Origin of the sequence: Acidocella sp., assembly GCF_036489515.1 — a bacterium.
Classification (GTDB): domain Bacteria; phylum Pseudomonadota; class Alphaproteobacteria; order Acetobacterales; family Acetobacteraceae; genus Acidocella.
Genome location: NZ_DASXFO010000056.1, coordinates 55,369 through 152,054, shown reverse-complemented (window position 1 = coordinate 152,054; position 96,686 = coordinate 55,369). Strand labels below are relative to the sequence as shown.

Here is a 96,686-nt window from a genome sequence, read left to right as displayed (position 1 = left end):
GGCCAGCCGGTCAAGGTGCAGGTCATCCGCTTCAATGCCGACACGCAGCGCATCTCGCTGGGCATGAAGCAGCTCGAGGCCGATCCGTGGGAAGGCGTGGACGCCAAGTACCCGCCGGGCATCAAGGCCTCCGGTCGCGTCACCAACATCACCGACTACGGCGCCTTCGTGGAGCTGGAGCCGGGCGTCGAGGGTCTGGTGCACGTGTCCGAAATGTCCTGGACCAAGAAGAACGCACATCCGGGCAAGATCGTTTCCACCAGCCAGGAAGTCGACGTGGTGGTTCTGGATGTCGACGCCTCCAAGCGCCGCATCTCGCTGGGCCTGAAGCAGGTCTCGCGCAACCCGTGGGAAGAGTTCCAAGACGAGCACCCGATCGGCTCGATCGTCGAGGGCGAGATCCGCAACATCACCGAGTTCGGCTTGTTCGTGGCCATCGGCGCGGAGATCGACGGCATGGTGCACATGTCGGACCTGTCCTGGGACGATTCCGGCGAGGCGGCTATCGCCAAGTTCAACAAGGGCGAAGTGGTCAAGGCCAAAGTGCTCGACATCGACGTCGAGAAGGAGCGCATCAGCCTCGGCATCAAGCAGCTTGAGGTCGATCCGGCCGCCGGCGTGCTCGACCGCGTGCACAAGAACCAGATCGTCACCTGCGTGGTGACGGCGGTGCAGGCGAACGGCATCGAGGTGAAGGTGGACGATGTGCTGACCGGCTTCATTCGCCGCGCCGAGCTGGCGCGCGACAAGGCCGAGCAGCGCGCCGAGCGCTTCGCGGTGGGCGACACCGTCGACGCCAAGGTCACCGCGGTGGACCGCGCAGCCCGCAAGCTGCAGCTGACCATCAAGGGCAAGGAGATCGACGAGGACAAGCAGGCGATGACGGAATACGGCTCGTCCGACTCCGGCGCCTCGCTCGGCGACATCCTGGGGGCCGCGATCCGTCGCCGCAACCAGCAGACCGAAGATTGATTTTCTGCTCCGCGCCGGTCCCTTCCGCAGAGGGGTCGGCGCGGGCCGAGAGTTGGAAAAAACCCCGGTGCTTCGGCACCGGGGTTTTTTGTTGCGGTGCTGCATTTTCGGGGCAAGAAAATTACGTAACTGTGACGATTTTATGGGGCGTTTCGTAACCTCGGCTTAGTGAAAAACCTCACGATCACAAATGGTTATTGACCGGATCGTGCTGCCCTGGCATCGTCACTCTCGGTCTGGAGAGTTTCATGACACGATCGGAATTAATCGCCGGCTTGGCGGAGGATAACCCCCATCTGACGGTGGCGGATGTCGAGCGCATCGTCGCCGCGTTCTTTGACGAAATGACCACTGCCTTGGCCCGCGGTGAGCGGGTGGAGCTGCGCGGTTTCGGCGCGTTCACGGTGAAGCGACGCAATGCCCGGGCCGGACGCAACCCGCGCACGGGCGAAACGGTCGAGGTCGCGCAGAAATCGGTGCCGTTTTTCAAGGCCGGCAAGGAGTTGCGGGAACGCATCAACAAGCCCATGTCTACGCCCATGGTGAAGAAGAGTGGCGGAGTAAAAAGCTGAGACTATTCAAAACGATCATCGGCTTCGTGATTATCGTGCTGCTGGTGATTTTTATGCTCTCCAATCGCGACCCGATGGAGATTTCCTATTGGCCGCTGGGGCCGCTGGCGCAGTTGCCGGTCGGTGTGGTGGTGTTGGTGGTGCTGGCGCTCGGGTTTCTGCTCGGGCTGGCGTTCCATCTGCCGTCGCGGCTGGCGGCGAAGCGCCGCGCCAAGCGCGCCGAGAAGCGCAATGCCGAGCTGGAGGCGCGGCTGTCCGTGCCGGGCGCAACGCCGGCGCAGATCGGGACGCAGGCGCCATGACGAAACGGCTGATCGCTGCGATCGATACGGCGGACCGGACCCAGGCGGCCGCCATGGCTCAGGCGGTGGCGCCGCATTGCGGGCTGGTGAAGCTGGGGCTGGAATATTTCCTGGCGAATGGCCCGGCCGGGCTGGCCGCCGCCGCCGGCGCGCCGGTGTTCCTGGACCTGAAGCTGCACGACATTCCCAACACGGTGGCGGGCGCGGTGCGGTCGCTGCTGCCGCTCAACGTGCAGATGCTGACCGTGCATGCCGGCGGCGGCGGGGCGATGGTGGCGGCGGCGGCGAAGGCGGCTGCCGCGGCGCCTTTGCCACCGAAAATCCTCGCCGTGACGGTGCTGACCAGCATGGACGCGACGGCGTTGGCGGAAACCGGTGTGGCCGGCGGCACGACCCAGCAGGTGCTGCGCCTGGCGCGGCTGGCGCTGGACAATGGCGCCGACGGGCTGGTCTGCTCCGCACACGAGATCGCGCCGCTGCGCGACGCATTCGGCGCCGCGCCAATCCTCGTGGTGCCCGGCATCCGCCCGGCCGGCAGCGCCACCAACGACCAGGCGCGGGTGATGACCCCAGAGCAGGCGGTGACGGCGGGGGCCGACTACCTCGTGGTCGGAAGGCCGATTTTTTCGACGCCCGATCCCGCAGCGGCGGCCGCCTCGATCGCGGCGGCCATCGCCGGGTTGCGCTAGCATGAAAGGAAAGCAGCCGCTTTTTGAAAAAAGCGGCGCAAAAACTTCTTTTATGCTGGGCCATGGATTGTGTCGGCGACAACGCCCATGGCCCAGGTTAACAAAGTTTTTTTGCTACTTTTTGTTCACAAAAAGTAGTCTTCCCTTTTGCTTGCCTTGACCGGCGCCAGCGTCAAAATCTGCGGCATCAACAGCGCGGCGTCGTTCGATGCGGTGGTGGAGGCCGGCGCGGATTTTCTGGGCTTCGTGTTTTTTCCGCCTTCGCCGCGCTACGTCACGCCGGCCCAGGCGGCTGCCTTGTCGGTGCGGCACCTAAGCGGGCCGCAGCGCGTGGGGCTGTTCGTGAAGCCGAGCGCGGCGGACATCGAAGCGGTGCTGTCCGAGGTGAAGCTGGATATTTTGCAGATCCATGCGCCCCCGGCCGAGGCGGCGGCGCTGAAACGGCAATTTGGCCTGCCGCTCTGGCGCTCGCTCGGGATTTCGTCGCCGGCGGATTTTCCCGAGGCGGAAGAGCCAACGGACGGCTACGTGGCCGAGGCGAAACCGCCGCCGGGGGCGACGCGGCCGGGCGGCAACGCCGTGCAGGCGGACTGGGAATTGCTGGCGCGCTGGCGGCCGGAGAAATTCTGGCTTCTGGCGGGCGGGCTGCGGCCGGACAATGTGGCCGAAGCACTGCGCATCACAGGCGCGCCCGGCGCCGACGTGTCGTCAGGCGTGGAAACCGCGCCGGGCCAAAAATCCCCGGCGCTGATCAGGACGTTTGTCGAGGCCGTTCGAAGCGGGCGTTAGAGCGATATGGCTTGAAATCGAATCGCACAGCGATTCGATTGAGCCATGCAATCGCTCGTGTAAACAAGGCTAGAGCGTGATTGATGTAAAGCAATCATGCTCTAGGGCGAAAACCCAATCAGCCGTCAACAAATGTGCATGGATCAAGGTTTTGACGGCACCGCAGGGACACGGCACATTTCAGGAATGTCCCATTTTCATTTAACTCACGCCACCGTTTCCGATCTGCCCTTCATCATGGCGACTGAACGCCTGGATGGCTATGACGCCTTCGTCGGGCGGTGGAGTGAAGACAAGCATCGCGCAGCGTTAGCGGATGGCCGTCACGCTTATTTTTTGGGGAAAATTGACGATGAGCCGATAGGCTTCGTCATCCTGCGGGATTGGGCCTCCTCCGAGCGTGTGACTCTGCTGAAACGCGTTGCCGTTTCCAAGCCGGGGCAGGGGTTTGGCAGGCAACTGCTCGGGGCGGTGGTTGAACTTGTATTCCGGGAGACAGATGCGCACCGCCTCTGGCTTGGCACCTATCCCGAGAATTCGCGTGCACGCCATGTCTACGAGTCCGTCGGCTTTATCCCGGAAGGCGTGGCCCGCGACCATGTGTTTTTCGGCGGAATCCATAGGGATGAACTGATCATGGCCATCCTCCGGACGGATAGGCGGAAGCTGGCCGAGTGAGCTTTCACCCTGGAGTATGATTGCCTTAGATCAATTCAGAGAAAGTCAGGCGTCCGCTTTTCGAGCCAAAGCGGCGCAAAACTTTTGTTAATGCTGGGTCATGGGCGTTGTCACCGACAACGCCCATGACCAGCATTAACAAAGTTTTTTTGCTACTTTTTGTTCACAAAAAGTAGCCTTCCTCTATCCTGCGTACTTAGCCACGATTGGGGCAATCGCCCGGGCGATGAGTGTCATGCCTTCGGCGTCCGGGTGCAGCGCCGGCTCGGGCGGGGTGAGGCGCGGGTCGACGTACAGGCTGGCGTCGGCATGGCCGTTTTTCAGCAGCAGGGGACCGACATCCTCGAAGGTGACGACCGGGTCGTTGGCGTAGTGCTGCGCCAGGGCGGCGTTGATCAGGCGTGTCTGCTGATCGACCCAGGGGGAGCGGATCGAGGGCAGCACGCCGAGCAGCAGGATATGCGAGGCGGGCAGGCGGCGATGGGTGAGGGTGACCACGGATTCGATCCCCGGCACGCTCAGATCCGCGCCCCAATGAACCCGGCCGAGATTGTTCGCGCCGATCAGGATGATGGTGAGCTTGGGGTGCAGCCCGGCGACCTGGCCATGGTCCAGCCGCCAGATCAGGCTGGCGGTGGTATCGCCGATGAAACCGAAATTGAGCGCGTGATAGGGGCCGTAATAGTGGTTCCACACCGGCGCGACATCGTCGTAGCCGTGCGTGCCCTGGCGCTGCCAGTAATGGGTGATGGAATCGCCCAACCAGATCACTTCAGCGTTCGGGTCGGCCTTGGCGGCGGCGAGAGACTGCTCGAAGCGCAGCTTCCACCAGGGCAGGTCGGTCCGGCCGATCGGCGCCATGGCGAGATTGACGGCGGCGTAGGCCGTGCCCAAGCTAACGGCGGCGTACGCCGCCAGGGGCAGAAGCAGGCAGGCGGCGCAAAGAAGCTTTTTCATCAGAGCCCCATCAGCAGCAGCACGAAGCTGCCGGCGCCGAAAATGCCGCAATACCAGGCGAACGGTTTCAACGCCCAGGAATCGTGATCGCGGAAATAGCGCATCAGAAAGGCGGTGCTGGCGAAGGCGACGACGCCGGCCACCACGGCGGCGAGCAGCGACAGGCCGAACAGCGCGTGCAGCTCGTGCGCGTGCAGGAGTTTCGGGATCTCGACCACGGCGGCGGCGAAGATCACCGGCGTGCCCATCAGGAACGAGAACTTGGCCGCCTCCTCATGCGCCACGCCACGGCGCAGGCCGCCGACGATCGCCGCACCGGAGCGCGAGATGCCGGGCAGGAAGGCGAGGCACTGGAACAGGCCGATGATCAGCGCGTCCATGTTGGTGAGGGTGGTGCTGCGCTTGACCACCTGGCGCCGTAGCTGCTCGCCCAGCAGCAGCAGCCCGGCATTCACGATCAGGAAGATGCAGGCGATGAGCGGGCTGGCGAACAGATGCGTCACCGGCTTTTTCACGATCTCGCCGACGATGACCGCCGGTAGGGTGGCGATGATCAGCCGCAGCACCAGCTGGCGCTCGACGATGTTTTCGCTCCGGTAGCCGGCGCCGAGCACGCCGCGCAGCATGGCCAGCCAGTCACGATAGAAATACACTAGCATGCCGGTCGCCGTGCCCAGATGCAGCATGACGAGGAAGGGCAGGAAGCCGATGCTGGCCTGATCCACGCCCCAATGCAGCACCGCGGGGACGACCACCGCATGGCCCAGGCTGCTGACGGGGAACAGCTCGCTCGCGCCCTGCAGGATCGCGAACAGGATGGCGTGGAGAAAATTCATGAAAACTCCCTGAAAAAGACAAGGCAATACGGCCATACCGTTTTATCTGTTGCATCGCAGAAATTCCCGCCTCAGGTAAGCCGCCACTATGAATATTTCTCAAAAAACAGGCCCGTCCGCGGCGATGGTCCTGCTGTTGGCGTCTGCCTGCGGCATTGTCGTCGCGAATATCTATTATGCGCAGCCGCTGATCGACATGATCGGTCCCGCGGTTGGGCTCGGGCCGCGCGATGCCAGCGCGATCGTCAGCCTGACACAGCTGGGCTATGCGGCCGGGCTGCTGTTGCTGGTGCCCTTGGGCGACCTCGTGGAAAACCGGCTGCTGGTGGTGTTGACCATCGCCGCCTCGATCCCGGCGCTGCTGCTGGCGGCGGTGGCGCGCGACGGCACGGTGATGCTGGCTGCGGCGGTGCTGATTGGCCTGACCTCGGTGGCGGTGCAGATGCTGGTGCCGCTGGCGGCGCATCTGTCGCCGGAACATATGCGTGGCCGTGTCGTCGGCAACGTGATGAGCGGGCTGCTGGTGGGGATTTTGCTGGCCCGGCCGGTGTCCAGCGTGATCGCGAGTTTCGTTGGGTGGCGGGCGGTGTTTCTGATTTCCGCGGCGGTGATGCTGGCGATGCTGGCACTGCTGCGCTTCAGCCTGCCGCACCGGCGTCCGCAGGCGAACCGCCATTACGGCGAGCTGCTGGCCTCGCTGTTCGCGCTGCCTGTGCGCATTCCGCTGCTGCGCCAGCGCTCCGCCTATCAGGCCGCGGCTTTCGCCGGCTTCTCGCTGTTCTGGACCGGCGTGCCGCTGCTGCTGGCCCATAGCTTCCATTACACGCAGACCGGCATCGCCCTCTTCGCGCTGGTGGGGGCGGCCGGCGCCTTGGCGGCGCCGTTGGCAGGGCGGATGGCCGATCGCGGTCATGCGACCGGCGGCACGGTGTTCGCTCTGGTCTTGATCAGCTTCTCCTTCCTGGTCGCGATTCTGGGCTTCTGGCTGCACTCGGTGATCATCCTGGCGCTGAGCGGGGTGCTGCTCGATTCCGGGGTGCAGACCAATCTCGTGTTCAGCCAGCGCAGCATCTACACGCTCGCCCCGGAAATCCGTTCGCGCCTTAACGGCATGTTCATGGCGATCTTCTTTGTCGGCGGGGCCGCCGGGTCGGCCATCACCAGCCCGGTCTTCGCCCATTTCGGCTGGGTGGGGCTGTGCGTCGTGGGCGCGGTGCTGCCGGTGCTGGCGCTGGGCTATTTTTGCGTTGCGCGTAGGTAAGGTAAGTAAGGAAGACTACTTTTTGTGAACAAAAAGTAGCAAAAAAACTTTATGAATCTGGGTCATGGGCGTTGTCGGGGACATCGCCCATGACCCAGCGGAGTCAAAAGTTTTTGCGCCGCTTTTTTCAAAAAGCGGCTTCTTTCTTTTAAAACAAGCGTACTTGATTTGTTCGTTATGATACTGTTTCATTCGTAAATCGTAACGAAAGGCGGCGCGGATGGGGCTGGCCAGGGGGGCGGCGCATGGTGCTGCGTGGAATTTCGCCACCGTCCTGGCGGAGCGAAGTTTTGGCTTCCTGATCCTGGGGCTGCTGTTGCGCACCATTCCGGCCCGGGTGGTCGGGCTCATCGCCATTGCCTCGGTGATTTCCGATCTGGCGCGCATGATCTCCGTGAGCGGCGCCGGCGAGCAGGTGCTGGCCTATCCCGGTGACCGTGCGGTCGAGGCAGGCGCGTTCTGGTCACAAGGCCTGGCGGCACTCGGTTTCACGATCGTGTTGTGTCTGGCCGCACCTTGGGTCGCCGGGCTCTATGCGCAGCCTGCTTTGACACTGGTGTTGCGCGTGATGGCGGTGAATATTTTTCTCACTGCGTTTCTGGTCGTGCCCTCGGCGCGGTTGGCCACGAATTTTCGGTTTCGGGCGGTGGGGCTGATCTCCCTGGGCAGCACGGTGCTCGGTGGGGTGACGGCGCTGCCTTTGGCCTTTGCCGGGCGGGGCATCGAGGCGCTGATCGATCAGCGCATGATCGGCATCGCGTTTTACGCGCTGGTGGCGGCGGTGGCGGCGCGCTGGCGCCCGCCGCGTCCGCCGCCCTGGCCGGTGTTGCGGGCCAGCTTCAGGTTTTCTGTGCCGCTGATGCAGGCGGCGTTCGTCGATTACATCGCCATGACCGGCTATGTGATGCTGGTGGGGCTGCGCGTTCCGGTGGCGGATCTTGGCCGGTTTCGCATCGCGCAGCGGCTGGTCGAGGTGCTGCAGGAGATCGCCTTCCTGCCCGCGAGCAAGGTGTTCATGCCGGTTTTCGTCGCGGTGCGCGGCGAGCCGGAGCGGCGCGATGAGGCCGTGCGGCAGATGCTCGATGTGCTGTCCATGGCGATCTTTTTCGTCAGCGCGGTGTGCGGCGCGGCGGCGCAGCCGATCGTGCTGCTGATGTTCGGGCAGCACTGGGCGGCGGCGGCGGCGGTGTTCGGCACCCTGACGCTGATGGCCCCGGCGACGGCCTTGTACGGCGTGATCAATCCGTTGCTGACGGCGGCGCGGCGCACTCGGCTGGTCGCTTATTTCGCCTGGGCGAACGCCGCGACGATCATGCTGGCAGCATGGTTCGGCGCGCCGTTCGGGTTGCGGGCGCTGGCCTGGGCCCTGGCGGGGCGGGGCGTGCTCGGCGTGGCGCTGTTCCTGGCGGCGCTGAGACTGGGGCTGGAGCGGCCGGTGGCGCCGGTGCTGAAGATGCTGGCGCTGCCCTGCCTGGGGCTGCTGGTGGGGCGGCTGGCCGCGGCGGCGGCCCTGGCGGCATGGCCGGGGCTGGGCCTGGTGGCGCAGCTGCTGCTGACCGGGGGCGTGGCGGCTGCGGTGTTCCTGCTGGTGGTGACGGCGGCGGCGCCGGCGCGCATCATCGGCATGACCGCGCGGCTGCATCGCGCGTTTCTGGGGCCCCGTCCGGTGTGAGCTTTATCCCTTGTCCCGGCCTGGGGTTGCTGGTTCAATAAGCCGGACCATGACCGATCATCCCGCTCCTTTCCGGCTGCTGAAGCCAACAACCCGGCGCGCCGCGCTGGTGCTGACCTCGGCGCATTCCGGGCAGCGCTATGACCCCGCGTTTCTGGCGGCATCAAGGCTTGATGCGACGGAAATCCGGCGCAGCGAGGACAGTTTCGTCGACGAGCTGTTTTCCGCCGGGCCGGCGCTTGGCGTGCCGCTGCTGGCCGCGCAGTTCCCGCGCGCCTATTGCGATGCCAATCGCGAGGCCTGGGAGCTGGACCCGCTGATGTTCGCCGACGCGCTGCCCGCGCATGTGAATACCACCAGCCCGCGCGTGCAGGCGGGGCTGGGAACGATCGCGCGGATCGTCGGCAACGGCGAGGCGATCTATGCCGGAAAACTCCGCTTCGCCGAGGCGAAGGCGCGCGTGGAGACGTGCTGGCTGCCTTTCCATGAGGCGTTGGCGGGGCAGATCGAGGAGACGCTGGAGCTGTTCGGCACCTGCCTGGTGATCGATTGTCATTCCATGCCGAGCCTGCCGGGGCGCCACGCCCCGAAGGCCGACATCATTCTGGGTGACGGCTACGGCACCAGCTGCGCGCCGGCCTGGACGGATTTTCTGCATGCCACCCTGGCGGAGCTGGGATTTCAGGTGCGGCGCAACGATCCTTATGCCGGCGGCTTCATCACCCGGCATTATGGCCGGCCGCGCGAGGGGGTGCAGGTGATCCAGCTTGAAATGGCGCGCGGGCTATACATGAATGAGCACAATTTTACCCGTACCCCGCAATTTGCCGAGATGCAGCGGCGGATGACGGCGTTGCTCGCCGCGGTGATCGAGGCGCGGGTGTGGGCGCGTTTTATCCCCAAACGCGGAGCGGCGGCCGCGGAATAAAAAAGCGGCGCAAACGCGCCGCCGAGTTTCGGGAGGAAACGTTCAAGAACGGGAGAGGCATCTCAGCCCGCTTCTGCATGGTTAGAATAAATCGGCCGGGTGAAGCAAGAAAAAAATTTTGCGGTGCAACAATACTTATGACGTAATTTTAAAAAAATTGTTTAATAACAAGTTGTTGTTATGGTTTTGCCGAAGCTTGGCTCGATGCGACCTGAATTGTCGGCGCCGCGGACAGAGGCGGGAGGCTTTACCTTCACGCTTGCACCCCTTATGAGCCTTGTCGCGGTCCGGTCCCACCGGTTCCGCTGCGGAGGGGTGGCCGAGAGGCTGAAGGCGGCGGTTTGCTAAACCGTTATACGCTGTCAAGGCGTATCGTGGGTTCGAATCCCATCTCCTCCGCCAGCCGCCTTTTGCGGCAGAAAATCAGAGAAATCTTTGATATTGCGCAGCTTTTTGGATGGTCATTGTTCCAAAGAGTGCTCCAAACATGCGTTGTATGTCCTACCTGCGAAGGCACCCAAAAACCGGCATATATTGGTATCGGCGCTACGTCCCGCCAGCACTCCGCCCCTATCTGCCGCCCATAGATGGATTCTCTGACAAGGCGAACCGCACCGAACTGGTCAAAACTTTAGGCACCCGTGAGATAGGCGATGCTAACCGCAGGCCTGGGGCCATAGATGTCGTGGTGCAGGCAGCCCTAGACGTCGCCCTTGCCTCACAATCCCCCCAACTGCCAGCAGATCACCCAGTTTTGGCAAGGTTGCGCCCAGTCTACGGGGAGGCACCCCGCGCCGCCCTACAGGCACGAGAGCAGATGGTAGCAGGGGCGTGGGATTTTGGGGGCATGGATGACCCACCGCCCCCCACACCCGCACCAACACCAGCAAGGAAAGAATTAACCGAGAGTAGTGGCAAACCATACTTGTTCGCTATCGAGGAGTGGTCGCGGGCGAGTGATTTAAAAGCCCGCCAGAAAAGTACCTACATATCCGATGTTCAGCACTTTGCCTCTGTACATGCGGGCATCACTGTGGGGAGTGCAGGGGCGGGCGACGGATTAGAACTCGTGCAGAAATGGGTGGCGGTGTTGTATGCTGGGGATATCGCGATCCAAACCATAAAACGTAAACTCGCATCTATCCGCAATTATTGGCATTACTTGCAATTGCACTCGCACGCGCCACCGGGGCCTATGTACGGCACGGGTGTACACCTCCCCCGTGAGCGCAAGGCGTTAGACTCGGGCCGTAGAGCCGACAATCCCGGCATTTACGTCGATGGCCGCGTAACCGCTTGCGGCTGTCTCGATAACTCAAGCACGTTGGTCATCGGTGACATCCGAACAGAAACACTTCGTCAAATGCGATATGGGGCTCGGTATCAGGCACTTCTGGATGCCTTCATGAGCGGTGATGTAGGCGGCTTGGCCTTATGCGCGGACTGCGATGTCCCGTGTTGCGACAGCCGAATGATAAATTACGTGTCTGTGAAATATGACGAGGCGGCGTCCGCCTAACCACACGCGGCCTGCGACAGGCACGCAAGCGCCCTGGCGCAGCTGGATCCGTTCCGGTTGCGCCATCAAAATGCCCGGACTAGGTTCAGTCCATGGGAGACAACGCCAGAACCTTGGACGCAATATGCCCTGAGGTGAAAGAGGTTCGAAAATCAGCGCCCGGCACCAATAGCGCACACGCACGCGCGATTCCGTGGTCGAATGCCAGGATATTCGCCGACGCCACGGGTACGGCTCCGTATTTCCCAGCCTTATATGCCCCAGGAGCGCTCGGCATTGGGGTCGGTGGCCTGATCGGCCTGGGTCCTCTGCAATCGCTTTATCTGGGCCGTACGTTTATGCTGATTGCATTTCTGCTGATCGGCGCAGCGTGCTTGTGGTTTGCCCGTGCCGGACAGGGGTTGTTTTTTGCGCTACTCAGCCTGCCAATGACGCTCTCATTAGCCGCTTCATTTAGTCAGGACGGCATGATCATCGCTTCATGCGCGCTCGCCGGCGCAATGCTCACGCTCGACGAAACGGAATACCCGAAGGCGCGCTGGATCGCCGCAGCTGTTATCGCGGTCGTGATCGGCTCGAAGCCTCCTTATGGGCTGTTGCTGTTTATCACCGCACTGCCGCTGGCAACACGCGGAGCGATGCGAAGGCTGGTGATCGCTGGCTTGTTTGGCTTGCCTGCGCTCGGGTGGGTTGTCGTCATGATGCATACGAGTTTCGTTTCAAATCTTGCGCTAGCGCCTTATCATCCCGGTCCGCTCTGGCCGGGCAGTCCAAATGTCCTTTTCGATGCCCCGGATGTCGGTGGCGGAATTCGCACCCTATTGCACTCACCTGCATTCATTGTGATTCTGCCCTATAACTGCCTCAAATTCTGTTACAGCTCCCTGGAAATTGAGTTTATTGGGCAATTGGGGGGGCTGAATGCGCCTTTGCCCCCTGGCTTATTGGCCGCCTGGAAAGTGGCGATCTCGGCCGCCTTTGTCGGCATGCTGTTCGGGCGTGGACGAGGGGCTCGACAGTGGCGCGCGCTCGATGCGCTTTTCGCGTTGGAGGTTATCATCGCCTCGGTTATCGCAGTATGCTTGTCGATGTATCTGTCATGGACACCAGTTGGCGCAACGCTGATCAGGGGTGTCCAAGGGCGGTATATGCTGCCCTTGGTGCCATTCCTTCCCCTTATATTGCCTCGCCTTGGCGTCCTGATGCGGCTTCCTGGACGGCTTGAACGCAATGCCGCAGAAGCCAATTCATCCGCTACTGGCAAAGCCTGGCGAACCCGGCTGATTGTTGTCGGCATTGTTATTACCCAGATCGGCATTCCGCACTGTTTTGCTTGTTTGGGGCGTTAATTGCACAATCAAAATCAGACAAATGATGCTGGCCCCTTAGGGGAAAGAAAGTGGCCGCTTTTTAAAAAAGCGGCGCAAAAACTTTTGGTTATGCTGGGCCATGGGCGGTGTCGGCGACAACGCCCATGGCCCAGCATTAATAAAGTTTTTTTGCTTCTTTTTGTTCACAAAAAGAAGCCTTTCTCTTCACTTTGCCGAGCTCAGGCGCTCGGAGGCGGTGCAGGCAGGGGCGATTGAGTCGGGGCGGAATCTGGCGAATAATGACTGGGCTGTTACCCAAGGATGAAAGGTTCAGATATGCCGGAAATGACCGCTTACGCCGTGGCGGGGCGTACGCCTGCGCCGAAGTGCGCCCTGATGAATGACAACGCCGATGCCCTGGTGGCGCAGATCGTGGACTCTGCGAAACCCACCAACGCCAATGTCGGCACGCCGTGCGGAGAGCGCTGATCCGATGCGGCTGACATCCTGCCTGGCCCTGCTGGCGGCGGCGTCGGGGCTGGTTTCCTGCGCCGACCCGCAGGTGCAGGCCTACCACCAGCATCCGCAATCCTTCCTGCAGGAGCTGGTCTATTGCCAGAACAACTATGCGACGGTCGGCAATACACCGGCGTGCCGTGCTGCGTTCCGCGTGAATTCCCAGCTTTTTCCTGAATAGGGCGGCTCTGGACTGTACCGTTGGCGGGCCGGAATTCCGGCCCGCGCACATTTGATCACGTGGCTTGATCCTCGCAGGACATGAAAAATCCGCTGTGGAAATGCCAGAGCGAAAAGAACATGCAGGTGGCAAAACACTAATTTGTTTTTCGTTTGTTGCAATTCGCAAAGATCTCGTAACACGATAGCTATTTTGAATATTTATGATCTTTGTCTGGTTTGCCGTGGCGGTGGCGTTGTCTGGTTTGCGCGGTGATATCGGCAATAAATTGACGCCTGTACGCTGGCACAATCGCGGAATGCGCCAATCTGTAAAGCGCCTCGTTGAATTGGACGAGGTTACGGCAAGAATTGGTGAATGAGATGAAAGCGCGTCTTTTTGGAGTCACATTTTTAACGCTCTGCCTGAGTGGTTGCGCCTTGGAAGCGCCGCTGCCCTCGACCGGGTTTATGCCGCAGGATGCTTTCGGCAACTCCGTGATCGGGCAGGACCCGGCCATGGCAGCCTTCAACGAGGCATTATTTGCTTTTTCGCATCCTCAGATGATGCAGAAGCGTCCGGCGGCGATGGCGCTGGCGGTTGCATCGCTGGATGCGATGGCCGGGCAGTTCTCCACGGGCGGACGCTGGATGGCCTTCGATCCGCTCGCCAAGATGGAAATGCTGCAGGCCCGCCAGCGGGTGCGCGCGATCATGGGGATCCCGGAAACCGCGCCGTCCCAGGCGGTGATCGACCAGTTGGTGAAGGCGTCCAAGGCGCTCGACGCGGGCGATCAAGCGGCGGCGCTGGCGGCCTTGTCGGGTGGGGTCTTCACCCGGCCTGCGGCGCAGACCCTGGCGCTGCTGACGCATTTCCCGGACGTGCCGGTGGCGAACCATGCTACCATGGATGCCAACAGGGGTATGTCCGGGCCAGGCGGCAGCTTCCCCTTCCACTAAGAAGCGAAGGGGAAGGCTTCTTTTTGTGAACAAAAAGAAGCAAAAAAACTTTTTTATGCTGGGCCATGGGCGTTGTCGCAGACACAGCCAATGACCCAGCATAGTAAAAGTTTTTGCGCCGCTTTCCTCCCTTCGCTAAGGCTCAACGCTTGCCGGCGAGCAGAATATGCGCGGCCCGGTCGATGAAGCGCGGGTCGGAGGCGTAGCGGTATTCCAGCACGTCCAGGTCCGAGTAGAATTCGCTCTGGCCTTCGAACGCGGAGGGGTTCCAGCGGCGGTCGGTGGCAAAGCGGCTGTGGAACACGTCCAGGCCGAACAGCGTCGTTTGCTTAAGATGCGGCTGGAACAGCCGGTCGAGCTCGGCGCTCGTGAACAGATGGGAGGTGAAGCCGATATGCTCGCCATTGAGCATGTCGATCTCCATGCGGTCGGCCAGGTTGTCCTGCTGAAAGTTGCGCGCATGGTCCAGACTGTCGACATAGATCGTCGGCAGGCTGCCGGCGGCGCGCACCGTGACGAACAGCGTGTCCTGCGTCACTCGGGCCAGTTCCTGGGCCACTTGGCCGTGCGCCGTCACCGGCAGGTGGTTCAGCACGCCGTAGAGGCACAGGCAGAGGTCGAATTCCTGGTCGGTGAAGGCCGGCCCGTCGGTAATGTCGCGGACCAGAAAATGCATCCGGACCGTGAGATCATCGATGCCGGCGAGGCTGGATTTCGCCAAGGCGATCATGGCCGGGGAGATGTCGAAGCCGAAGGCGTTGATGCGCTCGAAGCCGAGTTCACGGGCGCGTAAGGCGACACGGCGCAGCCAGGTTCCGGGCCCGCAGCCGGCATCGAGCAGCGAGATCGTGCGGCGGCCGGAGGCGGCCAGGCGCGTCAGCGTGGCATCGATCCGGCGCCAAATTTCCCGGTCGGCGAAGCTGTATTGGCTGGTGAAGTCGAAGGGACGGCTGGCATCGCCGTCGGCGTAGCGGAGGTAATCGCTTCCGGCCATGTCATAGGCCTGTGCGGCCTGTTTCGATGGTACGGCGGGAGTGGGGAAAGTAACCCGACTGGTCGTTTGAGCTCTCACAGCGTTCTCCAGATTTGTCGGAGGCAGCCTGGTGGCTGGTCCGCCGGCGGCCTACATGCCGCGCCGGCAGAGTGATAAAAGGCGGTGGCGGCATTAAACCACCATGTGAAAGACGGGCGCTTAGCCTAAAATGTGGATAAATTTATGCCCGTCCGGCCGCGTCTGGCCGGCGGCAAAGGCGCGGCGGCGCTGGCAACAGGCGCCCCTTCGGCCGGCGCCGGATCTTCATGCGATCTTTATGCGGCCGCCGGAATTCCGCATCGTGAATTTATCCGGCGCGGTCTATCCAGGGACAATGATTAAGCGTGAGGACAGGCACTTGATCTCGAATAGAAACCGAAAACGACACCGAGAAGACTGTAAGAGCTCGAAATCGACCACGCCTTCCATTCTACGGCAACAGCGCAGCGCCGAAAGACTGCGCCGTTTCGACCGCGCGATGATTTGCGGTTATGGCCTGTTGGCCTCGATTTTAGTGTTGCGTCTTGCCTTTGGCGGCATGACTGCCTCGCCCAAAGAGGTGCAGATGAGCGCGCAGTTCCACGCCGCGCCGCTCACCTCAGAGCCGGCAAAAATTTTCACCGCATCATGGGCCCGATCTGGGCATGCCTATGTCAAGGGCGTAAGCCACGTCTAGAGCGCTGGAACCTGATCCGGGAAGAAAAAGGGAAGACTTTTTTTTGTGAACAACAAGAAGCAAAAAACGGGTAGTGTCTCAGTCTGAATTTCGGCTTTAAGGGAAACCGAACGGCCGCTTTCGGGCAGGCAGCTCTCCTGCTATGACACGGGAATGCTGAAGCTCTATTGCCTCTGCGGGCAAGTCCGCATCCAAACCCCAAAGCAACCGGACTTCATCAACGAGTGCAACTGCACGCTCTGTAGCAAAACTGGCGCCCGCTGGGCCTATTTTCATCCCTCGGACGTCGTCATCGAGGGAACGACGAAGGGGTATAGCCGGGGAGATAAAGAAGACCCTGCCGCGGAAGTCCAGTTCTGCGCAAATTGCGGTTCGACGACGCACTTTATTCTGACCACGAGCGCGATATCGAAGTTCGGGAACGTCCAACTGGGTGTCAATATGCGTCTGGCGGATGAGAAGGATCTTGCAGGAATAGAGTTGCGCTATCCTGACGGACGTGCCTGGCTGGGCAAGGGTGGCTTCGACTATGTGCAAGAGGCTCGCATCATTGGCGGACGAGTGGCCTCGGAATAACCATTCGCGATGAGTGTCATTCAGCTTAGAACGAAGGCAAAGGCGCGAAAGCCGAAATTCAAACTGAGACACTACCACAAAACTTTATTAATCTTGGGGTATGGGCGTTGTCAGCGACACAGCCTCCGGCCCAGCAGAGCAAAAATTTTTGCGCCGCTTTTTTAAAAAAGCGGCTGCTTTCTATCGAACGATATCCCAGCCGCTCTGCGCCATCACTTTCGTGACGCCATGCATGGCGATGCCGCGCGCGTCGGCGGCGTTGCCGGCCAAGGCCCTGGCATAGACGCCCTCGGCGATGGCGGCGCTGCGGAATATCGCGAAGCCGAGAAAAAATTTCCAATCCGCAATTCCGGTGCGGCCGGCGACGCGGCAGTACAGCGCCAGCATGTCATCCTCGGTGGCGAGGCCGTGCGCGGCAAGGTCGAACCCGCCATAGCCCTGCAACGGCCCTTCGATATGCGGCAGATGGAACGGCATGCAGCAATAGGCCAGATCGGCCAAAGGGTGGCCGAGCGTGGCGAGTTCCCAGTCCAGCACGGCGATGATCCGGGGCTCTGACGGGTGCACCATCATGTTGCCGAGGCGGAAATCGCCATGGACGATGGCGCTTTCATCCCGTTCCGGCAGATGCGCGCCGAGCCAGTCCATCAGCTGCGTCATGGCGGGCAGATCCTCGGTCTGCGCCGCCTCGTACTGGCCGCGCCAGCGCGCGAGCTGCCGCGCCGCGTAGTTGGTCGGCCGGCCGAAATCTTGGAGACCGCAGGCGGCATAGTCCAACGCGTGCAGCCGCCCGATGGTGGTGAACAAGTCCTGCTGCAGCGCGCCGCGCTCAGGCGGTGTCAGCTCCGGCATCAGCACGTCGCCGAACACCCGGCCGGGCAGGAAATCCATGACGTAGAATTCCGTGCCGATGAGGGTAGGGTCGGCGCAGTAGAGGCGCATGGGCGCGACCGGCACGCCGCTGCCCTGCAGGGCCTGCTGGATGCGGTATTCCCGGTCGATCTGATGGGCCGAGGGCAAAAGTTTTCCCGGCGGCTTTTTGCGCAGCACGTATTTGTGGGTCGCCGTTTCCAGTAGAAAGGTGGGGTTGGACTGGCCGCCCTGGAATTGCCGCAGCCCGGCGTCGCGGGGGAAGTTTTCCAGATGCGTGTGCAGATAGGCGAAGAGCGGGCTGGGATCGAAGCGATGCGCCGGGAGCGGTTCGATCAGTTTCGCGCCGCTCATCACAGCCCGCCGCTGATGGTGGAACCGCCATCGACGGTCAGGGCCTGGCCGGTGACGTAGGCGGCGGCCGGCATGGCCAGAAACGCGCCGACCGCGCCGATATCCTGCGGCACGCCGATGCGTCCCAGCGGGGTCGCCGCCTCCACGGTTTTTAAGGTTTCCGGATTGTCCCAGAGCGCGCGGGCGAAATCGGTCTTCACCAGGCCCGGCAGGATGGCGTTGACGCGGATATTTTTTGGCCCCCATTCGACCGCGAGGTTCTGCATCAGCCCGATCTCGGCGAGCTTGGAAATGTTGTAGGCGGGGATGGCGGTGCTGCCGCGCAGCGCGCCGATCGAGGAGATCAGGGTGAAACTGCCGCCGCCCTGTTTGGCGACTTCCGGGAGTGCCAGATTGGCGAGCCAGAGGGTGGATTTGAGGTTGACCGCCATGATCTTGTCCCAGGCCTCGTCGCTGATGCCCGAGAGCGGGCCGTAATACGGGTTGACGGCGACATTGGCGACCACCGCATCCAACCGCCCGAATGTTTGCGTGGTGACACGGACCAGCGCCGCCAGATCGTCGCGTGAGCCGGCATTGCAGCGCAGCGCGATCGCCCGGCCACCCGCCGCGATGATGTCATCGCGTACGGCCTCGCAGGGTTCCAGCTTGCGCGAGCAGATCACCACGGAGGCGCCAAAGGCGGCCATGGTTTCGGCGATGGCGCGGCCGATGCCGCGGGACGAACCGGTGATGATGGCAACCTTCCCATCCAGGCGAAACAAGTCGCTCATGCGGGCGTCTCCCTTTTTAGGTAAAGGAAAGTAGCCGCTTTTTAAAAAAAGCGGCGCAAAAATTTTTATTATGCTGGGCCATGGGCGTTGTCAGGGACAACGCCCATGGCCCAGCATAATAAAGTTTTTTTGCTTCTTTTTGTTCACAAAAAGAAGTCTTCCCCTTCGCTTAAGGGGGGTTGCTGAAACGGCACGCCGATCGCACAGTGGCAAAAAAGGGGAACGCCGGAATGGGCATGACCTACTCGCAGAAGGTCGAGGCGCTGCGGGAGCGCGTCGCGGATTTCATGGCGGCTTATATCTATCCGCACGAGGCGGAACTGTTCGCTGCCCCCGCCCTGGCGGATGATCGCTGGCAGCCTCTGGCGCTTCTGGAAGAGATCAAGGCCAAGGCGCAGGCGGTGGGGCTGTGGAACCTGTTTCTGCCGGACAGCGAATTCGGCGCGGGCCTGACCAACAGCGAATACGCGCCATTGGCCGAACTGATGGGGCGTTCGCCCTTCGCGCCGGAGGCGTTCAATTGCTCAGCCCCCGACACCGGCAACATGGAAGTGCTGGTGCGCTACGGCACGCCGGCGCAGAAAGGCCGCTGGTTGCAACCGTTGCTGGGCGGAAAAATCCGTTCCGCTTTTGCGATGACCGAGCCGAAAGTGGCTTCGTCCGACGCGACCAATATCGAAACCTCGATCGTTCGCGATGGTGATGAGTACGTCATCAAGGGCCATAAATGGTGGATTTCCGGCGCGCCCGATCCGCGCTGCGCGATTTTCATCGTCATGGGCCAGAGCGATCCCGGCAATGCCGACCGCTACCGGCGGCAATCGATGATTCTCGTGCCGAACCCGCATCCGGGCGTGACCATCAAGCGTGCGCTCCCGGTGTTCGGGTTTGACGATGCGCCGCATGGCCATGCCGAGGTCATTTTCGAGCAGGTCCGCGTGCCGGCGGATAATATCCTTCTGGGCGAGGGCAGGGGATTCGAGATCGCGCAAGGGCGGCTGGGGCCGGGGCGTATTCATCACTGCATGCGCTCGATCGGCGCCGCGGAGCGGGCGCTGGAGAGGATGATCCGGCGGCTGAATGCGCGCGTGGCTTTCGGCAAGAGGTTGGCCGAGCAAAGCCTGTGGCGCGAGCGGATCGCGCAGTCGCGCATCATGATCGACCAGGCGCGGCTGCTCTGCCTGCATGCGGCGCATCTCATGGATACGGTGGGGAACAAGGCGGCGCGGGCGGAGATCGCCATGATCAAGGTCGTGGCGCCGAACGTGGCGTGCCAGGTGATCGATTGGGCGATCCAGGCTTATGGCGGCGGCGGCGTGGCGGATGCCTGGCTCTCCCATTCCTATGCGTGGCAGCGCAGTTTGCGCTTCGCCGACGGGCCGGACGAGGTGCATCGCGACCAGCTGGCGCGGATGGAGCAGAAGGCGGTGGAAACGATCGATCCGGCGCGCACCGGTGGCGGCCCGGACGTGATCATCGCTGATGGGCGCTCTGGGCCGGGGATCTGGCCCTAGAGAAAGCGGCGCAAAAACTTTTGGTTATGCTGGGCCATGGGCGTTGTCGGCGCAAACGCCCATAGCCCAGATTAATAAAGTTTTTTTGCTTCTTTTTGTTCACAAAAAGAAGGCTTCCCTGAGCTACGCCATATAGGAGGGTTAAAACAATGACACAGGCGATGAATGACTGGGCCGGCTATCGTGAAAAACTCGGCGCGGTTCTGGGGGATCTCGCGAAGATCAATCCGGATGTGTTGCGCGCCAACGACGTCATTTCCCATGCCGCACCAAAACCGCAGACGCTGGATGCGAAGACCAGAGAGCTGATCTCGCTGGCGGTGGCGGTGACGACGCGTTGTGACGGCTGCATCGCGTTTCATGCCGAAGCCGCGAAAAAGGCCGGTGCCAGCAAGGAGGAACTGGCGGAGGCGCTGGGGGTCGCCATCGCGCTGAACAGCGGAGCCGCGCTGGTCTATTCGGCGCGCGCGATGGATGCGTTTGCGGCTTCGTCATGAACGTGATTCAGTCGCCGCTGATTGTGCTCGATCCTGCCGATAACGTTCATGTGCGGAAGAAGGTCAAAAGGAGGACTACTTTTTGTGAACAAAAAGTAGCAAAAAAACTTTGTTAATTCGGGCTATGGGCGTTGTCGGTGACAACGCCCATAGCCCAGCATAGCAGAAGTTTTTGCGCCGCTTTTTTTAAAAAGCGGCTGCTTTCTTCTATGTCAGGGCTCGGCGAGTTCCCGCGCCGCGGAGCGATGGGGGCCGACGGCCACGTCTTCCTCGCCCTCATGCAAAGCCGGGTTTTCCAACTTCTGATCATGTTGCAGAGACAGTGCCACGAGCATCGCGAAGCCGAGGATCACGCCGATCGCCAGCAGCGCGATCGTATAGCTTCCGGTGGCATCCTTCACGCGGCCCATGACGTAGGGGCCGAAGAAGCCGGAGAGGTTGCCGAGCGAGTTGACCGCGGCGAGACCGGCGGCGGCGGCGGGACCGGAGAGGAATGTGGCCGGCAGCGCCCAGAAGCAAGGCTGCGAGCCGAACAAGCCGAAGCCGGCGACGGTGAACAGGAACATCTTGGCGATCGGGCTGTCCACCACCGTGGTGCCGGCGATGCACAGCCCGGCGAACAGCAGCGCCATGCCGATATGCTCGCGACGCTCATGCGTGCGGTCGGAGTGGCGGCTCCAGAACACCATGCCGAGAACGCCCGCGATGTAGGGCAGGGTGGTGACCAGGCCGGTGAGCCCGAAGGACAGGCCGAAACCATGCACGATTTGCGGCAGGAAGAAGCTGATGCCGTAGACCGCCGCGTTGATGCCGAAATAGATGAACGCGAGCAGCACCACGCGGGTGTTGGTGATGGCCTGCAGCGCGGAGAAACGGTTGGCCTTCAGGCGGATGCGGTTTTCCGTCGCATGCCGTTGCACCAGCCAGGCGCGCTCGTCATCTTCCAGCCATGTCGCATCGTTCGGCCGGTCGGTGAGATACATGAGCACGACGCCGGAGAGCAGCAGCGCGGGAATGGCTTCGATCAGATACAGCCATTGCCAGTTGGCGAGGCCGAGACCGTGGACATACAGCAGCATCCCCGAGATCGGGCCGCCGATCACGGTGGACAGCGGAATCGCCGCCATGAACATGCCGATCATCCGTGCGCGGTAGAGGGCGGGGAACCAGATCGTCAGATAGAAGATGATGCCCGGGAAGAAGCCGGCTTCGGCGACGCCCAGCAGCACGCGCAGCGTGATGAACACGGTGGCGGGGCTCAAGCCCGTGGCGTGCGCGATCTGCGGAATGAAAGCTTCGGCGCCGGCGACGATGCCCCAGGTGAACATGATGCGCGCGATCCATCTGCGCGCCCCAACACGGTCGAGCAGCAGATTCGACGGCACTTCGAAGAAGAAATAGGCGATGAAGAAGATACCGGCGCCGATACCGAAGGTCGTGGCTGTGAAACCAAGGTCCTTGTTCATGCTGAGCGCGGCGAAGCCGACATTCACGCGGTCGAGATAGGCAACGAAATAACACAGAATAAGAAATGGCATCAGACGCTTCGTAACGCGCCCGATCGTGCGTGCTTCCAAGTCCATCAAAGATGACTCCCGCCCTAGAGAATGCCGAATTGGTTCGGCCTATTGTTTGTCAAGCGACTATGGAGCGACCAACGGGATGGCGTCAACAGAACTTTCTTCGCGCGCATCAGGAAAATTCTATGTAAATGAAGGTTATAGAATGGGTTTTTCTATTGCAAAAATCCACCACCGGTTCGTTTTGGCGCGGCATGGCGAGTCGGAGGTGGTTGTTTTTTAATAAAAATTTGTTCAATAAGCGGAACCAAGTTGTTGGGGCGAGGGTGGTTTCGACGGATTTTGAATATTGCAAATAAACGCGTGAAAATTCTTGTGAAAGACACGTGGAGCCTTCTTGCCTGGGATGAATACTTCATGTTCTTGGGGTTGCTGACGATCGGAGCGTGACTTACAGTTTTTGCAAATAACACCCCCGGGAGGAGGTACGATGCAAGAAGTGAAAGATACGGCGCCCCGCCTGCGCAGCCGTCGCTGGTTCGATAATCCTGAAAATCCAGGCATGACATCGCTCTATATCGAGCGCTATCTCAATTACGGCCTGACGCGTGAGGAGCTGCAATCGGGTAAGCCGATCATCGGCATCGCGCAGACCGGTTCGGATCTTTCCCCCTGCAACCGGCATCATCTGGAACTCGCGCATCGCGTGCGTGACGGCATTCGCGAAGCCGGGGGGATTCCGATGGAATTTCCGCTGCATCCGATTCAGGAAACCGGCAAGCGTCCGACCGCGGCGCTCGACCGTAACCTCGCTTATCTGGGCCTCGTGGAAGTGCTGCACGGCTATCCGATCGACGGCGTCGTGCTGACCACCGGCTGCGACAAGACCACGCCGGCCTGCCTGATGGGTGCGGCGACTGTGAACATTCCCTCCATCGTGCTCTCCGGTGGGCCGATGCTGGATGGCTGGTTCAAGGGCAAGCTGGCCGGGTCCGGCACGGTGGTCTGGGAGGCGCGAAAACTGTTTGCCGAAGGCAAGATCAACTACGACGCGTACATGGATATGGTGGTGTCCTCCGCGCCGTCCGTCGGGCATTGCAACACCATGGGCACGGCGAGCTCGATGAATTCGCTGGCCGAGGCGCTGGGCATGAGCCTGCCGGGCTGCGCCATGATCCCGGCGCCGTATCGCGAACGCGGGCAGATGGCCTATGTGACCGGCAAGCGTATCGTCGCGATGGTGGCGGAAAATCTGCGCCCCTCCGACATCATGACGCGCCACGCCTTCCAGAACGCGGTGGTGGCGGCGGCGGCGCTTGGCGCTTCGTCCAACTGCCCGATCCATATGGTGGCGATCGCCCGGCATATGGGCGTCGATCACACGCTGGAGGATTGGCAGGAATTCGGCGCACACACGCCGCTGCTGGCGGATGTGCAGCCGGCCGGGCGGTTCCTGTCGGAAAGTTTTTTCCGCGCCGGCGGGGTGCCGGCGGTGCTGCGTGAACTGCTCGAAGCGGGGCGGCTGCATGGTGACGTGATGACCGTCACCGGCCGCACGCTGGCGGAAAATCTCGAAACCGCGGGGGCGGTGGATGGCACCGTAATCCGCCGCTATGCCGAGCCGCTGAAGGAGAATGCCGGCTACGTCGTGCTCTCGGGCAATCTGTTCGACAGCGCGGTGATGAAGACGGCGGTGATCGACGCGGAGTTCCGCGAACGGTTTTTGTCCGATCCTGCCCATCCCAACGTGTATGAGGGCAAGGTCGTGGTGTTCGAGGGGCCCGAGGATTACCACGCGCGGATCGAGGATCCGGACCTCGGCGTCGACGAAACCTCAATGCTGGTCATCCGCAATTGCGGGCCGGTCGGCTATCCCGGCAGCGCCGAGGTGGTGAACATGCAGCCGCCGGCGGCGCTGCTGAAGAAGGGCGTGGCAGCACTGCCGACCATGGGCGACGGGCGGCAATCCGGCACCTCCGGCAGCCCGTCGATCTTGAATGTCTCCCCGGAGGCGGCGGTGGGGGGCGGATTGGCGTTGTTGCGAACCGGCGACAAAATCCGCGTCGATCTCAACCGCAACAAGGTCGACGTGATGATTTCCGACGCGGAGCTGGAAGCGCGCCGCGCAGCCTGGGTGCCGCCGCTGTTAAATAATATGACACCTTGGGAGGAAATCTACCGAGCGCAGGTGGGCCAGATGGGCACCGGCGCCTGCCTCGAGCCGGCGACACTCTATCTCAACATCCTGGAAACGCGTGGTGAATCGCGCGACAATCATTAGAGGATGATTGCTGAGGCAAGCAGGCGCTTTTTGAAAAAAGCGCCGCAAAAACTTTTGTTATGCTGGGCCATGGGCGGTGTCGGTGACAACGCCCATGGCCCAGCATAAAAAAGTTTTTTTGCTTCTTTTTGTTCACAAAAAGAAGCCTTCCCTTTCTTTAATGGCCAGGGCCCCCGCCATGCCACCCGCCGCCATGCGCGACGTGGTAACCACCATGCCCATAGCCACCATGCCCATAGCCACCATGCCCATAGCCAGGATGGCCATGCCAATAGTGGCCGTGCCACCAATAGCCGCCATACCCGCCATAGCCATAATAATAGGGATAGCCATAATAGCCGCCACCATAATAGCCATAAGGGGCGGCATAGCAGCCGGTGAGGCTCGCCAGGAGCACCGCGCCTGCCAATAACCGTCCAGCCAGTGCCAGTCGCACGATTTCTCTCCATCAAGTCAAGTCGTATCCAAGAATGTATGCGGGGTTTGGCCGGGGGCAAGTTGCCGGGGGAGGAATGTCTGGTAACCAACTGCAACCTTTGGGCCATGGGCGTTGTCAGCGACAAAGCCCATGGCCCAGCATAAAAGAAGTTTTTGCGCCGCTTTTTTCAAAAAGCGGCTGCTTTCCTTTCTTCTTCGTTGTCAGCGCCAAAATGGCGCAATTGCTCGATGAACCAGCGCCCGGCCGGGCCGGGCGGCGTGTCGGCGGGATAGGCGGCGGACATCGCCATCATCTCGCCCTCCATGGGCAGATCCTGCAGGGCGATCTGCTTCAGCGTGCCTTCGGCGATGTCCCGTGCGACCATGGCATAGGGCATGCCACCCCAGCCGAGTCCGGCGAGCAGAAAGGCGTGCTTGGCGCCGAGATCAGCGAGCCGCCAGTTGCGTGGTGACATCACCCGGAATTCCCGTCCCGCCGACAGCTCGGTGCGGTCGGTCAGCACCAGCTGCACGTGTTTGCAGAGGTCCGCGACTGGCACCGGCCCGTTGATCTGCAGCAGCGGATGGGTGGGTGCGGCGACGAACACCACCCGTATGCCGAGCAGTCTTTCCGTCACCAGCGCATCCGTGCTCAGCGGCAGCGTGCCGACCACGCCGAGCTGGCACTGGCGATCGAGCACAGCTTTCGCCACGCCGCCCAAGGCTTCCACGTACAGGCGCAGCGAGGTGGCGGGAAATTGCGCGCCGAACGCCGCCGCGGCACGGGTCAGCGCCGCCATTGGGAACATCACGTCGATCGCGACCGAGAGTTCCGGCTCGATGCCCGCCGCCATGCCGCGTGCCCGGGCTTTCAGCGCGTCGACCCCCGACGACACGGCCCGCGCATCCGCCAGCAGCAGGCGGCCGGCTTCGGTGAGCACCGGATAGCGGCCGGAACGCGCGAACAGCGTCACGCCGAGCTGCGCCTCGAGATTGGCGATGGTCTGGCTGATCACCGATTGCGCGCGCCGCAGCCTGCGGCCGGCGGCGGAAAAACTGCCGGCCTCGGCGGCGGCGATGAACACGCGGAGCTGGTCGAAGGAGACACCGTCAAGCATGGCAGGTTTCTGCTCTATATCGGTTATAACGATAGTATATATCGAAACATATTGGCTTCACAGAGGGGTAAAAAACTTCAATATGCCAGACATCAACGGCAAAGGTCTTTCGTCATGAAACTTCTGCACATCGATTCCAGCATTCTCGGCCCTAATTCCGTCTCCCGCGGCCTCACCGCCGCCCTGGTCGCGCGCCAGAAGGCGCTGCATCCGGGGCTGGAGGTCACCTATCTCGACCTCGCCGCTTCCGCGCCGATGCATCTCTCCCCGGCGCATATCGGCGCCATGTTCGGCACCGCCCCGACCGACGCGGCGGTGATCGCGGACATCGCCGCGGCGGCCCCGTTCATCGACCAGCTGTTCGTGGCCGACATCATCGTCATCGGCGCGCCGATGTATAATTTCGCACCGCCGAGCCAGCTGAAGGCCTGGGTCGACCGCGTGCTGGTCGCCGGCAAGACCTTCCGCTACGGCGCCGACGGCGTGCCGGTCGGGCTGGTGCCTGCGGGCAAGAAAGTGTTCATCGCCTCGTCGCGCGGTGGCGCCTACAGCGCGGGGCCGTTAGCGGCACTCGACCATCAGGAAGCCTACCTGAAGGCGGCGCTGGGCTTTATCGGGGTCACCGATGTGACGGTGATCCGCGCCGAGACGATGGCGGTGCCGGATCTGAAACCCGCCGCCTTGGCTGCCGCGCAGGCGCAGATCGCCGCGCTCGCCGCCTAGAGGGAAGAGAAGGCTACTTTTTGTGAACAAAAAGTAGCAAAAAAACTTCTATAATGCTGGGTCATGGGCGTTGTCACGGACAACGCCCATGACCCAGCTAACGCTTAATCAACAGGGAATGTTCATGCTTAAATTCTTTCAAACTGCCGCACTCGCCGCCGTTCTGCTCCCGTCGCTCGCGGTGGCGGCGCAGCCAGACACCAATCCGGCGCATATCCACGCCGGCACCTATACGGTTGACCCGTCCCACGCCCGCCTGCTGACCGCGGTGACGCATTTCGGCTTCACGACGTGGTACAGCCAGTTCACCGGCATCACCGGCAGCCTGACCATCAATCCGAAGGACGTGGCAGCCGCGAAGCTCAGCATCACGATCCCGGCGGACACCATCTCCACCAGCAACACGGTGCTGGACGGCATGCTGAACAGCCCAAACTGGTTCGATACCAAGAAGTACCCGACCATCACCTTCGTCTCGACCAAGGTGGTGCGCACCGGGCATGACACGGCGCTGGTGACGGGCAATCTGACCTTCCATGGCGTCACCAAGCCGGAGACCTTGAAAGTCTCGTTCAATGCCTCGGGCATCAACCCGGTCACCCATCAGTACACGATCGGCTTCAATGCCACGGGTGAGATCAAGCGCAGAGATTTCAACCAGACCACCTATGTGCCGGTGATCAGCGACGAGGTGAAGCTGATGATCAGCGCGCCGTTCGTGCAGTAAAAATTTGGGCCATGGGCGTTGTCGGTGACAACGCCCATGGCCCAAATTAACAAAGTTTTTTTGCTACTTTTTGTTCACAAAAAGTAGCCTTACCCTTCGCTTTAGCGCGCCAGCGCCAGGCGCCGCGGTTCGACTGCGGCCAGGGATTCGTACACGTCCAGATAATCCTGGGCCATGCGGCGGGCGGAGAAGCGCTCCTCGAAGCGGGCGCGGACCGCGCGGCGATCCAGCGTGTGGATCTGTTTCAGGGCCTCGATCGCCTCGGCCTCATTGCCGACGATGAAGCCGGTCACGCCGTGCTCGATGATCTCCGGCACGGAGCCGTGATTGTAGGCGATCACCGGGGTGCCGCAGGCCATCGCCTCGATCATCACCAGGCCGAACGGCTCCGGCCAATCGATCGGCATCAGCAGCGCCTTGGCGCCGGAGAGGAAGGCCGATTTGTCGGCGTCGCCGATCTCGCCGATCAGCTTGGCGCGCTCATTCAGCATCGGCGCGATCTGGGTGTCGAAATACTCTGCATCGACGCGGTCCACCTTGGCGGCGAGGCGCAGGCTTTCGCCGGCACCGGCGGCGATGCGGATGGCGCGGTCGGGGCGCTTCTCGGGGCAGATGCGGCCGAGGAAGGCGACATAATCATGCGGCATCGGCTGCGGCCGCAGCAGGTTGACCGGCAGGCCGTGAAGCACGGTGCCGATAAAATTCCCCTCCGACAGCGGTCGGCGCTGCGAGTTGGAGATCGACACCAGGTTCTGCGCCGGCAGGCCGGCATAGACCGGCTTCAGCTCCGGCAGGTCCAGTCGCCCGTGCAGCGTGGTGACGAAGGGCACGGGCTGGCGCGAGAACAGCGAGGCCGGGAAATAGTCGTTATGGAAATGCAGGATGTCGAACTCGTCGGCGCGACGGTAGACCGTTTCCATCAGCAGCATATGCGGCGCCAGGGAGTCGCGGATGGTGGGGTCGAGGCGCAAGGCCTGCGGCCAGACGGGCACCAGCTTGGCCTTCGTGACTGAATCGCCGCTGGCGAACAGGGTCACGTCATGCCCCATGGCGACGAGTTCCTCGGTGAGGAACGAGACGACCCTCTCGGTGCCGCCGTAGAGTTTCGGCGGGACTGCCTCGTGCAGGGGGGCGATCTGAGCAATACGCATCGTTTCACCTGGGCCTTTCTTCGCTTGGGTGGTGATGAGGCGCAGCAAAAACAGGTTGGTGCGGCAGCATTGTGGCGCCCGATGACTTTTTACTGCCGCAAAGTCCGTGTTTATGCGGAGGGGCGTGAATTTGGCGAGGCAGAGATAGAGATATGGCTGACGAATTGTTGAAGCCCCAGGAAGGCACCCCGGACAAACTCGAGCGGCGACCGGTACGCTTCGTGCTGAACGCGGTTTCGCGCCATGCGGGGGCGCATATCGTCATCCTCCTCTCGGTGCTGACCGGGGTCGGCTGTTCCGTGATGTCGCAATATGCGGTCAAAAACGTGGTGGACGTGCTGGCGCGGCATGATGTCTCGGCGGTTTGGGCTGCCTTTGTCCTGCTGGCGGGGCTGATCGCGGTGGACAATCTGTCCTGGCGCGTCGGCGGTTGGGTCGCGGCGCGCACCTTCGTCCAGGTCACCGGCGATATCAGGCGCTATCTGTTCGACCATACGCTCGGCCATGCGCCGGGCTTCTTCACCACGCGCCGTGCCGGCATGCTGGCCGGGCGGATTTCGGCGACGGGCAATTCGGTGTTTCGCATCGAGAGCCTGACCGTGTGGAACGTGCTGCCGCCGATGACGGCGGTGCTGGGCTCGGTGCTGATGATCGCCCTGGTCGATCCGCTGATGGGCGGGATGATGGTGGTGATCTCCGTGGGGCTCGGCCTGGTGCTGGGCCGGCTCGCTTATCTCGGCCGCAATCTGCATCAGGACTATGCCGAGGCCGCGGCCTCGGTGGACGGGCAGCTGGTGGACGTCATCAACAATGTCAGCGTGGTCCGGGCCTTTGGCGCGACGTTGCGCGAACGCAAGAGATTCGCGGTGGATGTCGGCGCGGAGATGCAGGCGCGCCACACCAGCCTGCGCTATCTGGAAAAAATCCGGCTGATTCATGCGGTTGTGACGGCGGTGCTGACCGCCTGTCTGCTCTTCTGGGTGCTGTGGCGCTGGCAGCATGGACATGCGACGCCGGGCGACGTGGTGCTGGTGATCACGCTGGGCTTCACCGTGCTGCATGGCACGCGCGACCTGGCGGTGGCACTGGTGGAAATGGTCCAGGACTGGGCCCGCCTTGGCGAGGCGCTGAAGGCGCTGCTGGTGCCGCATGACATGCCAGACGACCCGGACGCCGTCGCGCTGGACACGCCGCGCGGCAAGGTGGAGTTCGCGCAGGTGGATTTCTCCTATGGCGAGGCGCAGCCGGTGCTGCGCGACATCAACGTGACCATCGCCGGCGGCGAGCGGGTGGGGCTGGTGGGACGCTCAGGCTCGGGCAAGTCCACCATGCTGGCGCTGCTGCAACGGCAATACGACACCTCGCATGGCGTGATCTGCATCGACGATGTGGACATCACCACCTTGACCCGGGACAGCCTGGTTTCTTCCATTTCCGTGGTTTCGCAGGATGTGCAGCTGTTTCACCGCTCGGTGATGGAGAATATCCGCTACGGGCGGCCGGAGGCGAGCGACGAGGAGGTGCGGGAGGCGGCGCGCGCCGCCTATGCCGATGATTTCATCATGGCGATGCCGATGGCCTATGACACGCCGGTGGGCGAGCGCGGCCTGCGGCTTTCCGGCGGGCAGCGCCAGCGCCTGGCGATCGCCCGCGCCTTCCTGCGCGACGCGCCCATCTTGCTCCTGGACGAGGCGACCTCGGCGCTGGATTCGGAGTCGGAGGCCAGCGTGCAACAGGCGCTCAACCGCCTGGCGGCGGGGCGCACGGTGATCGCGGTCGCGCACCGGCTGTCCACCCTGCGCGATTTCGACCGGATCATCGTCATGCAGGACGGCAAGATCATCGACGAGGGCACACCCGACGAGCTGGCCAACCGGCCGGGTCCGTATCTGGACCTACTCCGCCAGCAGCATCAGCAGGTGATGGCGGAGTAAGAGGCCGCTTTTTAAAAAAAGCGGCGCAAAAATTTTTGCGACGCTGGGGCATGGGCGTTGTCGGGGACAACGCCCATGCCCCAGATTAATAAAGTTTTTTTGCTTCTTTTTGTTCACAAAAAGAAGTCTTCCTCTTGAACGGCTACGCGAGAAAGCGCGACGGATGGTCGGTGATGATGCCGTCCACCCACGGCGCTAGCCGGTCAAAATCCTGCCGCTCGTTCACCGTCCAGGCGAATATTTTCAAGCCCAGCTCGTGGGCTTCGTCGATTTCGGCCTGGCTCAGGCTTTTCTGCTCGGCGGCCCAGCCCCAGGCGCCGGTGGCGGCCACGGCTTGCGGAATCGACATGCCGTCGAAGCCTGGGCCCCACCAGACATTGCGGTGCTGCGCGGTTTTCGGTGCGGTCAGGCAGACGCGCCGGAGCGCCGGATTGCCCGCCGCGACGGCGCGCAGGACCGCCCAGTCGAAGACGAAGATGACGATTTTTTGCGCCGGGGCTTTTTCCAGCACCTCCAGCACCCGCGTGGCCACCAGTTCGGGCGGATGGCTCCGCTCCGGCGCATCTGGGAAGGTTTTGATTTCCAGCAGCCATTCGATGTCCGGAAGGCGGTTGAGTGCGGCTTCCAGAGTGGGAACTTCAGGCGGCAATTCCGACCGGGGCAGATCCTTGATCCGGCGACCGTCCGAAAATTCCGGATCGTGATGCAGGACGGGGCAAAAATCCGCGCTCAGGGCGATGTCGGTCTCGATGCCGGCGACGCCGCGGGCGACCGCGTGAACGAACCCTTCGATGGTGTTTTCAGGCCGTTCGGCGCGCGCGCCGCGATGTCCGTAGATCGTCGCCATGGGTTGCTCCCTCATTCTTCCGTTCCTTCAGGATAGCCGTTCCGTGATCAGCGCCTATGTTATGCCCAACTTACGAGGAGTAATCGAGCATGGCTCAACGGCAACTGCATCTCGGCGCCTTCATGCGCCCCGTCAGCATTCATACCGCCTGGTGGCGCTATCCCGGCGCTTTTCCCGATGCCAACTTTAATTTCGCCCATCTGAAGCGTTTCGTGCAGACGCTCGAGCGGGGGAAATTCGACGCGTTCTTCATGGCCGACCATCTGGCGGTGCTGAACATGCCGGTGCAGGCGCTCAAGCGCAGCGGCACCGTGACCTCGTTCGACCCGCTGGTGCTGCTGCCGGCGCTGGCGGCGGTGACCGAGCGGATCGGGCTGATCGCCACCGGCTCGACCACCTTCAATCAGCCTTATGACCTGGCGCGCAAATTCGCCTCGCTGGATGCGTTGAGCAACGGAAGGGCGGGGTGGAACATCGTCACCACCTCGAATCCCGATTCGGCGCTGAATTTCAGCATGGACGAGCATATGCAGCACGGCGATCGCTATCGTCGCGCCCGCGAGTTCTATGACGTGGTGACCGGGCTGTGGGACAGTTTTGCCGACGACGCGTTCATCCGTGACCCGGAGTCGGGGATTTTCTTCGACCCGGAGAAAATGCATGTGCTGAATCACAAGGGGGAAAATTTCTCGGTGCGCGGGCCGTTGAACATCGCCCGCCCGCCGCAGGGCTGGCCGGTGATCGTGCAGGCCGGGGCGTCCGATGCCGGGCGTCAGCTCGCCGCCGAGACGGCGGAGATGGTGTTCGCCGCCGGCGGCTCGATCGAGTCGGCGCGCGCTTTCTACGCCGACGTGAAAGGGCGGATGCAGCAGATCGGCCGCGATCCGGAGCATTTGAAGATCCTGCCGGGGGCGCTGGTGATTGTCGGCGAGACGATGGAAGAGGCACAGGCGAAAAAGCAGCAGCTCGATAGCCTGGTGCATCCCGATAGCGGGCTCGCCTCGCTCTCGGTGGCGCTGGGCTGCGATGCATCCGGTTTCGAGCTGGATGCGCCGCTGCCGGACATTCCGGAGACCAATGACAGCAAATCCTCGCGCGAGCGGGTGATCGAGCTGGCGAAGCGGAAGAATTTTACGGTCCGCCAGCTGGCGCAATATGTCGGTGGCTATGCCGGGCAGAGCTTCGTCGGCACGCCCGCCAGCATCGCCGACGAGATGGAGGCATGGCTGGAGACCCGCGCCTGCGACGGCTTCAACGTCATGTTCCCGACCGTGCCGACGGGGCTGGACGAGTTCGTCGACATGGTGGTGCCGGAGCTGCAGCGGCGCGGGCTGTTCCGCAAGGACTATGAGGGGACGACGCTGCGCGAACATCTCGGCCTGCCGCGCCCGGCGAACCGGTTTTTCGCTTAGGAAGAAAGCAGCCGCTTTTTGGAAAAAGCGGCGCAAAAACTTTTGTTATGCTGGGCCATGGGCTGTGTTGGCGACGATGCCCATGGCCCAGAAGCTCGGCCGGTTGAACCTTCCGCCCCGCCATGCTTATGCGGGGCGGAATTTCTTTGGGGTGGCGCATGAATATCGGGTTGATCGTGGCCGCGGGGCGGGGGCATCGCTTCGGTGGGCCGCTGCCCAAGCAGTACCGGGAGCTGGGCGGCGTGCCCATCCTGCGCCACACCATTCTGCGCCTGATGCGCCATCCCGGCATCGCTGCGATCCAGGTGCTGATCCATCCCGACGATCAGGGCCTTTACGACGCCGCGACCGCGGGGCTCGGGCTGCGCCCCGCTTTGCATGGGGGCGCCGCCCGGCAGGATTCGGTGCGCCTCGGGCTGGAGGGGATCGCCGATCTGCAGCCGAAGAATGTGCTGATCCATGACGGGGTGCGGCCGTTCGTGGCCATGGAGACGATTTCCGCGGTGCTGGCGGCGCTGGAGCGCGTGCCGGCGGCGATCGCCGGCGTGCCGCTCGCCGATACGCTGAAGCGCGTCGCGGACGGGGTGATCACCGAGACCGTGGACCGCCGCAATCTATGGCGGGCGCAGACGCCGCAGGGCTTCGATTACGCCGCTATCCTCGCAGCGCATCGTCGCGCGGTGACGGAAAATGCCGGGATCGAGCTGACCGACGATGCCATGGTCGCCGAGCAGGCAGGGTTGGCAGTGGAAATGGTCGCCGGCTCGGAGGAGAATTTTAAAATCACCACGGAGACGGATCTGCAGCGGGCGGCGTTTCTGCTCGGGCTGGAGAGAAGCTAGAACGAAGGAAGGCTACTTTTTGTGAACAAAAAGTAGCAAAAAAACTTTATTATACTGGGTCATGGGCGTTGTCGGTGACAACGCCCATGACCCAGCGGAGCAAAAGTTTTTGCGGCGCTTCCTTCTACCGCCCATAGCCTTCGCGTACGGCGATCCGGTCGAGCTGCTCGAGCCCGGGCGTGGTGATCGGGGCTTCGCATGCGGTGGCCGGTGTCTGATCGGCCGAGGCGGCCTCGATACCGATCGCCCGTGCGACCGGGTCGAAGGCGGCGGTTTGGTTGACGAACGCACTGGTGGTGTCCTCATCGGACCAGATGCGCTTGGCTTTCCGGGTGATACGTTCGGTCAGGCCATTGGAGACGGCGGCAAACCAGGCCGGGGTTCTGGTGCCACAGTTTTCGTAGAAGCGCGCCTGACCGTAAAGCGGCACAAGCGGGTGCCAGTAGGCCTCGAACGCGTGCAGATTTTGATTGTTGAGGTCGGGGGTGGCCGGGCTGGCGCATGAAGAGCAGGCCAGCACCGCGAGCAGTGCGGCGGAGAAACGGAATGAACGCAAGAGCCACATCCTTCTGACGGAACGGAAATATTTCTGCACCGCTCCGGTACGCGCGCTCAAGGGGTGGATGAAAAATTTCGCGTGGAAGTTGTTTTCGGTCGTGCAGAAAGTGGCCGCTTTTTGAAAAAAGCGGCGCAAAAACTTTTACTATGCTGGGCCATGGGCGTTGTCGCTGACACCGCCCATGGCCAAGATTAACAAAGTTTTTTTGCTACTTTTTGTTCACAAAAAGTAGCCTTCTCTTTGCTGCGCTCCTCTAGCCTTCGCCGTCCTGCAGCCGGTAGCCGATGCCCGGCTCGGTGACGATGAGGGAAGCGAAGGTTTCGCCCAGTTTGCGCCGGAGCTGGCCGATATAGACGCGCAGATACGCCACGTCCTCGGTATGCGCGTGGCCCCAGATTGCGGTGAGGATCTGCCGGTGCGTCAGCACTCGGCCGCGATTGCGCGCCAGGAGCAGCAGCAGGGCGTGTTCGCGCCGGGTGAGCGGCAGCACCTCTTCGTTGAGTGTGACGCGGTGCGAGACCGGGTCGATCGTGAGGCTGCCGACCGTCAGGGGTTTGTCCGCGTTGTCCTGCTTCAGCCGGTGGCGCAGGGCGGTGCGGATGCGCGCCAGCAGTTCGCCGAGGCCAAACGGCTTCTCGATATAGTCGTCGGCGCCGGCATCGAGGGCGGCGATTTTTTCCGTTTCACGATCGCGGGCGGAAAGGATGATGATCGGCACGTCGGTGAATTCGCGCAATTTCGCCAGAACCTCGTGCCCGTCCATGTCCGGCAGGCCAAGATCGAGCAGGATGGCGTCGGGCGCGCGGGAGGCGGCGAGGCGCAGGGCCTCGTCGCCGCGCTCGGCCCGCACCGATTCGTAGCCGGAGGCGGTCAGCGCCGGGGTGAGAAAGCGATGGATCTGCGGCTCGTCGTCGACGACGAGGATCCGGCCCGTGGGAATGCTCATGCTGCCTGCAATTCAATCGTGATGCTGGTGCCCGGCAGACCATCCGCCGGCAGGTCGAGACGGGGGCTTTGGGCGCGGATGCTGCCGCCCATGGCCTCCGTGAACGCTTTGGCGATGGCGAGGCCGAGCCCGGTGCCCGGGGCCACGCGGTCGCCGCGCGTGGCGCGGAAGAAACTGTCGAACACGGAGCCCACCTCGTCGGGGGGGATGCCGACACCCTCATCGGCCACGCTCAGGCACACTTTCGCGCCCTCACGCAGCGCCGTCACCGAGATCCGGCTGCCTTCCGGGGCATATTTCACCGCATTGTCCAGCACGTTCACCAGCACTTGTTCCAGCAGGGTCGGGTCGGCGATCGCATAGGCGGCCGAATCGGCGATGTGCACGCCGGTGGACAGGGCGCCGCTCACCCGGCTGATCGCCCCCTCGATGATATCGGCCAGATGGACGCGTTCGCGCTTGGCGGTGATCTCGCCGGTATCGACCCGCGCCATTTCCATGATGTTGGCGAGGAATTTGGTCATCCGCCCGGTGTCCTGGGTGATGCTGGCGAGCAGGTCGGCACGGGTCGGCTGATCGAGCGCGTCGCCGGCGCTGGCCAGGGTCTCCGCTGCGCCGCGAATCGCGGTGAGCGGCGTGCGCAGGTCATGGCTGAGCGAGGAGAGCAGGGCGGTGCGGAGTTTCTGGTTGTCCTCCTTGGCCACGGTCTGCGCGGTCTGCAGAGTGACCTGCACGCGCTCCAGCGCCATCGCCGCCTGGTTCGCGAGCGTGCTGAGGGTCTGGGCAAGCGGCGCGGGTGGGGTGGATTTGGGCAGCGCGCCGAGCACGCCGATGGCCTTGCCGTTGGCGCGCAGCGGCAGAAAGCGCCAGGGCACCGAGGGCAGGGTGCCGGTGCCGATGCCGGTTTCCATGTCGTTGCTGAAGGACCATTCGGCGGCGGCCTGGGCGGCCTCGTCCAGGACCGTGCCGGCCGGCATGGCGGCGCCCGTTTCCAGCCCGGTCTTGCCGGACAGCATGACGACTCCGGCGGTGGTCATCGCCGCCGCTTCCTCGGCGGTATCGCGCAGCAGGTCGCTGAGCGTGGCGGCGCGGGAGAAACGTTGGCCGAACAGCGAGATGCGGCGTAGCGCCTCGATGCGGGCGGTGGCGGCTTCGGCGTCGCCCCGCACCTTGCCGGCCAGCGTGCCGGTGATGACGCCGACCAGCAGGAACACCGCCAGGGCCACGATGTCCCGCGGGTCGCTGACCGAGAGCGTGTAGACCGGCGGCAGGAAGAAGAAATTCCACAGCAGGAAGGCGGCGATGGCGGTGGCGAGGCCGACCGCGCGGCCGAAGCGGCTGGCGGTGCCGGCGATGACGCCGGTGAAAACCAGCCCCATCGCCTCCTGCGGCATGACGTTGCCAAGGCTGAAGCCGAGGATCGTGACGCCGCCGAGGATGCCGCCGGAAATGGCATAGGGCACCCAGGGTTCCATCGGGGGAAGGATGGCGACTCGCTTGACCGGGGCGGCGGGGAGCGGCACGAAATGCAGCGTATAGGCGGTGCATTCGCGCGTCAGCACTTCGGCGAAGCTGCGCCGGCGGAGGCGCCACCACCAGGGGCGTTTGCCGTGCCGTCCGACGACGATATGGGTGATGTTCTGCGCCGCCGCGTAGTTCAGCACCGCGTGGCCCATATCGGTATCGCTGACGGTGACGACCGTGCCGCCGAGTTGCACCATCAGGTCCAGCGCCGACTGTACATACAGGTTGTCGTCGTTGCGCTCGACATGGAAGGCGACCATCGGCGCGCGCAGCGCATCGGCCAGCCTGGCCGCGTGCCGCACCACGTTCTCCGCGGAAATGTCGGGGCCGATCAGGGCCATCACGCGCTCGCTCGCCGGCCAGGGGCCGGCAATGGCGCGGGCGCGCATGTAGGAGGTGACGTCCCTGTCCACGCGTTGCGCGGCGCGGCGCAGCGCCATCTCGCGGAGGGCGCCGAGATTGCCCTCGCGGAAGAAGCCCTGGAGCGCGCGGCCGGCGACGTCGGGACGGTAGATCCGGCCTTCGGTCAGGCGGGCGCGCAATTCCGCCGGCGGCAGGTCGATCAGCTCGATCTCGTCGGCCATGTCGAGCACGGTGTCGGGGATCGTCTCCGCCACGCGGATGCCGGTGATCCGCGCCACCGGATCGTTCAGGCTTTCCAGATGCTGGACGTTGACGGTGGTCCAGACATCGATGCCGGCTTCGAGCACGTCCTGCACGTCCTGCCAGCGCTTGGCGTGGCGCAGGCCGGGGGCGTTGGTGTGCGCCAGCTCGTCGATGAGCAGCAAAGCCGGGCGGCGGGCCAGCGCCGCGTCGAGGTCGAACTCCTCGAGTTCCTGGCCGCGATAGGGAATTTTCAGGCGCGGCAGCGTTTCGAGGTCGTCGATCTCGGCGATGGTGCCGCTGCGCCCGTGCGTTTCGATCAGCCCGGCGACGACGTCGATGCCGGCCTTGCGCTTGGCATTGGCGGCGACCAGCATTTCCCAGGTCTTGCCGACGCCGGGGGCGGCGCCGAGGAAGATTTTCAAATGCCCGCGCTGGCCGCGCTCGGCACGGGCGAGCAATGCGTCAGGGTCCGGCCTGGCGTCGGAGGTGTTAGCCGCCATGGAGCTGGTCCACAAAAAAATCGGGGGGGCAGCGCCCCCCCGTTCCGTTCATATCGGTTGCGCTGCGCATGCCTCGTTATGAGGCCGCGGCATGGCCCTGCGCAAGGTTCGTCGTTCCGGAAAGATTATCCAGGGCGATGTTCAGCTGCAGCACGTTCACGTGGTCGGTGCCGACAATGCCCAGGAAGGCACGGTGCGTCATCTGGTTGACCAGCCCGACCACGGTGTCGGCCGGCAGATGCCGGGCGGCGGCGACGGAAGGCGCCTGGCGCAGCGCGTTGGTCACCGAGATGTCCGCATCAAGGCCGGACCCCGAGGCGGTGACGGCATCAGCCGGCACCGGACCCGGACCGAACGCCTTGATATAGGCGGCGACACGCTGCTGGACGGCGGTTTGCAACGCGGCGCTGGTCGCCCCCAGGTTGGAGGCGCCGGATTCGCTGGCGTCATAGGGCGTCGGAATGGTGGCGCCCTTGGCGTTGGTTCCGGTCAGCGCCGAGGGGCGCGGCTGGAAGTAGGTGGAGGCGGTAAAGTTCTGGCCGATCAGCGCCGAGCCGACGGTCTGGTTGTTCACCACAATCTGGCTGCCATTCGCCTGGTAGGGAAACACCGCCTGCATGATGCCGGTGAAGGCCTCAGGGATCAGAAACCCGGTGAGGATGGTGAAGAGGACGACCAGCGATAAAGCCGGCCGGAGTTCGCGAAGGATCAACATTGGTTTTATCCGTTACGAAAAGATGTTGAAGGCGCCAAGCAGCATGTCGATGAGCTTGATGCCGACGAAGGGCGCGATGATGCCGCCGACGCCATAGACCATCAGGTTGCGCCGCAGCAGTGCTGCAGCACCGATGGGACGGAACTTCACGCCGCGCAGGGCGAGCGGCACCAGCACCACGATGATCAGCGCGTTGAAGATCACCGCGGAGAGGATGGCGCTCTCCGGCGTGCGCAGATGCATGATGTTGAGTGCCTGCAGCTGCGGATAGGCGGCGATGAAAATCGCCGGCAGGATCGCGAAGTACTTCGAGATGTCGTTGGCGATCGAGAAGGTGGTGAGCGCGCCGCGGGTGATCAGCAGCTGCTTACCGATCTCGACGATCTCGATCAGCTTGGTCGGATCGCTGTCGAGGTCGACCATGTTGCCGGCTTCGCGCGCCGCCTGCGTGCCGGTCTGCATCGCCACGCCGACATCGGCCTGGGCCAGCGCCGGGGCGTCGTTGGTGCCGTCGCCGCACATCGCCACGAGACGGCCATCGGCCTGAACCTTCCTGATGTAATCAAGCTTGTTCTGCGGCGTAGCCTCGGCGATGTACTCGTCCACACCGGCCTCCGCGGCGATCGCGGCGGCGGTGACGCGGTTGTCGCCGGTCACCATCACGGTGCGGATGCCCATGCTGCGCAAGGCGGCGAAACGCTCCTTGATGCCGGGCTTGACGATGTCCTTCAGCTCGATGACGCCGAGCAGGCGGCCGTTGGCGCTGACCGCCAACGGCGTGGAGCCGGCGCGGCCGATGCGCGAGACAGCCTCGGTGAAGGCCGCGTCGCCGCTGGTGTTGAACGCCTTCAGCACCGAGTCCACAGCGCCCTTGCGGTAGGAGCGGCCGGCGAAATCGACGCCGGACATGCGGGTGTTGGCGCTGAAGGGAATGACCTGCGCGTCGTTCGGCATGGAAGGGACCAGGTTGTAGCGGTCGCGGGCCAGGGCCAGGATCGAGCGGCCTTCCGGGGTGTCGTCGCCCATGCTGGCCAGGGAGCAGGCTTCCGCCAGGTCACGCTCCTGCACGCCCGCCACCGGGTAGAAGCCCGAGGCCATGCGGTTGCCGAAGGTGATCGTGCCGGTCTTGTCGAGCAGCAGGGCATCGACGTCGCCGGCAGCCTCCACGGCGCGTCCGGAGGTGGCGACGACGTTGAAGCGCACCAGACGGTCCATGCCGGCGATGCCGATGGCCGAGAGCAGGCCGCCGATCGTGGTCGGGATCAGGCAGACCAGCAGCGCCGCCAGCACCGGGATCGTGAGCTGGGCGGACGAGTACTTGCCGAAACCGACCAGCGTGGCGACGGCGATCAGGAAGATCAGCGTCAGGCCGGCGAGCAGGATGTTCAGCGCGATCTCGTTCGGCGTCTTGCGGCGCTCGGCGCCCTCGACCAGCGCGATCATGCGGTCGAGGAAGGTGTTGCCGGCATCGGCGGTGATGCGCACCACCAGCCAGTCGGACACCACCTGGGTGCCGCCGGTGACAGCGGAACGGTCGCCGCCGGCCTCGCGCACCACCGGAGCGGACTCACCGGTGATGGCGCTCTCGTTGACGCTGGCGACACCCTCGATGATCTCGCCATCGGAGGGCACCAGGTCGCCGGACTGAACCAGCACCAGGTCGCCGCGCTTCAGGCTCGTGGCCGACACCGCGGTGGTCTTGGTGCGGTTGGCCGGGTCGCTCATCAGGCGGGCCATCGTGTCGGAGCGGGCGCGCTTCAGGCTTTCCGCCCGGGCGCGGCCGCGGCCTTCGGCCACGGCTTCGGCGAAGGTCGCGAACAGCACCGTCAGCCACAGCCAGGCGGCGATGGTGATGGGGAAGGCAGCACCCTTGCCGCCGGCGAGGTCCTCAACGCCGACCACGGTGACCATGACCGCGACAATCTCGGTGACGAAGATCACCGGATTGCGCATCAGCGTGACGGGGTTGAGTTTCGCAAAGGCGTCAATCGTCGCCCGGCGCAGAATGCTTGCGTCGAACAGCGAAATTACATCAGCATTCGCAGTTGTCATTGTCTTGATCTCTAACCTTTAAAATGTCTTGCCGGCGTAGAGCAGGTAGTGTTCCGCAAGCGGCCCAAGCGTATCGGCGGGCAGGTACTGCAGACCACCCAGGATGATGATCACGCCGATCAGCAGGCCGATGAACAGCGGCCCATGGGTCGGGAACGTGCCGACGCTCTCGGGCAGTTTCGGCTTCGCGGCGAGGGATCCGGCGATCGCCAGGATCGGCACCATGAAGGCAAACCGGCCGAACAGCATGGCCGTACCCAGGCCGTAATCGAGCAGCGTCGTGTTGGCGGAAAGGCCGGCCATGGCGCTGCCGTTGTTCTCGGTCGCGGAGGTCCAGCCGTAGAGCATCTCGGAGAGCCCGTGCGGTCCGTTATTGCCGAGTGAGCCGAGACCGGAGGCGGTGACCAACGAGAAGCCGGCACCGGTGAGGATGAACACCGTGAGGATCAGCACGCCGAGCATCGCCAGCTTGATCTCCTTGGCCTGCACCTTCTTGCCGAGATATTCCGGTGTTCGTCCGACCATGAGCCCGGCGACGAAGACCGAGAGCAAAGCGAAGACGATGATGGTGTAGAAGCCGGAGCCGACGCCACCTGGAGTGACCTCACCGAGCTGCATCAGGAATAACGGGATGGCGCCACCAAGCGGGGTGTAGCTATCCGTAAAACTGTCTACGGCGCCGGTCGAGGTGCCGGTGGCGGCGACGTTGAACATCGCCGAGGCGGGCACGCCGAAGCGGACTTCCTTGCCTTCCATGTTGCCTTGCTGTGCGGAGACGCCATCGGCGATCTGCAGCGGGTTGCCTTTGGCCTCGGCCGCGTAGGTGCCGACGGCGGCGACGGCGAGGATGATCGCCATGGCGGCCATCAGGGCGCGGCCCTGCTTTTTGTCCTTGATCATGAAGCCGAAGGCGATCGGCAGGGCGAAGCCGATGACGATGTCCAGCCAGTTCTCCAGCAGGTTGGTCCAGGCGTTCGGATTCTCGAACGGATGGGCGGAGTTGGCGTTGAAGAAGCCGCCGCCATTGGTGCCGAATTCCTTGATCGCTTCCTGGAAGGCGACCGGGCCGATGGCGATGGTCTGCGACCCGGCATTCAGCGTGTGCGCGGTGAGGAAGGGGCCGAAGGTCTGCGGCATACCGGCGATCACGAACAGCGTGGCGGCCACCAGGCTGATCGGCAGCAGCAGATACAGGGTGATGCGGGTGAGGTCGGCATAGAAATTGCCGATCGCTTTCAGGCCACCGCCGGTGAAGGCGCGCATGACCGCGGCCGCAACCGCGATGCCCGCCGCGGCGGAGACGAACATGTGCACGACCAGGCCGAACACCTGTGCGCCGTTGGAAATCTGGCTTTCCGGCGAGTAGGCCTGCCAGTTGGTGTTGGTGGCGAAGCTGGCGGCGGTGTTGAAGGCCAGAGCCGGCGACATGCCGGTGATGTGCTGCGGGTTCATCGGCAGGTAAAATTGCAGCCGCAGAATCGCGTAGAGCAGCAGGAAATGGATGACGCTGAGCAACAGCAGCGCGACGGTATAATCCTGCCAGCGCATGGCACGGTTGGGATCGATACCGGAAAGTTTATAGAATCCCGTCTCCACCGGGGCAAGGAATTTCAAGCGGCCTTCAAAAATGGCCGCCATGTAGCGGCCCATGGGGAAGGCGCAGCCCAGCACCAGCACGAACACCAGTGCGATGTACAGCAAACCCTGAATTGTCATCGGTGAAACCTTAAAAATCTTCGGGGCGGATCATCGCCCAAACGAGGTAGACGAGAAGCACGGCGGAAACGACGCCGCCCAACACAAGATCGAACATTTTTATACCTTCTCGCAGCCGAACACGTAACCGATCAGCAGCGTAAAAATTACGATACCGTACACAATGGAGACGATGTCACCCATGACGCATCACCTTTCTTTTCGAACCCGCTACATGAGGGAGTTGTCATAAAGCAGCGAGACGAAAGGGGAGGGGGTGGCATAAAGGCCGCATAAAGATTGTAACGGCCGCGTTATGCGTGGGCGGCGCGGGATAGGCGAAAAGGAAGGCTACTTTTTGTGAACAAAAAGTAGCAAAAAAACTTTATTAATTTGGGCCATGGGCGTTGCCGCCGACACCGCCCATGGCCCAGCATAATAAAAGTTTTTGCGCCGCTTTTTTCAAAAAGCGGCCGCTTAACCGATGACGCGGATCGAGCTCAGGCCGGCGGCCAGGGCGCGGTACAGGTCGGGCAGGGGCAGCGCGATGCAGCCGGCCGTGGGTGCGCCATTCTCCGGCGCCACGTGCAGAAAAATCGCTGAGCCGCGTTCGGGCACAATCGGGGAGGTGTTCCAGCCGAGCACGCCGACAATGTCGTAGAGCCCGTCGTCACGCCACAGAATTTCGTGCCGGGCGGGGTAGGGGAGGCGGATCTGGCGGTTATAGGCCGGGTCGGCCGGGTCGTCGCACCAGCCGTCATTGGGGGCGATCGGTTCCACAGGCACGGCACAATCCGGTTTTCTGGTCCGGTCGGCGCGGTAGAGGACGCGCAGCAGCGGCAGGACGCCGCTCGGTGTGGCGCCGTCGCCTTCGACTTTTCGCTCCGTGATGCCGGCACGGCCGAAGGTGGCGCGGCAGCGCAGCCCGGCGCCTTCCAGCACGCCGGCGCGGAGGAGCAGAAATTCAGCCAAGGAGATGGCCGAAGCGCTGGGCTTTGGTGGCGAGGTACTGGTCATTCACGCCGTTCGGCGCGAACTCATGCGCCACGCGCTCCACCACCTCGATTCCGCAGGCGCTCAAGGAGGAGACCTTTGCGGGGTTGTTGGTCAGCAGCCGGATGCGGGGCAGCCCGAGTGCTTCGAGCATGGCGGCGGCGATATGGAAATTGCGTTCATCCGCGTCCCAGCCGAGGGCGCGGTTGGCGTCGAGCGTGTCCAGCCCGTGATCCTGCAGCGTGTAGGCCCGCAGCTTGTTGATCAGCCCGATGCCGCGGCCTTCCTGCGCCAGATAGAGCACGGCGCCGGCGCCCTCCTGCGCCATGCGGGCGATCGCGCCTTGCAGCTGCGGGCCGCAATCGCAGCGCAGGCTGCCCAGCAGGTCGCCGGTGAAACATTCCGAATGCACCCGCACCAGCGGCGCCGACTCGGCGGTGGGATCGCCGACCAGGATGGCCATATGCTCGATGCCCTGGTCCAAGGCGCGGAAGGCGATCAGCCGCGCATCGCGGGCGGTATCCAGCGGCACCGCCACCTCCGCCACCTTGGTGAGCGAGGCGGCGAGCTCGAGCGGATAGGCCTGTAGGTCGTCGGCGGGAACCGAGAGCAGGTCGGCGCCGGCGGGCAGGCTGGCCCAGCCCGGCTTGACGGTCGCCACGATCATCGCCGGCAGCAACCGTGCGAGCTTGCCCAAAGCGAGGGCGGCTTCGGCGGCTTCCGGCGGCGTGGTGCGCTCGAAGGCGGGAAGGATCTGCTCCATGGTCGGGTCGGCGGCGCGCTTGAGTGTTTCCGCGTCGATCAGCGGCCGCGCCAGTTTGAGCGCGACGGTCTGGGCGGAGTCGTCGATGGAGCGTTGCAGCACCGCGGCGGCGCGGGCCGGGGCCAGGAGCAAAGCGGCCTGGCCGGCGGACAGCAGATCGATCAAGCGCAGCCCCTCGGCGCCGACCGTCTCAACCGGGGCGATGATCAAAGGCTGGCGGGTGGCCAGCACCACCGGCACACCCCGCCTGGCTTCGGCGATGGCGCGGTGCACCGCGCGGGTGCGGGGTGTGCCGAGGCCGGCCGCCGCGGCATGTAAAGCGTGGGTCATCTACCACAAATAAGACGCAGGGCCGGGTCACGCTAGCCCGTATAAGATAGGACAGGGCTAAAGACCTGCTGACACTATTGTGAAACGACACTATATTTCGCACATCGAAGGAGAAACCCAATGGCCAGTCAGCACCCGATCTTGGTGGTGGACGACGATGCAGCCCTGCGAACCGCACTGATCGAGCAGCTTGTCCAGGATGGGGAGTTCGCGCCGGACGAGGCGGGAACCCTGGCCGAGGCGGAGAGCAAGCTCGCCGGGGCGAATGCGCGGTTTGACGCGGTCTTGCTCGATGTCGGCCTGCCGGACGGCGATGGCCGGGATTTTTGCCGGCGGCTGCGCAGCCAGGGGATGAAGACGCCGATCATCATGCTCACCGGTTCCGCGGAGGAGACGGATGTCGTGCGCGGGCTCGATTCGGGGGCGAATGACTACATCGCCAAGCCGTTTCGCCTGAATGAGCTGCTGGCGCGGCTGCGGGCACAGCTGCGGAGCTTTGAGAGCTCCGAGGACGCGGTGTTCACCATCGGGCCCTATACGTTTCGCCCCTCGGTCAAACAGCTGGTCGAGCCGTTGCGAAACAAGCGGATCCGCCTGACCGACAAGGAGACGGCGATCCTGAAATTCCTGTACCGGGCCGCCGGCAAGGCGGTGGCCCGGCAGGTGCTGCTCAATGAGGTCTGGGGCTATAACGCCGCGGTGACGACGCACACGCTGGAGACCCATGTCTACAGGCTGCGCCAGAAGATCGAACCGGACCCGAGCGTTTCACGGCTGCTGCTGACGGAAGGTGGCGGCTATCGGCTGAATGTGGACGGGGGCGTCGCGGTTCCATCGCGTGTGTGAACCCGCGAGAGAGCGAAAGGGAAGGCTACTTTTTGTGAACAAAAAGTAGCAAAAAACTTTGTTAATCTGGGCCATGGGCTTTGTCGCCGACACCGCCCATGGCCCAGCGGACCAAAAGTTTTTGCGCCGCTTTTTTTAAAAAGCGGCCACTTTCCTCATCGGCATAATTCGGATAGATCGACATCACCAATATGCGCTCGTAGCTCAGCCGGATAGAGCACAGGATTCCTATGCAATTGGGCGGTTTTGCTGGAAACGGCTTGACCGGATTTGCTCAAATTCGGGGAAGGCTTCGATGCACGCGCATCATGCTAATCCCGAGCCAAGCCCGGCGACGGGAAGGTGTAGAGACTCGACGGGCAAGACCTAAGGGCTTCGGCCTATGGTCAAGAGAGAGTCCAGACTGCAAACGCCGCAAGGCGGTGGCGAAAGCCATAGCGGTACGAATCCTGGGGCCGCGCGTTCGAATCGCGCCGAGCGCATACCTTCCCTTTAGCCCGCGCGCACGGTGGGGATGCCGTGCCAGCGGCTTCCCGAGGGCATGATTTCGCCCTTCATCAGCAGGGACATGGGGCCGAGCCTGGCGTCCGCTTCCATGCGGGTATCGTAAAGCACGACACTCATGTTGCCGACCGAGCAGCCGCGTTCGATCATCAGATATGATGACTTCATGATGCGGTCTTCAAACAGATGATTCTGGATCACCGCGCCGGCGTTGAGTGCGACATAGTCGCCGATCAGAACCAGGTCGAATTCGGAAAAGAGGGCGGTGGCGAGATAGCAGTGGCGGCCGATCTTGCAGCCGAGTAGACGGAGCAGCGGGGCGGCGAAGGGCGTGCCGAGCGCCATCGCGACGACCGGCGCCATGAGCGATTCATAAGCCCCGTTGACCATTTCATTGAACCAGACATAGGGCGACCAGAGCGGGACGATCACCGGTTTGAACCGGCCCATCACCGTCCATTTCAGTCCGACCACGACCACCACCGCGAGTGCGGCGGCCAGCAGGCCGAGCGGCAGCATCAGCAGGAAACTGATCCACAGGCCATCCATATCGTAGGAATAGAGCAAAGCGATGGAGAGCCCGAGCGCCAGGGCGAAACCGGTATAGGCAGGGATCAGGATGCGTAGCGCATCGACGATGGCGCGCTGGGCGTAAAGCTTTCTGCTGGGGCGGTAGGTCGCCTCTTCGCTGAACCCGCCGACCTTCTGGCGATTGGGCAGCTGGAAGGAAGGCGATCCCAGCCAGTCGGTGCCATCTGGCGTCGTCTCTCCGGGCGTCGGGGGAGCTGACAACACGCCCAGCAGACAATGATCGCCCAGACCGCTGCCTGTCGGCAGGATGGCGCCATTGCCGACGAAACTGCGATGGCCGACATGGTTGGTGCGAATCTCGAAGCGGCCGCCGAAGCAGCGCTTGCCGCCGAACATGCAGCCATCGGCGAAAAAGGCGGAATCGCCGGCCACCAGCAGTTCCGGCATGAAACTCCAGATTGTCGACATTTCCGCATGCGCGCCGATCTTGGCGCCCAGCAGGCGCATCCAGGGCGGCAAATAGAGGGTGGTGAAAACCGGCAGCAGGGCGGCGCGGCTCGCGCGCATCAGCCCGTAGGCGAGCCAATGCCGCAGGTAATAGAAGGAGTATAGCGGGTAAACACCCGGTTTGGCGCGGCGGAGCACGATTGCCTTGAGCAGGACGATCCACAGGCAGGTGATCACCACCAGCACCGGCACCAAAGCCGCCGTGATGCCGATGGCGGCCTCCAGATGGTGAGCCCTGAACGCCAGCAGCAGGAACAATGCCACGGCGAGCGCCGGCAGCGCCCCGACCAGGCCGAGCAGGCTGCCGGCGAGCCAGGCGAGCGGCACGAAGGCGATCTGGCGGCGCAGGCTGGGGCGGGAGATCTCGCCCGGCGGCACTGGCACCTCCGCCGCCATGCCGGGGGAACCACGGCGCTGTGCCCCTGGCTCCAGCTGCGTGCCATCCGGCAGCAGCGATTGCGCGGCGAGGCGCGACTCATCGCCCATGCGCACATTCAGGCCGAGGGCAGAGTGCCCGCCGACGAAGCAGCGACTGCCGATATCGACGCCGCCGATCAGCAGATAGCCACCTTCGACTCGGGCGCCATAGAGCTGGGTGTCGGCGCTGATGCTGGTGTCGTCACCGATCGAGACCAGATCCCAGGCCGAGACCAAAGCCGAATCGAGCACGCAGCCGCGTCCGACCTTGGCGCCCATCAGCCGGTAATAGACCGGCATCAACGGCGTGCCGAGGAACAGGCCAGCGCCGGACAAAACCTGAAGCCGGCTCGCCAGCCACCAGCGGATGTAATAGCTCCCCCAGAGTGGATAGGCGCCGGGCCTATAGCGGCCGATGATCAGCCATTTCGAACAGATGCCGACCGCCATCAGCACCGGGGTGAGCGCGATATAGAAGGGCAGCAGAATCTCGACCGTCTGTAGGATGGTCAGGCGCGCCCACATGAGGTCGTTGACGACGGGCAGCACCAGCAGCAGCGGCGTGGAGAAGAGATACCAGCTGAGCACGAACAGGCCCGATTGCAGCGTGGCGACACGCGGCCCGGCCTGGCGGCGCAGGGGCGGCCGTTCGGCGTCGGGGGTTTTCGTCTCGCTGGCGGGCGCGGTCGGCACATAGGCCGCCAGCTTGCGCACGGTGGGATGCGCGTAGACATCGCGCACCGCGATATGGACGTCCACGCCGCGGAGCTGTGCGACCATCTGCGCGGCGCGCAAGGAATGGCCACCGAGATCGAGGAAGAAATCCTGGTCCGTCCCGACCGCTTTCACGTTGAATGTTTCTGCCCAGACGCCGGCGATGTTGGCCTCCAGCGCATTTTCCGGCGGCGTGAGTTCGCACCCTTCGTCGACCAGCGGCTGGGAAGGCGCGGGCAGCCGCTTGCGGTCGACCTTGCCCGTGGCCAGCATCGGCAGCTCGTCGAGTATGTCGAGATAGCCAGGCACCATGTAGCTGGGCAGTTTCGCCCGCAAGGCCTGCAGCAGGTCGCCCCGCCCCACCTTCCGGCCGGGATCGGCCGCGACCACATAGGCGGCAAGAACTGGTAAGCCGTCCTGGCGGTGCGCCGTCACCGTGGCCGAGGCGATATTTTCCTGTTCGAGCAGCACCGAGGTGATTTCCGATAATTCGACGCGAAAACCGCGGATTTTCACCTGATCGTCGATCCGCCCGAAAAATTCGATTTCCCCGGCTGCGTTGCGCGCGGCGAGATCGCCGGTGCGGTAGAGCCGGCCATAGACCGGCGCGGTGATGAAATGGCGTTCGGTCAATTCAGGCTGGTTGAGATAGCCGCGCGCAATGCCCGGCCCCCCGATATAGAGCTCGCCCCTTTCCCCCGGCGGCAGGGGATTCATGTCGGCATCGAGGATCAAGGCGATATAGCCGCTGAGCGGCTGCCCGATCGTCACCGCCTCGCCCGGCCGGCAGGCCTTCGCCGTGGTGTTCACTGTCGCCTCGGTCGGTCCATAGACATTGAGCATGAGCCGGCCGGGACGGGCCCAGCGCGCCACCAGTTCGGGCGGGCAGACCTCGCCGCTGACGACCAGTTGGCAGAGGCTAGGGATGTCATCGGTCATCGTCGACAACATCGTCGGCACGGTCGAGAAATACGTCACCCCGGCGCGTGCGAGATAGTGCGCCAGATCATTGCCGAAACGCGGTGTCTCCTTGTCCCCGACCACCAGGGTGCTGCCGGTTGAAAAGGCCCGCCAGATTTCTTCGACCGAGCCGTCGAAGCCGAGCGAAAAGCCTTGATAGACGCGCGCCGATGCGGCTGGGCAGACCGTGTTGAAGGCCCGCACGAAATGATGTGCGTTGCGATGTTCGGTCATCACCCCTTTGGGCCGGCCCGTCGTGCCCGACGTGTAGAGGACATAACAGAGATCCAGCGGCGTGACGCCGGTCTCGGCCCGAGTCAGGCGGGTTGAGGCGCGTTGCGCGATCTCGGCTGCGCTGTCGTCCAGGGAGACGAGTGTCCCGTGGAACACGGTCTGGATCCGCGCGCGCGTCGCCTGCTCGCAGATCAGCACCGCGATCCCGGCCTGGTCGAGGATATGGCGGAGGCGCTCGTCGGGATGCGTCGGATCGAGCGGCACATAGGCCGCACCCGCCTTGAGGCAGGCGAGCAGTGCGATGATCGGCTGTTCGGAACGTTCCAGGCAGATTCCGACGATTCCACCGGGACCGATGCCAAAGGTGCGTAGATGATGGGCCAGACGGTTCGCCGCCACCTCGAGGGTGGCATAGCTGAGCTCCCGCGTGCCGCAGACAAGCGCGATGTCGGCGCCGGCTTCATCGACGCAGGCCTCAAACAGTTCGTGCAGACAGCCGGCGGGCGAGACGTTGCCAGCTGCCCCGCCGGAAGCTCGCGGCCTGTCCGCCGGCACGGCAAGAGGATGTTCCGTGGTCAGCATGACATGGCTCCGGCGCCCGTTACGGGCTGCGGCGAGACATCAGAACTGTTCATGATCATGTATGACCTTTCTTGGAGATAGCGAAAGACGCCGTGCGATCGCCAGGGCACGGCGGCTGGTCCGGACCTCGCCATCGCGCGCGAGGCCGGTGCCCTTTAAAAATGCTTCCGGCGCTCGGCATGAAGCGGCGCGCGCGCCGGGCCTGGGGCTAGAGCAAAACCGGCAGAGCGGCGTAACGGTCGGCGGCGTTCGTTTCGGGAAGCCACGGGACATCACCGACAAAATCGCCGCAGGTGATTTCGGCCAGGATGTCTTCGCGCGATCTGTGCCGCCAGGCCTCTTGTCCGGCCCGCGGCAGGCACCGGATCGGGTCGAAATATTCGAACATCTGGCCGGGTGCGACGATCGGGGCGGTGAAAGAGGAGACACCGTATTTTTCGATGTAAAATTCGGCGCTGTGCACATCGCGTTTGCCGGCCGGCGTGTCGACGATGAACAGCGGCGTATTGAAGCCGGCCGTAGCACCCCGCACGTTTTTCTCCAGTTGCTGCGCTTGCCGGAGGGACACGCGGAAATGCTCGGTGCCTTTGACCATGTCGCACAGATAGACGTAATAGGGATGGATCGTGAGCCAGCTCAGCCGCTTGATCAGGGTGCGCAGCGTCTCCGCATCATCGTTGACTCCCCGCAACAACACCGTCTGGTTGCGCACCACCACGCCCCGCGCATGCAGGCGCCGCATCACCCGCTCGACCATCGGAGTGATTTCGGACGGGTGGTTGAAATGCGTATGGATGCACACGTCCTTGAATTGCGCGCGCCCTTGTTCGATCACCGACAGCAGGGCTTCCATCCATTCATGGTCGTGAAGAAATTTCATCGGCTGCACGGAGATCGCCTTGGTGGCGAAGCGGATGCGCCGGATATGTTCGATGTTCAGCAAGGCCTCGCCGAGTTCGCGCACGTGACTGGCTTTCAACCGCGCCACATCGCCGCCGGACACCACGATGTCTTCGATTTGCGGATGGGCGCTGATGTAATCGAGCGCCGCGTGCCAGCTCTTGTTGCTGGTCACATGCTCTTTATGGACCAGGGGCGTATCCGTGCCGACCGCATAGCTGCGCGTGCAATATTGACAATAAACCGGGCAGACCGAGGTGACCAGGAACAAGACCTTGTCCGGATAGCGATGCACCAGGCTCTGCGTCGGCGAATGAGTCTGCTCGGCGAGAGAATCGACGACCAGGCAAGGATGATCGTGTTCGAGTTCGGAGATCATCGGTAGGAACTGGCGGCGTATCGGGTCGCGCGCCGCGTTCGACCAATCGATGAGAGCGGCGATATAGGGATTGATCCGGATCGACATGCCCACTTTGGTGAGCCCCGCCTCGATCTCCGCGAGCACGTCCGGCGCCACCAAGCCGTCCAGCGCAGCTTTGAGTTGATGGGAATGAATGAGTGCATTTTTGTCTTGCCACGCCGAATTTTCAAAGATCTCCGGGGAGAGGTCTCGCCAGATTTTGAATCGTTGCCAATCGTAAGACATTGAAGGTTCTTCCTGTTCTTTTTAACTATTGGTTGGTTCACTTCAGGAGGCCGAAACGGCCGCCTCAGGCGACGCGGCGCACCCTCATTCGCTGTCACGTCGGCCGGCCATGTCGTCACGGTCTTCTTCATGAACGCGCAAGGAAAAAATCTGTCTCTCGTTTCTCACACGCCAAGGTCGAGCCAAGGCGGGTTTTGTCGTTTGCTTCCGATCCCTGCGCGCCGCGTCGTGAAGACGGGTTCACCTTCCAGCACGTCTCACGTCATATGATTTTGATAATGGAATTTTCTTATGGAAAACTTAACGTCCATTTGGGAATTTTGGCGCAGTGCCCCGTGTCACCGTCCAGCGTTCGCATTTGTTAATTGCTGGATCTGCGTGTTAGGTGATTGCGATTATGAAACCAACAAAATAACTTTTTGTACAAAAGTGTCAAGTTTCAATTTTCTCGAATTGAATTATTTATTATATGCAGTGCGTTAAAGCTTAAGACAATTTTATGATATGGCAGGCTATTTTGCCGGACCAGCGCGAATTGACCGTGATTTCGCATGAATATTGGCGTTCCTGCGAGGATAGGATGCATGCTGCTGTCGTGAAAATTTCTTGGGGGAGTCTATATTATGCCAGGTTTGTCTTGTTTTTCATATCTTCGGCGCACAAAGCGTGACGGGACATCACGCAATGTGGCATCTGCTTGGGTCGTCATGATTGCCGCGACATGTGTGGTCCTCACTTCCCTGGCCAGTTGTGCCAACGCGGACACCACGAACATCTCCGGATTCCAGGGGAGCAGTGACGATTGGGTGGGAACTTGTGCCGCGCAGCTGGCTGTCGGCACGCCGGCGGGCGGGGTGGTCGACGCGACGCTGACGGTGATGTGCAATCAGCAGCCGACGGTCGAGGAAACCATGTCAGGCCCGTTTGTGCCGGGAAGCGGCCATTACCACGCGATCGTCACGGCGATCAAAACGGCACCCGATTTCAGCTACGATCAGGATAAGAATTTTGACCTCAACTTGGCAGGGAACGGCTGCACGATGTCCGGCACCGTCACGGATGTCGATGGCTCCAACAACATCAGTTTTGATTCCAGTGCGCAAGGTTGTCCGACCGATCAGTGAAGGCTATCTCAGATAGAAGAAAGCAGCCGCTTTTAAAAAAGCGGCGCAAAAATTTTTGCTCCGCTGGGCCGGAGGCTGTGTCGGCGACAACGCCCATGGCCCAGCATAACAAAAGTTTTTGCGCCGCTTTTTTTAAAAAGCGGCTGATTTCTTTTAATCCAGCGATTTGCGGAAGCGCAAAATGCTGATGCCCAGCATGGCGGTGCCCAGCAGCGCCAGCGCCAAGAGCTGTGGCCATAGGACCCACACGCCGACACCTTTCAGGAACACCGCGCGGATCACGACGAGAAAATAGCGCAGCGGGTTCGCCAGCGTGCACCATTGCAGAATCTTCGGCATGGCGGCGATGGGAAACGCGAAGCCGGAGAGAATGAAAAGTGGGAAGACAATGAAGAAGTTGAGCGCGAAGGCCTGTTGCTGCGTCTTCGACACGGTGGAGAGCAGCAGTCCGAAGCCGATCGCGGCGAGCAGGAACAAGGTGGCGCCGAGCAGAAGCACCAGCGGGCTGCCGACGAAGGGGATCCGGAACCACAACACGCCGAGCGCCATGATCAGCGCGACGTCGGCGAAGCCGATGATGAAGAACGGCACGGTTTTGCCGAGGATAAATTCCAGAGAGCTGATCGGGCTCACCATGATCTGTTCCAGGGTGCCCAACTCCCGTTCGCGCACGATCGCGAAGGCGGTAAGGCTGACCACCTGCATCAGCGTCAGCGTGCCGATGACGCCGGGGATGAAGAACCAGCGGTCCTCCAGCCCGGGATTGAACCAGGGGCGTGGCTGCAGCGTGATGGTGACGCCGCCTGGTGCTGCGCCGGACGGCGAAGCGGGCGGGGCCATGTCGGCCTGATACTGCGTGACGATCTGGCTGACATAGCCGAGTGCGATCAAGGCGGTGTTGGAATTGCTGCCATCCACCGCCACCTCCAACGGCGCGGCCTGGCCGCCATTTAGACGCTGCGCGAAGCCGGCATGGATGATGACCGCCAGCATCGCGTCGCCACGGTCGATGGCCCGCGTCACCTGTGCCTCGTTGCCGGCGATGTCCACCAGGTCGAACCGCCCATTCGCGGTGAAATGCGAGACCAGCTCGCGGCTGGCTTGGCTGTGGTCGAGGTCCAGCACCGCGGTCGAGACATGGTTCACCGTGAAGGTCGCGGCATAACCGTAGATGAACACCTGCACCACCAGCGGCATCACCAGGCGGAACAGCGCCCACGGATCGCGCCGGAGTTCCAGAAACTCCTTCATCAGCATGACCTGGATGCGCTGGATCATGGCTGAAGGAAGAAGCCGCTTTTTGAAAAAAGCGGCGCAAAAATTTTTGTTGTGCTGGGCCATGGGCTGTGGCGGCGACAACGCCCATGGCCCAGGTGAATAAAGTTTTTTTGCTTCTTTTTGTTCACAAAAAGAAGTGCTTTCTTTATCATGTTCAATCCAGCCGCTTGCGGAAAGCGCGCGCCGCCAGCCAGATGATGAGCCCGGCGGTGAGGGCGAGGGCGAGCACCGGCACCGTCAGCAGAGCGAGCGGGCTGCCCTTCAGGAACACCGCCCGCAAGATCGTCACGTAATAGCGCGCGAACACGAACAGGCTCACTGCCTGCACCGGCACCGGCATTTGGTCGAGCGGAAAGGTGTAGCCGGAGAGCATGGTGGTCGGCAGCAGCGTCACCAGCAGCGCCACTTGGCTCGCCCTCACCTGGTTGTGGATGCGCACCGAGAGCAGATAGCCGATGCCGAGCACGACCAGCGCGAACAAAGCGGTGGTGACGAGCAGGGCGACCAGGCTGCCGCGGAACGGCACATGAAACCAGAAGGCAGCCGCGGCGAGGCAGAAGGCGGCGTCGATCATGCCGATGAGAAAATACGGCGCGAGCTTGCCGAACATCAGCTCCAAAGCTGTCACCGGTGTCGAGATCAGCTGCTCCATCGTGCCGCGTTCCCATTCGCGCGCCACGGTAAGCGAGGTGAGCTGCGAGCCGACCAGCGCCAGGATCACCGCCACCACGCCTGGCACGATGAAATTGCGGCTATCGAGCCCCTCATTGAACCAGACGCGCGGCTGCAGGTCGACCACGCCGCTGGTGGGCGGCGGCCGCGCATGCGCCTGGCCCCAGTGAGTCTGGAAATCCGCGCTCGCCTGGGCGACGATGCCCTGCGCGTAGCCGGTGGCGATGTTGGTGGTGTTGGCGTCGGTCGCGTCGAACACGACCTGCACATTCGCCGCCCCGGTGGTCGTCAACACGCGGGTGAAATCCACGGGAATTTCCAGCGCGCCGGTGCAGGTGCCGCGATCCATGGCGGCGCGCAGCGCGCGCTCGTTCGGCAGGTTGGCGACGACATCGAACCAGCCACCGGCGGAAAAGTCCGCGATCAAAGCGCGGCTGGTCTGGCTGTGCTCCTGGTCGTAGACGCAGAGCGGCACATGCCGGACATCGAGGCTGATGCCGTAGCCGAGCAGCACCATCTGCATCGCCGGCATCAGCAATGCGATGGCCAGGCTGCGCGGGTCGCGCCAGACCTGCAGCGTTTCCTTATAGGCGATGGCCAGGAGCCGGCGCAGTTTCATGACGCCACATGGCGGCGCGAGACCAGCCGCACGAACACGTCCTCGAGGCTCGGCGCGATCGGGCGCGGCGCGGTCGCGGTGATGTTCTGCGCGCGCAGCAACGCGGGTAGAGCGAAGGTGTCCTGCTCGTCGCGCAGCAGCACATGCAGGCCGTCGCCGAAAATCGCCGCCTCGATCACCCCCGGCATCCGGCGCAGCGCGGCCAAAGCCGCGCCCAGTGGTGCGGCTTCCAGTTCGAACAGCGCACCGCCCAGATGGCGGCCGCGCAGCGCACTGGGGCTGCCCATCGCCACCAGCCGCCCGGCATCGATGAGGGCGATGCGGTTGCAATATTCCGCCTCGTCCATGTAGTGCGTGGAGACCAGGATCGTCACGCCCTCCGCCGCCAGCGTATGGATCAGGTCCCAGAAGCGCCGTCTGGCCTGCGGTTCCACGCCCGAGGTCGGCTCGTCGAGGAACAACACCGGCGGCCGGTGCAGGATCGCGCAACCCAGAGCGAGGCGCTGTTTCCAGCCCCCGGCCAGCGTGCGCACCAGCGCATTCTCGCGCCCCGCGAGCCCCGCCATCTCAATGGCAAAGGCGCTGCGGGCCCGGAATTCGGAAGCGGGCACGCGGTACAGCCCGGCGAAGAAGCGCAGATTCTCGCGCACGGTGAGATTGGCGTAGAGCGAGAATTTCTGCGACATATAGCCGATATGCGCGCGTAACCCCGAGGCTTGGTGGGCGATGTCGAACCCCGCCACGCTGGCCGCACCGGCGCTGGGCCGCAGCAGGCCGCAGAGCAGCCGGATGGTGGTGGATTTTCCTGCCCCGTTGGGGCCGATGAAGCCCACCACCTCGCCCGCTTCGATATCGAGATCAAGCTGATCCACTGCGGTGAAGGCGCCGAAACGCTTGGTCAGCCCGCTTGCCAGGATTGCGCTCACGGCTCCGTCTCCAGCGCCACGAACACGTCCTCGATGCTCGGCCGGATGGGGAGGATGCTGACGCCACTGCCACCGTGCGCGGAGAAACGTGCCTGGAGCTCCGGCACGCGGCGCGCCGCATCATCGACCCGCACATGCACGCGGTCGCCCATCAGCAGCAGGCCGAGCACGCCCGGCGCCCCCTCGAGTGCTGCTTTTGCGGCGCGCGGATCGTCTGCGGTCACCGCGAGCAGCATGCCCGGCATCGCCTGCTTGAGCCGCGCCGGCGTGTCGCACCGGCGGATCTCCCCTGTCACCATCAGCGCCAGACGGGAGCAGCGCTCCGCTTCGTCCATATAGGCGGTGGAGAGCAGCGTGGTGACGCCGCTTTCCCGCAAATTGTAGAGGATCGCCCAGAAATCCCGTCGCGAGACGGGATCGACGCCGGTGGTCGGCTCGTCCAGCAGCAGGATTTCGGGGGTATGGATCAGCGCGCAGACCAGGCCGAGCTTCTGCTTCATTCCGCCTGAGAGCTGGCCGGCCAAGCGCTGGCGGAAGGCGCTGAGATCGGCCGCCGCCAGCAATTCGGCCTCGCGCCGCAGTCTGAGCGCGCGCGGCACGCCGAACATCTCGGCATAGAAAAAGATGTTCTCGGCGACCGTCAGATCCTCGTACAGGCCGAAACGCTGCGGCATGTAGCTGAGTTTTTCTTTCGCCCGTTCGGGATCGGCCACCACATCCACGCCGGCGATGATGATGCGCCCGGCATCGGGCGGCAGCACGCCGGCCAGCATGCGCATCATCGTTGTCTTGCCCGCGCCGTCCGGCCCGACCAGGCCGAAAATTTCGCCGCGCCGCACGTTGAGCCCGGCCTCATGCACGGCACAGACAGTGCCAAACCGCCGTGTCAGCCCCGCAGCGAAAATCGTCGTGTCATCGCTCATGGCTTTGCGGCCAGCAGCCGGATTTTCGCATCCGCCGGCATGCCGGGCAGCAGCTCGTGGTGCGGATTGTCGATGTCGATGCGGACCCGGTACACGAGCGTCACCCGCTCGGCGAAAGTCTGCACGGTTTTCGGCGTGAATTCCGCCTGCGGCGAGATGAAGCTGATGCGGCCGTGATAGATGTGGCCTGGATAGGTGTCGGTGGTGACATCCACCGCCTGGCCAAGCCGCACCTTGCCCAGATCGGGCTCGTTGACATAGGCGCGCAGCCAGACATGGTCGAGATCGTCCAGGCTGAAGATCGCCACACCCGGACCGGCCAGCTCGCCGAGCTCCGCCTGCCGGATTGCGATCACCCCGGCAAAGGGGGCACGCAGCACGGTGTAGCCAAGCGTGATCTGGTCCAGCAGCAGCCGCTCGCGCAGCGCCGCGACATTGGCCTGCGCCAGGTCAACGGCGGACTGCGCGACCAGCACCATCGCTTCGTCATGCGCCAGTGCTGCGGCGGATTGCCGGGCGGCGGTCTGCGCCCGGTCCCGGTCTTGCACCGAGACCGCGTTCGTCCGCACCAGTTGCTCGTCCCGTGCGGCATCGCTCTGCTTCTGCGTGAGGTCATAGCGGGTGCTCGTGACATTGCTCTGCGCCGCGGCGAGGTTGTTCTCGCTCTGCGTCACCTGTGCCGCCTGTACCTGCAGATTGCTGGCATCGATCTGCACCTGCTGCCGGTAGAGCCGGTCATCCACCCGTGCGAGCACCGTCCCGGCGGCCACCGCCGCGCCCTCGTCGAAGGGCAGAGCGACGATCGGCGCCTGCACCTGGGTAAAGCTCAGCAGGCTCTCATGCGCCTCGATATTGCCCGAGACGGTCACAAAGCCTGCCGCCGGCGCCGGGCCGAACAAGGCGTTTTTGCTCTCCGGCCAGAGCCAGAGGCCGGCCGCCGCCACCGCCAGCACCGCCAGCACGGGCAGAACCAGTTTGCGCCGCGGCGGCGGCAGGGCGGGCGGCGCGGCCGGGGCGGGGGCCGGACGGTCGCGTGGTTCCGGTGATCGGACCTCATCCATGGCTGACCTCAATGAGCGTCGAGACCCTAATGGCAGGGCAGGGCGGCTGCCTTGATCTTGCGCAAAGTTCGGCGAAGCGAAGGAGAAGGCTACTTTTTGTGAACAAAAAGTAGCAAAAAAACTTTATTATGCTGGGCCTGGGGCGCTGTCCCAGACAACGCCCCAGGCCCAGCATAAAAGAAGTTTTTGCGCCGTTTTTTTCAAAAAGCGGCCACTTTCTACTCCTGAGCGTCGCGGCGCCGTTTGACCTGTATCATACCGGCGCGGTCCAGGCGGACCTAGCGTCATCCCCACGGTCAGGAGGCAAGCTATGCCGAAACGGTCAAACCTGATGATTGTCCTTGCCGACGGTGAACATGCCCGTCTCGTCCGCCGGGGTGCCGACGGCGTGCTGAGAACGGACCAGAAATTCGATTCGATCGCGGCCCATAAGCGCTCCGCCGATCTCGGCACGGATGCGCCCGGCGCCTCGTTCCACAGCGATTCGACGGCGCATCACGCGTTCGCCCCGCGGCATGATCTCCACGAGCAGCAGAAGGCGCATTTCGCCCAGTTCGTCGCCCGGCGGCTGAATGATCTGGAAGGCGACGGCGCTTTTGACGCCCTGCTCATCGTCGCTTTGCCCGACATCGCCGCCGTGATCGAAAGCGCGTTGAACGGCGCCGTGAAAACGGCCCTGCGCGGCACGCTCAGCAAGGATCTGGTCAAGACGGCGGACGACAAGCTTGCCCTCCATTTGAGCCTCTGGATTTCTTCGCCGCTGCGGAGCGGCTGACGCGCGCCATGCCCGACCAGCGCAAAAACCTGCCGCCAAATGTGAAGACCGGTCTGGCGATCTTCGGCACGCTTGTCTCGTTGCTTCTGTTTTTCGTGCTGGTGCCGTTGTTATTTCCCGCACCTTCCCCCTCGATCCCCTATAGCCAGTTCCAGTCTCTGCTCGCCGCCAACGGCGTCGACAACCTCGTCATCTCTCCCAACACCATCAGCGGCACTTTGAAACATCCCAGCCCTGGCCAGCCGGAGCAGTTCACCACCGACCGTGTGGACCCGGGCCTCGCCGCCGCGCTGGAGAAATCCAAACTCACCTTCAGCGGCCAGCCCGCCTCAGGCGCCTTCGCCACGCTGCTCGGCTGGTTGCTGCCGGTCCTGACATTCGTCGCGATTTTCTATTTTTTCTCCGGCGGCAGGTTGGGGGGAACGGGAGGGCTCCTCTCCATCAGCAAGAGCCGGGCCCGCGTCTACGCGGAAAATGATGTGCAGGTCCGCTTTCGTGATGTCGCCGGCGTTGACGAGGCCAAGGCCGAGCTCGAGGAGCTTGTGGAGTTTTTGAAATCTCCCGCCGATTACGGCAGGCTTGGCGCGCATATTCCCAAAGGCGTGCTGCTCGTCGGCCCGCCGGGAACCGGCAAGACCCTGCTGGCGCGGGCCGTCGCGGGTGAAGCCGGGGTTTCGTTCTTCTCCATTTCCGGCTCGGAATTCGTGGAGCTCTTTGTCGGCGTCGGCGCCGCGCGCGTGCGAGACCTGTTCGTACAGGCACGCCGCCAGGCTCCCGCCATTATTTTCATCGACGAGCTGGATTTCCTGGGCCGCGCCCGCAACGCCGCCATTCCCGGCAGCAACAATGACGAGAAGGAGCAGACGCTCAACCAGCTTCTGGCGGAGATGGACGGTTTCGATCCGTCCAGCGGCGTGGTGCTGCTGGCCGCCACCAACCGTCCGGAAATTCTCGATCCCGCTTTGCTGCGCGCCGGCCGGTTCGAACGACAGGTGCTGGTCGATCGGCCGGACCGCGGCGGCCGGGTCGATATATTGCGCCTGCATATTCGTAAGGTGCGCTTAAGCCCCGACGTCTCGCTCGAGGAGATTGCCGGCATGACCCCGGGCTTCACCGGCGCCGACCTTGCCAACCTGGTGAACGAGGCCGCCTTGCTCGCCACACGCAGGCGCGCCGACGCCGTCACGCTCGAAGATTTCAACCAGGCCGTGGAGCGCATGGTCGCCGGGCTGGAAAAACGCACCCGCCTGCTGGCGCCCAAGGAACGCAACGCGGTCGCCCATCACGAAATGGGGCACGCCATCACCGCCATGGCCCTGCCGGATGTCGACAAGGTGCAAAAAATATCGATCATTCCGCATGGGCTGGCCGCACTCGGCTATACCATCCAGCGCCCGGCCACAGACCGTTTCCTGATGGACCGCGGCGAACTGATCAACCGCATGACCGTCCTGCTCGGCGGTCGCGCCGCCGAAGCGCTGGTGTTTCCGAACATTTCCACAGGCGCCGCCGATGACCTGATGCGCGCCACGGAAATCGCCCGCAGCATGGTGGTCCGGTACGGCATGGATGCCAAGCTCGGCCATGTCACCTATGAGATCGCGTCATCCCCCATGCTCACCTCCGGCGGCGTCATGGACTATCAGCCGCGGCGTTACAGCGAACGGACGGCTTCTGCCATTGACGCGGCGATCCACGATCTGCTCGAGGACGCCTACGGCCGTGCCCGCGCCATCCTGACTCAGAATTTTGCGCTCCTGCGCGACTGCGCCGCCGAGCTTCTGGCACATGAAAGCATCTCGGGTCCTCGCCTTGGTGAAATTGAAGCCGCCGTTCTCCCGGCCCGGGCCGAAACGCTTTCGCCCCCGCGCGAATTTCCGACGCGCCAGGCCGGGTAAAGCGCTTTTTGGTCTGCCCTCGCTTCTTCGATATAAGAAAACGCGAAAAGATAATGGGACGAGGAAGGCGGCGCCGTGATGCTCCTGCTGATTTTGGGTCTGATCATTTTTCTGGGCGCGCACTCGATCCATATCGTGGCGGCGGACTGGCGTCAGCGACAGATTGAGCGTTTCGGCGCCGGAGCCTGGAAAGGGCTTTTCGCGCTGACATCGCTGGTGGGGCTCATCCTGATGATCGGCGGTTTCAACGCCGCGCAGGAGACATTGGTGCTGCTCTACGCACCGCCCGACTGGTTGCGGCATCTCAACAGCATCCTGACCCTCATCGCTTTCGTGCTGGTCACCGCGGCGTATGTGCCGCGGAATCACATCAAGGAGAGGATCGGCCATCCGATGCTCGCGGGCGTCAAGATATGGGCCTTCGGTCATCTGCTCGCCATCGGCATGCTGCGCGATGTCGTGCTGTTCGGCGCCTTTCTGATCTGGGCAATCGTGGCTTTCGTGGTGTCCCGGCGCCGTGATCGCCGTGCCGGGACAGTCTATCCTCGCGGCGCACGGCAAGGCGATGTCATCACGATCGTGGTAGGCCTAATCCTCTGGGCCGCTTTCGCGCTGTGGCTGCATAAATGGCTGATCGGCGTTAATCCGCTGGCGTGAGCCACAGGTAAGCGAAGGGAAGGCTTCTTTTTGTGAACAAAAAGAAGCAAAAAAACTTTATTTATGCTGGGCCATGGGCGTTGTCGCCGACAACGCCCATGGCCCAGCATAACGAAAATTTTTGCGCCGCTTTTTTTAAAAAGCGGCCGCTTTCTTAATCTGCAGCTTCCATTTCCACCGCACGGCTGGCGCGGTCGGCTTCCAGCAGGCGGGAAATCGCCGCGTGGAGTTTTTCCGTTGCTCCTGCCTTGTTCACCCACCAATCCGTGGACCACACGCGCAGCAGCTTCCAGCCCAGTGTTTCCAGAATTGCCTGCCGGACTTTGTCCCGGTCCCGTGCCGTGGCGGCGCTGTGGTAGGCGGCACCGTCGCATTCCACGCCCACCAAATAATCTCCTTGCCGGTCGGGATGGACGATGCCGAGATCGATGCGGAAGCGCGAGACGCCGATCTGCGTCACCACCTGCCAGCCCTTTTCGCTCAGCGCCTCGGCGACGGCCGCTTCGAACGGTGAGTCGAATCCGCCCAACGAGCCTTGCACCGCTTCGGCCAAAGCGCGTGGTCCACGCTCGGCGAATTCGATGAAGTGCTTCAAATCGCGCACGGCCCGTGCGTTGGTGCGGTTGAAGTCGATCATCGCGGCGTCGAAGGAGGTGAACACCATCATCTCCGCCCGCGCGCGCGTCAGCGCCACGTTCAGGCGGCGCCAGCCACCGTCGCGATTCAGCGGGCCGAAATTCATCGACATCACCGGCGCGCCGGGCTCGGTTGGACCGTAGCCGATGCCCAGCAGGATCACGTCGCGTTCGTCGCCTTGCACCGTCTCGAGGTTTTTCACGAATGCCGGCTCCAGCGCGGCGTCGCCGAAGAAACGCTCCAGCGCCGGGTTGCGCTGCCGTTCGCGGTCCAGAAGATCCTCGATCAGGCGCTGCTGTTCGGCGTTGAGGACGATGATGCCGAGCGTCTTGCCATCGGGATTGCTGAGCCGGGCCACGGTCTCCGCCACGATGGCCTCGGCTTCACGCTGATTGGTGCGTCCCGTGCCCTTGGCATACACCCCGTCCACGCGCCGCCAGGAGACGGCGCTGGCCCGCGTCACCGGGGCCGGGAAGGTGATCAGCCGGTTTTCGTAATAGCGGCTGTTGGAGAAGGCGATCAGGCTCTCATGCTGGCTGCGATAGTGCCATTCCAGCGTGTGCTGCGGCAGGCCCGCGGCGAGGCATTCCTCCAGGATGCTCTCGGCATCCCGCTCGTCATCGTCCACCTCTTCATCCCCAGCCGAACGGCCGAAGAAATTCGTGGGCGGCATCTGCCGCGGGTCGCCCGCCACCACCACCTGGCGGCCGCGCGCCATGGCGCCGATCGCATCCCACGGGGCGATCTGCGAGGCCTCGTCGAAAATCACGAGGTCGAACGGGGGCAGATCGGGCGGCAGATATTGCGCGATGGATAGCGGGCTCATCAGCATGCAGGGGGCCAGCCGGGCAAAGGCCTCGCCCATTTCCGTGGTGAGCTGGCGAATGGGCTTGTGGCGTTTTTGCAGTTGCAGCTGGTGCTTGAGGATGCCGTAGCCGTCCTTCTTGCCGACCGCATTCTTGTCGGGAATCTGCCCGCACAGACGCGCTTTGGTGTAGCGCACGGCGAGGCCGGCGAGCCGATCTTCCAGCTTGCGGAAGGCTTCGATGTCGCTCGTATGCACGTCCGGCACGAATTCCTTGAGGCGCGGCTCCGCATCAATCAGTTTTGCCGCGAACCAGCGCGCATAGGCGGTCTCGAACAGCTTGGACAAGCTTGAGGCAGGCTCCAGCTGCAGCGCTTCCACCAGCGGGGCCAGTCCTGCCTGTTGCGCCTGGGTGACCACGCGCCGCCAGTTGCACCAGGGATTCAGGTGCTCCGGATGCGCGGCGATCGCCGCCGCGAGCAGCCCCAGCGCAGCCAGCCCGGTTTTCTGGTCCGTGCCGGCAAGGTTGATAAGCCGGCCCGCCAAGCCTGACATCCGCGCTAAGGCCGTGGCGCAGACCTCCAGATCGCAGGCCATACGGCCGCCGGGGCGCAAAAGCTCGTTGGTTTCGACCACGAGGGCGCGGATTTGCTGGCGGCGCTGGATCAGCGTTTCAGGATCCGGCGCGTCCGCCGCGATGGCCTGCCGGAGGGTTTCCGCCCGCGCCATCGCGTCGGCCATGCGGGCAGCATCGCTGTGCAGCCCATCCCAGCCCGGCACGGGTTGCAAAAGCGGTGACAAGGCGGTCAGTTCCGTGGCCACAGACTGCAGCTTGCGCAAAAGCGGCAAATCCTCGGCGGGAGATGGCGTGGCCTTGGTCTGCCCCAAAGCTGCCAGCCGTTCGGCCACCTTCTTTTTCGCAGTCCCGGCGAACAGAAAGAGTTTTTGTGACGCAGCCTGCCATTCCAGCTCCAGGACCGCGACCGGCACCGCGGCGACATCGCCGAAGGGCACGGAAAGTTTGGCTTCCAGACGGCGATAGTCCTGCTGCAAGCGCGCGGCCTCAGCCACGGCCGGCACCAGAGCCGAAAACTCGGCGGCGAAGGCGAAGCGCAGGTCCAGCCCATGGGTGGCGAGAACCGCTTGCGCCAGGTGGCACAAAGCTTCAATGCCCGGCAGGTCGTGGGTCGGCCAAGTTAGTTTCACGGTCCCCAGTAAGTTGTCGCGCGCCGCCAGCAGGGCTTCGAGGGCGGGAGCAAAAGCCCGGGCCGTGTCCTCGATCTCTTCCTGCCAGGCGTTCGACCATTCCATGGTTCGCAGGGACGAGAAGGAGGGTGGCGCTGCGGCGATCTGTGCCGCGCCGATTTCCAGCCGGCGCACGATGTCGCGCAACCGCGCGAGATCGCTCTCGTCATGGTCGACGGATGGCCATGACAGGCGCGGGGCGCGCACCGCCGCATTCTTCACCGCCAGTCCGACGGTTTGATGCAACGTCATGCCATTGGGCTGCACAAAATGCAGGAGGGCGACAAACTCATTCAGCCGGTCCCGCATCTGGCGCAGTTGCCCGGCCTCCCTTGCCCAGGCGTCGGGGATAAGCGCATCGCGCGCGTCCCAGGCGCGCTCGAGCTGTTTCAGCACATCGACCTTGGACGCCTTGTTGGAATGCAGCTGTAGGCAGAAATCGCCGAGCCCTTTTTCCTCCAGCCGCCGATACACGACGTTCAGCGCGGCCATTTTTTCGGCCACGAACAGCACACGCCGGCCGAGCGCCAGGTTGTGCGCGATCATGTTGGCGATGGTTTGGGATTTGCCGGTGCCGGGTGGGCCGTCGAGCACGAAATCGCACCCGTTGGCGCTGGCGACGACGGCCGAAACCTGCGAGGAATCCGCCGGCAGCGGCAGGAAAAGCTGGGCTGGCTCAAGCTTGCGGTCGAGCTCCTGCGGGCGCGGAAAATCGCCCCCGGAGCGGAAGCGCTCGGCGCCGCGCTCGATCAGATGCTTGACCACCGGGCTTTCCGTCAGCTGCGCCGCGCGGTCCGCCATGTCTTTCCACATCAGGTATTTGGCGAAGGAAAACGTGCCCAGCATGACGTTTTCCGTCACCTCGAACCCGGCGATGTCCCGCACGGCGCGGCGCACCGCGGTGAAAATGGCGGGCACGTCGATGCCATGGCCGGCGGATGAGGCGGGGAGCGTGCCGTCCAGCCCGGGAATGTCCAGATCGAAATCCTGCCGGAGCAGTTCGAGCAGCGTCAGGTTGAAGCGCGGCTCATCCTCATGCTGGGTCATCACCACGCCGGAGAGCGCGCTTTTGCGCTCCAGCTGCACGGGCAACAGAATCAGCGGCGCGCGATACACATGCTGGTCATCCTCCGCCTTCTTCCATTTGAGGAAGCCGAGCGCGATGAACAGCGTATTGGCGCCGCCTTCCTGCAAATTGCTCCGCGCAATGCGGTAGAGATCGACCAGCAGGGCTTCCAGCCTGGTCTTTTCCAGTGGGCAGAGCAGCGTGGTTTTTTCTTCCCAAGCCAGGCGTGTGACCTGTTCTTGCAGGTCTTCCAGCCGCTGCTGCTCATAGAGCACCGCATCCCGCCCCGCGAGGGCCAGATCCGGCAAAGGGGCGATGGGGATTTTCTGGCCGGCGGCGAGCTTTTCCTCCAGAGCCGCGATATCGTGGCACAGCAGGCGGACGCCCTTGGCGCTGTCGGGCACGTGCAGCAGGCGGTTGCGCGTGGTGAGGTCGAGCAGTTTGCGTTGCCAATGCGCGAGACGCCCGGCCGGCGTGTCCGGCGCAAGCTCGGTTTTCACGGGCGGGAGGGCAAAAGGCGGCGGCAGTTCGAGCTGATATTCTGCCCCCTCTCCGGGGACAACGGCCCGCGCCCCTTCCTCCCCATTGAGCGGCCGGATGCGTTGCAGCCTGGCGCGTTTTATATCCAGGACCGCGACGAAATCCGTATCGTGCGCTTCGCTGATTTGCCGCGTGGCGGTGGCGATGGCCTGGGAGAAGCGCGCCGGCGGGTTTTTGGTGGCCAGGGTCGTCTCGAACACCAGCAGTTCGTTGAGCGCGGCGTGTTTGCGGACGATTTCCGCCTCTTCGGCGATGAGGTGCGGCAGCGACATGTCGCGCAGCCACACGCCGCAGAAGGCGTGTCCCTTGCTGAGGATGATCACCGGATTCAGGCCCGCCTGCTCCAGACAGGCCGCGAACAGCAGCGTTGCATCCAGGCAGGTCGCTATCCTGCTGTCGAGGATCGCGGCCGGGGCGCGGATTTTTTGTCCCTCGGTCTCGAAGCTCGCCGGCGGCAGTGCATAACTCAGGTCGAGTTGCGCGATGGTCGACCAGATCGCCGAGGCGAGCAGCCAGACCTCCTCCGGCGCGCGCCGATAGCCGTTGATCTCGTCCGGCTTGCCTTCCTTGCGCAAGGCGTTTGAGGCCCCCTTCAGCACATGGTCCACGGCCGGGTCATTGGGCATGCAGAAGGCGGCGAGCAGCCCCATCGTGCTCATGCCGCCCCACTGCATCCGGGGCAGGCATTCGACATCGAAACACGCTGTCGCGCGTTCCATCCCGTCCACGCTCAAGGCGAAACGCAGTTCCACGCGCACCGCCTCGTTCAACGCGGCCAGCATGCCGCCGTCGAAATTCACCACCCGGTCGGCGATGTGCAGCAGCGATCCCGGCGCCAGCCGGTCGATCCGCCAGGCACGCGGCGCGATGAAGCCGGGGCTGGCGACAAGGGTCAGGGTCGCGGGACCGATGGCCTCGTCCCCGAGAGTCTCGATCTGCAAATCGGCGATCAGAGGAATGGCGTTTTGATGCGCGGCAAACCCGATTTTTGGTTGCACCACCGCCCGAATCTCAACCATTCAAACCCCTTGATAGCCTTAGCCGCGAAAAAATGACGGTAACAATGGCTTCGTTGTGTGAGCAAGCCCGGCTGTTGGAAGATCTGCTTCTCAGGGAGAAAGAAAGCAGCCGCTTTTCGAGCCAAAGCGGCGCAAAAACTTCTTTTATGCTGGGCCATGGGCGTTGTCGGCGACAGCGCCCATGACCCAGATTAACAAAGTTTTTTTGCTTCTTTTTGTTCACAAAAAGAAGGCCTTGCCTTCGCTTGCCTAATGCCTCTCTTGATAAGTCAGCCGAGGTGTCCAACACTGTCCGCGTCGGACAGCTGCAAGATGACCGGAAAATCATCAGCGGGGGAGGGATTGCGGAAATGGAAGCAAAAGAAAAGACCGTCGCGCGGATCGGTATCGTCGGCGCGGGCCTGATCGGCGCCCATTGGGCGGCGTATTTCTTGGCGCAGGGTTTTGAGGTTTCGGCCTTTGACCCCTATCCGGGCGCGGCCGCGCGTGTTGCCGCCCTCGTCGCCGAGATCTGGCCGGTGATGCGGCAGGCGGGGCTTGTGCGCATCGCGGGTGAGCCCCCAGCGGTGGCTTTCGCGTCGCTGCGGGAGGTTTGCGGCCGCGCCGACTTCATCATGGAGAACGGCCCGGAGACGGTGGAGGCGAAGACGGCGCTGATCGCGGACATCGATGCCATGACCGCGCCCGAGGTGATCATCGCGAGCAGCAGCTCCTCACTGCTGCCGAGCGACTACCAGAGCCGGGCGGCGCACCCAGGCCGCGTGCTGGGCGCTCATCCGTTCAACCCGCCTTCGCTCATCCCCCTGGTCGAAATCGTGCCCGGCCGGTTGACCGAGGCTTCGTCCGTCGAATGGGCGATGAAATTTTTCAAGGGAATCGGCAAACATCCGATCCATGTGCGGCGGGAGCAGGCGGGGTTTGTCGCCAACCGCATGACCGCGGCGCTGTTCCGCGAAGCGGTCGACCTCGTCGCCTCCGGCGTGGCGACGGTGGAAGACGTCGACGCGGCGATTTGCCAGGGGCCGGGCCTGCGCTGGGCCGTTATGGGGCCGCATCTTTTGTACCATCTGGGCGGCGGGGATGGCGGTTACCGGCACTATCTGGAACATCTGGGCCCGTCCCAGGAAGCGCGCTGGGCAACACTGCGGACCTCGAACCTGACGCCTGACTTGCGCGAACAGCTCATCGCCGGCGTCGAGGACGAGTTGCGTGCCTTGGGGATAGAGGCGCCGGCACGGCAGCGCGACCAGGCGCTGTGCGAGATCCTGCGACTGCGCGTGGCTGCGCCATGAGCTCGCCGGCCGGTCATATGGAGACCTTCGCGCGCGACATCAGGACCGCTTCCCGTACCGAGCCCGCTTTGCCGCGGTCGCTCCGCCGCTTTTTGTGCCTGGAGGATTTCGAGCCTGCCGCGCGCCGGCGCCTGCCGCGCCAGATCTATGGCTATTACGCAGGTGCTGCGGAGACGGGGGCGGCTTTCAGGGCCAGCCGGGAGGCGTATCAGCGGCTCGCCCTCATGCCCCGCATGCTGGTGGACACGCGCGCCCGCGCGACGGCGCAGGCGCTGTTCGGCACCAGCTACAGCCTGCCCGTCGGCATCGCGCCGATGGGGCTTTCGGGGCTTTCGACCTTTCAGGGAGACCTTGTGCTGGCGCAGGCGGCGCGGGCCGAACAGGCGCTGATGGTGGCGAGTGCCACCTCGCTCATCCCGCTGGAACGTCTGGCATCGGAAGGGGGCGCGCGCTGGTTTCAGACCTATTTGCCGGGCGAGCCGGACCGGATCGAGGCCATGCTCGCCCGCGTGGCGGCAGCGGGCTACGAGACATTGGTGCTGACCGCGGATGTTCCCGTCGCCGCCAACCGCGAAAATAACGTCAGGACGGGCTTCTCGATGCCCCTCAAACCCAGTGTGCGGCTGCTGTTGGACGGGATGAGCCATACGCCCTGGTCGCTCATGACCTTCGGGCGGACGCTGCTTCGCGGCATGCCGCACTTTGAGAACATGGACGCGTTCCGCGGCCCTGCCATTCTGTCCCGCACCGTCGAACGTGCGGTCGGCGCGCGCGACGGTCTCTCCTGGACTCATCTCGCGCTCATGCGCCGCCTCTGGAAGGGCAAGCTGGTCATCAAGGGCATCCTTGCGCCCGATGACGTGGCACTGGCGCGCGAGGCCGGGGTCGACGGCGTGTGGATCTCCAACCATGGCGGGCGACAGCTGGACACCGCCGTCGCCCCCCTGGCGGTGCTGCGTGAAGCGGTGGCACAGGCCGGGGAGATGGCGGTGATGATCGATGGCGGCATCAGGCGGGGCACGGACGTTCTCAAAGCCCTGGCGCTCGGCGCCGATTTCGTCTTCGTCGGGCGCCCCTTTCTGTTCGCCGCGGCCGCCGCCGGGGCGGATGGCGTGCGCCACGCGTTGCGGCTGATGCAGACGGAGATCGCGCGCGACATGGCCATGCTCGGGATCGACCGGCTGGACGCGCTCGGACCTCACTTCGTGCGTCAGGTGGATGCGCCGCCGTGAAGTAAGGAAAGCGGCCGCTTTTTGAAAAAAGCGGCGCAAACACTTTTGGCTATGCTGGGCCATGGGCGTTGTCGGCGACAATGCCCATGGCCCAGCATGGGTTCGCTCTTGTCGGGATGTCTTATCGAACCGACGCATGTGGAAAATAGTAAGAATACATTTGCCTTAGTGACGCGCCTTTGGCAGGCCCGTGCGCATGACGGTCGTATCAACGACCTGTCCCACATTGGAGAGACTTCGGCCATGCGTCACATTGCGCCCGTGCTCGTTACTCGTATTTTCCTGGGAGTTTTCGCTATGAGTTCTGTTGCTGTCAGTGCCCATGCGGCGCCGTTGACGGCGACATACGCGGTTCTTACCAACGCGGGAGCGCAGGCCGCGGTGAAGGCTGCGGAGCAGATGGCCGCTGAGTTGAAGGCGCCCTCCGCGATTGCCGTGGTTGATCAGAGCGGCAATCTGCTGGCGTTCGAGCGTCTCGACGGCGTGCGCGTCGGCAGCATCGACCTTGCCATCGGCAAAGCGCGCTCCGCGGCGCTCCTGCAACGGCCGACCATTGAGATGGAGGATAACATCAATAAAGGCCGGACGGCCTTCGTGACCGCCGGATTCATGGCGCTGCGCGGCGGCGTTCCCATCCGCGTGAACGGCCAGGTTGTCGGGGCGATTGGCGTCGCGGGCCTGAATAAGGACAACGACGTCACGATCGCCACCGCCGCCGCTCAGAAGGTCGAGGCTGAGGCGGAAGGGACCGCGTCGCACTGACGGCGTGGCTTAGGCAAGCGAAGGGGAAGGCTACTTTTTGTGAACAAAAAGTAGCAAAAAAACTTTTTTAATGCTGGGTCATGGGCGTTGTCGATGACAATGCCCATGACCCAGCTGAGCCAAAAATTTTTGCGCCGCTTTTTTTAAAAAGCGGCTGCTTTCCTTGATCTGGGAGTCCTACTTGGCGTTCACTTCGGAGTGGGGCGCAACCACTGGATGTTGACGCCGGGGACAAAATCATAACAATATCTAGTTATCATGGTCGCCCGAATCGTCGATTTGGGATGAGGCGATCCGGTGTGTCGAAGGGCGGCGCCGGTGTTGTTTTTGCACCTGGAAGGGACGCGCCGCAACGGTGCGCCGCCTGTCAGGAGCCCGGCCGTGGCAAAAAGTTTCCGCGGGCGAGGTGTCCAGTGGATCGCCTGTGGGGCCATGGCCGTCGTGCCGTGGTGTCGTCATGCGGCCGCTGATCCTGGCCCCCAACAGATGGGGTTAAGTCGATGTCAGCTGCTTTCGAAATTGACCGCGCCGTGTCCGTGTCATCGGGGGCGCCGGCCTACCAGGTGATCCGGCGCAATGGCGCGGTGACTGCCTTCGACGCGTCCAAGATCGCGGTGGCGATGACCAAGGCGTTTCTGGCGGTCGAGGGCAACACGGCGTCCGTCTCGCGTCGCGTCCATGACATTGTCGCCGGTCTCACCGACCAGGTGGTGACCAGCCTGGCGCGCCGCGCCGATGCCGGGCGCACCTTCCATATCGAGGACGTGCAGGATCAGGTCGAACTCGCGCTGATGCGCGGCGAGCACCAGAAGGTCGCCCGCGCCTACGTGCTCTATCGCGAGGAGCGGACCAAGGAGCGCGCGCGCAAGGACTCCGAGGCCGCTTCGCTGGCAGCACCGGCGCCGAAGTTGCGCATGACCGCGGCGGACGGATCGCTGGTCGCGCTTGATGTCGTGCGGCTTGCCACGGTGGTCGCGGAAGCCTGCGACGGGCTGAGCGACGTGCAGGCCGCGCCCATCCTCGAAGAGGCGCATCGCAACCTCTATGACGGCATCTCCCTCGACGAGCTGGCGCTGGCGCCGATTCTCGCGACCCGCACGTTGATCGAGACCGAGCCGAACTATGCCAAGGTCAGCGCACGCCTGCTGCTCGACAAGATGCGCCGCGAGGCGCTGAGCTTTCTCGCGGGCGCGCCCGCGCAAGCGACGCATGCGGAAATGGCGGCGCGCTACGGCGCGTATTTTCATGACTACGTGAAAGCCGGCGTCGCGGCCGAACTGCTCGATCCCGAACTCGGCAATTTCGATCTGCCGCGTCTGGCCGCCGCGCTGAAACCTGCGCGCGACCTGCAATTCGACTTCCTCGGCCTGCAGACGCTCTATGACCGCTATTTCCTGCATGTGCGGGGCACCCGTATCGAGCTGCCGCAGGCGTTCTTCATGCGCGTCGCCATGGGTCTTGCTTTGCGCGAGACCGAGCGCGAGGCCAAGGCGATCGAGTTCTATGATCTGCTGTCCTCGTTCGACTTCATGGCCTCGACGCCGACCCTGTTCAATGCCGGCACGCGCCGCCCGCAGCTCTCCTCCTGTTTCCTTACCACGGTGCCGGATTCGCTCGACGGCATCTTCAAGTCCATCAAGGACAACGCCCTGCTGGCCAAATATTCCGGCGGGCTCGGCAATGACTGGACTCCGGTGCGCGGGCTTGGCGCGCATATCAAGGGCACCAATGGCGAGAGCCAGGGCGTGGTGCCGTTCCTGAAGGTCGCCAACGACACCGCGATCGCGGTGAACCAGGGTGGCAAGCGCAAGGGCGCGGTTTGCGCCTATCTCGAGACCTGGCACATCGACATCGAGGAATTCCTCGATCTGCGCAAGAACACCGGCGACGACCGCCGCCGCACGCATGACATGAACACCGCCAACTGGGTGCCGGACCTGTTCATGCAGCGCGTCGCCGCCGATGCCGGCTGGACCTTGTTCTCGCCCAACGAAACCGCGGATCTGCACGATCTTTATGGCCCCGCCTTCAAGACCGCCTATGAAGCCTATGAAGCGCGCGCCGCGCGCGGCGAGATGGCGGTGTTCAAGCAGGTGCGGGCGAGCGATCTCTGGCGGCGCATGCTGACCATGCTGTTCGAGACCGGACATCCCTGGGTCACCTTCAAGGACCCGTGCAACATCCGCTCGCCGCAGCGTCATGTCGGCGTGGTGCATTCCTCCAATCTCTGCACCGAGATCACGCTGAATACCTCGGCCGACGAGGTCGCGGTCTGCAATCTGGGTTCGGTCAACCTCGCCGCCCATGTGACGGAGGCGGGCCTGGACCAGGCGCATGTCGCGCGCACGGTGAAGACCGCCATGCGCATGCTCGACAACGTGATCGACATCAATTTCTACACGATCCCGGAAGCACGGCATTCCAATCTGCAGCATCGTCCGGTTGGGCTCGGCATCATGGGCTTTCAGGACGCGCTGCAGACGCTGCGCCTGCCTTACGCTTCGACGGACGCTGTGAGCTTCGCCGATGAGAGCATGGAGGTGATCAGCTTTCACGCCCTCTCCGCCTCGGTCGATCTTGCCGCGGAGCGCGGGCGTTATGCGAGCTTCGAAGGCTCGCTGTGGTCGCAGGGCGTGCTGCCGATCGATTCCCTCGAGTTGCTGGCGCAGGCCCGTGGCGGCCTCGATCTCGACCGCTCATCGAAGCTCGACTGGGCTGGCTTGCGCCAGCGGGTGATGCGCACGGGCATGCGCAACTCCAACACCATGGCGATTGCGCCGACGGCGACCATCTCCAACATCTGCGGCGTCTCGCAGTCGATCGAGCCTGCGTATCAGAACCTGTTCGTCAAATCGAACATGTCGGGCGATTTCACGGTGGTGAACGCGGCGCTGGTGCGCGACCTCAAGCAGCGCGGGCTGTGGGATGAGGTGATGGTCGCGGACCTCAAATATTTCGACGGCGGCGTCAGCGAGATCGACCGCATTCCCGAAGAGATCAAGGCGCTCTACGCGACCGCTTTCGAGATCGACTCGTCCTGGCTGATCGAGGCCGCGGCGCGCCGGCAGAAATGGCTCGACCAGTCGCAGTCCCTGAACCTCTACATCGCCAATCCGTCGGGCCGGCATCTGAACGCGCTCTACCGGTTGGCCTGGGAGCGCGGCTTGAAGACGACCTATTATCTGCGCTCGCGTTCGGCGACCCATGTCGAGAAATCGACGCTGCGCGGCACTGACGGCAAGCTCAATGCGGTATCCGCGAGCGTGCCGGCGCCGGAAGCGGAAGCGTCCGAGCCGTGGGGCAAAGCCTGTGCGATCGACGATCCCACCTGCGAAGCGTGCCAATAAGCGACGATGTGATCGCTGGAGCATGATTGTTTTGGATCAATCATGCTCTAGTTCTTTTTGTACGAGCGGTTCCATCGCTCCAGGGCAGGTTCCGTTCGCGTATGTTCACGGAATTTGCTCGAGAGTTGTGTTTTAGCGAGCAACTTTATCCGATCGGATGTTGCTCTAGTGGAGAGAAGAAGACGATGCTCGACTGGCCCCAAACGGCACCCCAAACGGCGACGCCAACCGGCGGTCGTGTTTCCATCGACGAAAAGGCGATGATCAATTGCCGTGCGGATGTGAACCAGCTGCTGCCGCTGAAATATCGCTGGGCCTGGGATAAATATCTGTCGGCCTGCAACAACCACTGGATGCCGACCGAAATCTCCATGCAGGCTGACATCGCGCTGTGGAAGTCGCGCGACGGCCTGACCCAGGACGAGCGCCACGCGATCAAGCGCAATCTCGGTTTCTTCGCCGCGTCCGAAAGCCTGGTGGCCAATAACATCGTGTTGGCGATCTACCGGCATCTCACCAACCCCGAATGCCGCCAGTATCTGCTGCGCCAGGCCTTCGAGGAGGCCGTGCACACTCACACCTTCCAATACGTCGTCGAAAGCCTCGGCCTCGACGAGGGCGAGCTGTTCAACATGTATCGCGAGGTGCCCTCGATCACGGCCAAGGCCGCCTGGGCGCTGAATTTCACCCGCCATCTCGATGATCCGAATTTCCGTACCGGCACGCCGGAGACGGATCAGGCGCTGCTGCGCGACCTGATCGCGTTCTATGTGATCTTCGAGGGCATGTGGTTCTATACGGGTTTCGCGCAGATCCTTTCGCTCGGCCGGCGCAACAAGATGGTCGGCATCGCCGAGCAGTATCAATACATCCTGCGCGACGAGAGTCTGCACCTGAATTTCGGCATCGATGTGATCAATCAGATCAAGATCGAAAATCCGCACCTATGGACAGCTGCGTTTCAGGACGAAGTGCGCGGCATGGTCAGGGACGCGGCGGAGCTTGAAGCGGCTTATAGTCGCGACACCATGCCGCGCGGCTTCCTCGGCCTGAACGCGGCGCTGTGCGAGCAGTACATGCATTTCATCGCCAACCGCCGCTGCGCGCAGATCGGTTTGTCCGCGGTTTTCGCCGAAACTGCGAATCCGTTTCCGTGGATGTCCGAGGCGATGGATCTCAAGAAGGAGAAAAACTTCTTTGAGAGCCGGGTGATCGAATACCAGAACGGTGGCGCGTTATCCTGGGAGTAAGTGAAGCAGCCGCTTTTTGAAAAAGGCGGCGCAAAAACTTTTGGCTATGCTGGGCCATGGGCGTTGTCGGCGACAAAGCCCATGGCGCAGATTCATAAAGTTTTTTTACTACTTTTTGTTCACAAAAAGTAGCCTTTCCTTCACTTCCTGCTTTGGTCCTTTAGGCACAGGTGGTATTCTGCAGGTGCTGCAAAAGTGCTGCTTCTGTCCCGGGTTTTCCGAACAGATAGCCTTGCGCGAATTGGCAGCCAAGTCGTCTGACATGCTCTAACTGCTCGGGCGTTTCGACACCTTCTGCCGTGACCTGTAGCTTCAATGCCCTCGTTATGCCCATGATAGCCTCCAGGATCGGCAGCGTTCCCAAGGAGTTTGTTGACTTGCGGATGAACGACTTGTCGATTTTCACGATGTCGAATCGGAAAGTGTCGAGATAGGAGAGGGAGGAATATCCTGTTCCGAAATCGTCCAGGACGAGCTTGACGCCGAGATTTTCCAGCTCGTTCATCGTATATAAATTCGATGAGTCCTTCGAGAAAAAAACGGATTCCGTGATTTCAAGCCGCAGCCTGTCAGGCGTCAGGCCCGACAGCTGCAAGGTGTTGGAAACGGTTTGCACGATATCGTCAAGCTCGAACTGCCGTGGTGAAACGTTCACGGAGATGTTCACATGTTCAGGCCAGCGCTGGGCGGCATTGCATGCCTGGCGGAGAACCCAGGCGCCGATGTCGCAAATCAGGCCGCTATCCTCGGCGATCGGAATGAACTCCACGGGGGGGATGATGCCGTGCGTCGGGTGGCGCCATCGCAGCAAGGCCTCGGCGCTGACGATCGAACAATCCGCTGTACGGACGATCGGCTGAAACTCAAGAAACAATTCTTCGTTTTCAAGGGCTGTCATCAAATCGAGCCGCAGCCGATGCGCTTTGTCGAATTTCTCCTGCATGTCGGGATGGAAGAAACGGAAATTGCCCTTGGCATTTGTTTTGGTCTGATAGAGCGCGATATCGGCCTGCTTATAGATGGCTTCGGCGTCCGCTGTATCTTCTGTCGAGATCGAGACGCCGATGGACATGCTGGCCGCAACGACCAGCTCGTTGATGACGAAACCGCGTCCCATGGCGCGCAGAATGCGTTCCGCCAGGCTCACGGCTTCAGCTGGAGTCTCGATGTCGGTCTGCGCCAGCATGAACTCGTCGCCTCCTGCTCGCGCCAGAAAATCGCCTGGGCGGAGCAGGGGAGAGAGGCGCTTGACGACCTGTTGCAACAGCCCGTCGCCGACCGGATGACCGTGGACGTCATTAATGTCCTTGAAATTGTCCAGGTCCAGACAGAGCAGGGCCGTGTGTTTGCCTTGTGCCTGTTGCGCGAGGGTCTCTCCGAGACGCGCAAAAAATTCGCCGCGATTGAGCGTACCGGTCAGGAAATCGTGACGGGCGGCCTGGCTCAGCTGCTCTTCGGCCCGCTTTTTGTCAGAGATATCGCGCAGAAACACCGAGACGTTCTCGGTGTTCGTATAAATATTCACCTCTAACCAGATTTTTAAACGGTAGCAGAAGTATGTAAAATTCGCATTTTCGCCCAACACCACGCCGCGATTGATGGCTTGCGCGATACGAGATGGTGGCTCAGCCACAAAAATCTCTCTGACGCGCAGATTGCTCAGAGGTGATCCACAACCGAACAGCTTGGTGGCTTGCGCATTCGCATATTTCATGTGCCCTGTTCTGTCGAACACGATCACCGCATCTTTTGCGGCTTCCAGAACGCGGAAGGCCAGAGCCTCCGAGGTCTTCCGGGCCGCTTCAGCGGCATATCGGTCGGTGACGTCCTCCATCGTTCCGTACCAGCGAACGATCTGGCCGAGATGATTGAAGCGCGCCGCGGCGCGGGAGCGAAACCAGCCGAACCGACCGTCGGGCAGTTTGACACGATATTCGATGTCCAGGGGACGGCCGCTCGCCAAGCAGTCCTTCCAGGATGCGGTCACCCAGGCGCAGTCATCAGGATGGAGTGCTGCTACCCAGCCATAGGAAAGCGTCTCTTCCTTGGTCATTCCTGTTAGCTGGTACCATTTCGGCCCGGCCTCGAGAGTGCCGCCATCCGGTCCGGCCGTCCATGGAATTTGCGGGTGGAGTTCCACCATATGGCGATAATGATCCTCGCTGTCGCGCAGCGCCGCTTCGATGTTGCGGAAATCCGTGATGTTTTGGCTGGTCCCGCGCAGCTGGGTCACGCTGCCATCCGGCTGCACGATCGGCTCGACATGGGTGAGGATATTTTGAACGACCCCGTCAGGCTGAACGACCCGGCATTCGAGCGTAACGGGAGATTTTGAGTGGAGTGCCGTATAATAAGAGGCCATGGCACGATCATAGTCGTCTGGATGGTGCAACAACTTGATCTGGTCGTAGGTGACCGGCGCTTCGGAGGGCGGCAAGCCCATGATCTGCCGGAGCTCGCGCGAGAAATGGATCGATCGGTTTTGCACGTCCCAGCGCCATGACACCACCTTCGCCAGGCGGTGGGTGGCTTCGAGCTCCCTGGTTCGCTCGGCGAGCTCGCGGGAGAGGGCGGACAGCTTGGCGGCGTTTTCCCGGAGCCGCGCGTTCTGAAGTTTCAGCTGCTCGGCCAGGGAGCGCGTGGTGGTGATGTCCGTGGTGGTGCCGACCATGCGCAGCGGGCGTCCATCCTCGGCCCGCTCGGTCACCTTGCCGCGGCTCAGGACCCATTTGTAGTTGCCGTCTTTGCAGCGGATCCGGTGTTCGGTTTCATAGAACGCCGTCCGTTGATCAAAATGCGCCCGCATCGATTCCTGCACATAAGCAAGGTCGTCAGGATGAAGCCTTAAATAGCTTTCCTCGATTAGATTTTGCGGTCTTTCATGAGAATAGCCCAGAATGGCGAACCATGTGGCAGAGTAACGAATTTCATTCGTGACGACGTTTCGGTCCCAGACGCCGGTGCCGCTGCCATCGAGTGCCACTTCCCATATGTCGGAAAAATCTCGGATGTCCGTGGCGCTGGTTCCCCCCGCTTTGCCATTGCTGCGATCGCTGGTCACACTACGCACGTCCCTTCGGGAGATTACTTTAGGTTGCGATCGAATGTTCCAAAAATGCTCCGTTAGGTCAAGGTAAGTAATTTCCGGGCGCGGCGGCGGTGTTATGGTAAGTATAAAAACTTCTCGTAAGCATAATTTTCTTCTCAAGTCATAAAAACTAACCTCCCGTTTCGCGCCGTGAAGTGTGCTGATAAGCTGGGTTGAGACGGGTTGTCGGCGCTCAGCCGTGGTTGCCACGGTCAATGCTCGTTCGGCGCGGCGATGGAGGCGCTGCCGAATCGGCCCGGTGGTGGAGACCCGCTCAAAGGCCAGGCCGGCAGAGCCAAAACGCCGTCGTTCAAACGACTCGGGCGCGCGCGGCACCCGTCATTGACACGAAAATTTTTTCGGCACAGTCTGCCTTCCGAAAAATCAAAATTGGGTTGGGAAGCGCACCGGCCGGCATGTCCGGCGCTGGATTGGTTGCTGCTTGTCAGGAAAAACGTCGGCGGTTTAGCGCATCTGTACGTTGGAAGCCGGGGAAGGAGACATCAATTGAGTCAAAACCATCGCTGCCATGGCGACTCGGAAAGAACGCGCGCATGAAAACCCGCGCGGCCGTCCTGCGTCAGTCGGGTCTGCCACTTCCCTATGCCGAGAGCAAACCACTCAGCATCGAGACGGTGGATCTCGCCCCGCCCGGTCCCGGCGAGGTGCTGGTGCGCATCGCCGCCGCCGGCATCTGCCATTCCGATCTGTCCGTGGTCGAGGGGCTGCGCCCGCGGCCACTGCCCATGGTGGTCGGCCATGAATCCGCCGGCATCGTCGAGGCGGTCGGGCCGCTGGTCGAGGATCTGCGGCCCGGTGATCATGTGGTCTCGGTCTTCGTGCCGATGTGCGGTCACTGCCTGCCCTGCGCCGAGGGCAGGCCGGCTTTGTGCGAGCCCGGCGGTCAGGCGAACGTCAACGGCACGCTGCTCTCCGGGGCGCGCCGCCTCAGTTGCGAGGGCGTGCCGCTCAGCCACCAGACCGGCGTGTCCTGCTTCGCCGAGCATGCCGTAATGTCCCGCCATTCGCTGATCAAGGTGGACCCGGACTTGGCCCTGGAGGAGGCGGCCTTGTTCGGATGCGCCGTGCTCACCGGTGTGGGGGCGGCGTTCAACAGCGCCCGGGTGCGGCCGGGCAGCACGGTCGCGATCATCGGCCTGGGCGGCGTCGGTCTGGCCGGGCTGCTGGGCGTGGTCGCCGCCGGGGCGGGCCGCATCATCGCCATCGACACCAATGAGCGCAAGCTGGAGACTGCGAAAGCCCTTGGCGCCACCGACCTGTTCAACGCGTCCGACGAACATGTCGTGCAGGCGGTGCGCGACGCCACCCGGGGCGGCGTGGACACGGTGCTGGAACTGGCCGGCGCCGTGGCGGCGCTGGAGCTGGGCTACAACATCGCCCGTCGCGGCGGCGAGCTGGTCACCGCCGGCCTGCCGCCGCCGCAGGCGCGTTTGTCGATTCCGGCCGTCACGCTGACAGGCGAGGAACGGACGATCCGCGGCTCCTATATGGGCAGCGCCGTGCCGATCCGCGATCTGCCGCGCTATATCGGCCTGTACCGGCGCGGTCTTCTGCCGGTGGACCGCCTGGTCACGCATCGGCTGGGGCTCGAGGATATCAATCTCGGCATGGACCGGCTGCGTGAAGGCACGGCCATCCGGCAGATCATCACCAGCTTTTAGGAAGGCAAGGCTACTTTTTGTGAACAAAAAGTAGCAAAAAAACTTTGTTAGTTTGGGCCAGGGCTTTGTCGGTGACAACGCCCATGGCCCAGCATAACAAAAGTTTTTGCGCCGCTTTTTTCAAAAAGCGGCTGCTTTCCCCTATCCGAAACGCTCTAACCGGCTCATCAAGGCCGCAACCAAACAGGGGAGACTAAATAGATGGACAACGCACGACGTAATTTTCTCAAGCTCGGCACGGGCGCCGCGGCCGGTACGCTGATGGCGAGTCCGGTCGCCGCGACGACCAAGATTCTGGTTCCGCCCCCGGCTGCGGGCCGCTCGGCGCTGCGCCTCGTCACGTTCAGCCCGCAACCCGGCACGGCGCCGCGCGTCGGTGTGGTCACGGCCGAGGGGATGGTCGTGGATGTCGGCGCCGCCGCGCGGGCCAATAACATGACGCTCGCTTTCGACCCGTCGAGCATGCTCTCGCTGATCGCCGCCGGACCGCAGGCGCTGGCCCAGGCGCAGCGCTGCGCGGCCTATGAGAGCACGCTCTCCGTCAACAGCGTGCGGCTCTACGCGCCGATTCCCGTGCCCCAGCGCAATGTCTACGCGGTCGGCTGGAATTATCTCGAGCATTTCGGCGAGAGCCTGACGGCGCGCGCCGCCAAGGCCAAGCTGCCGGCGCATCCGGTATTCTTCACCAAGGGCACGCATACGGTGAACGGCCCGTTCGACCCGATTCCGTTCAACCCGGCGGTCTCGACAATGATCGACTGGGAAGGCGAGCTCGCGGTGATCATCGGCAAGCGCGGCACTAACGTGAGCGAAAGCGACGCCATGAATTACGTGTTCGGCTATAGCGTGATCAACGACACCACGGCGCGCGACATGCAGGTGGACCATGGCGGACAATGGTTCAAAGGCAAGAGCCTGGACGGGCACGGCCCGATCGGCCCCTGGATCGTCCCCGCCGCCGACATAGATTATAACGACCTGAACCTCACCACGCGGGTGAACGGCGTGGTCAAGCAGCACATCAACACGCGGCAGATGTATTTTAAAGTCCCGCGCCTGATTGCGGAACTCTCGCTCGGCCTGACCCTGGAACCGGGCGACATCATCGCCACCGGCACCCCGTCCGGCATCGGCGCCGCCCGCACCCCGCAGGAATTTCTCAAGCCCGGGGACATCATGGAAACCGAGATCGACCGCATCGGCACGATCCGCAATGAGATCCGCTCGGTGAACAGTTAGAGCAAGAAGGAAGGCTACTTTTTGTGAACAAAAAGTAGCAAAAAAACTTTACGAATCTGGGCCATGGGCGTTGTCCTCGACATCGCCCGTGGCCCAGCATAACAGAAATTTTTGCGCCGCTTTTTTTAAAAAGCGGCTACTTTCTTCTACCCCGCAAAATCCAAGCCGATATCCAGCACCCGTGAACTGTGGGTCAGCCAGCCGGCAGAGATAAGATCCACACCCGCTTCCGCGATCGCAGGGGCGGTTTGCGCGCTCACCCGGCCGGAGGCCTCGGCGATGGCGCGGCCGCGGATCAGGGCCACAGCCTCGCGCAGCATGTCGGGCGTCATATTGTCCAGAAGCACCGCGTCCGGCCGCTCGGTCAGTGCCTCGTCCAACTGTGCCAGCGTATCGACCTCGACCTCGATTTTCACCAGATGGCCGACCTGCGCGCGGGCGCGGCGGATGGCGATGGTCACGCCCCCGGCGATGGCGATGTGGTTGTCTTTGATCAGCACCGCGTCATCGAGGCCAAAACGGTGATTGGCGCCGCCGCCGGCCCGGACCGCGTATTTTTCCGCGAAACGCAGGCCCGGTGTGGTCTTGCGCGTGCAGGTGATTTTCGCCCGCGTGTGGCTGATGCTGTCGGCGATGCCGGCGGTCGCCGTGGCGATGCCGCTAAGCCGGCCGAGGAAATTCAGCGCGACGCGCTCGGCGGTGAGAATGCCTCGTGCCGGCCCGTTGATGCGGGCGATCACCGCGCCGGGCTGCACCCGTGCACCATCCTGGATCAGAACGGCAAAGGCGATCTCCGGATCGACCAGCCGAAAGGCGAGGCGGGCAAAATCCAGCCCGGCGACGGCGCCCGGCTCGCGTGCCACCATGGCGACCCGCGCTTGCGTGCCGGACTCGATCACCGCATCGGTGGTGATATCGCCGGCGCGCCCGAGATCCTCCAGCAGGGCGGCGCGCACGCAGGGTTCGATCAGCAGGTCCGAGAGTTTTGTCAGCATCGTGAATGATCCTCAGAGAGATATCGCAAGCAAGGGAAGGGGAAGGACTACTTTTTGTGAACAAAAAGTAGCAAGAAAACTTTGTTATGCTGGGTCATGGGCGTTGTCGCCGACAACGCGCATGACCCAGCATAACAAAAGTTTTTGCGCCGCTTTTTTCAAAAAGCGGCTGCTTTCTTCAGGCAGCCTGGTTGGCAAAGCTTGGATCGTCCCGCCGTGCATGCGCGCCGATCGAGACCGGCCGGGCGAAGGCGGCTTGCGCGATCATCAGCGCGAGTTGCGCCGCGCTGTTCTCCGTTGCCAGCGGCGTGAGGCGGGAAATCGCGCTGTGCAGCCCCGTTGCGTCGCGCAGCACGCCGAGATGGGTGGACATGATGTCGCGCACAGGTTCGGCGTCCGGCCGTGGCGGCAATTTTTGCTCCGGTAACGCTTGCACCGGTTTCGCTTCGCGGGACGCCATATCCTGCCCCGCTTGCGCGCCGCACACCGCGGCTTCGAGCAGCGAGTTGCTGGCCAGCCGGTTGGCGCCGTGCAGCCCGGTGCAGGCGACTTCGCCGGCGGCGTAGAGGCCGGGAACGCTGGTCCGGCCCCGCGCATCCACCGCCACGCCGCCCATGTGGTAATGCGCCGCGGGGCGCACCGGGATCGGCTGCGTCGCCGGATCGATGTTGGCGCCGGCGCAGATCGCGCTGATGGCGGGGAAGCGGGTGGCAAAGCGCGCGCCGATCATGCGGGCGTCGAGAAACACGCGATGCCCGTCCGCCTGATGCGCGAACACGGCGCGGGCCACCACGTCGCGCGGCGCCAGATCGCCCCCTGCCATGAAGCGGGCGCCGGTCTCGTCGATGAACACCGCGCCTTCGCCGCGCACCGCTTCGGAGATCAGGGGCAAAGAGGGGCCGCTGGCGTCCAAAGCGGTGGGGTGGAACTGCACGAATTCCAGATGCCGCACTTGCGCGCCGGCCTCGGCGGCGAGGATCAGCCCGGTGCCGATCGCCCCCGGCGGGTTGGTGCTGTAGCGGAACAACCCGCCGATGCCGCCGGTAGAGAGCAGCACGCGGTCGGCGGGCAGGGTAACGGGGCCTGAGGCAGTCTCCGCCAGCACGCCCACAATCTCACCGTCGCGGACCAACAATTTCCGGGCTGCGGCGGAGAAAAATTCAATCGAGGCGGTGGCGCGCGCGGCGCTGATCAGCGCGCGCATGATTTCCGCGCCGGTCTGGTCGCCATTGGCGTGCAGAATGCGCGGGCGCTGATGCGCCGCCTCCAGCCCGCGCGCCAGATTTTGCGCGGCGTCGCGGTCGAAGCGCACGCCGGAGCGGACCAGAAAGTCGATCAAGGCCGGCCCGGCCTCGACGATGCGGCGCACCGCAGCACCATCGCACAGCCCGGCGCCGGCTTTGAGCGTGTCGGCGATGTGCAAGGCCGGGCTGTCGTCAGCGCCGATCGCCGCGGCCAGCCCGCCTTGCGACCAGGAACTGGCGGCACCATCGCCGAGCCCGGCCGGGTTGAGCAGTCGCACCGGGGCCGGGGCGGCGGCGAGGGCGGCCATCAGCCCGGCGATGCCGCCGCCGATGATCGTGATGGGGGCCTGGGTCATTTAACTGCCAGCATACGCTCGACAGACAGGCGGGCCGGGGCGAAATGTTCCGCGTCAATCACCACCTCGGTCTGCATCGTCTCCAGCGCGGCCCGGATGTTTTTGAGCGTGATGCGCTTCATATGCGGGCAGAGATTGCAGGGGCGGATGAATTCGATGGCCTGATTCTGCTGCGCGATATTGTCGCTCATCGAGCATTCGGTGATCAGCGCCACCCGTGCGGGTTTTTGGGTCGTGACGAAGTTGGCCATATCGGCGGTGGAACCGGCATAATCGGCGACGGCGACGACCTCCGGCGGGCATTCGGGATGCGCCAGGATCACCACGCCCGGATGGCTGGCGCGCAAGGCCAGAATATCGGCGGCGGTGAAGCGCTCATGCACTTCGCAATGCCCGGCCCAGGTGACGATTTGCACCTTCGTCTCACGGGCGATGTTCTGCGCCAGATACTCGTCCGGCAGCATGATCACCTTCGGCACCCCGAGGGATTCGACGATTTTCTTTGCATTGCCGGAGGTGCAGCAGATGTCCGATGCCGCCTTCACCGCCGCCGAAGTATTCACATAGGCCACGACCGGCACGCCGGGATGCGCCGCGCGCAGGAGCGCAATATCGGCCGGGGTGATGGATTCCGCCAGCGAGCATCCGGCCTTCGCATCCGGGATCAGCACGGTCTTTTCCGGATTTAGCAACTTCGCCGTCTCGGCCATGAAATGCACGCCGGCCAGCACGATCACATCGGCATCGACCTTTGCCGCCTCGCGCGCCAAGGCCAGGCTGTCGCCCACGATGTCCGCGACGCCGTGGTAGATTTCCGGCGTCTGGTAGTTGTGTGCGAGAATGACGGCGTTGCGCGAGCGCTTGAGCATCAGGATGGCGCGTACATCCTCCTCCATGGTGGCCCACTCAACGGGCGGGATGACGTGGCTGACGCGCTCATAGATCGGATCAAAAGGCATTTTTGCCCTCCCAATTATACTCAAGATGAGTATAAGTTTACGATGCAGTTATACTCACCTTGAGTATAAACAGGCAAGCGCAAGGGAAGGCTACTTTTTGTGAACAAAAAGTAGTTTTCTGCGCCTTTGGGCCCGCGCTGTTCCAGCGCCACAGGCCCAGCATCCAAAAAGTTTTTGCGCCGCTTTTTTTAAAAAGCGGCTGCTTTCTTTTAGCGGGTCAGCGGCAGCTTGGTGCCCGAGAATTCCCGTTCTTCCAGCACCGAAGCCCGGAAACGGAACAGTTTTGCGGGGCGCCCGGCGAGACCCGCCGAGACCTGTCCCGTCTCTTCGACCAGATCCTGCTGCTCGATCAGCCGGCGGAAATTCGGCTTGTGCAGGGTCTGGCCGGCCAGCGCTTCGATCGCCTGCTGCAGCTCCAGCATGGTGAAGGTGCTGGGCAGGAGCTCGAACACCACCGGCCGGTATTTGATTTTCGCGCGCAGCCGGGCGATCGCCGTAGCCAGGATGCGGCGATGGTCATGCGTCATCGCCGCCCCCGGCAGCGGGTCGGCTGGCTGGCTGGGCCGGGCGCGGATCGCTTCCTGCACCAGCTCGGCTTCAAAGAGCAACTCGTAGCGCTGCAGCACCAGCTCCTCGTTCCAGAGCCGTCCCTCCTGGCCGAACAGGCCGGCGACCCGCAAGCGCCGGGCCGTGTCGTTACCGCTCCAGGCGGCGAGCCGGGGCAGGATCACCCGGGAGATCAGCGTCGACGTCCGCCGCCGGTCCTCCCAAGGGAAATAAGTGTACCAGTTGCACCAGGCGGTTTCCGGGTCGGTCGCGGGCCCCTCCCGGCTGAGCCCCAGATAGCTGATGGAAATGCTGCGAAACTGGTGCAGGCGCTGCTGATCGGCGAAGGTATAGAGCTGCTCGACATAGCCGAGCGGATGATGCGTCTGCCGCTCCACCCAGGCGCGCAACCCGGCCTGCAGCGAGCGATGCCCGGTCTCCAGCTGCCCGGACGGCAAGGCATAGCCCGATTCGATGGTCAGCACGCGCGGATCGCCATTGGTGACGGCGACCAGAACGGCGATCAGTTCGGCTTGGACCGGGTCATGGCTCATCGCTGCGTTGTGCCGCATTTGTGAGGATTTCGGAAGCTGGAACAAGGGGTTGAGGCAAGAGGCGCCGGGTGCGGTGAGAAGCGTTCAGGGGGATTATAATATAAAATTGATAGCTGGCATTAGAATTATCTATTTGAATGATTGCTGATATCGCGGCATTGGTGCGCTGCACATAAGTCGCGCAGTTTATTCCCAATAAAGACGAGGTTGAAGTGGATCCTAACCAACACGGGCCGTCACGCAGCGGTGGCCACGTGGTGCTTGCTTTGTTTGCCCTGGCCATGGGCGGCTTTGCGATCGGCACCACGGAATTCGGCACCATGGGGCTGGTTCCGTATTTCGCGCCCAGTCTGCACATCAGCGTGCCGGACGCAGGGCATGTGATCAGCGCCTATGCCCTGGGCGTGGTGGTCGGCGCGCCGATCCTGGCGGTGGCCGCGGCGCGGCTGTCGCGCCGCACGGTGCTGATCGGGCTGATGGTGAGTTTCGCGGTGGCAAACGGCCTCAGCGCCTTCGCCTCCGATTATCACTGGATGCTGTTTTTCCGCTTCCTGTCCGGGCTGCCGCACGGCGCCTATTTCGGCGTCGCGGCGCTGGTCGCGTCCTCGCTGGTGCCGCCGGAGCGGCGCGCGCAGGCGATCTCTCGCGTGCTGCTTGGCCTCACCATCGCCACCATTTTTGGCGTGCCGGCGGCCAATCTCATCGGCCAGTTGGTCGGCTGGCGCTGGGCCTTCGCCCTGGTGGCGGTGCTGGCGCTGACCACCGCCGTGCTGGTCTACGCCCTGGTGCCGGCCGACAAGCCGGCGAAGCACATCAACCCGCTGCACGAGCTGAGCGTGCTCAAGCACCGTCAGGTCTGGCTGGCGCTCGGCATGGGCGCGGTCGGCTTCGGCGGCATGTTCGCGGTGTACACCTATCTGGCCTCGACGCTGATGGACGTGACCCACGCCTCCGCGGCGGTGGTGCCGATCATGCTCGCGGTGTTCGGCGTCGGCCTCACGGTTGGCAACCTCACCAGCGCCTGGTTCGCCGACAAGGCGCTGATGCCGACGGTGGCCGGCGTGCTGGTCTGGACCGCGGCGGCGCTGGCCCTGTATCCGTTTGCCATGCATTCGCTGTGGCCGATGGCCATCGTCGTGTTCCTGGTCGGCGGCGGCGGTGGCCTGGCGACGCCGCTGCAGGCGCGGCTCATGGAAGTGGCGGAAAATGCGCAGACTCTGGCGGCGGCGCTCAATCACAGCGCCTTCAACACCGCCAACGCGCTCGGCCCCTGGCTCGCCGGCATGGCGATCGGCGCCGGCTTCGGCTGGCAGTCGGCCGGCTGGGTCGGCTGCGCTTTGACCCTGGGCGGTCTGGCCATCTGGGCGGTCTCGGCGCTGGAGGAACGGCGTACGGTGAACGCCACCACCTGACACGGGAGAAAGCAGCCGCTTTTTGAAAAAAGCGGCGCAAAAACTTCTTCTATGCTGGGCCATGGGCTTTGTCAGCGACAACGCCCATGGCCCAGCATTAATAAAGTTTTTTGCTACTTTTTTGTTCACAAAAAGTAGCCTTCCTCTTCCTTTGCTTATCGATTGAATTTTCTGCGCCTCGCGCGCAAGCTGGCGCCTGCCATCGGACGGGATCGCCATGCACGATCGTCTGTATTTTTGCGCCGCCTCCGCTCTGGTCCCGGAATCATGAAGGCTAGGAGCAAAGGTCTTCGCTTGGCTCTGCCGGGCTTGGCGGTGGTGACCGCGAGCCTGCTCCTGGCAGGCTCGGTGACGGCACAACGCAGCGGCAATCCGGCCGTGCCGGAACCGCTGAAACCGGTCGACCTGCCGCGTTATCTCGGCCGTTGGCACGAGTTCGCCCGCTACGACAATCGCTTCGAACGACGTTGCGAAGCGGTCACGGCCGAGTATTTTCAACGCCCGGACGGGCTGATCGGGATCGTCAGCACCGCGCGCCGCCGCCGTCCCGACGGTCCGGCTCGGGTTGTCACCGGGCGCGCCAAAATCATACCCGGATCCGGCAATGCCAAATGGCGCGTGGCGTTTTTCTGGCCATTTTTCTGGGGCCATTATTGGGTGCTGGATCATGACGACGGCTATAACTGGGCGGTCGTCGGCGAACCCTCCGGAAAATATTTGTGGATTTTGACACGCGAAGTGGTGCCGGAGATCGCCGTCCAGGAATTGCTGGTGGCGCGGGCGCGGGCGCTGGGTTTTGACACGTACCGCCTGCACCGCACCGTGCAGCCGGCTTAGGCAAGGCCAGGCTACTTTTTGTGAACAAAAAGTAGCAAAAAACTTTTTTAATTTGGGCCATGGGCACTGCCGGTGACAACGCCCATGGCCCAGCATAAAAAAGTTTTTGCGCCGCTTTTTTCAAAAAGCGGCTGCTTTCTTCTGCGCCGCCGCAAAAGCATCGGCGACGCTGCGATAGCTGCGCTGGTCGGCAAGGTCAGCGGCGCCGACGCGGCGTAGCGCGTCGCGGATATGGTCCTTGATCCGCGCCAGCAGGAGAGTTTTTCCGGCCCGCGCGAGCCCGGCATCGAAATCGCTCAGCGCGTCCAGCGCCGTGCTGTCCAGGTCGGGGCTTTCCTCCATCGAGAGGACGATGATGCGGCTCCCGGCGGCGCGTGCCGTGATGGTCGCCAAAATCTCTTCGGCATTCGCGAAGAACAAGGGCTCGGCCGGGCGGAGGATCAAAATCTCCTTCTCGGTACGCGCCTCGGGATGGCGTGCCAGGTCGACGAAATCATGGCTGTCGCCGATCTGGCCGAGCTCGCTGACCCGCGCCGCCGAGAAACGCTGCAGCAAAGCCAGCAGCGAAAACCCCACGGCGATCAGCATGCCATCCAGCACGCCCAAAGCCAGGACGGCGACCACCGCGGCGGTGGCGACATACTGGTCGCGATCGATGCGCCAGAGGCGGAGCAGGGGGGAGAGGTCAAGCGCGTGAAACAGCGAGGCGATGACCACCGCGCCCAATACCGGGGCGGGCAACAAGGCGATGATGCCGCGTCCCCAGAGGCCCAGGAGCAAGATGACGGCCATCGCGGCGAGCCCGGCCAGGCGGCTTTTGGCACCGGCAGCCTCTGCCGCCGAGGACGCCGAAAATCCGGCGCCGACCGGCATGCCCTGCAGCAGCCCGGCCCCCAGATTGGCGCAGCCGAGCGCCAGCAATTCCCGGTTGGTGCTGACCTTGTCGCCATGCGGCAGCGCCAGGCCGCGGATCGAGCTCCAGGATTCGGCGAACAGGATGAGGAACAGCGGCAGCGCGATTTCCACGACGCCGGTCCAGTTCTCGGGGGATAAAGACGGCCAGGCCAGGTGCAGCGGCGCCAGGGCGATGGGTCCGACGAGCGCCACATGCCAGGCGCGCAGGTCGATGACGGCCGAGAGCAGGATGCCGGCGCTCAGCACCAGAAGCGCGCCAGGCACGGCAGAGAACCGGCGCAGCCCCAACAAGGCGGCCAGCGCTGCCGTGCCGAGCAGCAAAGACGGCACGTGCCACTGCGGCAGCGCGCGGAGCAGAGTCCACAACAGCGGCAGCACCAGGCCGCCGGCTTTCACGCCGGTGAGCGCCGGGAGCTGTTTCACGGTGATGGTAACGGCGATACCGAAACTGAAACCACGCAGCACCGGGCGGGATATGAAGCTCGCCAGCCCGCCCACCCGCGCCACCCCGGCGATGAGGAAGCACGCGGCGGCGGCGAGGACCGCGGCGGTGGTGACGGCTTCGACCGGCGCGTTCCGGCTGTGCATCGAGAGCAGCAAGGCGCCCAGGATCGCGGCGGAGGACGAGGTGGGCGCGACCATGGCGAAACGGCTGCGTCCGCACGCGGCATAGATGCCCAGGCCGACTATGGTGGCGATCAGCCCCTGCGCGGGGGGCAGACCGGCAATGGCGGCATAGGCGATGGCGGAAGGGAGCAGCAGCCCAGCGACCGAAAGCCCGGCCAGCGCGTCGCGGGTCAAAAAGAAAGGGCCGCTTTTTGAAAAAAGCGGCGCAAAAACTTTTGGCCATGCTGGGCCATGGGCGTTGTCGCGGACAAAGCCTCAGGCCCAGCATAAATAAAGTTTTTTTGCTTCTTTTTGTTCACAAAAAGAAGCCTTCCTTTCGCTTTCAGTTAGCCGTCAGCACGTCCGGGTTGACGCAGGTATCCGGCGCCTGGCCGGTCAGCACCTTGATCACGTTGTTCACCGCGATCTCGCCCATCTTGAAGCGCGTCTCCGCCGTTGCCGAGGCAATATGCGGCACGATCACCACGTTATCGAGCTCGGCCAGGCCCGGGGCGAGCGCGGGCTCATCCTCGAACACGTCCAGCCCGGCCCCCCAGATGGTTTTGGCGCGCAGCGCCTCGACCAGGGCCTTCTCATCGACGACGGGGCCGCGCGCGGCATTGATGAGCACGGCGGTTTTCTTCATCTGCTTCAGTTCCGCCGCGCCGATATAATGCTTGGTTGCGGGCAGCAGCGGCACGTGCAGGGTCAGGAAGTCGGATTCCTTCAGCAGCGTCGCCTTGTCGACATAGGTGGCGTTGTGCTCGGCCTCGAAGGCGAGATCGCGGTTCATGTCGCTGTAGATGATCTTCATGTCGAAGCCCGCCGCCTTGCGCGCGACGTTCTTGCCGATCCGCCCCAGCCCGGCGATGCCCAGCGTGCGGCGGTCGACATCCAGGCCGACGAACTGCATCGGCCCCCAGCCGCGCCATGCGCCGGTGCGAAGATAGGCGTCCGCCTCGACGATGCGACGCGCCGTGGCGAGCAGCAGGGTGAAGGTGAGGGTGGCAGTTGCGTCATCCAGAACGCCCGGCGTGTTGGTGAGAATAACCTTGCGCGCGGTCGCCGCCTGCAGGTCGAAATTGTTGAAGCCGACCGCGTAATTCGCGACGATCTTGCATTGCGGGCCGGCCGCATCGAGCAGGCCGCCATCGATCGTGTCCGTGAGCAGGGACACGACCGCGTCCCGGCCGCGGACGTGACGCTTCAACTCGTCATAGCTGAGCGCGCGGTCATCGGGATTCACATCGACATCGAAATGCTCACGCAGCCGGTCGATGCAGGCTTCCGGAATTATGCGCGTGACGTAAACGCTGGGCTTGGTCATGGTGAGGGGGCTCCTTGGAAGGCTAAGGTTTCATGGAGCAAGTTGGCGATCTCAGAAAGAGGAAAGCAGCCGCTTTTTGAAAAAAGCGGCGCAAAATTTTTTGTTATGCTGGGCCGCGGGCGTTGTCGGCGACAAAGTCCATGGCCCAGAGTTAACAAAGTTTTTTTGCTTCTTTCCCCTTCGCTTGCCCAAGCTGAGGAAGAACTTCCGCCTCGGCGAAATGGTGGTCGGAGGCGAGAGCGCCCAATTCCGTCAGCTTCAATCCCAGCACAAAGCCGCGATCCGGCCGCATGCGCAGCAGGCCGAGCTGTGAGAGCGTGCTCAGCAGGTTATGCGTGCTGCTCTTCGGCAGGCCGAGCCGGCCGCGAATGGCGGTGAAATCAAGCCCAGGGTTTTTCGCCACCAGGTCGAGGATGGCAAAGCCGCGTGTCAGCGCCGGCACCACCGTATCGTTGTTGGGTTTTCGCGACGTCAGCACCGCCGCGGGCGCACCTGGTGCCCCTGTGCCGTCCATGCCCTCTCCCCGATTTGTTCGTTGGTTTGAATAGAGGTTCTGTATTAAATTCCGCTTATCATGGGGGATAAATGCATGCAATAAAAAAGTCCGGCCTGCGCTGCCTGTCGTCCCGCGCGGGATATGTTATACTGTTCAAGGAACAACTGACTTTGAGGGGCACGATGACGGACCAACGCGACGTGCAGCATCGGCTGGATAAGGCCGCTTCCGATTGCGCCAAGGACGGCGCGCAGCTGACGGAACTGCGCCGCGCGGTGCTCGGCCTCGTGCTTGAAGCAGACGGGCCGCTCACCGCCTACCAGCTGCTCGACAAGCTGAAAGAGACCCGCAAGAACGCCGTGCCCGCGACCATCTATCGCGCGCTGGAGTTTTTGCAGGAGCAGAAATTCATCCATCGCATCGAGAAGTTGAACGCCTTCATCCCCTGCACCGAAGCTGACCACCAGCATCATCACGCCGCGCAGTTTCTGATCTGCCGGAAATGCGGCACGGTGGCGGAAATCGAGGATCACGCCGTGCTGCACGCGCTGGAACAGGCGGCCAAGCGCCAGGGCTTTCGCCCCGGCAATGCGGTGATCGAGGTCGACGGCACCTGTGCTGCTTGTTTGGCGAGCTAGGAAGTGAAAGGAAGGCTACTTTTTGTGAACAAAAAGTAGCAAAAAAACTTTGCTATGCTGGGTCATGGGCGTTGTCGGTGACAACGCCCATGACCCAGCATAATAAAAAATTTTTGCGCCGCTTTTTTTAAAAAGCGGCTACTTCCTCCTACTTGAGAAGCCGCCCGCCGATATAACAAAGGCTGGCCAAGCCGCCGACGAAGAAGCCGATGGGCCAGTTGGTGAGGTAGGACAGCGCCACCGCGGCCCAGACCGTCACCAGCGCGATCACCGCTGACAGCACCATGGCCACCGCCGGCCGCGCGCTCAGCGCGCGCGCCGCCGAAGCGGGGCCGACCATCAGGCTGAACACCAGTAGTGCTCCGACCAGCGGTAAGGCAATCGCCGTCGCCAGTGCCAGGATGCCAAGGAATGCGATTTCCGTGAGCCGTGTGGCGATGCCGCCGGACGCGGCGAGGTCCGGCGATACCGCGGAGAGTAGAAGCGGCCGGAACAGCAGCAAAATCGCGGCGATGCAGACCACGGCCATGAGTGCCAGCGGCGGCAGCTCGGCTTCGCTGATGCCGAGCACGTCGCCGAACAGCAGCGCATAGACGCTCTGCGCATATTCCGACGTCAGGCTCAAAAACAGCGTGCCGAGCCCCAGTAACGCGACCAGGCAGAGCGCGGTGGCCACTTCATGCCGCTCCCGCCGCGCCAGTTCGCTGATCCCCGCCACGCCGAGGGCGGCGAACACCACCAGCCCGGCGAACTGGTTGACGCCGAGTAGGGTGGCCGCCGCAGCACCCGGAAAGGCGCTGAGCGGCAGGGCGTGCGCGGCAAAGGTGGCGCCTCGCACCACGACAAAGAACCCGATGCAGCCCGCCACCACCGCCACCAGGCTGGCGGCGATCCAGGTGTTCACCATGAAGTCCGAAAACATCGGCCTACGCCGCCCGGCTGCGGCGGCCGGCGCGCGCCAGAAGATAAGCCAGGCAGACCAGCATGACGATGAAAAAGCTCACCGGCCAGCCGTGACCCGGCGTCCAGTAGAAGCTGTCATAGGCGAGCAGAATGCCGAGCACCGTGGCGGCCAGGCCGATCGCCGCCGCGAGACACATCGCGAGGCCGGGCCGTGCCGACAGTTTCAGGGCGGCGGCCGGCGGGCCGACGAGCAAAGCGGTGGAGAGGATCGCGCCGACCGTCATGGCCGACAGCGCCACCGCGAGCGAAAGCACCAGCAGATGCAAAAGCCCGATCAGCCGCACATTGACGCCGCGCATCTGCGCCAGCTCCGGATCGACGCAGCTGAGCAGCAGCGGGCGGTAGATCAGTGCGAGGATCGCCAGCGCGCCCAGCGCCACCGCCAAGGCCAGCGGCACGGAACTCGCGGGGATGGCGAACATGGAGCCAAACATCACCGCCACCGCCGCCCCGGTGGTGTTGCGCAGCGTGACGTCGAAATACAGAAACAGCGCCGACAGGCCGAGCCCGGCGCCGAGCACGATGCCGGTCACCAGGTCGCGCTCGCGCGCGCGGCGGTTGCCCAGGAATTCCATCGCCCCGGCGGCCAGCACCGCCATGCCCAAAAATCCCAGCAGCGGATTCACCCCGAGCAGAAACGAGGCCGAGCCGCCGGCGCTGCTGACATCGGCGAGCGCATGGCCGGCGAAGGCATGACCGCGCAGCACCGTGAACACGCCGATCACCGCCGAGACGATCGCGGCGCTGCCGCCGATCAGCAGCGCCGTGCGCACCGACTCATCGGTGAAAAAACCGGCGGCGAACAGAACCGGGGCCATCAAGGGATCGCCGTCACATGCACCGGGTCGTGCGCATGGCCCAGATGCGGCTCACCGGCGATCACCAGCACCCGCCCGTGCACGCGGATCACGTCGATATGGTAGCCATATAAGTCGCTCAGCACCGCGGTGCGCACCACCTCGGTGGTGGCGCCGCTCGCCGCCTTGCCGTTGGCGAGATAGACGATGCGGTCCATCGCCGGCAGCAGCGGGTTCATGTCATGCGCCGACAGCAGCACGGCGATCTTCTGGTCCCGCGTCAGGCGCCGGAGCAGATCGACGACCTCGGCGATGCTGCGCATGTCGAGATTCGCCAGCGGCTCGTCCAGCAGCAACAGACGCGGGCGGCGGATCAGCGCATGCGCGATCATCACCCGCTGCTGCTGCCCGCCCGACAGACGCCCGACGCGCTGGTCGGCGAAGCTTTGCGCCTCCACCGCAGCCAGCATCTCGTCCACTGCCCGGGTCCGGGCTTTCGAGGGCAGAGGCAGGCCGAGCCGGTTGCCGTCCAGCCCGAGGGCGACGAAATCGCGCACCCGCAGCGGCATGTCCGGATCGAGCGAGAGTTTTTGCGGCACATAGCCGATCAGGCGGCGACGGGATGTTGCCGCCGCCCCCTCGATCAGGATGCTGCCGGAGTCTTTCTCCTGAAACCCGAGAATGCTGCGCAGCAGCGTCGTCTTGCCCGAGCCGTTGGCGCCGATCAGTCCGCAGAATGTTCCTGGTCCCAGGCCGAAACTGACATCCTGGAGGATCTTCCGTCCGGGAAAAGAGACGCTGAGATTCTGGACCGACAGGAGCGGAAAAAGAGTCACGGAGTCTGGTGGCCCTGCAATGTTTCGGTCGATTGATGCGCTGTCACCGCGTGGCGCAGCGCATTCACCTCCGCCAGCATCCAGCCCTGGTAATGATAGCCGGACGGCATGGTCTCATAAACGCCGACCACCGGCACATGATGGGCCTTTGCCGCCGCCAGGAAGGAGGCCGTGAGCGGATCGGTCACCTGCTGATTGTACACCAGCACGTCAACCCCGTGATGGGTGAGCAGGTGCATCTCGGTGGTTACGTCCTGCGGCGCCGGGTCGGTGCCGTTCATGATCGCGGCCTGCAGGCTGAACGGGGTTTTGATATCCACGCCCGCCGCCTGCAGCATGTAGTCGCCCACCGGCTCGGTGACCGCCACGCTCACGCCGGGATGCTGCGCCTTGAAGGCAGCGATGGCCTGGCGCCAGGGTGTCATAGAGGCGTCGAATTTTTTCGCGTTGGCGGCGAAGACCGCAGCATGGGCCGGGTCGAGCCGGGAAAGATCCGCCGCCACCGCGGCAGCCACCGCCGGCATGGTCGCCGGATCGTACCAGAGATGCGGGTTGGGCGTGGAGTCCGGCAGGCCGAGCAATTGCTGAACGTCGATCACCTCCCGCCCGGCGGCGGGCGTGGCCGCGATCAGCCGGTCGGCCCAGTCGTCATAGCCGATACCGTTCTTCACGATCAGCCGCGCCGCGGCGATCTGCTGCGCGACGTGCGGGTTCACCTCGAAACTATGCGGGTCGGTGTTGGGATCGGTCTCGATCGCCGTCACACTCACATAGGGGCCGCCGATCTGCGCGATCACGTCGGCATATTCGTTCTCGATGCCGATCGCCGGAATGCCGGCAGCCAAGGCCGGCCCGGCCAGGAGTAGAAGACCGGTGCCCGCCAGGGCGCAAAGGCGTGCAGAACGGGAGATGGACATTGGACCTCTATGGGGTGTGGGACGCCGGAATGATATAATATATCATTCCTTTAACTAGCAAGGCGAAGCGAAGGGGAAGACTTCTTTTTGTGAACAAAAAGAAGCAAAAAAACTTTATTTATGCTGGGTTATGGGCTGTGTCGGCGACAACGCCCATGGCCCAGCACAAAAGAAGTTTTTGCGCCGCTTTTTTCAAAAAGCGGCCGCTTTCTACCTAAAAGAGGTTCCAGGACCAGAAAATCGGCACCAGGATGGCGGTGACGATAGCGTTCACCCCCACGGCGAGTGCCGCATAGGCGCCTGCCTGCGGGCTGCGGCTAAGCGCCTGCGCCGCGCCGAAGCCGCTGCCGGCCACGCCCGCGGTCAGGCCGAACACGCGTTGATCGTTGATGCGGAGCTTTGAGAGCACCGGTTCGGCGATCACGGCGACGATGGCGCCGCCGACGATCGCGAACACCGCCGCCAGTGCCGGCACGCCGCCGATGCGCGCCGTGATCTGCATGGCGACTGGCGTGGTCACCGCTTTCGGCGCCATCGACAGCACCAGAATGTGGCTGCCGCCCAGGGCGCGCAGGATCAGCGGCGCGGAAATCGCCGCGCTGACGGCGCCTGCGACCACCGCGGCACAGATCGGCCAGGCTTCCTTGGTCAAGGTTTTCGTTTGCCGGGCGAGGGGAATGCCGAGCGCCACCGTGGCCGGGCCGAGCAGCCAGGCGATCACGCCGCCGCCATGGTGCATATAGGCGGCATAGTTCTGGCGGCTGAGCAGCAGCACGCCAATGACGACCAAAATGGCGATCGTCGGCGCATTCGCCGCTGGGTGCCGCACCCAGCGGTTCACCGCCTTGCCGAACGCGAAGGCCGCGATCGACAGCAGAATATAGAAGGCGGCGAGGAACAGCCTATCCATGGGAGGTGGCGCCTTTCTGGGCGGGCGCGCCGGGGCGGCGCTTGATCAGGAGATGCATGGTGACCGCGGTGGCGACGAGGGAGAGCAGCGACGACAGCACCAGGCTGGCGACAATGCCGAGCAGGCTGCTTTGCAACTGGTGGGTGTACACCATCACCCCGACCCCGGCGGGGATGAAGAAGAACGCGTAATGTTTCAAGAAATACTCGCCGCAGGCGAATACGGCCTGTGCCGCCGGGCCCTTATGGAGGTTCAGGAACAGGAATAGCAGCACCATGCCGACCAGCGGCCCCGGCAGCGGCAGAAATTTTGCCGCGAAATTGCCCAGCCAAAGCATCACCAGCAGGATCACGAAGCCGGCGGCCAGCCGGAGCGCGGTGGTAACAAAAGGCGGCATGCTCAGCGGACCGGCGCGGCGGAAAGCAGACAGGCACAAGCGCATAGAGGCTCGCTCATCAAAGTCATCCTTGGTTTGGGACGGGGCCGCGCGCTCACGGCGAGCGTTGGGCGAGGAACGCTTGCAGGAATTCATTGCACCCTGGTAGTCGTTTAATCAGAAAATCAGTTTTGCGCTGCAGGGTATGAATGGACCGGCTGACTCAACTTCGTTACTTCGTGCGCGCGGCCGAGCTGGGCGGTTTTTCCCGCGCGGCGCTGGAGGCGGGCGTCAAACCCAGTTCCGTCTCGCGCGCGATCACGGAGCTGGAGACGCAGCTCGGCGCGGCGCTGTTCAACCGCTCGACCCGGCGACTGCATTTGACGGAAATCGGCGGCGCGTTTCTGCTTCGCGCCCGGCGCATTCTGGACGAGCTGGAGGAGGCCTACACCGCGGCCAGCGCGTTCAATGCAAGGCCGCAGGGGGTTTTGCGGCTGAACGTGCCGGGCGCCTTCGGCCGGCTTCATATCGTGCCGTTCCTGCCGCAATTCGCCGCGCGATACCCGGATATCACGCTCGACGTCACCTTCACCGATACGATCGTCGACATCATCGAGACCGGGACCGATCTCGCCATCCGCACCGGGAGCTTGCCGGACTCACAGCTCAAGGCGCGCAAACTGGCGCCGCATCGCCGGGTGCTCTGCGCCGCGCCGCAATTCCTCGCCGCGCACGGGCCGATTGAGACGCCGGCCGATTTGCAGCAACGCCCCGCTGTTCTGTTCAGCCGGCAGCCCGGCGATCGCTGGGTGCTGATCGACGCCGCGGGACGGCGCGAGGACGTCCTCTGCACCGGGCGCTTGCGCACCAATGACAGCGAGGCGCTGCTGGCGGCCGCCCTGGCCGGGATCGGCATGGCGTTGCTACCGAGCTGGATCGCCGGGAGCGCGCTACAGA

The 96,686-nt window shown here is 63.3% G+C and carries 84 protein-coding genes, 1 tRNA gene and 2 pseudogenes (1 of these 87 running past the window's edge); 44 read left to right on the top strand and 43 right to left on the bottom strand.

From position 1 onward, the window contains the following. The 6 genes from VGG47_RS09200 to VGG47_RS09175 all read left to right on the top strand — a co-directional run. The coding region (locus VGG47_RS09200) for a S1 RNA-binding domain-containing protein (RefSeq protein WP_331537712.1) at positions 1 to 972 on the top strand (972 nt) is incomplete at its 5' end. Positions 973 to 1,220: 248 nt separating this feature from the next. Further along, positions 1,221 to 1,544 (top strand): integration host factor subunit beta, encoded by a 324-nt coding sequence (locus VGG47_RS09195; protein WP_331537710.1) that lies wholly within the window; start codon positions 1,221 to 1,223, stop codon positions 1,542 to 1,544. Between the two features lie 26 nt (positions 1,545 to 1,570). Beyond that, positions 1,571 to 1,846 carry a lipopolysaccharide assembly protein LapA domain-containing protein gene (locus tag VGG47_RS09190; protein ID WP_331537708.1) on the top strand — a complete coding sequence of 92 codons (276 nt, stop codon included), beginning with the start codon at positions 1,571 to 1,573 and terminating at the stop codon, positions 1,844 to 1,846. Continuing rightward, positions 1,843 to 2,535 carry an orotidine-5'-phosphate decarboxylase gene (pyrF, locus tag VGG47_RS09185; protein WP_331537706.1) on the top strand — a complete coding sequence of 231 codons (693 nt, stop codon included), beginning with the start codon at positions 1,843 to 1,845 and terminating at the stop codon, positions 2,533 to 2,535. The genes VGG47_RS09190 and pyrF overlap by 4 nt, the downstream gene beginning before the upstream one ends. 147 nt (positions 2,536 to 2,682) lie before the next feature. Then, positions 2,683 to 3,324, top strand: coding sequence for a phosphoribosylanthranilate isomerase (locus VGG47_RS09180; protein WP_331537704.1), 642 nt, complete (start codon positions 2,683 to 2,685; stop codon positions 3,322 to 3,324). Between the two features lie 138 nt (positions 3,325 to 3,462). Beyond that, a complete protein-coding gene (locus VGG47_RS09175) occupies positions 3,463 to 4,002 on the top strand; it encodes a GNAT family N-acetyltransferase (RefSeq protein ID WP_331537702.1) in 540 nt (179 codons plus the stop codon). A gap of 183 nt (positions 4,003 to 4,185) precedes the next feature. Here VGG47_RS09175 and VGG47_RS09170 read toward each other — a convergent pair whose 3' ends face one another. Next, entirely contained in the window at positions 4,186 to 4,959 is a 774-nt protein-coding gene (locus VGG47_RS09170; RefSeq protein WP_331537700.1) for a GDSL-type esterase/lipase family protein, read from the bottom strand. Continuing rightward, positions 4,959 to 5,795 (bottom strand): undecaprenyl-diphosphate phosphatase, encoded by an 837-nt coding sequence (locus VGG47_RS09165; protein ID WP_331537698.1) that lies wholly within the window; start codon positions 5,793 to 5,795, stop codon positions 4,959 to 4,961. The genes VGG47_RS09170 and VGG47_RS09165 overlap by 1 nt, the downstream gene beginning before the upstream one ends. 88 nt (positions 5,796 to 5,883) lie before the next feature. On the opposite strand from VGG47_RS09165, the pseudogene VGG47_RS15640 reads away from it, so the two are divergent. From VGG47_RS15640 to VGG47_RS09120, 11 genes and pseudogenes are all read left to right on the top strand, one after another. Continuing rightward, positions 5,884 to 6,435 (top strand): annotated as a pseudogene (locus VGG47_RS15640) (MFS transporter); the annotation flags it as partial. A 72-nt stretch (positions 6,436 to 6,507) separates the two neighbouring features. Beyond that, a complete protein-coding gene (locus tag VGG47_RS15635; RefSeq protein ID WP_408841799.1) occupies positions 6,508 to 7,056 on the top strand; it encodes an MFS transporter in 549 nt (182 codons plus the stop codon). Between the two features lie 220 nt (positions 7,057 to 7,276). Next, entirely contained in the window at positions 7,277 to 8,728 is a 1,452-nt protein-coding gene (locus VGG47_RS09155; RefSeq protein WP_331537694.1) for an oligosaccharide flippase family protein, read from the top strand. A 49-nt stretch (positions 8,729 to 8,777) separates the two neighbouring features. Then, positions 8,778 to 9,656: an N-formylglutamate amidohydrolase gene (locus VGG47_RS09150; protein WP_331537692.1), complete on the top strand. Its 879-nt coding sequence runs from the start codon at positions 8,778 to 8,780 to the stop codon at positions 9,654 to 9,656. 309 nt (positions 9,657 to 9,965) lie between these two features. Continuing rightward, a tRNA-Ser gene (locus VGG47_RS09145) sits at positions 9,966 to 10,058 on the top strand. Between the two features lie 55 nt (positions 10,059 to 10,113). Then, positions 10,114 to 10,344: pseudogene (locus VGG47_RS15630) on the top strand (DUF6538 domain-containing protein); the annotation flags it as partial. Positions 10,345 to 10,503: 159 nt separating this feature from the next. After that, positions 10,504 to 11,175: an SPASM domain-containing protein gene (locus VGG47_RS09140; RefSeq protein ID WP_331537690.1), complete on the top strand. Its 672-nt coding sequence runs from the start codon at positions 10,504 to 10,506 to the stop codon at positions 11,173 to 11,175. Between the two features lie 92 nt (positions 11,176 to 11,267). Beyond that, positions 11,268 to 12,524 (top strand): DUF2142 domain-containing protein, encoded by a 1,257-nt coding sequence (locus VGG47_RS09135; RefSeq protein WP_331537688.1) that lies wholly within the window; start codon positions 11,268 to 11,270, stop codon positions 12,522 to 12,524. Between the two features lie 454 nt (positions 12,525 to 12,978). Further along, positions 12,979 to 13,182, top strand: a complete 204-nt coding sequence (locus VGG47_RS09130) for a hypothetical protein (protein WP_331537686.1) — start codon at positions 12,979 to 12,981, stop codon at positions 13,180 to 13,182. 202 nt (positions 13,183 to 13,384) lie between these two features. Next, complete coding sequence (locus tag VGG47_RS09125) at positions 13,385 to 13,543, top strand: hypothetical protein (protein WP_331537684.1); 159 nt, start codon at positions 13,385 to 13,387, stop codon at positions 13,541 to 13,543. Positions 13,544 to 13,631: 88 nt separating this feature from the next. Continuing rightward, positions 13,632 to 14,120, top strand: a complete 489-nt coding sequence (locus tag VGG47_RS09120; RefSeq protein WP_331537682.1) for a hypothetical protein — start codon at positions 13,632 to 13,634, stop codon at positions 14,118 to 14,120. Between the two features lie 142 nt (positions 14,121 to 14,262). Here the strand turns inward: VGG47_RS09120 and VGG47_RS09115 are convergent, their stop codons facing one another. Next, entirely contained in the window at positions 14,263 to 15,114 is an 852-nt protein-coding gene (locus VGG47_RS09115) for a class I SAM-dependent methyltransferase (RefSeq protein WP_331537680.1), read from the bottom strand. Between the two features lie 316 nt (positions 15,115 to 15,430). On the opposite strand from VGG47_RS09115, the gene VGG47_RS09110 reads away from it, so the two are divergent. Both VGG47_RS09110 and VGG47_RS09105 read left to right on the top strand, forming a co-directional pair. Next, on the top strand, positions 15,431 to 15,829 hold the full coding sequence (locus VGG47_RS09110) for a hypothetical protein (RefSeq protein WP_331537678.1): 399 nt from the start codon (positions 15,431 to 15,433) through the stop codon (positions 15,827 to 15,829). 153 nt (positions 15,830 to 15,982) lie between these two features. Continuing rightward, positions 15,983 to 16,405 (top strand): GFA family protein, encoded by a 423-nt coding sequence (locus VGG47_RS09105; RefSeq protein ID WP_331537676.1) that lies wholly within the window; start codon positions 15,983 to 15,985, stop codon positions 16,403 to 16,405. Positions 16,406 to 16,585: 180 nt separating this feature from the next. On the opposite strand, the gene VGG47_RS09100 is transcribed toward VGG47_RS09105, so the two are convergent. Further along, complete coding sequence (locus tag VGG47_RS09100; protein ID WP_331537674.1) at positions 16,586 to 17,629, bottom strand: phosphotransferase family protein; 1,044 nt, start codon at positions 17,627 to 17,629, stop codon at positions 16,586 to 16,588. Continuing rightward, a complete protein-coding gene (locus VGG47_RS09095; protein WP_331537672.1) occupies positions 17,629 to 18,402 on the bottom strand; it encodes an SDR family NAD(P)-dependent oxidoreductase in 774 nt (257 codons plus the stop codon). Before VGG47_RS09095 ends, VGG47_RS09100 begins: the two co-directional genes overlap by 1 nt. A gap of 236 nt (positions 18,403 to 18,638) precedes the next feature. On the opposite strand from VGG47_RS09095, the gene VGG47_RS09090 reads away from it, so the two are divergent. Both VGG47_RS09090 and VGG47_RS09085 read left to right on the top strand, forming a co-directional pair. Further along, positions 18,639 to 19,916 carry an acyl-CoA dehydrogenase family protein gene (locus VGG47_RS09090; protein ID WP_331537670.1) on the top strand — a complete coding sequence of 426 codons (1,278 nt, stop codon included), beginning with the start codon at positions 18,639 to 18,641 and terminating at the stop codon, positions 19,914 to 19,916. Positions 19,917 to 20,065: 149 nt separating this feature from the next. Then, a complete protein-coding gene (locus VGG47_RS09085) occupies positions 20,066 to 20,413 on the top strand; it encodes a carboxymuconolactone decarboxylase family protein (protein WP_349256822.1) in 348 nt (115 codons plus the stop codon). Positions 20,414 to 20,625: 212 nt separating this feature from the next. Here VGG47_RS09085 and VGG47_RS09080 read toward each other — a convergent pair whose 3' ends face one another. Further along, positions 20,626 to 21,951, bottom strand: a complete 1,326-nt coding sequence (locus VGG47_RS09080; RefSeq protein ID WP_331537668.1) for an MFS transporter — start codon at positions 21,949 to 21,951, stop codon at positions 20,626 to 20,628. Between the two features lie 472 nt (positions 21,952 to 22,423). On the opposite strand from VGG47_RS09080, the gene VGG47_RS09075 reads away from it, so the two are divergent. Beyond that, a complete protein-coding gene (locus VGG47_RS09075) occupies positions 22,424 to 24,214 on the top strand; it encodes an IlvD/Edd family dehydratase (RefSeq protein WP_331537666.1) in 1,791 nt (596 codons plus the stop codon). 157 nt (positions 24,215 to 24,371) lie between these two features. Here VGG47_RS09075 and VGG47_RS09070 read toward each other — a convergent pair whose 3' ends face one another. Both VGG47_RS09070 and VGG47_RS09065 read right to left on the bottom strand, forming a co-directional pair. After that, entirely contained in the window at positions 24,372 to 24,650 is a 279-nt protein-coding gene (locus VGG47_RS09070; protein WP_331537664.1) for a hypothetical protein, read from the bottom strand. A gap of 169 nt (positions 24,651 to 24,819) precedes the next feature. After that, positions 24,820 to 25,749, bottom strand: a complete 930-nt coding sequence (locus VGG47_RS09065) for a LysR family transcriptional regulator (protein ID WP_331537662.1) — start codon at positions 25,747 to 25,749, stop codon at positions 24,820 to 24,822. Between the two features lie 114 nt (positions 25,750 to 25,863). On the opposite strand from VGG47_RS09065, the gene VGG47_RS09060 reads away from it, so the two are divergent. Together VGG47_RS09060 and VGG47_RS09055 are read left to right on the top strand one after the other, a co-directional pair. Next, positions 25,864 to 26,472, top strand: a complete 609-nt coding sequence (locus VGG47_RS09060) for an FMN-dependent NADH-azoreductase (protein WP_331537660.1) — start codon at positions 25,864 to 25,866, stop codon at positions 26,470 to 26,472. Between the two features lie 124 nt (positions 26,473 to 26,596). Next, on the top strand, positions 26,597 to 27,199 hold the full coding sequence (locus VGG47_RS09055; protein ID WP_331537658.1) for a YceI family protein: 603 nt from the start codon (positions 26,597 to 26,599) through the stop codon (positions 27,197 to 27,199). Between the two features lie 101 nt (positions 27,200 to 27,300). Here VGG47_RS09055 and VGG47_RS09050 read toward each other — a convergent pair whose 3' ends face one another. Beyond that, a complete protein-coding gene (locus VGG47_RS09050) occupies positions 27,301 to 28,350 on the bottom strand; it encodes a glycosyltransferase family 4 protein (protein ID WP_331537656.1) in 1,050 nt (349 codons plus the stop codon). Positions 28,351 to 28,502: 152 nt separating this feature from the next. On the opposite strand from VGG47_RS09050, the gene VGG47_RS09045 reads away from it, so the two are divergent. Continuing rightward, positions 28,503 to 30,284, top strand: a complete 1,782-nt coding sequence (locus tag VGG47_RS09045) for an ABC transporter ATP-binding protein (protein ID WP_331537654.1) — start codon at positions 28,503 to 28,505, stop codon at positions 30,282 to 30,284. A gap of 142 nt (positions 30,285 to 30,426) precedes the next feature. On the opposite strand, the gene VGG47_RS09040 is transcribed toward VGG47_RS09045, so the two are convergent. Next, positions 30,427 to 31,146, bottom strand: coding sequence for a glycerophosphodiester phosphodiesterase (locus tag VGG47_RS09040; RefSeq protein ID WP_331537651.1), 720 nt, complete (start codon positions 31,144 to 31,146; stop codon positions 30,427 to 30,429). A 74-nt stretch (positions 31,147 to 31,220) separates the two neighbouring features. Here VGG47_RS09040 and VGG47_RS09035 point away from each other — a divergent pair, with 74 nt between their 5' ends. Together VGG47_RS09035 and ispD are read left to right on the top strand one after the other, a co-directional pair. Next, a complete protein-coding gene (locus VGG47_RS09035) occupies positions 31,221 to 32,543 on the top strand; it encodes an LLM class flavin-dependent oxidoreductase (RefSeq protein ID WP_331537649.1) in 1,323 nt (440 codons plus the stop codon). A 158-nt stretch (positions 32,544 to 32,701) separates the two neighbouring features. Further along, positions 32,702 to 33,385 carry a 2-C-methyl-D-erythritol 4-phosphate cytidylyltransferase gene (gene ispD / locus VGG47_RS09030; protein WP_413788647.1) on the top strand — a complete coding sequence of 228 codons (684 nt, stop codon included), beginning with the start codon at positions 32,702 to 32,704 and terminating at the stop codon, positions 33,383 to 33,385. 124 nt (positions 33,386 to 33,509) lie between these two features. Here the strand turns inward: ispD and VGG47_RS09025 are convergent, their stop codons facing one another. The 9 genes from VGG47_RS09025 to ribA form a co-directional block, all read right to left on the bottom strand. Continuing rightward, positions 33,510 to 33,941, bottom strand: a complete 432-nt coding sequence (locus tag VGG47_RS09025) for a hypothetical protein (RefSeq protein ID WP_331537647.1) — start codon at positions 33,939 to 33,941, stop codon at positions 33,510 to 33,512. Between the two features lie 256 nt (positions 33,942 to 34,197). Next, entirely contained in the window at positions 34,198 to 34,890 is a 693-nt protein-coding gene (locus VGG47_RS09020; RefSeq protein WP_331537645.1) for a response regulator transcription factor, read from the bottom strand. Further along, positions 34,887 to 37,520 carry a sensor histidine kinase KdpD gene (locus tag VGG47_RS09015; protein ID WP_331537643.1) on the bottom strand — a complete coding sequence of 878 codons (2,634 nt, stop codon included), beginning with the start codon at positions 37,518 to 37,520 and terminating at the stop codon, positions 34,887 to 34,889. The genes VGG47_RS09020 and VGG47_RS09015 overlap by 4 nt, the downstream gene beginning before the upstream one ends. Before the next feature lie 76 nt (positions 37,521 to 37,596). Beyond that, positions 37,597 to 38,235 carry a potassium-transporting ATPase subunit KdpC gene (gene kdpC / locus VGG47_RS09010; RefSeq protein ID WP_408841785.1) on the bottom strand — a complete coding sequence of 213 codons (639 nt, stop codon included), beginning with the start codon at positions 38,233 to 38,235 and terminating at the stop codon, positions 37,597 to 37,599. Between the two features lie 12 nt (positions 38,236 to 38,247). Continuing rightward, positions 38,248 to 40,287, bottom strand: a complete 2,040-nt coding sequence (gene kdpB / locus VGG47_RS09005) for a potassium-transporting ATPase subunit KdpB (protein ID WP_331537641.1) — start codon at positions 40,285 to 40,287, stop codon at positions 38,248 to 38,250. A gap of 18 nt (positions 40,288 to 40,305) precedes the next feature. After that, positions 40,306 to 42,003 carry a potassium-transporting ATPase subunit KdpA gene (kdpA, locus tag VGG47_RS09000; RefSeq protein WP_331537639.1) on the bottom strand — a complete coding sequence of 566 codons (1,698 nt, stop codon included), beginning with the start codon at positions 42,001 to 42,003 and terminating at the stop codon, positions 40,306 to 40,308. 10 nt (positions 42,004 to 42,013) lie between these two features. Further along, positions 42,014 to 42,100, bottom strand: a complete 87-nt coding sequence (gene kdpF, locus VGG47_RS15625) for a K(+)-transporting ATPase subunit F (protein WP_408841797.1) — start codon at positions 42,098 to 42,100, stop codon at positions 42,014 to 42,016. 359 nt (positions 42,101 to 42,459) lie between these two features. Then, positions 42,460 to 42,954, bottom strand: a complete 495-nt coding sequence (locus tag VGG47_RS08995; RefSeq protein WP_331537637.1) for a L,D-transpeptidase family protein — start codon at positions 42,952 to 42,954, stop codon at positions 42,460 to 42,462. Continuing rightward, positions 42,947 to 44,068, bottom strand: a complete 1,122-nt coding sequence (gene ribA, locus VGG47_RS08990) for a GTP cyclohydrolase II (protein WP_331537635.1) — start codon at positions 44,066 to 44,068, stop codon at positions 42,947 to 42,949. The genes VGG47_RS08995 and ribA overlap by 8 nt, the downstream gene beginning before the upstream one ends. Before the next feature lie 120 nt (positions 44,069 to 44,188). On the opposite strand from ribA, the gene VGG47_RS08985 reads away from it, so the two are divergent. Further along, a complete protein-coding gene (locus VGG47_RS08985) occupies positions 44,189 to 44,914 on the top strand; it encodes a response regulator transcription factor (protein WP_331537633.1) in 726 nt (241 codons plus the stop codon). Between the two features lie 61 nt (positions 44,915 to 44,975). Here VGG47_RS08985 and VGG47_RS08980 read toward each other — a convergent pair whose 3' ends face one another. The 3 genes from VGG47_RS08980 to VGG47_RS08970 form a co-directional block, all read right to left on the bottom strand. Further along, positions 44,976 to 45,098 carry a hypothetical protein gene (locus tag VGG47_RS08980; protein WP_331537631.1) on the bottom strand — a complete coding sequence of 41 codons (123 nt, stop codon included), beginning with the start codon at positions 45,096 to 45,098 and terminating at the stop codon, positions 44,976 to 44,978. Positions 45,099 to 45,406: 308 nt separating this feature from the next. Further along, complete coding sequence (locus VGG47_RS08975) at positions 45,407 to 49,363, bottom strand: Pls/PosA family non-ribosomal peptide synthetase (protein WP_331537629.1); 3,957 nt, start codon at positions 49,361 to 49,363, stop codon at positions 45,407 to 45,409. 208 nt (positions 49,364 to 49,571) lie between these two features. After that, entirely contained in the window at positions 49,572 to 50,909 is a 1,338-nt protein-coding gene (locus tag VGG47_RS08970; protein ID WP_331537627.1) for a KamA family radical SAM protein, read from the bottom strand. A gap of 686 nt (positions 50,910 to 51,595) precedes the next feature. Between VGG47_RS08970 and VGG47_RS08965 the strand changes: the two genes are divergently transcribed. After that, positions 51,596 to 52,033, top strand: a complete 438-nt coding sequence (locus tag VGG47_RS08965; protein WP_331537625.1) for a hypothetical protein — start codon at positions 51,596 to 51,598, stop codon at positions 52,031 to 52,033. Positions 52,034 to 52,186: 153 nt separating this feature from the next. Here VGG47_RS08965 and VGG47_RS08960 read toward each other — a convergent pair whose 3' ends face one another. From VGG47_RS08960 to VGG47_RS08940, 5 genes are all read right to left on the bottom strand, one after another. Then, a complete protein-coding gene (locus VGG47_RS08960) occupies positions 52,187 to 53,311 on the bottom strand; it encodes an ABC transporter permease (protein WP_331537624.1) in 1,125 nt (374 codons plus the stop codon). A 154-nt stretch (positions 53,312 to 53,465) separates the two neighbouring features. After that, positions 53,466 to 54,602, bottom strand: coding sequence for an ABC transporter permease (locus VGG47_RS08955; protein ID WP_331537622.1), 1,137 nt, complete (start codon positions 54,600 to 54,602; stop codon positions 53,466 to 53,468). After that, positions 54,599 to 55,528, bottom strand: a complete 930-nt coding sequence (locus VGG47_RS08950) for an ABC transporter ATP-binding protein (RefSeq protein WP_331537620.1) — start codon at positions 55,526 to 55,528, stop codon at positions 54,599 to 54,601. The genes VGG47_RS08955 and VGG47_RS08950 overlap by 4 nt, the downstream gene beginning before the upstream one ends. Beyond that, positions 55,525 to 56,451: an ABC transporter ATP-binding protein gene (locus VGG47_RS08945; protein ID WP_331537618.1), complete on the bottom strand. Its 927-nt coding sequence runs from the start codon at positions 56,449 to 56,451 to the stop codon at positions 55,525 to 55,527. The genes VGG47_RS08950 and VGG47_RS08945 overlap by 4 nt, the downstream gene beginning before the upstream one ends. Then, on the bottom strand, positions 56,448 to 57,512 hold the full coding sequence (locus VGG47_RS08940) for an HlyD family secretion protein (RefSeq protein ID WP_331537616.1): 1,065 nt from the start codon (positions 57,510 to 57,512) through the stop codon (positions 56,448 to 56,450). Before VGG47_RS08940 ends, VGG47_RS08945 begins: the two co-directional genes overlap by 4 nt. 310 nt (positions 57,513 to 57,822) lie before the next feature. Between VGG47_RS08940 and VGG47_RS08935 the strand changes: the two genes are divergently transcribed. From VGG47_RS08935 to VGG47_RS08925, 3 genes are all read left to right on the top strand, one after another. Then, positions 57,823 to 58,287 carry a host attachment protein gene (locus VGG47_RS08935; RefSeq protein ID WP_331537613.1) on the top strand — a complete coding sequence of 155 codons (465 nt, stop codon included), beginning with the start codon at positions 57,823 to 57,825 and terminating at the stop codon, positions 58,285 to 58,287. Between the two features lie 8 nt (positions 58,288 to 58,295). Then, the gene (ftsH, locus tag VGG47_RS08930) at positions 58,296 to 60,185 is read left to right on the top strand and encodes an ATP-dependent zinc metalloprotease FtsH (protein WP_331537610.1); all 1,890 of its coding nucleotides are present in this window, start codon (positions 58,296 to 58,298) and stop codon (positions 60,183 to 60,185) included. Positions 60,186 to 60,263: 78 nt separating this feature from the next. Beyond that, positions 60,264 to 60,842, top strand: a complete 579-nt coding sequence (locus VGG47_RS08925) for an NnrU family protein (protein ID WP_331537608.1) — start codon at positions 60,264 to 60,266, stop codon at positions 60,840 to 60,842. 154 nt (positions 60,843 to 60,996) lie between these two features. On the opposite strand, the gene VGG47_RS08920 is transcribed toward VGG47_RS08925, so the two are convergent. Continuing rightward, positions 60,997 to 66,153 carry a DUF4011 domain-containing protein gene (locus VGG47_RS08920; RefSeq protein ID WP_331537606.1) on the bottom strand — a complete coding sequence of 1,719 codons (5,157 nt, stop codon included), beginning with the start codon at positions 66,151 to 66,153 and terminating at the stop codon, positions 60,997 to 60,999. Between the two features lie 350 nt (positions 66,154 to 66,503). Between VGG47_RS08920 and VGG47_RS08915 the strand changes: the two genes are divergently transcribed. The 6 genes from VGG47_RS08915 to VGG47_RS08890 all read left to right on the top strand — a co-directional run bounded on the left by VGG47_RS08915 (position 66,504) and on the right by VGG47_RS08890 (position 74,168). Beyond that, on the top strand, positions 66,504 to 67,445 hold the full coding sequence (locus VGG47_RS08915) for a 3-hydroxyacyl-CoA dehydrogenase NAD-binding domain-containing protein (protein WP_331537604.1): 942 nt from the start codon (positions 66,504 to 66,506) through the stop codon (positions 67,443 to 67,445). After that, positions 67,442 to 68,677: an alpha-hydroxy acid oxidase gene (locus VGG47_RS08910; protein WP_331537602.1), complete on the top strand. Its 1,236-nt coding sequence runs from the start codon at positions 67,442 to 67,444 to the stop codon at positions 68,675 to 68,677. Before VGG47_RS08915 ends, VGG47_RS08910 begins: the two co-directional genes overlap by 4 nt. A gap of 297 nt (positions 68,678 to 68,974) precedes the next feature. Then, complete coding sequence (locus tag VGG47_RS08905) at positions 68,975 to 69,439, top strand: GlcG/HbpS family heme-binding protein (RefSeq protein ID WP_331537600.1); 465 nt, start codon at positions 68,975 to 68,977, stop codon at positions 69,437 to 69,439. Positions 69,440 to 69,939: 500 nt separating this feature from the next. Beyond that, the gene (locus tag VGG47_RS08900; protein WP_331537598.1) at positions 69,940 to 72,786 is read left to right on the top strand and encodes a ribonucleoside-diphosphate reductase subunit alpha; all 2,847 of its coding nucleotides are present in this window, start codon (positions 69,940 to 69,942) and stop codon (positions 72,784 to 72,786) included. A gap of 185 nt (positions 72,787 to 72,971) precedes the next feature. Then, positions 72,972 to 74,036 carry a ribonucleotide-diphosphate reductase subunit beta gene (locus VGG47_RS08895; RefSeq protein ID WP_349256821.1) on the top strand — a complete coding sequence of 355 codons (1,065 nt, stop codon included), beginning with the start codon at positions 72,972 to 72,974 and terminating at the stop codon, positions 74,034 to 74,036. After that, complete coding sequence (locus VGG47_RS08890) at positions 74,037 to 74,168, top strand: hypothetical protein (RefSeq protein WP_331537594.1); 132 nt, start codon at positions 74,037 to 74,039, stop codon at positions 74,166 to 74,168. It abuts the gene before it with no gap. Between the two features lie 28 nt (positions 74,169 to 74,196). Here the strand turns inward: VGG47_RS08890 and VGG47_RS08885 are convergent, their stop codons facing one another. Beyond that, entirely contained in the window at positions 74,197 to 77,097 is a 2,901-nt protein-coding gene (locus VGG47_RS08885) for an EAL domain-containing protein (protein WP_331537592.1), read from the bottom strand. 581 nt (positions 77,098 to 77,678) lie between these two features. On the opposite strand from VGG47_RS08885, the gene VGG47_RS08880 reads away from it, so the two are divergent. Next, positions 77,679 to 78,806 carry a zinc-dependent alcohol dehydrogenase family protein gene (locus VGG47_RS08880; protein WP_331537590.1) on the top strand — a complete coding sequence of 376 codons (1,128 nt, stop codon included), beginning with the start codon at positions 77,679 to 77,681 and terminating at the stop codon, positions 78,804 to 78,806. Between the two features lie 201 nt (positions 78,807 to 79,007). Beyond that, positions 79,008 to 80,045 (top strand): fumarylacetoacetate hydrolase family protein, encoded by a 1,038-nt coding sequence (locus tag VGG47_RS08875; protein WP_331537588.1) that lies wholly within the window; start codon positions 79,008 to 79,010, stop codon positions 80,043 to 80,045. A 146-nt stretch (positions 80,046 to 80,191) separates the two neighbouring features. Here VGG47_RS08875 and nadC read toward each other — a convergent pair whose 3' ends face one another. The 4 genes from nadC to VGG47_RS08855 all read right to left on the bottom strand — a co-directional run bounded on the left by nadC (position 80,192) and on the right by VGG47_RS08855 (position 84,699). Beyond that, positions 80,192 to 81,040 (bottom strand): carboxylating nicotinate-nucleotide diphosphorylase, encoded by an 849-nt coding sequence (gene nadC, locus VGG47_RS08870; protein WP_331537586.1) that lies wholly within the window; start codon positions 81,038 to 81,040, stop codon positions 80,192 to 80,194. Between the two features lie 178 nt (positions 81,041 to 81,218). Further along, positions 81,219 to 82,640, bottom strand: coding sequence for an L-aspartate oxidase (locus tag VGG47_RS08865; protein WP_331537584.1), 1,422 nt, complete (start codon positions 82,638 to 82,640; stop codon positions 81,219 to 81,221). Then, a complete protein-coding gene (nadA, locus tag VGG47_RS08860) occupies positions 82,637 to 83,599 on the bottom strand; it encodes a quinolinate synthase NadA (RefSeq protein ID WP_331537582.1) in 963 nt (320 codons plus the stop codon). The genes VGG47_RS08865 and nadA overlap by 4 nt, the downstream gene beginning before the upstream one ends. 209 nt (positions 83,600 to 83,808) lie before the next feature. Further along, the gene (locus VGG47_RS08855; protein WP_331537580.1) at positions 83,809 to 84,699 is read right to left on the bottom strand and encodes an NUDIX hydrolase; all 891 of its coding nucleotides are present in this window, start codon (positions 84,697 to 84,699) and stop codon (positions 83,809 to 83,811) included. 212 nt (positions 84,700 to 84,911) lie between these two features. Between VGG47_RS08855 and VGG47_RS08850 the strand changes: the two genes are divergently transcribed. Further along, the gene (locus VGG47_RS08850; RefSeq protein WP_331537578.1) at positions 84,912 to 86,111 is read left to right on the top strand and encodes an MFS transporter; all 1,200 of its coding nucleotides are present in this window, start codon (positions 84,912 to 84,914) and stop codon (positions 86,109 to 86,111) included. Between the two features lie 294 nt (positions 86,112 to 86,405). Next, entirely contained in the window at positions 86,406 to 86,948 is a 543-nt protein-coding gene (locus tag VGG47_RS08845; RefSeq protein ID WP_331537576.1) for a lipocalin family protein, read from the top strand. Between the two features lie 120 nt (positions 86,949 to 87,068). On the opposite strand, the gene VGG47_RS08840 is transcribed toward VGG47_RS08845, so the two are convergent. From VGG47_RS08840 to VGG47_RS08825, 4 genes are all read right to left on the bottom strand, one after another. Continuing rightward, the gene (locus VGG47_RS08840; protein ID WP_331537574.1) at positions 87,069 to 88,664 is read right to left on the bottom strand and encodes a SulP family inorganic anion transporter; all 1,596 of its coding nucleotides are present in this window, start codon (positions 88,662 to 88,664) and stop codon (positions 87,069 to 87,071) included. Further along, positions 88,661 to 88,789 carry a hypothetical protein gene (locus VGG47_RS08835; protein ID WP_331537572.1) on the bottom strand — a complete coding sequence of 43 codons (129 nt, stop codon included), beginning with the start codon at positions 88,787 to 88,789 and terminating at the stop codon, positions 88,661 to 88,663. The genes VGG47_RS08840 and VGG47_RS08835 overlap by 4 nt, the downstream gene beginning before the upstream one ends. A 23-nt stretch (positions 88,790 to 88,812) precedes the next feature. Beyond that, positions 88,813 to 89,796 carry a 2-hydroxyacid dehydrogenase gene (locus VGG47_RS08830; protein WP_331537570.1) on the bottom strand — a complete coding sequence of 328 codons (984 nt, stop codon included), beginning with the start codon at positions 89,794 to 89,796 and terminating at the stop codon, positions 88,813 to 88,815. A gap of 151 nt (positions 89,797 to 89,947) precedes the next feature. Then, a complete protein-coding gene (locus tag VGG47_RS08825; RefSeq protein WP_331537567.1) occupies positions 89,948 to 90,310 on the bottom strand; it encodes a helix-turn-helix domain-containing protein in 363 nt (120 codons plus the stop codon). A gap of 164 nt (positions 90,311 to 90,474) precedes the next feature. Here VGG47_RS08825 and VGG47_RS08820 point away from each other — a divergent pair, with 164 nt between their 5' ends. Next, entirely contained in the window at positions 90,475 to 90,930 is a 456-nt protein-coding gene (locus VGG47_RS08820; protein WP_331537564.1) for a Fur family transcriptional regulator, read from the top strand. A gap of 148 nt (positions 90,931 to 91,078) precedes the next feature. Here the strand turns inward: VGG47_RS08820 and VGG47_RS08815 are convergent, their stop codons facing one another. From VGG47_RS08815 to VGG47_RS08790, 6 genes are all read right to left on the bottom strand, one after another. Beyond that, positions 91,079 to 91,852, bottom strand: a complete 774-nt coding sequence (locus VGG47_RS08815; RefSeq protein ID WP_331537562.1) for a metal ABC transporter permease — start codon at positions 91,850 to 91,852, stop codon at positions 91,079 to 91,081. 4 nt (positions 91,853 to 91,856) lie between these two features. Further along, positions 91,857 to 92,711, bottom strand: a complete 855-nt coding sequence (locus tag VGG47_RS08810) for a metal ABC transporter permease (RefSeq protein WP_331537560.1) — start codon at positions 92,709 to 92,711, stop codon at positions 91,857 to 91,859. Continuing rightward, the gene (locus VGG47_RS08805; protein WP_331537558.1) at positions 92,711 to 93,526 is read right to left on the bottom strand and encodes a metal ABC transporter ATP-binding protein; all 816 of its coding nucleotides are present in this window, start codon (positions 93,524 to 93,526) and stop codon (positions 92,711 to 92,713) included. The genes VGG47_RS08810 and VGG47_RS08805 overlap by 1 nt, the downstream gene beginning before the upstream one ends. Continuing rightward, positions 93,523 to 94,443 (bottom strand): metal ABC transporter solute-binding protein, Zn/Mn family, encoded by a 921-nt coding sequence (locus tag VGG47_RS08800; protein WP_331537556.1) that lies wholly within the window; start codon positions 94,441 to 94,443, stop codon positions 93,523 to 93,525. Before VGG47_RS08800 ends, VGG47_RS08805 begins: the two co-directional genes overlap by 4 nt. Before the next feature lie 214 nt (positions 94,444 to 94,657). Further along, the gene (locus tag VGG47_RS08795; RefSeq protein ID WP_331537553.1) at positions 94,658 to 95,353 is read right to left on the bottom strand and encodes an LrgB family protein; all 696 of its coding nucleotides are present in this window, start codon (positions 95,351 to 95,353) and stop codon (positions 94,658 to 94,660) included. After that, on the bottom strand, positions 95,346 to 95,750 hold the full coding sequence (locus VGG47_RS08790) for a CidA/LrgA family protein (RefSeq protein ID WP_331537551.1): 405 nt from the start codon (positions 95,748 to 95,750) through the stop codon (positions 95,346 to 95,348). The genes VGG47_RS08795 and VGG47_RS08790 overlap by 8 nt, the downstream gene beginning before the upstream one ends. A 188-nt stretch (positions 95,751 to 95,938) precedes the next feature. Here VGG47_RS08790 and VGG47_RS08785 point away from each other — a divergent pair, with 188 nt between their 5' ends. Beyond that, positions 95,939 to 96,686, top strand: the 5' portion of a protein-coding gene (locus VGG47_RS08785) for a LysR family transcriptional regulator (protein ID WP_331537549.1). The gene runs 185 nt beyond the window's last position; 748 of the gene's 933 nt are visible here — the first part of the coding sequence; it begins with the start codon at positions 95,939 to 95,941; its stop codon lies off the right edge, out of view.

What these genes read in the sequence shown, in the direction of transcription:
- VGG47_RS09195 (WP_331537710.1), top strand. Translation starts at nt 1,221, where the DNA reads ATGACACGATCGGAATTAATCGCCGGCTTGGCGGAGGATAACCCCCAT.
- pyrF (WP_331537706.1), top strand. Translation starts at nt 1,843, where the DNA reads ATGACGAAACGGCTGATCGCTGCGATCGATACGGCGGACCGGACCCAG.
- VGG47_RS09175 (WP_331537702.1), top strand. Translation starts at nt 3,463, where the DNA reads ATGGATCAAGGTTTTGACGGCACCGCAGGGACACGGCACATTTCAGGA.
- VGG47_RS09170 (WP_331537700.1), bottom strand. Translation starts at nt 4,959, where the DNA reads ATGAAAAAGCTTCTTTGCGCCGCCTGCCTGCTTCTGCCCCTGGCGGCG.
- VGG47_RS09165 (WP_331537698.1), bottom strand. Translation starts at nt 5,795, where the DNA reads ATGAATTTTCTCCACGCCATCCTGTTCGCGATCCTGCAGGGCGCGAGC.
- VGG47_RS09155 (WP_331537694.1), top strand. Translation starts at nt 7,277, where the DNA reads ATGGGGCTGGCCAGGGGGGCGGCGCATGGTGCTGCGTGGAATTTCGCC.
- VGG47_RS09150 (WP_331537692.1), top strand. Translation starts at nt 8,778, where the DNA reads ATGACCGATCATCCCGCTCCTTTCCGGCTGCTGAAGCCAACAACCCGG.
- VGG47_RS09140 (WP_331537690.1), top strand. Translation starts at nt 10,504, where the DNA reads ATGGATGACCCACCGCCCCCCACACCCGCACCAACACCAGCAAGGAAA.
- VGG47_RS09135 (WP_331537688.1), top strand. Translation starts at nt 11,268, where the DNA reads ATGGGAGACAACGCCAGAACCTTGGACGCAATATGCCCTGAGGTGAAA.
- VGG47_RS09130 (WP_331537686.1), top strand. Translation starts at nt 12,979, where the DNA reads ATGCGGCTGACATCCTGCCTGGCCCTGCTGGCGGCGGCGTCGGGGCTG.
- VGG47_RS09125 (WP_331537684.1), top strand. Translation starts at nt 13,385, where the DNA reads ATGATCTTTGTCTGGTTTGCCGTGGCGGTGGCGTTGTCTGGTTTGCGC.
- VGG47_RS09120 (WP_331537682.1), top strand. Translation starts at nt 13,632, where the DNA reads ATGCCGCAGGATGCTTTCGGCAACTCCGTGATCGGGCAGGACCCGGCC.
- VGG47_RS09115 (WP_331537680.1), bottom strand. Translation starts at nt 15,114, where the DNA reads ATGGCCGGAAGCGATTACCTCCGCTACGCCGACGGCGATGCCAGCCGT.
- VGG47_RS09110 (WP_331537678.1), top strand. Translation starts at nt 15,431, where the DNA reads ATGCGGCCGCCGGAATTCCGCATCGTGAATTTATCCGGCGCGGTCTAT.
- VGG47_RS09105 (WP_331537676.1), top strand. Translation starts at nt 15,983, where the DNA reads ATGCTGAAGCTCTATTGCCTCTGCGGGCAAGTCCGCATCCAAACCCCA.
- VGG47_RS09100 (WP_331537674.1), bottom strand. Translation starts at nt 17,629, where the DNA reads ATGAGCGGCGCGAAACTGATCGAACCGCTCCCGGCGCATCGCTTCGAT.
- VGG47_RS09095 (WP_331537672.1), bottom strand. Translation starts at nt 18,402, where the DNA reads ATGAGCGACTTGTTTCGCCTGGATGGGAAGGTTGCCATCATCACCGGT.
- VGG47_RS09090 (WP_331537670.1), top strand. Translation starts at nt 18,639, where the DNA reads ATGACCTACTCGCAGAAGGTCGAGGCGCTGCGGGAGCGCGTCGCGGAT.
- VGG47_RS09085 (WP_349256822.1), top strand. Translation starts at nt 20,066, where the DNA reads ATGACACAGGCGATGAATGACTGGGCCGGCTATCGTGAAAAACTCGGC.
- VGG47_RS09080 (WP_331537668.1), bottom strand. Translation starts at nt 21,951, where the DNA reads ATGCCATTTCTTATTCTGTGTTATTTCGTTGCCTATCTCGACCGCGTG.
- VGG47_RS09075 (WP_331537666.1), top strand. Translation starts at nt 22,424, where the DNA reads ATGCAAGAAGTGAAAGATACGGCGCCCCGCCTGCGCAGCCGTCGCTGG.
- VGG47_RS09065 (WP_331537662.1), bottom strand. Translation starts at nt 25,749, where the DNA reads ATGCTTGACGGTGTCTCCTTCGACCAGCTCCGCGTGTTCATCGCCGCC.
- VGG47_RS09060 (WP_331537660.1), top strand. Translation starts at nt 25,864, where the DNA reads ATGAAACTTCTGCACATCGATTCCAGCATTCTCGGCCCTAATTCCGTC.
- VGG47_RS09055 (WP_331537658.1), top strand. Translation starts at nt 26,597, where the DNA reads ATGCTTAAATTCTTTCAAACTGCCGCACTCGCCGCCGTTCTGCTCCCG.
- VGG47_RS09050 (WP_331537656.1), bottom strand. Translation starts at nt 28,350, where the DNA reads ATGCGTATTGCTCAGATCGCCCCCCTGCACGAGGCAGTCCCGCCGAAA.
- VGG47_RS09045 (WP_331537654.1), top strand. Translation starts at nt 28,503, where the DNA reads ATGGCTGACGAATTGTTGAAGCCCCAGGAAGGCACCCCGGACAAACTC.
- VGG47_RS09040 (WP_331537651.1), bottom strand. Translation starts at nt 31,146, where the DNA reads ATGAGGGAGCAACCCATGGCGACGATCTACGGACATCGCGGCGCGCGC.
- VGG47_RS09035 (WP_331537649.1), top strand. Translation starts at nt 31,221, where the DNA reads ATGGCTCAACGGCAACTGCATCTCGGCGCCTTCATGCGCCCCGTCAGC.
- ispD (WP_413788647.1), top strand. Translation starts at nt 32,702, where the DNA reads ATGAATATCGGGTTGATCGTGGCCGCGGGGCGGGGGCATCGCTTCGGT.
- VGG47_RS09020 (WP_331537645.1), bottom strand. Translation starts at nt 34,890, where the DNA reads ATGAGCATTCCCACGGGCCGGATCCTCGTCGTCGACGACGAGCCGCAG.
- VGG47_RS09015 (WP_331537643.1), bottom strand. Translation starts at nt 37,520, where the DNA reads ATGGCGGCTAACACCTCCGACGCCAGGCCGGACCCTGACGCATTGCTC.
- kdpC (WP_408841785.1), bottom strand. Translation starts at nt 38,235, where the DNA reads ATGTTGATCCTTCGCGAACTCCGGCCGGCTTTATCGCTGGTCGTCCTC.
- kdpB (WP_331537641.1), bottom strand. Translation starts at nt 40,287, where the DNA reads ATGACAACTGCGAATGCTGATGTAATTTCGCTGTTCGACGCAAGCATT.
- kdpA (WP_331537639.1), bottom strand. Translation starts at nt 42,003, where the DNA reads ATGACAATTCAGGGTTTGCTGTACATCGCACTGGTGTTCGTGCTGGTG.
- kdpF (WP_408841797.1), bottom strand. Translation starts at nt 42,100, where the DNA reads ATGTTCGATCTTGTGTTGGGCGGCGTCGTTTCCGCCGTGCTTCTCGTC.
- ribA (WP_331537635.1), bottom strand. Translation starts at nt 44,068, where the DNA reads ATGACCCACGCTTTACATGCCGCGGCGGCCGGCCTCGGCACACCCCGC.
- VGG47_RS08985 (WP_331537633.1), top strand. Translation starts at nt 44,189, where the DNA reads ATGGCCAGTCAGCACCCGATCTTGGTGGTGGACGACGATGCAGCCCTG.
- VGG47_RS08980 (WP_331537631.1), bottom strand. Translation starts at nt 45,098, where the DNA reads ATGTCGATCTATCCGAATTATGCCGATGAGGAAAGTGGCCGCTTTTTA.
- VGG47_RS08975 (WP_331537629.1), bottom strand. Translation starts at nt 49,363, where the DNA reads ATGCTGACCACGGAACATCCTCTTGCCGTGCCGGCGGACAGGCCGCGA.
- VGG47_RS08970 (WP_331537627.1), bottom strand. Translation starts at nt 50,909, where the DNA reads ATGTCTTACGATTGGCAACGATTCAAAATCTGGCGAGACCTCTCCCCG.
- VGG47_RS08960 (WP_331537624.1), bottom strand. Translation starts at nt 53,311, where the DNA reads ATGATCCAGCGCATCCAGGTCATGCTGATGAAGGAGTTTCTGGAACTC.
- VGG47_RS08955 (WP_331537622.1), bottom strand. Translation starts at nt 54,602, where the DNA reads ATGAAACTGCGCCGGCTCCTGGCCATCGCCTATAAGGAAACGCTGCAG.
- VGG47_RS08945 (WP_331537618.1), bottom strand. Translation starts at nt 56,451, where the DNA reads ATGAGCGATGACACGACGATTTTCGCTGCGGGGCTGACACGGCGGTTT.
- VGG47_RS08940 (WP_331537616.1), bottom strand. Translation starts at nt 57,512, where the DNA reads ATGGATGAGGTCCGATCACCGGAACCACGCGACCGTCCGGCCCCCGCC.
- VGG47_RS08935 (WP_331537613.1), top strand. Translation starts at nt 57,823, where the DNA reads ATGCCGAAACGGTCAAACCTGATGATTGTCCTTGCCGACGGTGAACAT.
- ftsH (WP_331537610.1), top strand. Translation starts at nt 58,296, where the DNA reads ATGCCCGACCAGCGCAAAAACCTGCCGCCAAATGTGAAGACCGGTCTG.
- VGG47_RS08925 (WP_331537608.1), top strand. Translation starts at nt 60,264, where the DNA reads ATGCTCCTGCTGATTTTGGGTCTGATCATTTTTCTGGGCGCGCACTCG.
- VGG47_RS08920 (WP_331537606.1), bottom strand. Translation starts at nt 66,153, where the DNA reads ATGGTTGAGATTCGGGCGGTGGTGCAACCAAAAATCGGGTTTGCCGCG.
- VGG47_RS08915 (WP_331537604.1), top strand. Translation starts at nt 66,504, where the DNA reads ATGGAAGCAAAAGAAAAGACCGTCGCGCGGATCGGTATCGTCGGCGCG.
- VGG47_RS08910 (WP_331537602.1), top strand. Translation starts at nt 67,442, where the DNA reads ATGAGCTCGCCGGCCGGTCATATGGAGACCTTCGCGCGCGACATCAGG.
- VGG47_RS08905 (WP_331537600.1), top strand. Translation starts at nt 68,975, where the DNA reads ATGAGTTCTGTTGCTGTCAGTGCCCATGCGGCGCCGTTGACGGCGACA.
- VGG47_RS08900 (WP_331537598.1), top strand. Translation starts at nt 69,940, where the DNA reads ATGTCAGCTGCTTTCGAAATTGACCGCGCCGTGTCCGTGTCATCGGGG.
- VGG47_RS08895 (WP_349256821.1), top strand. Translation starts at nt 72,972, where the DNA reads ATGCTCGACTGGCCCCAAACGGCACCCCAAACGGCGACGCCAACCGGC.
- VGG47_RS08880 (WP_331537590.1), top strand. Translation starts at nt 77,679, where the DNA reads ATGAAAACCCGCGCGGCCGTCCTGCGTCAGTCGGGTCTGCCACTTCCC.
- VGG47_RS08875 (WP_331537588.1), top strand. Translation starts at nt 79,008, where the DNA reads ATGGACAACGCACGACGTAATTTTCTCAAGCTCGGCACGGGCGCCGCG.
- nadC (WP_331537586.1), bottom strand. Translation starts at nt 81,040, where the DNA reads ATGCTGACAAAACTCTCGGACCTGCTGATCGAACCCTGCGTGCGCGCC.
- VGG47_RS08865 (WP_331537584.1), bottom strand. Translation starts at nt 82,640, where the DNA reads ATGACCCAGGCCCCCATCACGATCATCGGCGGCGGCATCGCCGGGCTG.
- nadA (WP_331537582.1), bottom strand. Translation starts at nt 83,599, where the DNA reads ATGCCTTTTGATCCGATCTATGAGCGCGTCAGCCACGTCATCCCGCCC.
- VGG47_RS08855 (WP_331537580.1), bottom strand. Translation starts at nt 84,699, where the DNA reads ATGAGCCATGACCCGGTCCAAGCCGAACTGATCGCCGTTCTGGTCGCC.
- VGG47_RS08830 (WP_331537570.1), bottom strand. Translation starts at nt 89,796, where the DNA reads ATGACCAAGCCCAGCGTTTACGTCACGCGCATAATTCCGGAAGCCTGC.
- VGG47_RS08825 (WP_331537567.1), bottom strand. Translation starts at nt 90,310, where the DNA reads ATGGACGGCACAGGGGCACCAGGTGCGCCCGCGGCGGTGCTGACGTCG.
- VGG47_RS08820 (WP_331537564.1), top strand. Translation starts at nt 90,475, where the DNA reads ATGACGGACCAACGCGACGTGCAGCATCGGCTGGATAAGGCCGCTTCC.
- VGG47_RS08815 (WP_331537562.1), bottom strand. Translation starts at nt 91,852, where the DNA reads ATGTTTTCGGACTTCATGGTGAACACCTGGATCGCCGCCAGCCTGGTG.
- VGG47_RS08810 (WP_331537560.1), bottom strand. Translation starts at nt 92,711, where the DNA reads ATGGCCCCGGTTCTGTTCGCCGCCGGTTTTTTCACCGATGAGTCGGTG.
- VGG47_RS08800 (WP_331537556.1), bottom strand. Translation starts at nt 94,443, where the DNA reads ATGTCCATCTCCCGTTCTGCACGCCTTTGCGCCCTGGCGGGCACCGGT.
- VGG47_RS08795 (WP_331537553.1), bottom strand. Translation starts at nt 95,353, where the DNA reads ATGGATAGGCTGTTCCTCGCCGCCTTCTATATTCTGCTGTCGATCGCG.
- VGG47_RS08790 (WP_331537551.1), bottom strand. Translation starts at nt 95,750, where the DNA reads ATGCCGCCTTTTGTTACCACCGCGCTCCGGCTGGCCGCCGGCTTCGTG.